The following is a 115,343-nucleotide window of genomic DNA, read 5'->3' as shown; positions in this document are numbered from 1 at the left end:
GACAACCCGGCTGCTGGCCAAGGACAGCCCCTCTATGAATGAAGTGATTTTCACCATTAACGAACTCATCCATGAGCTGGAACAAGTACAAATCGAGGCCGTACAATCCCAAGCTTCCCGGAAAAGCCTCCTATCGAGTATTTCTCACGACATCCGTACTCCGCTGACCTCGATTATCGGTTATGTGGATGCTCTTAAAGACGATGCCGCAGTAACGCAGCAAGAGCAGCGTGATTATCTGGATATCCTGTCCCGCAAAGCCGGCGCTTTGAAGCACCTGACCGATGAAATGTTTAACATGGCCAAGCTGGATGCCGACGAGTTCCCAATCTCAGCGGAGCCTCTGGATTTTGCCGAGGCAGCGAGGGAATCACTGATCGAGTTCCTGCCGGAGCTCAAACAAGCGGGAATGGAACTGGTCATTCGAATCCCGGAAGAGAAGCGGTTCATGATTGCCGCCGACCGTTTAAGTCTGAACCGGATTCTGGGCAACCTCATCAAGAATGCCATTCATTACGGGAAAGAAGGCGGCGTTCTCGGGATCGAACTTACCGAAATCAAGAGCGGCGATTATCAATTGTCCTTGTGGGATCAGGGGCCGGGTATTGCTTCAGCGGACATCGGTCATGTGTTCCAGAGAATGTACCGGGGCGATGCTGCGCGCAGCCCTTCTTCCGGCGGGAGCGGGCTCGGACTGTCCATTGCCCGGGCATTGACGGAGAAGAACGGGGGCCGGATCGGGGTTAGCAGCGTGCCATGGAGCCGGACGACGTTCACGCTCACTTTTCCGCAGCTGGCCCGTCCAGCTCTTTTAAGAAACAATTAAGAAATAGATAAGCAGCAGTTAAGCCCGGCTCCTTATCCTTAAGCCATGAGCCTATGAACTTATGGAAAGAGGTGCACCCGACATGAGTGTGGTAATCAAGACCACCAATCTGACGAAGCTCTACGGGACACAGAAGTCCGTAGACCGTCTCCATATGACCGTGAAGCAGGGTCAGATCTATGGCTTCCTCGGCCGCAACGGTGCCGGCAAAACGACCACAATCCGTATGCTGCTCGGCCTCATCAAGCCGACGGAGGGCGATATCGAAATTTTCGGTGAGAGTCTGCTCTCCCGACACAAGGAAATTCTGAGACGAATCGGTTCGATTGTCGAAGTCCCCGGATTCTACGAGAATCTGACCGCCCGGGAAAATCTGCAGATCAATGCCCGGATCATGGGCATCCACAAGAAAACCGCGCTGGAAGAAGCGCTGGAAACCGTCGGTCTTCAGCATGAAACGAAGAAACTCGTCGGGAAATATTCCCTCGGGATGAAGCAGCGGCTTGGAATCGCCCGCGCTCTCCTGCACTACCCCGAGCTGCTCATCCTCGATGAGCCTACCAACGGGCTCGATCCGATCGGCATCAAGGAAATGCGCAAGCTGATCAAAGCCCTGGCCGAGGAAAGAAAGATCACGATCCTCGTGTCCAGCCATATTCTCTCCGAGGTGGAGCAGCTAGTGGATCAGCTCGGAATTATCCATGAGGGCAGGCTGCTGGAAGAAATGTCCTTCGAACAGCTCCGGGCAAGAAACCGCAAGTACTTGGAGTTCCAGGTATCCAACGACAATAAAGCCGTCCTCCTGCTGGAAAAACATTTCGATATTCATGATTACGAGGTTCATGATGACGGGCGCATACGTGTCTACTCTCACCTCGGACAGCAGGGAAAGATTAACCGGATGTTCGTCCAGCACGATATCGAAGTGTCCCGAATCTCAATGAGTGAGGACAAGCTTGAAGAATACTTTACGAAGCTGGTTGGAGGTGGGACGATTGGCTAGTCTGCTTTTCACCGAGTTTCTCAAGCTCAAACGCTCTAAGATGTTCCTGATTAGCATCCTCGGAGCGGCTGTAGCTCCTTTTATGGTCGTCGTCGCCACCTGGGTGCAGCTCCAGACGAAAGCGAATCCGCCTGTAGTGCTGTTCGAGCAGCTTTTCTACGAGACGAATCTGTATGTGGTCCTGGTCATAGGCGTTCCGCTCTACGGCGTCGTTACCGCGTATTTATTCAGCCGGGAGTACCAGGAGGATACCCTCAAGAATCTGCTGACCATCCCAGTATCCCGGATGAGCTATCTTCTCAGCAAGCTGCTTATGCTGCTGATGTGGATCATCGCGCTGACGCTCGTCGCCTGGTCCCTCACACTGGGACTTGGCCTCCTTACGCGATTCGGCGGCTTTAGCGGAGCGCTGGTCCTGCAATCCCTGCAGCGTTTTGTGACGGGCGGGCTGCTGCTGTTCATCTTGTCCATGCCTGCGGTTCTGATTACGCTCGTACTCAAAAATTACGTACCGACCATTATTTTCACGATCGTCATAACAATGATCAATGTGATGGGAGCCAATTCGGAACACCGGGACTTGTTCCCCTGGGCGGCGGTTCAAGATATTACGAATCAGAGCCTGCTCCCTACTTATCCGGCGTTCTACACCTATGCCCTGATCGCCGCTGCATCATTAGGCGGACTGGCCGCCATTCTCATTTATTTCAGCCGGACGGATATTGACTGAGAATATATGAAAGAAGCACGGCAGACCGCATGTGCTATCGGATACGGGAGGGTTAAGATGAGTGAGTTGCTAATTGCTTTTATAATGGGGATTGTGGAAGGTTTGGCGGAATTTCTTCCAATCTCTTCTACAGGGCATCTGATCCTGGTCGGACATTTGCTGGGCTTTGAAGGCGAGCGGGCCAAAACACTCGAGATCGTAATCCAGCTGGGCGCTATTCTGGCCATTACCGTCTTATACCGGGAGCGTCTGGTGTCCCTATTCAACATCAAGCCCCTGCTTAATAAAGAGAAAAAATTCAATGCCCTTCATGTCATACTCGGTGTGTTTCCAGCGGGAATCGTCGGCGTCTTAACGCTTGATCTTGTGAAAATGTATCTTTTCCAGCCCTACACCGTCGTCATCGGGCTCGTTGCCGGTGCGATTCTTATCCTGTTCGCCGAGAAGAAAAAACCGGAGCCCGTTTCTTTTTGCCTGGATGAATTGACGTATAAGCAGGCCCTGACGATCGGCCTGTTCCAATGTCTGGCTGCTTTCCCCGGCTTCTCCAGAGCCGGTTCCACCATATCCGGCGGTTTGCTCGCCAAAGCAAGCTATAAGACCGCCTCTGAATTCTCCTTTCTCATCGCAATTCCGATTATGGTCGGGGTCACAGGTCTGGATTTGTATAAAAGCCGGGATCTGCTGACCGCAAGTGATATTCCCATGTTTGCTGTCGGATTTATCACCTCTTTTGCCGTTGCCATGCTGGCCGTTGTCACATTCCTGAAGCTGCTGGAGAAATGGGGCCTCACACCATTCGCTTATTACCGCATCGTGCTTGCCATTCTCTTTACGTTGTTTGTCCTTCTCTGACGGATTTGTAAATAAAAATAATAATTTACTATACAATCTAAAATTAAAAGGAAAATTTTTCACGAGAACGAATATATGGGGGGAATAGATTAAGCTACGTTAAAGGAGTCCAATTTACGGTATGCAAAAAGTTCTAAAGCTCGCCCCTTTTTTTCTCCTGCCTTTGCTCATCATCGCAGGTACGCTTTACATGGTTCGCACGTATACCCCGAATGTGTCCTACAAAGATCAGGTTGCGGTTCTTCTGTACCATCACATCAGCGATACGGATACCAGTAGTGTGACCATTACTCCCGCTCTGTTCCGGGAACAGCTGACTTATTTACGGGAGCGCAATTACCAGTTTATTACCATGAAGCAGTTCAAAGAGTTCATGGCAGGCGGTGAGGTGCCGGACAAGGCGGTGCTGGTCACCTTCGATGACGGCTACGAAAGCCTTTATGAGAATGCCTATCCGATTCTCAAGGAACTGCAGATTCCAGCCGTGAATTTCGTTATTACCGAGACACTCGACAATCCGCCTGCAGGAAGCCTCAAGTTTATGAACAAGAGGGAACTGCAAGCCCTGGCTTCAAGCAAAGAAGTTAACATTGACTGCCAATGTCATTCCGATGGCATGCACAATAAACAGAACGGCAATCCGCTGCTGATCACCAATATGATTGTTGACGGTCAGCCCGAGACGGACGCCCAGTACGATGAACGCGTTCTCCGCGATGCGCAGCTTTGCTCCGACAAGCTCAGAAGCAACGGTTCAAGCGAGCCGGATGCGTACGCTTACCCGTACGGGTTCTACAACAAGCACGCTTCCTCCCTTCTTCAGAAAGCCGGGTTCCGGTATGCCTTTACCGTCGTAAGCGAAATCACGACCAAAGAGGACGATCCGATGCAGATTGCGCGAATTACGGGAGGCAGCCCCTGGGTCAAGCCCAAAAGTCTGGACCGGGCCATCCAGCGCAATGTCATAGACGGCAAGAAACCTTCCGATTACGTGTCTTTCCGCAAGGTCATCGAAGATCTGGGTGGCACTGTGGACGTGTCGAAGGACCGGACAGTCTCCTTCCACGTACGGGGAAAACACGGCAAAATCAAACCGGACAGCTCCACGATCGAGCTGAATGGAGACGAGATGCCGCTCAAGCATCCGGCACGGATCAAGTCCCGCAAAGTGCAGATTCATTACGAGGATTTACAGCAGATCTTCGGCATTGATGTCGTTCATATTCCATTCGGAGATGAATTCAAAGCCCGAGTGACCCCTAAGCGCAGCCAGACCGATAGTTAATTCTTCTGCAAAAGCGTCCGGATAGACGGGAACCTTTCTCCCTCTATCCGGGCGCTTTTTTCTTCCGGCACCCGGTTGCCCTCACATATCCGAGCTCTCCTTGAATATATTTAGTAACAAGCGTTTTTTATGCTCGTCCAACGAACGCAAACAGGAGGTGCCCCTCATGACAGACCCTTCGTTTATCGTCTCCAGAGAGGACTGGTCCCTGCACCGCAAAGGCTACCAGGACCAGACGAGACACCAGGAAAAAGTCCGCGATGCCATCAAACAGAATCTTCCCGATATCGTGTCCGATGAGAGCATCATTCTGTCGAATGGCAAACAAGTCGTGAAAGTACCCATTCGCTCACTCGATGAATACAGGTTCCGATATAACTACCAGAAAAGCAAGCATGTCGGTCAGGGAGACGGCGACAGCGAAGTCGGCGATGTGCTCGGCGTAGATCCCCAGCCCGCCAAAGGCGGCAAGGGCGAAGGAGCCGGAGATAAGCCCGGCGAGGACTACTACGAAGCCGAAGTATCGTTCGAGGAGCTGCAGGCCATGCTCTTCGAAGAGCTGGAGCTTCCTTTCCTGCAGCGCAAGGACAAACGGAACTTCAGCGCCAAGGAGGTCCTTTTTAACGATATCCGCAAAAAAGGAATCATGTCCAACATCGATAAGAAGCGTACCATTCTCGAGAATCTGAGACGTAATGCTTCGCAGGGAGACCCTGGAATCCACGGCATCTCCCCCGACGACCTGCGTTTCAAAACGTGGAACGAAGTTGAGAAGCCCCATTCCAATGCGCTGATTATCGCGATGATGGATACGTCGGGCTCCATGGGATCGTTCGAGAAGTTCATTGCCCGCAGCTTCTTCTTCTGGATGACCCGCTTCCTGCGGACGAAATACGAGCATGTCGAAATCGTCTTTATTGCGCACCACACCGAAGCCAGAGAGGTCACGGAAGAGGAATTTTTCACGAAGGGCGAAAGCGGCGGGACAATTTGTTCCTCGGCCTACCAGACCGCCCTTGATATTATCGACAGCCGGTATCCGCCCGAGCAGTACAATATTTATCCGTTCCACTTCTCGGACGGAGATAATTTGACCTCGGATAATGAGCGCTGTGTGAAGCTGATTGCCCAGCTTATGGAGCGCAGCAACATGTTCGGATACGGCGAGGTCAACCAATACAACCGGAGCAGCACGCTGATGTCCGCGTACCGGAATATTCATCATCCCAAATTCATGCACTACATTATCCGTGAAAAAACAGAAGTGTATAAAGCACTCCGGTCGTTCTTCTCACCCCGGACCGAGGGAGGCGAATTGGCATGACCCCCGATGAGATCCGCCAGCTCGAATATGCGATTGCGGAGATTACTGAAGTCGCCGAAGGCTTCGGACTCGACTTCTATCCGATGCGGTACGAAATATGCCCCGCCGACATTATTTATACTTTCGGCGCTTACGGCATGCCGACCCGATTCTCACACTGGAGTTTTGGAAAAACTTTCCATAAAATGAAGACCCAGTATGATTTTGGCCTCAGCAAAATTTATGAATTGGTAATCAACTCCGATCCGTGCTATGCCTTCCTGCTGGACGGCAATTCGCTTATTCAGAATAAGCTGATCGTCGCGCACGTTCTGGCACACTGCGATTTTTTCAAGAATAATGCACGCTTCTCCCGGACGAACCGCAACATGGTCGAAAGCATGTCCGCTACCGCCGAGCGTGTGCGGCAGTATGAAATCGAATACGGGGCTCACCGTGTCGAGGAATTCCTTGACTGCGTCCTGGCTGTGCAGGAGCATGTCGATCCGAGTCTGACGAAGCCTTATCGTGTCCGCAAAGACAGTAACGCCGACAAGGACCGGCGGCATCTGGGCCGAGACGGGAAGCCCCGGACGGGCTACGAGGACTTGTGGGACCTGGAGCGTTCCAGTCAGCCGCAGGACAACCAAGAGAGCCGGGAGAACAGCCGGTTTCCGGCCCGGCCGGAAAAAGACATTCTCCATTTTATCCAGGAACATGCCCCCCATCTGGAAGAGTGGCAGCGCGATATTCTGACGATGCTGCGGGATGAAATGCTCTACTTCTGGCCGCAGATGGAGACGAAGATCATGAACGAAGGCTGGGCTTCTTATTGGCATCAGCGCATCCTGCGGGAACTGGATATGACGGAAGAGGAAACGATCGAATACTCGAAGCTGAATTCGGGGGTTGTACAGCCCTCCACCCATACGCTCAACCCTTATTATCTCGGCCTCAAAATCTTCGAGGATATTGAAAAACGCTGGGATAAACCTTCGCAGGAAGACAGGGAAAAATACGGCCGGCCGGGCGGCGAAGGCCGCAGTAAAATGTTCGAGGTGCGCGAATTCGACTCGGATACTTCTTTTATCCGCAACTACATGACCAAGGAACTGGTCGAGGACCTGGATCTCTATGTGTTCGAGAAAAAAGGGCCGGAATGGAAAATTACCGACAAGGCCTGGAAAAACATACGGGACCAGCTGGTCTATTCCCGGGTGAACGGAGGGTTCCCTTATCTGGAAATATTCGATGGCGATTACCAGCGCAACGGCGAGCTGTATCTTCGTCACTCCTACGAGGGCGTGGAGCTGGATCTGAAGTATGTGGAGAGAACACTGCCTTACTTATACCGCTTATGGAACAAACCGGTGTATTTACAGAGCGTCGTGGAGGAAAAACCTGTGCTGTTCTCTTATGACGGGAAGAAGAATCAACGGAAGTTTTTGTAAAGACGCCTACTTGGATGCGGATGCACAAGCCGCAGCCCGCACACAGGCGGACAATGAAATAAGGCCTCCTGTCCACCGCTCACGCGGGATCAGGAGGCCTTTCATTTGGAGGTGTTACCGGGAATGCAAGTTGAGATTTAGTTCATGAATTGGATCGACTTCAGCAAACGGGTGATCATTGCCGCGGTTTCTGCACGAGTCACGTCATCTTTGGGCGCGAATTCATTGCCGTTCTTGCCGTTCAGAATACCGATCTGCTGAAGTTCGGCTACAGCATCCCGTGCCCATCCCGATACGATTTGCACATCTTCAAAAGCAGCCGGTCCCCCCGCATTGCGGCTTGCGGACTGCTCGGTGAATGCAATGGCACGCTGGATAATAACAGCGGCTTCTTCCCGGTTGATTTCTTGCTCCGGCCGGAACGTACCGTCCTCATAGCCTTGGATGAGGCCAGCCTGAGCGGCGGCTTTGACATCGCTGCTGTACCAGGCGGATGCACCGATATCGCTGTAGCCCGATGAGCTTCCTGCAAGATCGGCGATACCCAGCGCACGGACCAGTATTGCGGTCAGCTGCGCGCGCGTCAGCTTAGCATCCAGACCGAACACATTGTCGCTCATACCATTGACAATAAACTTCGAAGCCAGCTTCTCGATGTCGGCTCCGGCCCAGTGGCCGGCAGCGTCAGTGAAGCTCTGCTTGTTCTCAAGGACGGTGAATACGCCGCTGCCGCTCATAGACCAGAGCTTCGCCCCCGAGGAAGTGAAGACAGCGGGCACCGGCCGTATACTGCCGGTTACAGGGTCAATGATGACCGCAACGAGATGATCCGGATTGATGCCTTCCTTGACTGTAAGTGATCTGGCCGCAAATCCGTCCAGTGAACCGATCACCGAAGTCCGCCCGTTGACGGTCGTCTCGATTTTATATTCAACCAGATCAGCTGCCTGATTGTAGTTATGGATAGCCTGAACATAAGGTGCTGCTTGACCCGAAGTCAGCTTGTTCACGTGAACGGCAGCAGAATTCGAAGCGCTGCCTGCCAATTGAGATGCCAAATCTTTCACCGGCAGAGTGAAGGTTCCGTTCGGTGTCTGAACACGCACGGCCATAGCCGGGTTGTGCTTCGAGAGAAGTTCCGCTGCTGCTGCTGTCAGTTTGACCTGTACCTGATCGGATTTGGAATCAGTCGCCAGCACCAGGGTGTTGGGGTTCCCCTGCTGAGCAAGCCACTTCTCAAGCGTTTCTGTGTTCACGCTGATTGTGGTCTGGTTTCCGGCCGTCTGCTCGGTTTTCCAGTCTTCCGGCTTAGGATCGACCGGGTTAGGTGTGACTGGCGGCGGAGTTGATGGAGAATTAGAGCCTCCTCCATGTATATAGAGAGACAAAGCCGCTGTTTTCCCTTGAAATTTAGTCGAAATCGTTACATAACCGGAATCGACTGTCTTGATGCTTGTGCCTGATATTCTTACCTTGTGGGCAGGATCGGCCATCAGCTGAATCTGATCGGAAACATCCATACGTACGGGGCCATAGACTGCGTAAGTAACCGCAGTTACCGTATCAAAGAGAGAAATTTCTTTATGGGTCGAGTCAATTTCCAGCCCCGTGTACGGATAAGCCCTCACCGTTACGTTCCGGGAAACACTTTTCTCCCCCGTTCCCGGCAATTGTACCGTTACTGTGTACTCATGACTGCCCTCGCTTACTGCTGGGAGGGTAAGGAGCGTAGGCTCCGTACCTTTGCCTCCTGCGCGGCTGATTACATTAGAACCTTGCGTCAGTACGATTTCAGTGTTAACAGGGGCAGTCGCTTTCATAACGGCTTCCGTTTCTGCCGCTATATGTAATTGATCGGATTCCAATGTTAGAGTCGGAATCTCATTGTCGTAAATTTTCGTATAGACCGTTACATCGTCATAATACGCTGTCGTTACCCATAGAGGCGAAGCATAGAGAACAACACGCATGGATACGGCATTCGCCGGAGCCTTGCTGGCCAATTCTACCTGCGTCCATTTCTTGGGAGAGGAGTCTACATGCTTGGTCACACCAGCTCCTGCAATTTCTTTGCCGGCCTCATCATAATAGCGGACTGCTGCGGAGGAGCGGCTGCTGCCGTAGTATCCCCCTGTCGGTCTCGCTGGGGCATCTCCGTGGAACAACTGAGTCGTAGCTACATAGTCTCTGCCGGCAGCTACGGGAATAAGATCCGAGTAGACCGAACTTGAGACAGTTATGCTGTTATCAATCAGCTTCAGACTGCTGCTTCCGCTCTTCTTCTGTTCGGTGGATACAGAGAACAAAGAAGGGTTATCCAGCGGAGTTTCAATCGTCCAGCCCGGAATGGAGCCATCCGGGTTCTTTTGCTCGAATCCGCTGTTTGGTACATTCAAGTAAGAGACGATCAATTCCGGCGCTTTTACCGGTTTTTCCGGTTTCGGGTAGCGCATGAGCTTGGTCGCACTTGCTACATACAATCTGTCCTGCGAATCCAGTGTAAAAAGAGTCGCTTTATCAAGCAGTGTCTTATAAGCCATAGTCACCGGATCGATGACAGCCAGTCTGCCTGCCGTATCCGTCAGCAGCAGTCCGTCCTGTGTCCAGCGCTGGTGAATGGGACGCCACTGGCCGTATTCGTTCACTTCCGGATAGAGGTTCAACGATTTGACGACTTTGTGCGTAAGGGGATCAAACGAGAACACGATCCCGTTCACAGATGCCCAGATCATTCCGTCTTTACCTAATGTCAGACCGCTGATCATGGTGGATGTACCGATATTCGGAACTTCCGGTTCCCACGTTTTGATTACTTTCTTGCTTTTCGTATCCCATATGAAAAGCTTAGCGGTGGCTCCCGGAGCAGGCTTTCCGCCCAGTCCGCCTATGATGCTTGTAGAGCCATATACAAGCCCATCCTTGTACAAGAGGCCTGTTATGCTCTGCTCAGGCACGATGTCGGTAAATACTTCGAATTGTGACTGACCGCTTGCCTTGGATGCTGCCGGATCGTACACCGTAATCGCCCCGGTGTTGGAGCCGTAGCCCGAAATCGTACCGATGTACAGCTTACCAGCGCCTTCGCTCAGAATAAAAGGTCTGTCCTGACGATTGCCGATATCGAAAATACGCTTAGCACCTGTCTGCATTGGTAGCGGTGTCTTGGTATCGTACGCTTCAATCTCCGCTTTCGGGTACATGCCGAAGTAGATCGTATCGCCTACAAATCCAATACCTTCCGCCTGCCCGAGCGGAAAGTTCGTAAACTTATCCGTAGCCGGATCGAATTGGGATCCATCGGAGCCCATATACGTGCTCAAATAAATTTTGCCGTCCGGGCCGGTTTCAAGAGCCTGGATATTGATTCCTTGGCCTCTGATAACTTGGGGAAGTGATTTGCTCTTCTTCCGTGTCGGATCATACAGAACGATTTTTCCATCAAATGAGACCGTTACCATTGCACCGTTAGGGAATTCAGACTGATTCGTCAAATTCACCCATTTACTTGTACGCATATTCCCGTCAAACGGCATTGCCGCTTTCTCCGTCATGGTATCAATAGCAATTTCCCACATTTGGCCGTCTTTTTTACTCGTGTAGACTTTACCGTCCTTATACCCGCTTACGGCTTGAACCCCGCGGATATTATCAAAAGAGGCGCTCATCCACTGCTCTGCATCCAGATCGTATACCTGCATCATCAGCGGGCCGTTATAGAATACAAACAGATAGTGATCCACAATGTTCATTCCGTACACGAAGCCCATCTCGTTATATTTGCCTTTATAAATAGCATCGGATGGTGCTCCTGGAAGCTCAAGCGAGATTGACGTCTTCGTCACCGGATCAATCTTCCAGACGCGGCCGTTGATAGAGCCCGTTCCCGCATACAAATATCCTTTATAGAAAGCCATCGAGCGGATATACTGCTCCGTCTTGCCGTCATCTCCCGGCGCCGTGCCGTCATCCACCGGCTTGCCGAGCAGATCCGTCACCTTCAGAGTCTTACCGTCAATTTTGAAAACGCGGCCGCCTACGGTGCTGGAATATATGCCGCCATAGACATTGCCGTCGTCCCCTGCCGTGAGTGACCAGATTGAGGAAGTACCGGGTATGGGAACACCCAGATCGGCAACCTTCTTAGTTGCAGGATCATACATAAACATCTTGGAGCTTGCTCCGATGAATACACGTCCCTGCGCGTCGATGGCATGGGACCATGCGTTAGCTGCATCCGGCAGAGGAAGCTCGCGCACTAATTTATTCTGGTCCAAATCAATGACGTTAAAAACGGCGGATTCGCCTGCGGACGGGCTGCCCGTTACTGTCGTATAGGCGACATTCGCTCCGTCCTCCCGGCCGAATACAATATCAAGCGTCTGTGCAGGCTGAACCGGAGCTCCCAGATCCTCAGGCGTAAAGGCCGCAGCCCCTGATCCTGCCGGAACATTGGCAGAAGCGGCCGTCCCGAATCCGAACAGACTGCCGATCATCGTTAGAATAAGCAAACAGGATAGCAGTGATTGTCTACGCAAAATTGCATTTCTCCCTTCACTTGGACAGTTATTATGCAGCACCCACAGATGTGTAAACGCATACATTTTACTGAATTTTACCATATTTGAATTCAATCGTATTTGTCCGTACTTGCTTTCTTAGTTGTCCTAACGAGCTGCCGAAAGGAAGTTTTTGGTGCGGATTTTATAAAAAAGGAATTCGAATCCTCCCTCTCGAATTAACGGATGACAAAATATTCCTCAAGGAGTGAGTACCGCTTTGTATCTAAATAAGTATTCATCTGAACTACCGCTGGGATTTGTATTTCTTCTAATTTTTCTCCTGATCCAGCCGGCTGCAGCGTTTGCCCAGACTATTACAATCAAGGACACCGTTCTTGAAGAGAGCATTCGATCTGAGATCAACCAATTTGCCGATCCTTTAACGAAAGCCGACTTCGATAAGTTAACCTCCCTGTACGTGCAGTCTCCGCTTTATGGGATCAGCAGCCTGGAGGGTCTGGAGCATGCCGGCATGCTGAGAAGTTTAATGCTGCCTGGTCAGGTTATCACGGATCTGGAGCCCCTTAAGACTTTAACGAACCTTAATTTTCTAGCTATAAGCGGTAATCAGATTGAGAATCTGACTCCTTTGAGCAGCCTTACTCGTCTGGAGAAACTTATAGTCAGCAACAATCAGATCCGGGATCTGAAACCTCTGGCTGAGCTGGATTCTTTGACTGATTTGCTGGCCAGCCATAACCGGATTGATGACTTGACTCCTCTGGCTGATTTGAAGCTCGAATGGCTCAATGCGGGCCATAATCAAATTATCAGTCTCGAGCCTTTACGGGCTCATCCGACCCTTACCCATCTCTATCTCGACAACAATCAGATTAAAGATATCCGTGTCTTGACTAGTTTGCCTAAACTGAAACAAGTGTCCGTTCATGACAATCCTTTGGATGACACGGCACAATCTACTCTGGAGGCACTTAAACTTAAAGGTGTGGAAATCGTTGAAGAAACGACAGGTAAACCAACCGAGCCGTCTTCAGTAAGTGTGCTTTTGGACGCCGAGATACTGAATTTTGATGCCGCACCTGTTCTTACTAACGGCTCCACGCTTGTCCAAGCCAGACCTTTCTATGAGGAGCTTGGCCTTACCGTCACCTGGGAAGAAGAGACACAGACCATCTTTGCCGTTAAAGACGACATCCAAATCCAAATGCGGGTTGGTAGTGCCCAGGCATATCTAAACGGCACGGAAGTCACGCTTCCGGCTGCGCCCGCATTAATATCGGACTATACGTTTGTGCCCCTCCGTTTCCTTGCGGAATCTACCGGGTGCCGGGTCGAGTGGGATGCGGACTATAATCAGGCGATAGTCAAGAGCAAACAGGTCTTTACGACAGCGGATAACAAGGCCCAGCTTACGACATATGGGAAGTGGACGCAGTTGGAAACCGATGAAGGTTTTATCCAGCTAGCCTTGAAATCCTTTAACCTTAATGAATTAGCTGTGATAACCGAAGATAAAAAAGAGTATCCGGAGATCACTTCATTAGATGAGTATGTGAATCTGGTCAAGGATAATCTCTCCACAGACGAGGCCATCACGATTATAAAACAAGTCGATATGGATTTCCAAGGTCGTAAAGCCAAGCAAATTACTTCACTCTTTGACGATGGATTTGATACTCATTTGGTCAATTCGATTGTATTCGAAACCGAAGAGGAGTGGTACGAAGTCTCGTACTCCGTACTGAAAGACTACAAAGACGCCCATACCCCAGAGGTGCTGGAGATTCTGGACAGCTTCACCTTTCTTCCCAACTAACAATAAAAGAGCGCAGAACGATTTCAAATCGTTTGCGCTCTTTTGTTATCCAATCGCCGGACATTCTCAGCCGTACATGCCCACCCACTGGTGAAGCTGCTGCTTCAACTTTTCCCTCACAGCCTTAGGTTCCAGGATTTCTGCCGCGGGACCATACTGCATAACCCAATTCAGGAATTCCCTCTCGTTGTTTACCGTAACTTCAAAAATCAGGCTGCCATCCTTCTGGTCCCTCATTCTCGGGTGCACAAACAGCTCTTCCTCCCGGATATAGCGGGCAACTTCTGCGTTAAATTTTACCTTGAACGTAATATTTCGGTCCCCGCGTTCAATGGACCATGTATTTTTGAGATAGTGCTTAATGTTGAAGTCCCCTTTATCAAAGCTCAGTTCCGTCTGCTCAACCGCTTGAAATCGGCTCATACGGAAGGTACGGATTTCTTGTTTCAAATGACAGAAACCGATCATATAAAACCGCTGCTCTCGCGGCACGAGATAGTAGGGATTGATCTGCCGCTCCGTTGTCTCATTGCGGGACTGCGTATGATACACGGTCCGTATGGTCTTATGCTCCAAGATAGCCTGGATAATCGGCTGAAGAAAATTCGGATGCTTTTGCCGGTAGGCCGGTGTCCCCATCTGAATAATTTCGGCGATATTCTGAATGATATCTTTATGATGCGCTTTTTCTTTAAAATGAGTGGCCATCACTTTGTGGTAGGCCTGATCAAAGCCCGGAGGCAGCTTACTCGTATCCACTACGGAAGGGAGAAGGGAAAACACCAGCGCCTCCTGCTCTGTAAAATTGAGTGGATACAGAAAAAATTTTCCCATAAAACGATAGCCGGTACCGCGCCCGTCGTTCGTTACCGGAGCGATCAGACTGAGCGTATCGAGGTCACGGTACACGGTTCGCAGATGAATGTCACATTTGAACGCTATATCAGAGGCGGATATTCCCGGATTAGCCTGAATGGCCTGAATAATATTCAGCAAGCGGATCACTTTTTCGATCATAAACTTGTCCTCCTCTTTTTTAGGTCTTATTTCCTATTTTAGTACATTTACCCATTGTAACGCTCTAAATTTTTCATAAATTATCAATCTAGCTACAAAAAATAGGAACTAAGCACCAAGTGCCTAATTCCTACTTCTTTTGCCCGATAAAAAGATCTTTTTCGTTCTTTCTCTGCTCCGCAACATTCGTTCACCGGACTCTGGTTCAATTCTCTCTGCTGACGCTGTATGATGTCGTTCTTTGAGATCCTCCATGATGTTCGAACCCAGTCCCAGCTGTGCGCAGATTTTCCCGATGTCCACCTGCAGTGCTTTCCCGGATTGTACACGATTCATTCCCTCACTCCTAATTGTAAATGGAATATAGTCACTTACATTATTTAGAATATCACTCCTTATTGACAGTAAGTTGTCTCGAATATATGTTTGCTTTTATTTACTTTTTTACAAATTTATTTATCTCTTTCCTATTATTTCGTTCAAAAAATGGATATTCTTTCATCTGTTTGGTAATCTGGTTTAACGCAATCCATCGCTTGTCCGGTAATCAAAAAAAATCGCCTACCGGCTGAAAATAAGCCGATTAAGCGATTTTTGGGTGCATTTCGGTAAGGTTAAACATACCAACAACTTAACCTGTTACATCATAGCCCTGTTCTTCAATAGCTTCTTTAATTTGCTCCGGTTTTACGGTGGCAGGATCGTATTCCACTTCTACCCGGCCTTCATTGAGATGAACCCGGGCCTTGGCTCCCAGTTCGCTGGCGGCCTTTTCTATGGAATTGACACAATGCTGGCAGGACATTCCTTCTACTTTCAGTTCAATTCGTTCCACTATAATCTCTCCTTTGTTTGCTTTATTTCATTAATTTATTGACAGTAATAAGCAGTTCATCAATGACATCCGTGTCACCTTCCTGAATACGTTCCATAACACAGCTCTTGAGATGACCTTCCAGTAATAATTTACCGACACTATTCAGGGCGGATTGAGCGGCTGCAATCTGATTCAATACATCATCACAATAAGTGTCTTTCTCTATCATTCCCTTTACTCCCCGAATCTGACCCTCAATGCGATTCAGACGAGAAATCAAATTGTTTTTCACCTTGTCACTGTGATGACTATGTCTGTCAGAATTGCCGCTAGACGTATGACAATCTGCTCCACAAGCGGCCCCTTCCGCTGTAATAGCGGGTATTGCTGCATCATCCTGATATTCTTTGGAGCTGATTGGTTCCATCTGAATCGCCTCCATACATATATAATAACATACCCCCGTAGGGTACTTCAAGTGTGTGCGAAAAAGTTTAATATCCCTGGTCCACTCCGAATGCCCAAGGAAAAAATAACTTTCATCTCTTGAAATGTGATTCAGTCTGGGTTAATATCAAATTAACATATGAACAGTTGTTCAGATGATTGGAGATGACAAATAGCATGGAATCTTGCAACCATACTTTTCTTTCCCCCCAGACAGTCGATTCTGTCTCCCAAATTTTCAAAGCTCTATCCGATCCTTCACGTATCAAAATTCTTTACTTGCTCTCCCAAGAGGAGTGCTCCGTTAATCACATCGCAGAGCTGCTGAATATGACCCCCTCTGCCGTCTCACACCAGCTTAGCCTGCTTAAAGTACTGCGGCTGGTCAAATTCCGCCGTGATGGCAAGACGTTATATTATTCTTGCGACGATGAGCACGTCATTTCTCTTCTTAAACAAACGATTCAGCATATTGAACATGAATAGCAAAGGAGATGGGTTCCATGAGTTCCCCTAAATCTACGCAGAGAACCGATGATTCACACGGACCATCCGGAGCCTCCCAAGCCTCCCAGACCCAGGTTCCTCATAGCGACAGTCATAACGGGCACAGCCACGATGGAGGTCATGACCACCAGGGGCATGATCATCATGGGCACGACCATGGGCACGATCATGCTTTAGGGCACCATCACGGTCCGAACAACAAGAAAGGGCTTCTCATCGCCTTCATCATTACTGCCGGTATTATGCTGCTAGAGTTTGCCGGGGGAATCGTCACCAATTCTCTGGCCCTTCTTTCGGATGCCGGTCATATGTTCAGCGATGCAGCTTCTTTACTGCTCAGCCTGATTGCAATGTGGTTTGCAGCCAGACCCGCTTCGCCCAAGCGGACCTATGGTTTCCACCGCGTTGAAATTTTAACCGCGCTTTTTAATGCCGTTACCTTATTTGTTATCGCCGGTTTCATTATCCGGGAAGCGATTGAACGGTTCGCTAATCCACCGGTGGTTGCCAGCGGCTCGATGATGATTATCGCAGCCATCGGTCTTCTTGCCAATCTGGCAAGTGCCTGGTTTCTTACCCGAATGGGAGACGCCAAGGACAATTTGAATGTAAGAAGCGCTTACTTACACGTACTCGGAGATGCCTTAGGCTCCGTAGGTGCCATCATTGCCGGACTGCTTATGCTGATCTTCCAGTGGTACCAGGCCGATCCGATTATCAGCGTCCTTGTCGCTCTTCTAATCCTCCGCAGCGCCTGGGGAGTGCTTAAAGCAACTACGCATATCCTGCTTGAAGGCGCGCCCAGCCGAATAAACTGCGAAGAAATCAAACAGTCGCTGCTCAGCATATCCGGCGTCCGTGATGTTCACGATCTGCATGCGTGGACCATCACATCCGGTCTTGACTCCTTCAGCTGCCACCTTCTAATCGAAGACCCGGCTGACAGCCAGCATATTCTCCAGCAGGCTATCCGCCTGATGGAAGAACGTTTCAACATCCAGCATACAACTATTCAAGTGGAAACCGAGCATCTGCAGCATGCGGAGCTGAAAGTGTAGGTTCACGGTATGCAGGACTCTCTTAGAAAACGGAAACAGGAGCCCGCGTATATGCGGGCTCCTGTTTGTCTGCCGTGGCTTTACATCGAAGCCGAAGCGTGCTACTCGATCCCCTGCCTCGTTTCAGCGGCGATTTCTTTGAGCGAAGGGACCTTACCGTGCGGATTTTGCCTTTGTTTACGGCTTTTGACCATACTTTCTCTGCGGCTTTTCGAGTGTGTCACGAAACGTCAGCTCCTTTAAAGTTAGAGGTAAACGGTTCGATCGACTTGGCCGATCATCCGCTCCGCTTCTCTAGCATTCGACAACACCGGTTCCCCTATGCGCCTTGATTTCCAGACGTCTGAGAAGCACCCGCACTGTTCATGAAGAAAAAATTACTTGAAGCCAAACCGGGTTAGTTTTAGGATAAAGAAAAGTTTAATGAAGGGAACTACTATGTATACCATTGGTGAATTGGCCCGCAGAGCGGGCATAACCGTACGCACACTCCATCACTATGACGGAATCGGTCTCCTGAAGCCTTCAAGCGCGACAGAAGGCGGACATCGGCTCTATTCCGATGAAGACATCATCAAACTTGAGCAAATCTCCATTCTTAAAAGAATGGGACTCAGCCTGAAGGCTATCCGGGAAATGCTCACCCATTACGGGCCCGACTGGCAGACATGCCTGAAAGATCAGCTCGAGATGGTCAAACAGGAGAAAGAGAAACTTCATGAGTTGGAGAGTATGCTCCATGCAACGCTCCACTCTGTGCAGATCGAAGGCACCTTAAACTGGAGCACGATGTTTGAAATGATCCGCTTATCGCAGCGGGACCCCGCTGAGAAAATACGTTATATGCAAGCACATTTCAGCACGGAGGAAAGGGAAAGTCTGAAGAATCTCCCTAATCTCAACAAGGAAGAGACAGGAATGCAGCCGTGGCTGGATATAATCGCTGAGGCCAAAACACTCATGCATGAAGATCCTGCCTCCGATGCTGCCCAGCATCTTGCTGGGCGTATTACGGAAATGGCCGTACAGGCTATGGACGGTAACATGCAGTTAGTGAATAAAGTATGGGATCAGCACGGGAAGTCAGAGAATCCGATGCGCCTTTATCCACTCGACCCTGAACTGCTTGCTTTTTTGGATGCGGCTTTCCTTCATTACGATCAGACTAACGGTGAAAAAGTGAACGTGACTATCGAATAATGATAGCCTAAGCCTCATTCCTGCCCTTACAGCATTTGACATTGCCCGGGAAATGTTCTGTCAACATCAGCCTGCTTTTGACACCGTTTACTCTCACAAGCGTTCTTCAGAGGGCAAGAACAGATGCGTACACGATACACATCTGTGCACCTACATACGTTAACCAGACCCAATAAGCGTTATGGCGAAACGGTTTAGCTCCGATTGTAACAACTGCAATAATAAAATCCGAAATCACAAAGAGCAGGCCGCCAAGCGCGGTAACCCAGTGTGCTGCGCCCAGGCCCCAGGCAAGTGCGACCGCCACGGAAGCCATGATGCTAATCCATAGACCATACACAAATGCTCCGGCATTGTAGCCGTATGGAGCCTGCAGATTCCGGATATACCGCAGCCACCCGGCTATGAGCAGCACCAGATAAATTACCCCCGCAAGGATTAGACCTGTGTTAAGAACAGAGACACCCTCGTTATTCAGAGCTGCTGTAAAAGCTGCAATGTAAAAGCCGTGAGCCACTGCGAACGTAGCCATTCCTCCTATGAGTCTATGGCGCATAGGAATCAGTCCCGCCATCGTTAAATCACCGATGAAGGACCAGGCCATTCCCCAGAATACCCATTCGGCATAGGGTGAGTCCTGATTCCCTCTCCAGAGTGCAAAGGCTGCCGCAGTCAATGTCAGGCTTATGCACATTCTGGCCCACAGCGGAAGGCTCAGCCCCGAGCCTTCCTTATTATTTCGGCGAATGCCGGAAGCGGTGCCTGCTATGAACAAAACAACCTGTACGGCCCACAACCACCCCATTACCATCTGAATCCCCCCATGGTGAAGCAAAGTATACGTTCCTTTACCCCTTCTGCAGGCATGGAAATCGTTGCCGCCTCTCCCCGCACTAGTCCGATACCGAAACTGGCGGCTCCTGCCCGCGGCTTTCACTGGATTTCACATGCTTAAGCTGAGAAACGATCAGGAAACTCACAATAACGAGTAGAAACCAGGAGCTCATTTTACCCAAAGATACCATGCTCCACGCTTCCCTCTGATTGGGATACTGCCAAGCGCCCAAATAAGTCGCTATGTTCTCAGCCAGCCACACAAAGAATCCGATCAGGAAAAAAGAAAGGATAACCGGCATACGGTAACTGATTGTTCTTACCCGGAACGTAACTGCCGAGCGGAAGAAGATTACAAATAAGAGCGCAGTCAGCACCCAGCGCAAATCCGTTATGTAATGATGCGTCATAAAATTCAAATAAATGGCTGCTCCGATCGGTACAGTCAGCCAGGAAGAAGGCCAACGATGTATCTGAACATGAAGTCTGCGCCAGGCCTGGCATAAATAACTCGCTACACTGGCATACATAAATCCGCTGTAGAGCGGGACGCCCCATACTTTCGTCCAGGCTTCCTGAGGATAAGACCACGAGCCCATGTTTACTTTAAAGATCTCCAGGGCAAGCCCGATCAAATGAAACAGGCAGATAACTTTCAACTCATCCCTCGTTTCAAGACCGGTTTTAACCATGATCCATTGGATCAGAAGACAGACCACGAGCATGACATCATACATATAAGGGACATCAAATACTTTTAAAATCGCCAGACTCGCAAAGATCAGAGCCGGAAACAAACAAGACAATGCCTGTTGATAGCCGAACATAAGAAGCTGTCTGGCTTGCAGCTGTAAGGTTTTGACCAACAACCTGCCCCTCCATTCATTTGCAGTTCACACTGCCTCTTTTCCTGATCCCAATTAATCAAGATAATGTACATCTTTGTTAGTTTAGCATAAATCCCGCGAAGCAAAAGGTCTATATTAGAAGAAAGGAAATGTCAGGAAGGGATGCAAAAAGAAAGTATTGACAGAATGGCTTAATGAGGGAAAAATGATAAAAAGTCCTGTGGATATGAACCGAAAAGGCGGTGCACGATGAGTAAACATGTCTCCATGCAAAATATTGCCGATCGGCTTGGCATTTCTAAATACACAGTTTCGCAAGCGCTTTCCGGCAAATACGGGGTCAGCGAAGAAACAAGGCTTAAAATCATTGAAACGGCCAAATCCATGGGGTACCGTAAAAAAATCATAAAAAGCTCAGCTTCAGCTGAGCTTAGGACACGTATCCATTCTTTCGCTAATCACGGGTTACCGGGCGAAACCTACATTCTGGTCTGGATCCACACCGTCAAACAACTGGATCCTTTTTTCTGGTCTAAGGTACTGGGGGGGCTTACTCAAGAATGCCGGGAGAAGAAAATCTCTTATTGGATCGTTCCGGTTCCTCCCCATCAGGAAAATGAGCTAAATATACCCGATTACCTGGATCCTGCTCTATGCACAGGACATATTCTGCTCGGCACCTTCTCGACTCGTGCGGTTATTTCATTGCAGCAGACCAATCTTCCCCTCGTACTAGTCGACCATGATGAACCGCTTGTTAATGTAGACTGCGTCGTTAACAGCAACATGGACGGAGCTATTGCAGCCTGCAAGCAGCTCCTGCGAGAAGGCTGCGACTCTCTGGTTTTTATCGGCAGCGATTCCTATTCCATGAGCTTCCGGGAACGTGCACTGGGCTGCCGTCTGGCTGCGGAAGCCGCTGCGGAACAAGGACAGCCGGTCGCGCTGTCCAGATGGACAGTTCCCTATATGACCAGTCCCACTTGGGCGCAGGATTTAGCGGTCCGGGTCAACCAGCTCAAGAACGGCGAACTGCCCGATGGTTTTATCTGCGCGGACGATTACATAGCGCTTGAGCTTCTCACACTGCTCAAGCGGCGCGGATGCAGCATTCCGGAGCAGTGTCGGGTAATCGGCTTCGATAACATTGAAGCCGCTGCCGCCGCATCCCCTCCGCTCAGCACCGTTGAGCTGAGCAAGGAGCTGCTGGGTATCCGCGCGGTAGAGACACTCCTCTACCGGAAGCAGCACCCCGGACGGGCGAATGAGAAAGTGGTGCTCGCGCCTGAGTTCATCGCCCGTGCGTCGGGGTAATATAAGGATTTGAAGGAAAAATTCGAACTGTTTGCAAGTAATTTTTTTCCGGTGTGGATGTAGCCCGCAGGCGTTGTACATAAGAATGGCACCTGTTGGCCGTGATGCCGGGACTGGAGCTCATGCGGATCGCTTTGGGTTGTCATTAGCATCTGCATGCTGCAGTTTACATCTTGCCGGACAAGGCGCTGCCAATCATGCATTTTGTCCGACCGGGCGCACCTTAACACACCAGGCCTGTGGTTAGCATCCACGCGCCGTATGGCTGCAACCCGCGCAGTCCCCGGCCAGCCGCTGAGCGGCAACAACTGCCGGAACTGCTGGAGCCACCTTTGCCGCCCGTGGCGCAGCCCCGTACAACAAGGACGCCGCAGCAGCCGGCGCCCTTATTCCTCCAGCAGGAGAGTCACACCCACACCCTCCTGCTTACCGCAGCTTCACCGCCAGAACGCGGATGCGGCTGTAGTCTGCGCTCCATGTGCCGTCCGCGTACAGCTCCGGCCGCAGACGCTCCTCCACGGCAGCCGTCACGCGCTCCTGCACCTCGCTGCCGAGGCCAGCGTAGTAGCTTCCGGCGAACGCATGAAGCCAGTGGCGCAGCCCAAGCTCCCCTTCCGGAAGCGGCGTCGGGCGGTCGAACCGTTCCGCGTAGCGGACATCCAGCCCCGCGCGCTCCAGAAGCGCCGAGTATTCCCCGATCGTCGGGAAATACCAGGGGTTGCGCCCTGCCGGATCAATCCCCGCTCCGGCAAGCGCTTCGGCCAGTGCCCGCTCAATGCGGGCCACATTGCCGAAGCCGCCGAACTCGGCGGCCAAACGGCCGCCGGGCTTCAGTGCTGCCGCTATCGTGCGGGCAGCCTCGTCCGCCTGCGGAACCCAGTGCAGCGCCGCGTTCGAGAATACGGCATCGAATGGACGGGGGGAGCGGTAACTGCGCATATCCCCCACCTCAAACCGGAGCCCGGGATACTTCAGCCGTGCCTGTTCGATCATCGACTCCGACAGATCAACTCCGGTCACATCCGCTCCCCGCTCCGCTAACTCCACACTCAAGCTGCCTGTCCCGCAGCCCAGATCCAGTACTGACTCCCCTTGAACCGGACCCAACAGCTCCAGCACGGATCTTCCGTGTTTGGCCACAAAATCCATCTGACTGTCATAGTGCCCCGCATCCCAGCTTACATCTTCCGTACGGTTCAACATCTATATCGCCCCCGACTTAACAAAATATGGATATAGATCTAGTATGCGCGTACATCTTTATAAATTCCAATACTTAATATCAACACACTTAATAGGTTTTAACTATAAACGAACGACAAGAAGCGGCCTGTCTTCCAAGACTGCGGCCGTCTTTCAATTTCTATACGTAACGTTCGATATACGAGAGTGCGACCGAGATAAACACACACGCCAGACCGATCCATGTCAGCTTGGAACGGAAAAAAGTCGTCAAGCCCTTGTTCTGCTTCTCCAGCTGAGTGCTTTTGACAGGAACCTCAAGTTTGCGCGGGTCATCATCTTTTCTTTTGAGCAGGAAAGATTGAAAATTAATTCCGTTCATAATGGCGGAGACCATAAGAACAGCCAAAGAAATCAAAAAAAGCGTATCCGAAATATTTCTAAGCACCGGAACCATCCTTGTCTTATCGTCTATTTGTTTACCCGGACATTTCCGATCCCGGGTTGTCCATCGGGGCTTTTCTATTATAGCTTATTTTCCCGCCGAACAAAATCATCCGGCATTGAAACCCACTGCATCTGCCTCCCCTTCCTTCCGCACGAATGTAAAGGAAAAGTCCGGCCAAAGGCCGGACCTGCTCAATATGGAGCCGTTATCTTTTGTACGGATAGTACGGGTATGGGTACGGGTATGGATACGGATAATTGTAATAAGGAGGATAATAAGGATAAAACGGCTGCTGCGGATAGTAAGGGTAGAAAGGATAATTCGGATAGCCTCCGTGGTGGTAGCCTCCGCCATGATGATAGCCGCCGCCTCCCGGATAACCTCCATGGAAACCGCCGTGATAACCACCCGGATTGCCGCCGGGTCCGCCAAACTGATTTTTCCTTGCTTCTTCTTCCTCACTGTTGATCAAGGCAGTCCCTTGATTCCAATCTTGCTGCTGCTCAAAAAAGTTACCCTGGTTCAAAAAAGCTTCCTGATTCTGTCCCTCGAAAGTCATGGCTCATTCCCTCGCATTCGGTAGATTGTGATGTAGCTTCTTGCATCTACCACATCGTATGTACGAATGCCCAGAAGGTGCACAAAGACGCCCATGATTGGGCGCCTTTTAAGATCAGCATGCAGGATTAAGCCACTTAAGACTTCGAAGCACCGTACGTAAGCATATTCGCCTTCTTCCAATTTCCCCAGAAATAATAAGCAACGGAGAGGACCGAACCCACCGTAAAACCGATCGGGAAGCTCCACCAGACGGCATCTAACCCATAGGAATCAGCCAGATAATAGGATAGCGGAATACGCATGCACCACAGGGCGAGGAACGTAATCAGCAGCGGCACCATGACAGCCCCGGTCGAGCGGACCACACCCGACACAACGAAAGTGATGCCGAAAATAACGAAACTCCACAACGTGATCGTGTTGATCGTCATGCCGATTTCAATGGCCCGGCCTTCCGGAAGAAACAGGCCCAGCGCCTGGCGGTTAAACAGATAAATGAGAACGACAAGCACGCCCGTCATTAAAAAGTTAAAGACAACCCCAAGCCACGTAACCCGGTGAACCCGGTCCCATTTGCCTGCGCCGACATTCTGAGCCGCAAAGGAAGATACGGCACCCCCGATTGCCATCGCCGGCATCTGAATATAAGAGGACAGCTGCATAGCCGCGCCGAAAGCAGCCGTAGCCTCCGAACCGAAACGATTGACGAGATTAATCATCGCAAGCGCACTCGTCGATACGACGATCATCTGCAAACCCATGGGAACCCCTTTCTTAACCAGGGAACCTATAATTTCCCGATCGTAGCGAAGAAGCTGGCGGTCGGCACGCGTAATCCGCAGAAAATGCTTTTTGCGGTACAGCGAGAGGAGAATGGCGGCAAGCGCGACAAATTGAGAGATCGCTGTCGCAAGTGCCGAACCCGAAATATTAAATGCCGGGACCGGCCCCCAGCCGAAGATCAGCAGCGGGTTCAGCACGATATCGAGGATAATTGCCATGACCAGGAATTTAAAAGGCGTCTTGGAATCTCCCGCACCGCGGAGAATTGTCATAATCAGGCTGAAGCAGAACATGAACGGCATACTCATAAAAATAATACGGAGATACGCATTAGCCATCTCTATCGCATCCGGGGGCGTATTCATCCAGCCCAAGATTTGAGGAGACAAGAAAAAACCGGCCGCAGCAACGAACATGGACAACGTAAAAAAGAACAAGGCGCTTGTCCCGACTACTCTCTTGGCTTGTCCTATATCGCCCGAGCCAATGCTCTGTCCGATCATAATCGTGGACGCCATCCCGATTCCGAAGATCGAGCTTAACATCAGAAACATCACATTATTTGCATTAGAGGTAGCGGCGAAAGCGCTCTCACCTAGAAATTTACCTACCCAGATACTATTTACCGTTCCATTGAGGGATTGAAGGACATTCCCGTACAGAACCGGAAGGGAGAAGAGAAGCAGTTTGCGCGCTATCGGTCCTTCTGTCAAATTCATCTTCGGATCTTGTTTGGACATGATGGTGTAAATCCTCCTGGACCAATCGGGAATGAATGACCGGAACTTTTTATTCAACTTCACCTAGTAATATTAAAAAAAACTTCCATATCGCCCTATCTTATCACACCCCCTCTATAAGATGCGATCCCTTGTCAGGTGAATGGAAAAAAAGCCCTGTCCGTCTAGACTAACAGACGGAAGGGCAGTTGAAGATAGTGATGGTCCTAACGGTTTAAGAGGCTGCCGACATAGCGCAGCAATTCATTCGCACAGACCGGGCAGTATCCGTGGGCGTCAATGAGTTGTCTCGTCACCTCATTGATCTTCTTAAGCTGCCGCTCATCCGGTGTCTTCGTTGAGGTCGTGATTTTGACGATATCCTTCAAGTCCGTGAACAGCTTTTTCTCAATCGCTTCGCGCAGCCGTTCATGCGTGCTGTAATCGAACCGGCGCCCTTTGCGGGAATAAGACGAAATTCGGATCAGAATTTCTTCACGAAACGCTTTTTTCGCATTCTCCGAAATCCCGATCTGTTCCTCAATGGAGCGCATAAGCCGCTCATCGGGGTCCATCTCTTCCCCGGTCAACGGATCCTTGATTTTACCCCAATTCGAATAAGCTTCTATATTGTCCAGGTAGTTATCAAACAAAGTTTTGGCCGATTCCTCGAACGAGTACACGAACGCCTTCTGCACTTCTTTCTTGGCAAGATCATCGTATTCCTTACGAGCCACCGAAATGAAATTGAGGTAGCGTTCCCGCTCGTCTTTGGTAATGGACGGATGCTGATCCAGCCCGTCTTTAAGGGCGCGCAGTACATCCAGCGCATTAATGCACTGAAGATCATGGCGGATCAGAGCACTCGAAATACGGTTGATGATATACCGCGGATCGATCCCGCTCATCCCCTCTTCGAGATACTCGTTCTGCATTTCCTTCAGATCGGCTTCCTTATAGCCTTCTATCGCTTCCCCGTCGTACATGCGCATTTTCTTCACCAGATCCATGCCCTGCTTCTTCGTTTCCTTCAGGCGGGTCAGAATGGAGAAAATCGCGGCTGCTTTTAAGGAATGCGGGGAAATATGCACATGCGACATGTCGCTCTGCTTGATCAATTTCTTGTAGATCTTCTCTTCATCCGATACTTTCAGGTTATAAGGAATCGGCATTACAATCATACGCGATTGAAGAGCTTCGTTCTTCTTGTTCGCAATAAAAGATTTATACTCCGATTCGTTCGTATGGGCGACGATCAGCTCATCCGCCGATATAAGAGCAAACCGTCCGGCCTTGAAATTGCCTTCCTGCGTCAGGGACAGCAAATTCCACAGAAATTTCTCGTCACACTTCAGCATCTCCTGGAATTCCATCAGTCCGCGGTTGGCTTTATTCAATTCGCCGTCGAAACGGTAGGCGCGCGGGTCAGACTCGGAGCCATATTCCGTAATCGTGGAAAAATCAATACTGCCTGTCAAATCCGCAATATCCTGCGATTTGGGATCGGATGGGCTGAACGTACCAATTCCGATGCGGTCATCCTCCGAAATCAGGACGCGTTCGACTTCGACCTCTTCAATGCGTCCTTCGTACTGGGTCCTGAGCCTGAGCTGACAGGAAGGACACAAATTCCCCTCGATGCGGATGCCCAGTTCCCCTTCAATTTCCGGCCTCAGCTCAGAGGGAATGAGATGGAACGGATCTTCATGCATCGGGCACCCTTTAATCGCATAGACGGCCCCTGCATCCGTCCGCGAAAACTGCTCCAGCCCTTTTTTGAGCAGGGTTACAATGGTTGACTTACCTCCGCTTACCGGCCCCATCAGCAGCAAAATACGTTTTCGGACGTCAAGTCTTCTGGCAGCCGAATGGAAATATTCTTCCACCAGCTTTTCTACCGCACGGTCGAGCCCAAAAATTTCCTGATCAAAGAAGTTGTAGCGGGTAGGCCCATCATTCTTTTCGATGCCGTGAGAAGCAATCATCTCATATACACGTGCGTGGGCTGTCATCGCCAGGCTCGGATTTTGACGGACCAGCTCCAGATACTCCCGGAACGAACCCGTCCATGCCAGTTGTTCCTTCTCAGTCCGATGCTCCGTGATGCGTTTGAAAATATCCATGGGTACCTCCTCTCACTGCCATTGCCTCGAAAGAGCGGATAGCTCGTGATGGTGATTTAGGGTACTACAATCCTATGCGGCCTCAGCGCAATACTTGCCTGTAAATTTGTACAGGAACAAAGGAAAAACAAGCCTTACATGAGATGGCAGCAAAGGAGCACTTCCATGGCAGGGACCAGCCTTCTATTAGGGATGCATTTAGTCTGCGGCGGGCATTCTTCTCGTAGAAATCACAAGACGATTCCAAGCGTTGATGACCACGATTGACATAAGGATTTCAAAAGTCTGGACTTCATCGTAATAAACGCACACCTGCTGATAAACATCATCCGGCACGTGTCCTTCCGTTACCAGCGTAACGGCTTCCGTGAAGGCGAGAGCCGCACGTTCCTCCGGCGTAAAGAAGGGCGTCTCGCGCCATGCGCTCAGCGTATACAATCTTTGCTCCGTCTCTCCCAGCTTGCGGGCAGCCTTGGTGTGCATATCCAGGCAGAAGGCGCAGCCGTTTATTTGGGAAGCGCGAATTTTGATTAATTCTTTTAATTCGGGATTCAGACTGGTCGATTTCACATACTTCTCCAGTTCGGCCATTGCCGCATATCCGGCTGGCACCGCCGTTACCATATTCATTCTCTCTTCCATCGTTCTTCCTCCTCCAAATAAATGATCTCAAGGATAGAACAAGACAGCGATGGGATTTGTGACACCGGGTAACGGGCGAACAAAAGCACAATGAAGCATGGCACCGGTGCAGCAAAGAGCTTATGACAGCCGAATACGGTGAAGTTTATCCGGATTGGACACGATAAAAAGCTTGCTGATGCGATCCTGCTCCGGGGTCCACTGCATGCTGACAGCCATGACCGGCCTGCCTGCTCTCACCAGTACGAATCCTCTCCGGCCATTCACATACACAGGAAGCATATGCCCTTCAAAATAACCTCTTGGAGCAATCCCCGACCACAGAGCTTGAATCCGCTGCGTTCCGAGTATGGGACGCAGGGCGCAGCGCACCTTGCCCCCGCCATCCGTATACAGGATAGCTTCCCTGGTCAGCATGGACAGGCATTCGTCGAAACGCCCCGATGACACCGCATGCAGAAACAGCTCCACGAACTTCTCCTCCTGCTCCGTTCTTGGCGAAAGAGCTGATGAGGGCTGTTCCCACGGCACGGCAAGCTTGGCTTTGGCACGGCTGCAGAGCTTGCGGCAGCCGCCTTCTGTCCGGTCCAGCACTTCTGCGATCTCTTTGTAGGTATAATGAAGAGTTTCCCTCAGAATAAACACGGCCCGCTCTGCCGGATTCAGCTGTTCGAGCGTAACGAGCAGAGCGTAAGTGATGCTTTCCTGCTTCACTACGGTGTCCATAGGATCCCCCTCCGAAGTCGTCACAAGGGGTTCCGGCAGCCAGGTGCCGACGTAGACTTCCCTTCTTTTTCGCGCAGATTTAAGATAATTGATGCATCGGTTCGTCACCGACCTGCACAAGTAGGCTTTCCTGTTCTCTATATGCGCCAGCCCGTGCGGTTCCGCATCTACAAATACATCCTGCACGATATCTTCGGCATCCGCGAGTGAACCGAGCATCCGGTAAGCAATAGAAATGAGCAGATGCTGGTAGTCATTGTACAAGTCCTCCACTATTCCGAACTCCTCCTTATAAAAGGTTCCTCCCATGCAAAAAATGGATCAACTTGTCGCTTATCTTAGCATGTCTCCGTTAAAAATTTCCATAATTCCTCCGGAAAATGCCCCCTTTATACGAAGTTTCCTTATGTTATACTTGAAAGAATGTACCATAAGAACCGGTCATCGTAAGTCTGAAAGGAGCCACGGACATGCCTATCCAAAGCGAAACCGAGCTGTACGCGCCCGTCAAAGCATACTGGGAGCAGCTCGGCTATGAAGTCCGCGGCGAGGTCCGCCACTGCGATCTTGTCGCTGTGCGGGAAGGCGAAGCTCCGGTCATCGTAGAGCTGAAGCGCAGCCTCACCGTGCCGCTGCTCATCCAGGGCTTGCGCAGGCAGGACGTGACGGAGCAGGTCTACATCGCCATCGAGCTTCCGGCCAAAGGAAGGGTTCCCCACCGCATGACATGGGGCGACATCCGCAAGCTGTGCGGGCGTCTGGGACTTGGCCTCATAACGGTGCAATTCTACAAGACGAAGAAGCCGGCCGTGGATATCGTCTGCGATCCTCCCGGGCTTCAGTCGCCTGTCCGGGTCACTCCCGCGCGCAAGCGCAAGGCCGACCGCCTGCTCGGTGAATTCCGCGAACGCAGCGCAGACTACAACGTAGGCGGCAGCACGCGCCGCAAATTGGTGACCGCCTACCGCGAGAAGGCGCTCCACTGCGCCCTGCTCCTCCGGCAGCAGGGACCGCTCAGCCCGCGCAAGCTGCGGGAGCTCACCGGCAACGCGAAGACGGCGGCGCTCCTGCAGCGCAACGTCTACGGCTGGTTCGCCCGCGTGAACCGCGGGGTCTACAGCTTGACGCCGCAAGGTGCGGAAGCGCTCGCTGCCTTCGCGCACGTGGTCGCCCCTCTGGAGAGCGCAAGCGTTGACGAAGCGAAACCTGCAGGCACAAGGGCTGCTGCCGCTCGGCCTCTTGCGATAAACCCGCTTCCACCGGGACTTGAGCCGGAGCCTGACCCAAAGCGCAGAACGCGCGGGCGCCATGCCTCTGCACTTCTTGCAGCAGATGGTGCCCCGGCTGCTTCAACCCAAGCGGAACAGCGGGCAGAGGGGAGTCCGGAGGCGTCACCGCCGCAGTCTCCTGATTTGCAGGAACCAGCGGTTTCGCAGCCGGGGAAGGCAGCCCGTACACGGCGGTCTGCACACTCCAGATGAAACCGGAAGAGTTCCGTTGATTTTTCCTGTAAACATCCGCAAATTTTGACGGAAGGCCTGGGATGACTCTATCTCCCGAATTCAGCCGCGCAGGCTTGAAGCAAGTCTACCTCCCAATTTCAGCCGCGCAGACATAAGTCCCTCACTCGATAAGCCCGGATTCCTTCTTGATGCCGAAGGAAATCCGGGCTTTATTTGTACTCACCCCCACTTTCAATTGTGCGGCTTCTCTTTTCATAAACAGGCAAACAACTGGCGTTCACAGAATGGACAAACCACGTTCACCAAAATTTCACTTTAGTAAAAATTTTTGCATATAGACAAAACTTTTCTCACTCCTTATAATCTAAAGGTATAAATGGTATATATTGTAAACTTATACTCATATAGAGTCTGGCTATTAAGGGAAAGGTGGGCACACATGTGAAAACAGCGCATTTCCATCCTCTGGACCAACCTACGCGTAAAGAAATTATGTTCTGCCTCGAGAGGCTGGGAACCTCTGACATTAAGCACATCGCCCATGAAATTAAGATGACGCCTGCGGGCATTAGACGTCATTTGAACGCCCTCCTGCAGAACCATTATGTGCAGCAGACCATACGGCGGCAGTCACCGGGCAGACCTGCTTATTTGTACAGGCTGACGGATAAGGCCCTGGAACTGCTGGAGGACTCTGCTCCACATCCCTCGGCCAGTCTTTTCCGTGAAAATGCGGAGTGGTGCGGAACTTCCATTGTGGCCAGGCTTTTCGAGCAGAGGAAGGTCAGGCTGCTGCGACAATATAAAAGAATTCTGGAGGAGAAAAAAGCAGCAGACAAGGATACTTGGACTGGGCACGAGGAACGGCAAGAGTAGGAATAGAGACAGCCCCGCCTCCATCCTGCCACGTTGTACCAAAAAAGAGCCAGCGGGGCTTACCCCTGCTGACTCTTCCGTTTCTTCGCTTCAATGGCCTTATTCATCCAGATGGCGGCCATTGCTCCCTCACCCATGGCAACGGTAAGCTGCTCTGCATGCACACCGATATCTCCGGCTGCATAGACGCCGGGGATGTTCGTTTCCTTGCTGCGCGGGTCCGCCATTACATGGCGGTTCTCCATCCGCTCGGCGCCGAGCTGTACCGCCAGGTCCGAGTGCACCGCATTGCCGCCGAAAGCGAGGAAGCCCCGCTCGGCTTCAACCGTGCCGCCGTCCTCCAGCTGCACGCGGACGAGCCTTCCGCCTTCCTCTGCGTGGATGGCGGCAATCGGTCCCGGGATTGTCTGGATCCCGGCACGATCCAATTCCTCCTGCACCGCAGGACTGACCGGCTTACGTTCATGGTTCAGCAGCGTAAGCTTGTCGGTACGCGGACGCAGCGTCAAAGCCATGCGGGCTCCGGGATCGCCCGCACCCAGCACTACCGTCCGGCGGCCCGCCACCTCGTGGCTGTCACAGTCCGGACATACGTAGATCGTATGTCCCAGGCACTCGCGCAGCCCAGGCACCTCCGGGAACCGGTCCATTACGCCGGTGGCAAGCAGCAGGGTTGAGCCGGTATACTCCGTATCCGGCTCCGCTTCCGCTTCCGTGGACAATCCCCGCCCGCCGGGTTCATGCGCCGCGAGCGGGTGATTGCCGCCGCTCTCCTGCTTCGCAAGCCTGCGGACACCGACACGGAAGCCGGTGCCCAGAGTCCCGGCTGCGCGGATCGCCAGGCCGTCCGCAAATTCCACGCCGAGCGCCTGCGCCTGCTTGCGCCCCGTCTTCCTGAGCTCCTCACCGGATACGCCTTCCGGGAAACCGAGCACGTTATGATAACGCGCGCATAGGGTCGAGCGCCCGTAGCCCGCATCAATTACCAGCACCTTATGACCATAGCGGCCAAGCTGAACGGCTGCCTGCAGTCCGGCAATGCCGCCCCCGATAATAATTCCGTCATAGTTCATTGACTTAAGCTCACCTTCTTGTAGTAAATAATAGGTAGAATGTCTTTCGTTTAACTTACCCGAAGTGAGCCCCTTGTAATCTTAGACCTTAGCTGGTTTAACTCCTTCAGATCATCCTGGAATATACTCTGAACGTCTGCAAAGCACAGTGTTAAGGCGCTGTTAAAAAGCAGCATAATATGAACCAGCTTATTGATGAAGCGAAACAGCTCGCGGCATCAGCAAGATAACCCGTCCCAAAAAAGCAAAAAGCCACCGCCTAAGCAGCGATAGCTCCAAAATAAATTTATGCTTTTATTGCTTTTTCTCATTTATAAACAAATACATTAGGAATGCTAATAATAGGACAGTTCCGCCAATAAATAATGTTACATTAGACAAGCTCCAAATGTACCTGAAAGTGATACCGTCAATGCCACTGAAATTGCTGTTTCCAGCGGGGGTTATATACATTAGGATTTTTTCAAATAATCCCAATCCGATTAACATTAGTCCTGAGAAAACTAATACAGGTCTGATATCTTTCAACTTAAGAATCCCTCTTTTCTATATGTTCACAAGTGCAAAAGCCTCTATTCCATCAACGAATTCCCCGTGCACGTTTACTCTATTGAGCATCGCCTCCTGTGATTTTATTTTCAACAATACTTGTAACATACCAACATTTACATTATGTGTAAATTATATTTTTCTGCATGTATACAAACAGACAATCGTGTTCCTTTAGGTTTTATCCTGGATCCATCTCGTTCAAAAAACTTTATATATCCTTTTCTTTTGCCCGGCAGTTGGGTATAATAAGCATAATGTATGCTTTCTGGAGGTGTGTCAGATGTCAGCTGCTTTCTGGATTATTAACACGGTCCTGCTCATGTTTATTGTGGCCATCTTCACATCCTCGTACAACGAGGACAAGACGAAAGGCCTGTAAGCCGGGTACCGTACTGTCAATGTTTAAAAGCCCTGATGACTCAGGGCTTTTTTTCATGGAGTTTGTATGCTGTTTACGCTGTATTAGAATATCATTCCGGATAATCCGAAGAGGATATTCATAAGGAAATGAAGCAGGAATACTGGCAGCAGCCCCTGCGCGCGAATCGTTAAACCGCTCAGCCAGATGCCCAGCACTCCGAAGAGGATGCAGATTTCCAAGGGAAATCCGATGGAATAATGGTAGAAGCCGAAAGCCGCCGAGCAAATAAGAACTCCTTTGAGTTCGCCCATGTGATCAACCAGCCTGCTCAGCAGATACCCCCGCCAGATCACTTCTTCCAAAGCCGCATTTATACCTGCAAATAAAACCGAGTATCCGAGAATTTGCAGCAACCGATCCTGTCCGAAATCAATCACGAAGAGGAAAGAAAACGTCACAACAGCCGAGGAAATAAGAAGAGAGCGCCAAATGGGATCTTTTAATCCCCGCCAGACCAACGGGAAATAAATGATGTTCCCGAACCGGCCTGCAGCCAGATAAGAATTCTTAGGCTTGACGCAGAAGTAAAGAAGAGACAGCGGAATGACATAACCGATCAAACCGAGTCTGGACAGAGCAATCCGAACCGGTTCGGCGAATCCCGTTAAGGATTCCGCCCTTAGCCAAGCTCCCAGCCACGCGGACAACCAGTAGCCCGCCAACACGGATGCGATCGTCAGCAGCAGGACGCGGCAGGCAGGCTTGATGAACAGGGCCGCCCCAGTGAGGAGGGCCGCGGCCGTAAGCCCGGCCCAGACGGGCGTCAGCTGAACCAGCAGCATGGCTCCGACAACTCCCGCCGCCGCGCCCGCTTGCCCGCCCGCTGAAGGCCCCAGACGGGAAGGGCCCGCGGCCATTCCGGCTTTACTCAACGGCTCTGCTTCTTTCGTAGCCCAGATAGCGCGTTCCTTGGAATGTCAGCTTGCCGGCATCGCCTTCCATAAGCTGACCGTACTCCTGGCCGCTGATGGCGAACTCCAGGCGGTCTCCACTCTCCACCTCGAATGTCGGTTAATAAGACGTACTTGTCGAACTGGAATCGGAGAAAGAATCGTTCATATTGGAATTGCTGCTGCGGGATACATGAGTCCGCTTCGCCGTTATTACGGCGTAGACGGACAATACAGGCTGCTTGTTATTATGACTCCACTGGCCGATTGCTTTTATAATCGAAAAAATAATAAGTCCGGCGATCAGCAGGAACACAATCATAAAAACAACTCCGAACCAGCCGAATGCTCCCATCGAAGATCCGAATCCACCGACTCTATCAAAATCTCCAAACCCTGGCGGTTCAAAGTCCATGCCAGCTCCTCCATTTCTTTGCGGAAAATTCTTATGGATCGCAATGCCATTTACGATCTTCACCGCATTTACAATTTCCTCCCTTATATTACCACAAGCATTCTGCCTTGGGAGGTGAATATTTCCCTATATAACGTCAAAAAGCACCGCTCCGATGGAAGCGATGCCTCTGTTTGCTGTTGTCCTGATTTCCAGTCCGAATGGATAGGAAAGAAGACCTACGATCTTGGTTGTTTCATCGCGTTCATTTCCGACAGACAACTGGCACAGATGTGACGTTCTTTGAATTCGTTCACATGGTCCATTTCTCCACAAAATACGCATTTTGGGCGGTATCTCTCTAAGATGATATGGTCCCCTTGAACTAGTATTTCGACTGGATCGCCTTCGTTCATTTGGTATCTTTTGCGCAGCGATTTGGGTAAAACAATACGACCTAATTGGTCAACTTTACGTACAACTCCAGCAGGTTTCATCATTTCCACTCACCTCTTTCATCCGAAATTCAAATCGGCATAAGTAACATTACCCATTTTTATTCGCCAAGTTTCGTACGATTCCTTCTTATTTCGGTAAAATCTTTTATTTTCAGCTGTTTAATTTTGAAAGTTTAGAGATATTTGAACATTCCACAACTTTGTCAATACTGGAACCCATTGGTTTACTGATAACTGGGCGTGCCTGTAAAATCTGATAACAAAATTTCCAGTTTTCTAATTAACCATTGGTAAGTCCTTTGTTTAACCTGATTCTCAGGTCATAACCCGGCTTCGCAAATATCCCAGGCATGCTCTCATTTCGAGCCCTTTATATATAGAACTTCAGACCTGCCTCAGACTAGACGAATTTCCCATGCCGGGAATGGCACATTTCAAAGGATCTAGGTCCTTTCCGGGACAAAGAGACATTCCCCTATCTGAATATATAGGTACCTTACCTGGGATGCTTCCTATCATTCGTGGCTATATATCAATCCTAGCAACCCGTTGAATCTCACAGAAATTAGGAGTTCGCTCAGTTCAATGCCAAGCAAAATCACATACCATACATTACAACTAAATCTAGCAGACAAATATAAAGGAGGTGATAGAATCCACCCGGTTTCTTCGTTTGAATTCTGTAACGGATAGGAAAATTCATTTAGTTCTTCCGGAAGGAGGTGAGATTATGAACGAGTACTTGATGCCGGTCACGATTCTAATATTTCTCGGTACGCTATCCTTCATCTTCTGGCGCCCGCAAGTAAATGAAGCCATACCCGCGTCGATAGGGGCAGTGCTTGTCCTCCTAAGCGGCAGTGTATCTTTATCTGACCTGATCATCATTACAGAAACAATAGGGGGCGCGGCCGTTACCATTATTGCTACGATTGTTATGGCTATCGTCCTCGAAAGCTTCGGTTTCTTCCACTGGGCGGCCGAGAAGCTGTCAGAAAAAGCGGGAGGTTCGGGAATCCGGTTATTCTGGTATACGAACCTGTTTTGTTTTCTTATGACCCTATTCGTCAACAACGACGGCAGTATCCTTATTACGACCCCGATCCTTCTCATGCTTCTTCACCATATGAAACTTAAAAATCACCAAAAAATCCCCTACCTGCTGTCGGGAGCCTTAATCGCAACGGCTTCCAGCGCCCCGATCGGAGTCAGCAATATTGTGAATCTCATTGCATTAAAAATGGTTGATATGGATCTCTACATGCATACGGCAATGATGTTCATTCCTGCTTCAGCAGGGCTGCTCCTCCTGGCTCTGCTCCTGTTTGCCTACTTCTTCAATCAGATTCCGCGTACAATTTCTAAGCTTAACCCAGGACACTGGAGCTATCCCCCTGCACCCGGCAATCATCCGCTCAAAACCGTGCCGGTGCCGATCATTCCTGAGAATCGCCCGAAATTTATGCGCAATATTCTCCTCTTTGTACTCGCTGTCCGGATTTCCCTCTTTGCCGCTTCCTACGTACACTTCCCTGTTCCGCTCATGGCCGTCATCGGTTCTGTGGCTCTGCTGGGCTGGCGCTGGATTTATCTCAGGATTCCTCCCACAGACATGATTAAGAAAACACCTTGGTATATTCTCTTGTTTGCTTTCAGTATGTACGTAATTATATACGGACTGCACAACATCGGATTAACCCAGTGGCTGATGAAATTCATGGAACCTCTCCTTACACAAGGCTACCTGCTTGCAAGTATCGCTATGGGGACTTTGCTCACCGTTCTCTCCAATCTGTTCAACAACCACCCTGCTTTAATGATTGGAACCTTAACTCTAACCAACATGAACCTTGATCCGATGACACTGAAAATCTCCTATTTGTCCAGTGTAATCGGCAGTGACTTAGGCTCCTTGCTTCTGCCTATAGGCACTCTCGCAACTTTAATCTGGCTTCATATGATCAAACAAGGCAATGTCCGGATTACCTGGGGCCAATATATGAAAGTAACGTTTACCGTTATCCCGGTCACTCTATTCTTTACGCTGATTGTGCTCGGTTACTGGGTATCCTGGCTCTATTAAAAAAACGACCTTCCTAAGAAGGCCGTTTTCACAGTGATAAGATGATTCGCACAGCACAATTTATGTGAAGGCACGTCAAAAAGTTTGGGTATTTTTTAGCTGCACCGCAAAAGAGGCTCAGGCCTCTTTTTCTTGTGTATCCGGGTTATTAAGATAACCCGGGGAAGCCGTTCTGCCGGAGCGCTTCGAACAACACGATAGCTGCCGAGTTCGATAAATTCAGCGAGCGTACCACATCCGTCATCGGCATACGCATAGTCTGCCCGGGATTAGCCTCAAGCAGCTCAGCCGGGAGTCCCTTGGTTTCTTTCCCGAACACGAGAAAATCCCCGTCCCGGAATTCAATGTCTGAATAACGTCTGTCCGTCTTGGTTGTGGAATAAAAAAACCGGTGCCCCGCATACTTCTCCTGGACCTCAGCAAAAGAATCGTGGTATTCAAGTTTGACGGAATGCCAATAATCCAGCCCGGCCCGTTTCAGTGTTCTGTCATCGGTAGAGAAGCCCAGCGGGCGAACCAGATGCAGATACGTTCCTGTCGCCGCACAGGTGCGGGAAATATTGCCGGTATTGGCCGGTATTTCGGGTTCAACTAACACAATATGAAAAGCCATCCTTGCACGTTCACCTCTTTCTTTAAAGTATTATACCACTTTGGATGCGGGCCGCAATTTTTACATACGTTTTACTTCATCTTAATATGTCCGTGATACTCCCCGGCGATAATGAGGATAATAAACGAAACCAAAGGAGACCGATTCATGAAGAAAAAAGTGCTGATCGTCGATGACGAACCTTCGATCTCCATGCTGATCGAGTTCAATCTGAAGCTCGTTGGCTTCGAAGTTCATTGTGTCTATGATGGCGAGGCGGTGTTCGAAGCAATCGGACAATTCCGTCCGGACATTATTGTCCTGGACCTGATGCTCCCTAAGATGGACGGGCTCCAGGTATGCCGCAAGCTGCGGGAGCAGAATAACCTCGTCCCGATCATTATGCTAACCGCTATGCAGGATTTATCGGACAAAATCGCCGGACTCGATAACGGGGCTGACGACTATATGACGAAGCCATTCTCGCCGCAGGAGCTGGTTTCACGCATTCAGGCCATCATCCGGCGCATTCAGACACTCCCCTCTACCGGGGATGAAGCGGTCATTACCATCGGACAGCTCAGTATCAGGCCCGAGCAGCGTGAAGTCACGCTGGCGGGAGAACAGGTTGAGCTGACCCCCAAAGAATTCGAGCTGCTTGTGTTCCTGGTCAAGCACCGGGGCAAAGTTCTCAGCCGCCAGCAGCTGCTGCACGGCGTCTGGGATTATCACTTCCTCGGCGACACACGAATCGTCGATGTCCACATCTCGCACCTGCGGGATAAAATCGAAAACAACGCCCGGACCCCCGCTTACATCCTCACCATACGCAATGTCGGTTACAAATTAACGGAGCCGGTTGTAAAGGAAATCCTCGCCTGAATACAGACAAACTCCCCTATTTCGAAGAGAGATAGGGGAGTTTGCTTCGTCGGCCCTTCACTTAATAACTTTTACAATCAATAGGTTGAAAACCATTACAAATAAATTTACAATTATATGATAAATATGTAAATTATATTACAACATTTACGTGGGTAGTCATGTTTCACAAGTCCCTGCTTGGACAGCCGGAAATGTAGAACTCCAATCAGATTATAACTGGGATTGGAAAGCATAGCCCGTTTGGGACTATGGAGAATCAAGATTACTGGAGGTATTCGTTTTGTTTACCATATTACTTGCAATTATTGGAGCTGTATTATCATATGTTGAATCAATTTATTCTGGAGATCTTAGATTCACGAATATATTCCTAGGTATAATCGGTGGTTCTCTTCTGGATTTGCTAAAATATTTAAAATATAAAAAGTAAGTGTGTGTTCATACCTTACCTTAAATTTCGTTCCTTATCATTTAAAAAATGCAGCAAACCTGGTTAAGGTTTGCTGCATTTTTTCATTTAAGTAAAATATTCTAGAATGTCGCATGTTTCATTAAAGCCATTACCCGTTGCGCTTACTGAAATCCTTCATGAAATCAGCCAATGCTTTGCACGATTCGTAAGGCACAGCATTATAAGTGGAAGCTCTCAATCCGCCAACGCTGCGGTGGCCTTTGAGTCCGACAAAGCCCTGCTGCTCGGATTCTTTGGCGAACTGCTTCTCCAGCTCTTCTGTCTGCAGACGGAACGTAATGTTCATAATCGAACGGCTGTCCACATCTACACAGCCTCTGTAGAATCCGGCACTGTTATCAATTGTCTCGTAAATAAGTGAAGTCTTGTCCCGGTTGATCTTCGACAAGACATCCAGCCCGCCTTGACGTTTGATCCATTGGAGAACGAGATTAATCATGTAGATCGAATAGGAAGGAGGCGTGTTGTACAGCGAATCGTTCTTCACGTGCGTATCGTAGCGAAGCATCGTCGGCACGCTCTGATTCGCTTTCTCCAGCATGTCCTCACGGACGATCGCAACCGTCACGCCTGAAGGTCCCAGGTTCTTCTGAGCGCCTGCATAAATCATTCCGAACTTGGACACATCGACTTGACGGCTCAGGATGTCACTGGACATATCCGCGATCAGCGGAATGTTTCCTGTGTCCGGGTAGCTCTGAAGCTGCGAGCCTTCAATCGTTTCATTCGAAGTGACATGGAGATACGCTGTATTTTCCGGAAGAGATAAATTGCTAAGATCCGGCATCCGCATGTATTTCTGTTCTTTGGAGCTGGCGGCAATAGCCGTTTCTCCGAATAGCTTGGCTTCTTTGATCGCTTTATCCGCCCAAGCGCCACTGAGAGAGTAGGCGCCTACACTGCCGGGCTGTAGAAAATTCATGGGAATCATAGCGAACTGCGTGCTGGCTCCGCCTGTAAGAAACAGTACTTTGTAGCCTTCCGGAATGTTGAACAATTCCTTGAGCAGATTCTGCGTCTCTTGGTGAACTTGCTCATACTGTGCGCTTCGGTGCGAAATTTCCATAATCGACATCCCGATACCGCGGAAATCGACAAATTCCTGCTGAGCTTGCTCCAATACCTCCAGCGGCAATGCCGCAGGGCCGGCATTAAAATTGTAAGCACGGTTTCCCATTGTCTCCCACACCCTCTTGCTTCATTTGTTTTATCGCTATGATAGCAGTATTCTCCATAGCCATCAAGTGAAACTTCCATGAATACGGCCGCTTTGCACCTGCTTGCCCCCCATTTATGGACTCTTTAAAGAACGGACCGGCAGGTTTGTTTTCTATTTTTCATCGACCAAAAAACTCCGAGATCAAATCAAATGAAAGTTTCAAGTCTTGAACCTTTTCCCCGGCATGGTTTAATGAAGAGACAGACTAGATTGACTGTAAGGAGAGTAAACCCGTTATGATAACCGTCTTAGATGTACAACAAGAAGAAACGGCCCGCACAATGCTGAGCGTTCAGATCCCCTCGTATCAGGTAGAGGCAGACCTGATCGGATTCCAAGGAATCCCGCAGCTGAGAGATACCGTGGAGAAATTACAAGAATCCGGTGAAAATTTTGTCGGCTTCCTGGAGGCGGGCGAGCTCGCGGCATTTATTTCATATACGGAAGACAGCGGGGAAGTCGATATTTGCAGGCTTGTTGTTCATCCCCGTCATTTTCGTAAAGGGATTGCCCGCAAGCTAGTCCGGCATGTTCTGCTGAACATTGTACAAGGGCGCAAAGCCGTTGTAAGTACCGGCACTCTTAATAAGCCCGCCTTAAGCTTGTATAAGTCACTCGGATTTGTGGAGGTTAGGGAAATCGGGTTCGCTCCGGGTGTATCGATTACGATGCTGGAAATCCCGGCCTCATAGGCGCCTGCCGCCTGTTATGGACCTATAAACCTGTGAAGCAGCTTGTTGATCCTTCCTATTATTCACGGAACGTGCTGCACTTCTGTATGCTTCTTCTATAACATGTCTACATTAACGATAATCTCTTCCAACAAGGAGAACACGATACATGACCAGCCCTACCGAAGACCGTCTATTCGTCGCAGTCCCGCTTGCCGAGTCAGCCAAGCTGCTTGTGGGCGGCTGGCGCCAGGAGCTGGAATCGTCCGGCTTAAGATTTCAGAAGTGGCTTCATTCCGCCGATTACCATATTACCCTCAAGTTCATCGGCAACACTCCGGCGTCCACGCTGCCGGAGCTGGCGCCTCTGCTCGCCGGGGCCGCGAGCAGCCATCCCCCGCTGCGCCTGAGCGCAGCGGGTACAGGGACCTTCGGCCCAAAGGATGCCCCCAGCATCCTCTGGGCCGGTGTGCAGGGCGACCTGGATGCCCTGCAAGCCCTGCAGCGTGATGTGGAGGCGGCCTGCGCGTCCCTCGGCTTCGAGCCGGAGGACCGGCCGTACCGCCCGCACATCACGCTGGCCCGCCGATATAGCGGCGGGCTGCCTTGGACGCGGGAGCTGCTTCCCGCGCCAGGGGATTTGCCGTCCGTCACATGGGAGACGGACAAGATCGCGGTGTACCGCACCCATATGGGCCGGTCACCGATGTATGAGCGCGCAGCGGATTTTGCGCTGCGCGGGTAGACGCGTTGGACCCGCCTCGGGAAACTGAGGCGGGTCCTTGTTTTTTTATGCGCATCAGGGTACAAGACATTAATTAACGGTTTACCGAAATCCCTGCCCGCGATCCGCCAGCCGCATTCCTTGCTTTTATGATAATTGAATAGTCCTCAGCTCCTGAATAAACATCTCCTCATGCCCGCTATTATCATTTTTTTACATCTAACCCAATTTAGCATACTTCTTTTCATCCTCCTGCCAAGCTTGTCCCTCCTAAATTTCTTTCAATTTCCTAGCTTATCCATTGGAATGTTCGCTCTGCATTCACATACACTTAGAAAAATTCCAGCCGTATTTGTTTTCCATTTTTCATCAAACGGAGGAACCTAGTAAATGGCTTTTCTTCAGCGTTATGCCACCAATCGGACGGGTGCGATTACCTTCACCGGCAATACACTCGGACTTAGCCGCTCCGATACAGTAGGCGTGCCGGGGACGATCGACAGCATCGGAGCGTACATCACAACGAATACAGCGGCTCAATTCGGCTCTTATCCTGCCGGCACGACCAACCTGTTCACATCAAACAGTTCTTCAGCCGTGCTCAATCTCCCGGCCGGAAGCACTGTTCTTTATGCAGAACTGATATGGGGCGGAACCTACGTCGATTTAACCGTCGATAACTCAGCCTTTATCAACAATCCGATTACGTTGACAACCCCTGCAGGCACCTCCAGTGTTACGCAGGACCCCTTGACCGTCTACAATGTCGTACTCACTGCGAATACCGTGCTGGCCTATGTCCGTACCGCTAATGTGACCTCACTCGTCGCTGCCGGAGGAGCGGGCACCTACACGGCCCGGGGAATTGTAGGAACCTTGACCGTCCCTGACCCCACCTCCAATCATGCCGGATGGACGCTGGCTGTGGTGTACGATAATCCCGCTCTGCCCTTCCGTAATTTGTCGTTTAATGTGGGCGCCGAGCTTGTCCAGTCGACTTCCGGTCCGGTTAACGTCGTAATTTCCGGGTTTGCCACCCCCGCCCAAGGTACGCTTAGAGGGCGTGCACTGATTAGCGCTCAGGAAGGAGACGCGAACCGGACCGGCGACCAGGCTCTGTTCGGACCTTCCAACTCTACCTTGCAGGCGCTGTCGGGACCCAATAATTTTGCGGCCAACTTTTTCGCGTCTCAAATTAATAAAGACGACGGAACGCTCGATACAAGCGGAACTTTCGGGACGCGCAATGCCATCAACGGCGCCCCCGGGACGCTAATTAATGCGGGCAGGCAGGGCTGGGATATTACGAACGTTGACATTTCCGCCACCCTGCGCAACTCCCAGACGACGGGAATACTGCGCCTGACGACTTCCGGGGATGCTTACCTCGTCAATGCGACCGCTATCCAGATCGATATTAATGCCCCGCTTGTGACCGTGACCAAAACAGCCAATGTGACAGGGGCCATCGTGGGAGATCCGATTACATTCACGGTCGCCGTTCAGAATACCGGGCTGGTGGATGCGGGAAGCACTGTCTTCACGGATGCCATCCCGGCAGGAACGACACTGGTTGCAAACAGTGTGACCGTGAACGGCACCGTCCGTACAGGAGCCGATCCGTCTACCGGCATCCTGCTGGGGACAGTCGGCGCCGGGAGCACGACAACCGTCGTCTTCCGGGTGACGGTTACATCGCTTCCGTCACCCGCTCAGATTTCGAACTTGGCAACGGCAAGCTTCTCCTTCCAGAGTGTTCCCGGCGGTCCTGTCATCTCCGGAAGTGTGCCGTCCAACACCGTCACGATCCCGGTGTACCAGCCTGTGATCAGTCTTGCGAAATCCGCAAGCACAAGCTCTGCAACCATCGGGGACACCGTCACATATACCGTCACCCTGACGAATTCCGGCAGCATCCGCGCAGCCGCCACTTTTACCGATGCGATTCCGGCTGGTTCTTCTTTCGTAGCCGGAAGCGTAACGGTCAGGGGGGTGTCGCAGCCTGCCGCCAATCCTGCCGCCGGATTCTCTATCGGCAATCTCGATGCCGGCGGCGGTTCGGCCATCGTGACGTTCCAGACGGTGGTAAGCGCCATTCCCTCAGGCGGAAGACTCCTTAATCAGGCGGCGGCGAGCTATACGTATACGCCGCCTGACGGGCGTACGCTGTCCGGTTCTGCTGCTTCGAATACGACTTCGATTCCGGTATCCGCTCCCAATGTGACGGTAACCAAGACTGCCAGCTCCACAGTCGCTGTCGTCGGGGATACGGTCATCTACAGGATAACAGCCGTGAATAACGGTATAGCAGCCGTTACCAATGTTGTCGTAACGGACCCGATTCCAGCGGGTTCGGTACTGGCAGCGGGGAGCGTAACCGTCAACGGTACCGCCGTGCCTGCCGCGAACCCCGCCGCAGGGGTTCCTGTCGGCACGATTGCAGCCGGAGCTTCCGCCGTCGTCACGTTCAGCGTTAACGTCACAAGTCTGCCGTCGCCGGCACAGCTCACGGATCAAGCGACCGTAAGCTTTACTTCCGGCGCATTCACTGGCTCCAGTCTCTCGGGTACGATTACTCTGCCGGTCTTTCAGCCCATTATCTCAGCCGCCAAAAGCGTCAATACGCCCAGCGCAACGGTCGGTGCCACATTAACTTATACCGTTACAGTCCGCAACACGGGCAATATTGCCGTGAATGCAACCGTCTCTGAGAAAATCCCCGCCGGCTCCGCTTTCCTGCCCGGCAGTGTTACCGTGAACGGAGTGAACCAGCCGGCAGCAAACCCTTCAACCGGTATACCTATAGGGGTAATTGCCGCAAGCGGAACTTCCGTCCTTACTTTCCAGACGGTCGTGAACACGGTACCCGCCTCCGGCAGACTAACCGATCAAGCTGCGGTCTCCTATACGTACCAGCCTCCCGACGGACGGACTTTATCCGGAAGCGCCCAGTCCAACGAAATTGTTGTAACAGTATCCGCTCCTAACGTCACTGTGGCCAAAAGCGCATCGGCCACCGCAGCCGCTGTCGGCGATACCGTTGTTTATACCCTTACGGCAACAAACAACGGCGGAGCCCCTGTAACGGGTGTCGTTATCTCAGATCCCATTCCGGCAGGAACCTCTTTAATTGCCGGGAGTGTCACCCTGAACGGTTCTGTCATAGCGAATGCCAACCCCGCAGCAGGTGTGCCGGCTGGCCCTATAGCTGCCGGCGCTTCTGCTGTACTCCTCTTCTCCGTCCGTGTCAATGAGCTGCCCGCCGCCCCTTCCACTTTAGTCAATCAAGCTGCGGTGAGTTTTACGGCAGGCACTTTTACAGGCTCATCCAGTTCCAACACAGTCACGATTCCAGTCTACCAGCCCATTCTTCAGGCCGTTAAAAGCGCCGACACTACAGCCGCCACGGTAGGTGACAGCATCACCTATACCATCCGGATTACCAACAGCGGGAACTATAACGGCTCGGCTACCTTAACCGAAGCGATCCCTGCAGGTTCGGAATTCGCCGGGAACAGTGTGACGGTTAACGGCCTTCCTCTGGCAGGAGCCGATCCCAGGACGGGAATCACGGTAGGCACAGTCTCTCCTGGAGGGACTTCCACAGTTACGTTTGTTACGGTCGTAAGCTCGGTTCCTAACCCGGCCCAGTTAATCGATCAGGCCGCTATTGCTTTCACCTATACACTTCCGGACGGACGCACGCTGGCAGGATCTGCCCTATCTAACGCACTATCTGTGCCTGTATCCGCACCTAATGTGGCCGTGGTCAAATCTACTCCGCTTGCGGATGCCGTGGTCGGAGACACGGTTACCTATACGATTGTCGTGACGAATAACGGGATCAGCCCCATTAACAATATCCTTGTGAACGATCCGATTCCGGCAGGCTCTGTTTTTAACCCCGGCAGCGTAACGGTCCGGGGTGCGCCCGTCCCCGGTGCCAATCCGGCTGCCGGCATCACTGTCGGCAGTCTAGGTCCGGGTGCTGCAGCCGCCGTCACCTTCTCCGTCAACGTAATCGGCCTGCCATCGCCTCCGCAGCTGAGTAACCAGGCAACCGCCAGCTATTCGAGCGGAGCTTTCTCGGGCACGACGCACTCCGATACGCTGACGCTGCCTGTGTATCAGCCCATCGTTACCGCCGTCAAGACAGCCAATACCACCCGGGTCACGGTCGGAGATACCGTCACCTACACCATCCTTGCCACGAACACGGGAAATCTGGCTGCGGCTCTGACCATCACGGACGCAATTCCGGCCGGTTCATCTTTTCTGAGCAATAGTGTGACGGTAGGCGGTTCACCTGTTCCGGGAGCAGATCCGGCCGCCGGGATTGCAGCCGGAACACTGGCAGCGGGCGCCTCGGTGGAAGTCACGTTTCAAACCGCTGCCGCTACCCTGCCTGCTCCTGCCTTCCTGACCAACCGGGCTCAAGCATCCTACAGCTACCAGCCGCCGGACGGACGTTTACTGAACGGCTCAGTTTTGTCCAATACAGTTACGCTTCCCGTCTCATTACCCAGCGTTACTCTCCTTAAAAGCTCGCTTGCAGCGGATGCCGTTCCCGGCGATACGGTTTCGTACAGTGTCACGATCTCAAACAGCGGTTCCTCGCCAATCACAAATGTCGTTCTTACCGATCCGATTCCGGACGGTTCCTTATTCATACCCGGATCAGTAACCGCAGGCGGCATTACGGTTCCCGCCGCGAATCCGGTCCTCGGGATCACGCTTGGAACAGTGGCGGCCGGAGGGTCCGCGACGGTTACTTTTTCGGTACGAGTGACGTCACTGCCCTCGCCTCCGCAGCTCGCTAATCAAGCTTCCCTTTCTTTTACCAGCGGCTCTTTCTCGGGATCTGCGGCTTCGAATACCCTGGTCATTCCGGTCTATCAACCGGTTATTACAGCCAGCAAAAGCACCAGTGATCCTATCGGAACCGTTGGCGATCTCGTAACCTATACGATTGTCTTGCAGAACAGCGGCAATATCGGGGCGACAACAACCCTGACAGATCCGATTGCCGGCGGGTCCGCCTTTGTGCCCAACAGTGTAATTGTTAATCAAGTCCCGATGCCCGGAGCAAGCCCTGCAGAAGGTGTTGCGGGAGGCTTCCTTGCACCCGGCGCATCAACAACCATGACATTCCAGGTGGTGATTACTTCCGTGCCAACCCCTCCTCAATTGGTCGACCAGGCAGCTGTTTCGTATACATTCCAGCCTCCCGACGGACGTACCATTAACGGCTCGGCTTCATCGAACACGGTCGTCATTCCGGTATCGTCCCCGAATGTAACGGCCAGCAAAAGCGCAAGCCGGACAGATGCCGTAGTCGGCGACACGATTACTTACTCCATCGTAGCTTCCAACAACGGCATCGAGAATGTGACCAATGTCATCGTAACCGATGCCATTCCTGATGGCACCACCCTTGTCCCGGGTAGTGTTACCGTAAACAGCATCCCGGTAAATTCTTCTCCGGCTGCCGGCATACCTGCGGGACTTATCGTTCCGGGCGGTGCCGCCGCCGTTACGTTCAGCGTAATCGTCCAGTCACTGCCGGCCGGGCAGAATCTGGTCAACCGTGCTTCCGTCGGCTTCACGAGCGGAGCGCTGTCCTTCTCTTCCCTGTCCAATACGGTCACAATTCCGGTTTACCAGTCTATTCTGGGCATTGCCAAAAGTGCCAGCACTTCCAATGCCACACTCGGCGATACCGTAACGTATACTCTCCAGCTCGTTAACAGCGGGAACATACCAGCCTCAGCGACCGTGACAGACCTGGTGCCGGCCGGCTCTGTTTTCACACCCAACAGTGTGACGATTAACGGCGCACCTCTTGCCGGGGCCGATCCGGCGGCAGGCATACCTGTCGGTGCCGTAACCCCAGGCTCCCCGGTTACGGTCACTTTTCAGACGGTGATTACGTCGATTCCGCCCTCATCGCTCCTCTTGGATCAGGCAACGGCTGATTTCGAATTTACTCCGCCTGATGGACGAACGATCACGGGCACGGCTGCATCGAATCCCTTGGCCATCCCAGTCTCGGCTCCTAACGTTACGGTAACTCTCGCCACTGCTTCAACGGATGCCGTTCTGGGAGATATTGTTTCGTACACCATTACAGCCACCAACAACGGAATTGAAAATGTGACAGGAGTCCTTGCCACCGACTCCATCCCTGCGGGATCTGTATTTATTCCGGGCACTGTTATCTTAAACGGAGCTCCGCTGCCGAGCGCGGACCCGGCAATCGGAGTCCCCGTAGGCATTATTGCGCCAGGAGCCTCTGCCGTTCTTACGTTCCAGACGCGGGTTACTACCCTGCCCTCTCCTCCGGTACTGGACAGCCGGGCTATCGTCAGCTTTACTTCCGGCGCCTTTACCGGATCGAGCCTGTCGAATACTGTGCTTGTACCGGTCTATCAGCCGTTACTGTCCGCTCTCAAAACCGCCGACTATTCCAACGCCACGGTCGGGGATACGGTTTCTTACTCGATCTCCATTACGAACAATGGCAATATTAACGCCAACCTGACGATCACCGATCCGGTACCGGACGGGTCCGTATTTGTTCCCAATAGTGTGCTCCTGAATGCTGTGCCGCTGCCGGGGGCAGATCCGGCAGCCGGATTCTCAGGAGGAATTCTTGCTCCAGGGGGAACCGCAACGGTTTCTTTCCAGACGGTTGTGACCACCGTGCCGCCATCTTCCCGCCTGACCGACCAAGCTTCAGTCGCATTCAGTTTCCAGCCGCCGGACGGGCGGATTATCCAGGAATCCGTTCTATCGAACACTCTCTCCATCCCCGTCTCGGCTCCGAACGTGAATGTGACCAAGACCGCCAGTGCCGCAAATGCGGTTGTAGGCGATACGATTACGTACACCATAACCGCAACGAACAGCGGCATTGAGAATGTAACCAACGTCGTCATTTCCGATCCTATTCCGGCCGGTTCTGCTCTCGTACCGGGAAGCCCGACCCTTAACGGGACTGTTATTCCACTCGGAAATCCGGCTGCCGGAATACCTGCGGGCACTATAGCTCCGGGAACTTCGGCCGTATTGAGCTTTCAAGTAACGGTCACCGCCCTGCCCTCGCCTCCACAATTACTGGATCAGGCAACCGTCAGCTTTACTTCCGGCGCCTTTACAGGATCGTCCGTTTCACCACCGCTTCTCATCCGGGTCTACCAGCCTATTCTCTCTCTCGTCAAAAGCGGCAATTCAACCCATGCAAGTGTAGGCGATACGATCACGTATTCGATTGAAGCGGTGAACTCAGGAAATATTGCCGCCTTAACGGTGATATCGGACCCTATCCCTTCCGGGACTGCTTTCTTTGAAAATAGCGTTGTGGTAAACGGAACGGCCTTTCCCGGCTCAAATCCCGCTGCGGGCATTGCAGTCGGCACCCTCTTACCGGGAGCGTCCGCACTCGTAACTTTCCAGGTTATTGTAACTTCAGTACCTGTCCCTGCATCCCTTACGAATCAGGCTGCGGCTAACTTCTCATTCATTCCTCCCGACGGCCGCACTGTTACCGGCTCCGCTGTTTCCAACACGGTTACAATCCCCGTCTCGGCTCCAAACGTAACGGTGGTTAAAACAGCCAATGCGCCGGATGCCTCTGTAGGCGACGTCATCACGTATACGATCACTGCCTTGAATAACGGGATCACGAACGTCACCGGCGTCATCGTAACCGATCCCATACCTGCCGGTTCCACGTTCGTTCCGGGGAGTGTTCTTCTCAATGGATCACCGCTGCCCGCTGCCAATCCGGTCAATGGAGTACCTGCCGGTACGATAGCTCCGGGAGCCGTAGCTACAGTCTCTTTCCGGATAACCGTTACTTCGCTGCCGGCACCGCCCCAATTATCGAATCAGGCCAGAGTAAGTTTTACTTCAGGAGCTTTCTCCGGAAGCTCATTCTCGGACACTCTTGTCCTCCCTCTCTACCAGGCGATTCTTAACCTGACCAAAAGCGCCAATTCAAAGAATGCTACGATCGGGGATACGATTGTCTATACGGTCCTGGTGGAGAATACAGGAAATATTGCCGCCACTACCTCTCTCTCCGATCCCATTCCGGCAGGCTCGGACTTCGTTCCTAACAGCGTCAATATTAACGGAATCCCCGTTCCCGGCGCTTCTCCTGCAGCGGGCATTGCACTTGGACCCATTGCACCGGGAGCTGTTTCCGCCGTGACTTTCCAGGTCATGGCAACCTCTCTGCCCTCACCCGCCGTACTCAGCAATCAAGCAGCAGCAGCCTTTACCTTCCAGCATCCTGACGGAAGAATACTTAGCGGTTCCGCGGTTTCTAATGTGGTCACGATCCCGGTCTCCGCCCCTAATGTGTCCGCATCCAAAAGCGTAAGTGCAGCGGACGCCGTCTTCGGCGATGTCCTGACTTACACCATCGTCGCAGCGAACAACGGCATTGAACCCGTCGCCAATGTGATCGTGACCGATCCGATCCCGGCGGGAACCGCATTCGTACCGGGGAGTGTGACCATCAACGGGGCTCCGTCACCGATATCTAATCCGGCATCCGGAGTTAGTGTGGGCGTGATCGCACCAGGCTCTTCAACTGCGGTTACTTTTCAAGTCAGTGTCACCTCGCTGCCTGTCCCGCCGCTCCTTGTGAATCAGGCCGCAGTCAGCTTTACTTCCGGTGTTTTCTCGGGAACCTCTTACTCCGAGCAAATCAGCATTCCCGTGTATCAGCCTTTACTGCAGCTGGCTAAAAGCGCCAACACTGCCAGTGCTACAGTCGGGGATACGCTGACCTATACCATTCAGGCCGCCAATACGGGGAATATTGCCGCCCAAGTCATACTAACCGATCCGATCCCGGCCGGTTCCGAGTTTATCGCCAACAGTGTCATCGTTAGCGGCGCTCCCCTGCCGGGAGCTAATCCCGCTGCAGGCATAAATGCCGGAACGATTCAACCTGGCAGCACCGCTACCTTGGTTTTCCAGGCACTCGTCACGTCCGTGCCGATCCCGCAGCAGCTAACGGACCAGGCTTCCGCCGTTTTCACCTTCCAGCCTCCGGATGGAAGGACAGTGAGCGGATCGGCCGTCTCCAATACGGTTACGATTCCTGTATCTTCACCCAACGTTACATTAATAAAAGGGACTACAGCTGCGGATGCCATCATCGGAGATATCCTTACTTATTCAGTTGCGGTCACTAACAGCGGCATAGCTGCCGTGACGAATGTTGTAGTGTCCGATCCGATCCCGGCCGGAAGCTCATTCGTACCCGGCAGTGTCACCACTTCGGGAACAAGCGTTCCAGGTGCGAATCCCGCTTCAGGGATCGCCATCGGAACCCTCGCTCCCGGAGCAACAACCGTAGTGACTTTCCAGGTAACGGTGCAATCCCTGCCCGTGCCTGCCCAGCTTCTCAATCAGGCAAGCGCCGCATTTACAAGCGGACCTTTTACTTTCACTTCCGCTTCGAATACGGTCGCGGTTCCCGTCTATCAGCCCCTCTTGGTTCTGACCAAAACAGGCAGTTCCGACAACGCGACAGTCGGAGATATCATCACGTATACGATCACAGTGAACAACTCGGGCAATCTGTCAGCAAGCACCATCGTGACGGATCCGATTCCGCCGGGTTCCGCTTTCCTTGCGAACAGTGTAGCGCTTGGCGGCGTTCCCGTTCCAGGAGCGGATCCCGTGACAGGCGTCTCGACAGGCCCTATTGCACCCGGTACTTCGGCGGTCGTTACCTTCCAGGTGCTCGTCACTTCCGTTCCGGCTCCACCGCTGCTGCTCGATACGGCAGATGCCGCATACACCTTTGTGACTCCCGGCGGCCGAACGGGATCAGGAGCGGGCTTCTCCAATACGGTTGCTGTGGCCGTGTCGGATGTTCCTGTAACGGCTGTCAAACAGGCTAGCTTAACGAGTGCCGTTATGAATGACATCATCGTGTATACCGTAGAGATTACCAATAACGATTCGGAAGCCATTCAGGATGTTGTTCTGACAGATGAGCTTCAACCGGAAGCCGTCTTTACACCAGGAAGTGTGCTCATTAACGGTGCCGATGTTCCGGAAGCCAACCCCGCCTCAGGTATCCCGGTAGGAACGCTGGAACCCGGTGAATCTGTGCTAATCTCATTTAGCGCTGCAGTAGCGGCGCTGCCCGCTCCCCCTGTTCTGACGAACAGCGCTGCCGTCTCCTTTGTCAGTGGAACGGTCCCGGGCACGATTTTCTCGAATACGGTCGGAATTCCGGTTCTCCAGCCAATCATCACGCTTGATAAACAAGGAGACACCTCTAATATTTCGCTTGGCGAGCAGGTAACCTATACCTTAACCGCAAGCAACAGCGGCTCAACCGGCGCTTTTGTCACAGTAACCGACCAGCTGCCTGAAGGCTCTACATTCGTTGCGGACAGCGTAACGGTCAACGGGACCACTATACCCGGCTTAAATCCGGCTGCGGGAATAACAGTGGGCACCCTGACACCTGGATCTTCCACTATTATCTCTTTCCGGACGATCGTTTCCAGCGAGCCTGCTGACGGAAATATCGCCAATCAGGCTTCGGCGGCCTATGCCTTCCAGACGCCGGACGGGCGGACGCATGGAGGCGCGGCCGTCTCGAATCCCGTGATCATTCCGGTTACCGATCACTCTGTATCCGCCGTGAAAGTCAGCACCGCTTCGGCAGCTGCCCTTGGCGATAGCGTGCCTTACGGTATCACGCTGACCAATTCCGGTCAGTCTGCGGCAACTTCCGTTACGATCCGCGATCTGCTGCCGGACGGCACAGGCTTCGTGGCAGGAAGTGTGACAATTAACGGGTTGCCTGCGCCTGATCTTCATCCGCAAAGCGGGATTACACTCGGCGAGGTTCCGCCTCAAAGTTCCGTTCAAGTGGGCTACACTCTCACTGTCACCGCTATTCCTGCGTCCGGATCTGTCGTAAATACGGCGGAAGTCAGCTTCGTATACGGAGGGAATCCGTACACAATTGCATCCAATACGGTTACGGTTCCCGTATACGCGTATGGAGTCGAAGTATCCAAACGAACCGATACATCACTGGCAACAGTCGGCAGCATCGTCGCGTATACCGTTTCAATCATCAACAGGGGCACCGTTATTGCTGAATCTCTTCTTCTCCGGGATGCCCTTCCTGCCGGAACTGAACTGCAGCCAGGCAGCCTGCGGGTGAACGGCAACCTGAATCCGGCGGCAGATTTGGCGCAAGGCGTACTCCTGCCGCCGCTGAATCCGGAAGCATCGGCCAGCGTCACCTATTCCCTGGCAGTGGTGTCGCTGCCGCCATCCGGGGAAATTGAGAACCAGGCCGAAGTCTCCGGAAGCTACCGGACTCCCAACGGCGAAATCGAAACCGAGTGGTCTCGAAGCAACGTGTCCCTGCTGCAAACATTGGCACCTGTACTTAGCGTGGGCAAATCAGCCTCCGCAGGTTCGTATACGGTTGGAGATGCAGTGGAATATACGCTGGTTATCCGTAACACCGGCACACTGCCAGCCGATCTTGCGATCCAGGACCCGCTTCCGCCCGGAACCGCCTGGGTTCTTGGCTCCTTGAGAGTAAACGGGGAATCGCGGGCCGATGCCAATCCGTCTTCACTCGCACTCGGCTCTCTGGAGCCTGGCCAATCCATCACAGCCGCATTCCGTCTGAAAATTACAGCTCTGCCTCCTGGCGGTATCCTGTATAATCGTGCCGTGGTCCGCTATACGTACCAGCTTCCGAATCAGGAAACCATTTATCCGGCAGCCATCGCTTCCAATGAAGTATCCCTGCGGGTCTACTCTTCCACCGTGCAAATTGATTTACAGGTCGACAGCAGTGAAGCGGCGAGAGGAGATCAGCTCACCTTTACCGTCACGATTGTTAATACGAGCGGACTGCCCATTACCCGGGCTTTCCTGAAAGATATCCTGCCGGAGGGCTTTACATTCTTGCCTGGCAGCATCCGGATCAACGGACTTCCTGTGCCGGGAGCCGATTTAATTGAAGGTTTCCTGCTTGGGGAAATTGCCGCCGGCGCTTCCATTACGATCACCTTTATCGTACTGGTTATCGGTTCGCCCGGCTCCCTCGAGAGTAATCGCGTTCTGCTCCTATTCGATGTGCTCTTACCGGACGGGAGAACGGTATCCGCTGAACAGTTGTCCAATCCGGTTAACGTCAGAATCGTATCGCACGAAGAATAACTTACTCGTTCCAGGGTCCGAAGAGATATTCTTCGGATCTTTTTTTATGGGTTTAACCGGCCCGAATCAAGACATACTGAATGCCATACCTGCCTGGCATATTCCGTTCTCAAAACTTTCGGATTTGTCCCGGCCATTTTGTGATACGCTCATATATAGCAAGGAGTAAGGGATTTCCGCTGCCGTCCCGATCCTTGACAGAGGAGGCGTCCCAGCCAAATGAATTCCAAATTACTTGAAGAAGCGCGGGCTTTCATTTATACATGTTACAGCGAATGGGGCAGGAGCGAGGAAGAAGCAGCCTCCCGATTCGAAGAAATCAGCACAGAAATATCGCAGACCGGAACTTATACCCATCGCTATGAGGAACTCCAGCACGGGGCCAAAATGGCCTGGCGCAATAGCAACCGCTGCATCGGCCGGTTCTTCTGGAATACGCTGCAGGTATTTGATGAGCGGGATACCCATGCGACCGAAGGGATACGCGACGCACTGCTTCGTCATATCCGTTACGGTACCAATGAAGGCAAAATCCGGCCGGCTATTACGGTATTCGCCCCAGACTCCTCAGCGGAAGTTACGAACAACCGCCGCATCCACATCTGGAATCATCAGTTAATCCGGTATGCCGGCTATGAGACCCATGCCGGAGTCCTTGGTGATCCGCATTCCATAGCTTTCACCCGTAAATGTATGGAGCTTGGCTGGCGGGGGCAAGGCACCGCATTTGACGTGCTTCCGCTCGTCATACAAGCAGGAGATGCTGAGCCTGTCTGGTTTGAAATACCTCAAGAAGATGTTCTGCAAGTTCCGCTGAAGCACCCGGATTTGTCGTGGTTTGAAGATTTGAAGCTTCAGTGGTACGCCGTCCCAATTATCTCGGACATGCGCCTGGAGATCGGCGGCATCACGTATGGAGCTGCCCCATTCAACGGCTGGTACATGGCAACGGAAATCGGCGCCCGTAACTTGGCGGATGAACAGCGTTACCACATGCTCCCCAAAGTTGCCTCCTGCATGGGACTCGATACCGGAACGAATGCGTCGTTCTGGAAAGACCGTGCCCTGCTGGAGCTGAATCACGCGGTGCATCACTCCTTCCGCGAGGCAGGCGTCAGCATCGTCGATCATCACACCGCGGCGCAGCAGTTTCAGCTTTTCGAGCAGCAGGAGAAGCAGTGCGGGCGCCCTGTCACCGGAGACTGGACGTGGCTCATTCCTCCGGTGTCTCCCGCCGCCACCCCTATTTTCCATAACCAGTACGAGAATACCTGGAAGACTCCGAATTTTTTCTACCAGGACAAGCCTTACAAGTAAGCCGATCTTTGCAGGCTTAATAGGCTGTTTATGCAGCTTTGGTGCTTTCGTGGCGCTTTGATGTTGCTTTCGTGGTGCCTTTGTTGGCTGCGATTTCGCTTTGTCCCCCTTTATAAGCTAAAGGACTATACCGGCTCAGACGCCGAGATAGTCCTTCTTTTTATTCTCCATAATATGGATTTAATTCCCCCAAGAACGGCTTTGTGCGGAGTACATAAACCGCATATCTCCGCCGGGTTACCTAACCTTGCAAAATCAACCCCCGTAATAGGTGCAAGTACTCGGCTATTCAGCCAGAACGGAAGCCCAGCGTGCGTCCCAAGCAGGACCGAATGAACGAACCACTAGTCCCTTCACATCCGCTTTAACGATATAATGGGTCGTTCTGAAATAGAGAGGGAGTACGGCCGCATCCCGAATAAGAGTTTGTTCCTCTTCCGCCAGCAGTTTCGTCCTTCTCTCAGCATCTTGCTCCCAACTAGCCGCTTATGCTAGTAAAAAGGAGCCTACCTTTCTGACAGTTTTCTGACAGGCGTTTCCTTTTTCACGAATGATTCAGATCTATTTGACCCATATTAAGCAGAGTATATTGAAATGATCGGACCCTGAGGGAGAGGAGGCGAAATCCATGTGGAAATGGATGAAGAAAACAGGGGCGGGTGCCAGCAGCCAGACAAGTACAAGCGGTAGAGGGATCATCCCCAGTGAATATTTGCAAGAGTCCGGACATCCCCGGGAAGTAAGCGGCATTCTGGACGATGATATCTGGCTCATTCAGGAATTAATGAAGAATAATGAGGACCTTGTCGTCCGTAATTTCCAGTTATTTGACAGCACACCTGCCTCTCTGGTGTTCTTGACTTCTTTATCTGATCAGGAAGTGATCCGTTCCTACCTCCTTAAACCTTTGATGACCCATTCCAAGGATGGCGGGCCTGCACCCGATATCGAGACCGGAGAGCAGTTATCCGACTATATTGTTAATCAGGTGATTCAAGTCAGTCACATCAAGACCTCTACTGAAATTAAGCAGCTGGTTGATAACCTTACGAGAGGTCAGACTATTCTGCTCGTTGAAGGAATCTCCCATTATTTCCTGACCGATACCCGCCATATCCAGAAACGCGCGATCGAGCAGCCGCAAACCGAGCAGGTCATCCGCGGCCCCCGTGAAGGATTTATCGAACAGTTGGAGACGAATTTGTCCCTTCTCCGCTACCGGCTGCAAACCCCTGATTTCCGTGTAGAGGCGATGCAAATCGGGCGGTTAACGAAGTCGGAGGTGGCCTTCTGCTACATACAGGGCATTACAAATCCTGTCTTAATTCACGAAACCAAAAAACGTCTTTCTTCTATAGATACGGATGCTATTTTGGATGCAGGATTTCTGGAGCAGTTTATTGAGGATCATCCGCTCTCTCCTTTTCCGCAGATACAGAATACCGAACGTCCGGACAAGACCGTCGCCGCCCTGCTTGAAGGAAGAGTCGTTATCATGGTAGACGGCTCTCCTTTCGCCTTGATCGCGCCCACCGTATTCACCCAATTCTATCAGACGGTAGACGATTATACGGAGCGCTTCCTCATCGCCAGCATGATTCGCATTATCCGGCTTATCGCCTTAGTCTTCTCCCTGCTGTTTCCGGCTCTCTATGTCTCAGTCATCTCTTTCAACCCGGAGCTGATTCCGACCGACTTCGCGGTAGCTGTAGCAGGTGCAAGAGCGGGCGTGCCTTTCCCGGCCATGCTTGAAGTGCTGATCATGGAAGTATCCATGGAAATCCTCCGCGAAGCAACAATTCGTCTGCCGCAGCTCATTGGCGGAGCCTTATCTATCGTCGGGGTCCTGGTGATCGGGCAAGCTGCCGTATCCGCGGGCTTCTCAAGCCCCATTACCGTTGTGATCATCGCTTTAACCACAGTAGGTTCGTTCGCCACTCCTGCATACAATGCCGCTATCGCCCTGCGCATGCTCCGGTTTCCGCTGATCATTCTGGCAGGCAGCTTCGGGCTTTATGGTGTGATGCTGGGGGTTATCCTGATTGTTAATCATATGCTGAGTATCCGTTCGTTCGGAATTCCTTATCTGGCTCCACTGGTGCCCTTTAACGCTCAGGGATGGAAGGATACTTTTTTAAGAGGACCCCTATGGGGAATGAAGAAACGTCCCGATCATCTGCAGACAATGAACCGGAACCGCCGGAACCAGACGGACAAATATTTCCGTTCTCACTCATCTGTCTGGGACTCTATACCGGAGGCGACGGAAGAACAAGAGGGGGCTAAGCCATGAACAACCATCCGCAAATCTCAAATCTGCAGGCAGGCTCCATCCTCGTCACGACTTTGATCGGGATTGGCGTTCTTCCGCTTCCGCGGGTTGCCGTACTAGCCGGAGAAAACTCCGCTCCTTTGGTCACCCTGGTTGCAATCGTTGTGGCTGCACTCATTGTAACGGCCTGGAGCTTGCTCGGGATAAGATTCCCCCGACAATCTCCCGTGGTCTACGGCAAAACCATTATAGGCAAATGGCTGTCGGGCCTGTTCATTGTCGTGATTACGGCTTATTTCATCGTAACGACGGCTATCACATTCCGCGAATTTGGGGAAGTTATGAATACCTTCGTGCTCCGCCAGACTCCCCTTGAGATCATTATTATGATGATGCTGCTCCTGGTTGCCGTTACCGCACGCAAAGATATCTATTCTTTCTCGCTCATCCACTCCTTCTATATGCCGTTTGTTATCTTCCCTGCTCTATTCATCGTTATACTCTCGCTGGGCAATGTAGATTGGCTTAATCTCCAGCCCGTTCTGAGAACGCCGGATATGAAATTCTGGATGGGTTCACTTGGCATAGCAGCTTTGTTCCGCAACGTTCTTATTTATACCTATATCATCCCCCGGATGGAGAATCCCCGTACCGCAATGCGGATCGGGATAATCAGTACAAGTATATCCGGAGGGCTGTATCTTCTGCTGGTCATTGCATCAGTCGGTGTATTCGGACCGCAGGAAATCAAACTGCTGCTGTGGCCGACACTTGAGTTAGGTCGGGCAACCATTATTCCGGGAGAATTCCTGGAGAGGCTGGACGCTACGTTTCTCATCGTGTGGGTTATCTCCGTATTTAATTCCCTTCTCAGCGGTTATTACTTTATCGTTCTGACACTGAAAGAACAGCTTGGACTGAAAGACCACAGAATGATCGCGACTCTGCTGCTGCCTTTCTTTTTTCTGTTCAGCATGCTGCCGCAAAACTTGCTTCAGTTGTATACAATCTCCTCCATTATGGTTCCCGGAGGACTGCTTCTCTTAGTGGGCTACCCTTGCATCCTGCTCGTGGTCGCTTACATCCGCAAGAAAGGAGGAGGCCGGGTTGAAACCGAATCTGTGTAAGCTCCCTCTGTTTCTAGCCGTTTGCCTCTCTTTTCCCTTCGTGTTGGCTGGATGCTGGGACCGCCTGGAGATTGAAGACCGGTCGCTTATTCTCGGAATGGCGATTGACCTGACCGATCAGTCCCTGGTGGAGAGCAAGCTCGACCGCGTCAATCATTCCAGCCCCAATCCGATACCGGGCAGCAAATTGATCCGCGTTACCACGTCCATAGCGGTTCCCGGACGGATTCCCTTAGGGCCCAGCGAAGGCGGTAGCGGCGGGCAAGGAAAAGACAAGCCGGTATGGGTCGTCCGTGTATACGGGCACACCGTCGACGACGCCCTGAACAATCTGCAGCAGCAGATTGCGGATCCTACTTATCTCATTCATCTCCGCGTGATCGTTATTAGTGAAGAGGTGGCCCGCGATCATATGGAACATCTTAATGACTACTTCCGCCGCAATTCGGAGGTCCGCAGAAGAACGTGGCTGCTCGTCTCCAATGGAGAAGCTGCCCGGTTCCTGAATGTAGCACCTCCACTCGAAAGAGTGCCGACGCTCTACGTCTTGTCTATGCTGGAGAAATCGGTAAAGCTCGGCAAATTCCCTCCCGATTACATCGGTGAATTCTGGAGCAAATTGTCCAAGCATGGACAGGATGCCTATCTTCCTTTTGTCGACATCCGGCAGAAAGAAAACATCCTGATCGGAGGTATGGCTCTTTTCAGGAACAATAAAATGGTAGGAACTACGGAACCTCTGGAAATCGGCGCGTACATGGCGGTCAAGCAGATTAATCCGGGCGGCTATACGCCTCTGGTCAATGTGCCGGGTATAGGACCTATCATGATGAACACGACGGAGAGGAAATCCAGAATTCAGGTGAACATGAAGGACGGGCAGCCGCATTTTCTCATCACGGTGCATCTGGAGCAGGATCTTGGCGAAAAATATAACGAAGATATTGAGATCACGGAGCGGACAATCGGCCAAATTGAATCAAGCGTTGCCAAAGAAACCAAACGTATTATTGAAAACCTGATCCGTAGAACCCAGGCCAAGGAGTCCGATATTTTCGGATTAGGGGAATATGTCAGAGCGAAGGAACCGGGTTACTGGAACACTCACATCAAAACGAAAGAGAAATGGCATCAGGCGTACCGCACCTTGCCGATAGAAGTCAGCACCAAAGTTCACCTGAACCGTACCGGAATGGAATACAAATAGGAGGAGAAGCTATGTATTTAGGCTATTTGCATTATCTGGCTTCCTTCTTCCTGCTTGCCGGTCTCGGGCTGCTCTTGGTAGAGAAGCGTATTTACGAAATAAGCGGCTGGGACAAAGAAAAAAACTGGGCGGGGCGGCTTGGCTGGTTCGAGATCTTCGCGGGGCTGCTTATCTTCCTGATGTACTTCCTGTTCCGCCATTACTTCTGGTAATTCCCTCACAGGTACAGGCACAACAAGCGTCCCCTTCTAATAAAATGCTTGCAGGAGATTCGTTTGGAGAAGGGGTTTGTTTATGGCCAGACTTGTTCCGTCCCGCCAAGCGCGGCAAGCATCTGCACACCCGGCAGGACTGGTCCGGGGAACTGAGCGTCCGTCACGCAGTAAAAATCCCTCGGACCGCGTCTGTCCGGGATCACAAAAGGATCTCCCTCTAGAGGTAAACGGGCCCTCTATAGCGGACTCCGCTAGTCAGCCGGCATTGTCCGGACCTGAAGATGACACCGCCACAATCCGTGGCGCCAAAGTTCCGAAGACGAATCCCTTGATCGGCGTGCTGATCAAAAACGTATACCCGGATTCGTCCAAGGGACTGTTCGGCGCGATCACGGCCTTCTGCCAGGAACTTGATGAAGCAAGCAGGCAGCAGAACGCGCGTGTTTTCATCTTCACGGTAGAAGGCATTACGCCTGGCAGCTCCCAGGTAAGCGGGTGGCAATACTCGGATGGCTCTTGGAAGCGGGGGACGTTTCCGGTCCCTTCGGTCATTTACAACCGGCTGACTTCCCGGGTACTGGAAGCGCGCCCGAAGGTCCAGCAATTTTTTCGCGAAGCAAAGTCCGCACACGGGTCCAAAGTCTTTAACGAGAAATATTTGAACAAAACCGAAGTATTTCAAGCCCTCAAAAATGACGAGGCCTGCAAAAGCTTCCTGCCGGAATCTCATCCTTTCAAAAACTATGCCATGCTTCAGAATATGTGCAATAAATACCCGGTTGTGTTCCTTAAACCCGTTCTAGGCAGCCTCGGCAAAGGTATTCTCCGCATCACAGAGCTTGGAGATAAAACGTACAGCTGTGAGATTCCTACGGTCAACGGTACGAACCGGAAAGTGTACCGGAGCTTATCCAAGCTGTTCAGCGCCCAACTGGGCAAACTCAAAACAAGCCGCTACCAGATTCAGCAGGGGCTTGCGCTCATTCATGTGGGCGGACGTCCCGTTGATTTCCGGGCCCTCGTGCAAAAGGATCAAAAAGGAGAATGGGCCGTAACCTCCGTGGTCGCCCGTATTGCCGGGGCCAATCACTTCGTGTCCAATCTCGCCCGCGGAGGATCACTGGGTACGGTCAAGGAAACACTCGCCCGCACCTCGCTTCCGGCGGCGGACCTCAAGAAAATCTCCGATCAAATCCGCAAGGCTGCCGTAGCTGTCGCTGCCGGCATCCAGACGAATATCCCTTCTTTGTTCGGCGAACTGGGTGTCGATCTCGCCGTGGATACGAGCGGAAGAGTGTGGCTGCTGGAGGTCAACTCCAAGCCCTCCAAGAACGACAATACCCCGCTGGACAGCAGTGGAGGCAAAATCCGCCCGTCTGTCCGCAGGGTAATCCGGTATTCCAAGTATTTGGCCGCCCAAACTTAACTTCAGTCGAAAATTAAAGATAAGAAGAGATAATCGAAGAAAATCGCCTATGGAAGCCTATTCATCGGCTGCACATCACGCTTTCCGCCAATTCTAATTGTTTTCTAATTAAAGCGCGCAAACCCAGTACTCGCCTGGGTTTGCGTTTTTTTATCCAAAAAACTCCATCCTCGCCTATGCTATACTGGGAAACATCAACGAGATGGAGGTACAAGACATGAAACTACAACTAGGAAAGAAACTCATCATCGCAAGTCTGAGCGCCACAATAGCCCTCTCGGGTGGATTAACTGCTCTACCTACACAAACAGAGGCCGCGATCTCCAATGCTGCTTTTGCAAACAAAGCCAACAAGATTATTGATCTGGCCGATAATTATATGGGCAGACCTTACAAATTGGGAGCGAAAACAGGAAACACCAGCTCATTCGACTGCTCCTCACTGGTACAGTTCGTATACCAAAAGAACGGAATCAAACTGGCACGCGGAGCACGCGGTCAATATGAGAACGGCAAGCCGATTAAACGCAGCCAGCTTAAAAGAGGCGATCTGGTCTTCTTCTCTACGACAGCTACGCTAAAATATTCGAAGAACTCAATTAAACGTATTGGTCACGTCGGTATTTATGCCGGTAATAATAAAGTCCTGCACACTTTCGGTGAGGGAGGCGTGAAATACAGCAACATGGGTTCCGGCTGGTGGGACAAGCACTACGTGACAGCGGTAAGAGTCATCAAGTAATTTACACCAGGAGATGATAATCGAATGAAGCGTCTATCTAAACTAGTACTAAGTCTTGCCGTACTAGGCAGCAGTTATTCTGTAGCAGGAGCCGCCTTTGCAGAGACGGCTCCCGCAGTTAAATCAAGTACTACATCCACTATTATTACCACCGGGACCCCTTACTTAAAACAGGAACCTGTTTCCGGAAAAGGTAAAATTTACGGCACCGTTCCAAAAGGTACGGAGCTGAAACTTCTGGAAGAAACAAACAGATACTACGTCAAAGTCAATTACAAGGGACAGACCGGTTACATCTCTACCCTTTACATGAAAAAGGTTAGCGGCGGTACCGCCACGAAACCGGAATCCGGCGGTTCGTCATCCTCTAATATTACGTTAGCCAAAAAAGCCGATAACATTATTGCTTTTGCCAAGAGTCTGGAAGGCAAAGTACAGTATCAGTACGGTAAGAACGATACGAACAAACTGTTGTTTGACTGCTCTTCCTTCACCAAATATGTGTTTGCCAAGGAAGGCATCAACCTCAAATGGGGAGCAAGGTCCCAATACAAGGCCGCGACTCCAATTAGTAAAAGCGAACTCCGCAAAGGAGATCTCGTGTTCTTCTCCACCAATGCTACATACAAATACACCGATAAGGTTCAAAAAATCGGACATGTAGGCCTCTATATGGGCAATGGCAAGTTTATTCACAATGTTAACCCTAAGGATGATGTTGTCATTGGTGATATGAATGCAAGCTGGCAGCAGAAGCATTTTGTCGCTGCGGCGCGTGTTCTTAAATAAAGCGCATAATTGTCTTAAATCCGGGAGATAAGCTCCCGGATTTTTTTTGATGCAAGCGAGGAAGCAAGAATTAGAAGAGCTGCGTACAGTCACCCTATAGGGCAAGTACACCGCTTTTGGGTGCGGGATAGCCACACCATCTTCCCCAAGGGACCATATGATATTACAGTCTAAGGGAAGGGAATGGTAGTTGTTATGGCAAAGCCCGTAATCGGCATCCTCACTTGGAGGGAGGGGCATTCCTTCAAAGAACCGGGGTACTTCCGCTCACTAGTAAAGGAAGGCCAGAAATTAGGTGCCACTGTGTTTATCTTCTCGCATAAAGATGCGTTCCCGGATAAAAAGCAGGTGCGGGGCTACGTACCATCTGAGAAAGGCGGCTGGACTCACCGGACATTTCCTTGGCCCGATGTGGTGATTGACCGCTGCAGAACGGCTCAAGACGGATATCGCGAGTTCCGCAAACAAAAGCATTTTATATATGCCAACAACACGTTTACGAATAAAATGAGCGCAACCCGGCTTTTTACCAATAACGAGAGTCTTATAAAATGGATTCCTGCTACCGTGGATTACAGCCTAGACAACCTGACACGAATGTTCAAAAAACATACGATCCTTTATATTAAGCCGGGTAACGGGACCGGAGGCAAAAGTATCGTAAAAGTTTCCAAAACAAAAGACGGGTACCGGCTGCTTGGGCGTACGAGAGGATACGGCAGGCGGAATCTGCTTTTCAAGGATATCTCATCGCTTGGCAGCTGGCTCAACCGGTGGGTACAGCAGGAAAGAATCCGTAAGGGCAGCTTCATGATCCAACAGGGATTGGACCTAGAACTGATTCCGGGTCACGTATCTGACATGAGGCTCCTGATCCAGAAGAATGATAGCGGAAACTGGGAAGTGACCGGTGAAGGCATGAGGATCGGAGGCGTGAACAATCCGACTTCCAACCTTCACGGCGGCGGCAGAGCGGCCAGTGTGGCGGATGTTCTGCACAAACGGTTCGGCGTCAAAAAAACGGAAGAAATCGTAGCCGAGTGCCGCGAGCTTGCTCACGGGATCGTATCGGCCATTGAGAAGCAGTATGGCAGCATGCTCGAATTCGGCCTCGATATCGGAATCGATACACGCGGCCGCGTCTGGCTCATTGAAGTGAACCCTAAGCCGGGCCGGGAACTGTTCAAGAAAATGGGGCGCAGCGATCTGTATGCCAAAGCGATCCGCCGCCCTATTCAATACGCGATGCACTTGAAGGAAGAGAGCGAGAAAGAATAGTCTGGTGATCTTCATACGCCTTTAATGCCGCGGCATTAAAGGTTTTTTTATATGTATACAGCATCTACTTCTTGATCCGGTAACCGCTGAACCGCTGCAAGGCGGCTTATGACAGGCCTAACCAGAGATGACGAAAAGACACAGGAAGTTGCCTTCTTGTGCCTTACTAGAACCATTCTTTCTGTTGTATTTACTCGGAGAAGCCCACCCGCCCCCTATGCCTTGCCGTAAGAAAGTTTACGGAGCTTCTTTTTACCTTTATATACGGGGAGCGGTGAGTGATTGGCCCGGATGTAGCGCCATATTTTGCGGAAAACCGTTTTATCTTCGAGTTTCTTGAAAATAAAGGGATCAGGCCTTGTATTCACTTCCAGAATCCATGGCTTTAGATCCTTATCGATCGCGATATCCACACCGAATGCAGTTACCTTCGGATAGCCCGTATGCATGTATTCCGCGATCTCTAATCCAAGTTTGTTCAATTTTTTCACGTATTCCTCCACCTGATCCGGGTCCAAATAATCGTTAAGAAGACGCGGGACAGGAGTAGGTGTTCCCCCGCTGTGATAATTCGTTACGATTTTGTCCGGATGAGCGACTCTCCCGATGATTCCGGTGTTTTCCCAATCCCCGTCAAAGTTCTTCTGAACCATAATCCGAATGTCGAACGGGCGTCCTTTGCTGGTTAGAAGCCGGATTCCGCGCTGAACGAGATGCTTCCGTTCTTTTAAATACGGGAACATGGAACGATACATATCCTCGTAGCTGTCAAACACCTTCTTGCGCTTGCCGATCTGATAGCGGTATTTGCCTTTGGACAGAATATCTACGCGCAGAATCCCCCGGCCCCCGGTCCCGTTATTCGGTTTGACATACACCACATTGTATCTCTTCAGCCAATCCCGGATGTGCTCTTTGGATTCCGAAGCGGAATCGGGAAGAAACTTCTTTAGCTCCGGATGCCGGTTAAGATATTGGGTTTTACCCAGCTTGTTGTTAGGCAGAACATTCTGTGAATCCATGGTCATCCTCCCATGTTCTCCAGGCGCAGCAGCTGCCGTGGAAGCCGGCGCAGCCGAAGCTTCATCTCTTGTATAGTGTACGGCAGCATCGGGCAAAACGTGCATCCCTTCCTCAGCAGATTAGGCGCGCCCACCCAGACCAACCCGTAACTCTGCGCATAGGATATCGTGTACTCCATTACGAAGGAGGTCATGCGAAATGTCAGGAGTTGGATACGGCGGTTTCACAAGCACTGGTGCCATTCTGGTTCTCTTCATCCTTCTGGTAATCATCAGCCGCGCTTTCTTGTACTAATCCGGCGCGCATGAAGCTTTAAACAAAAAGAAGGCCATCCCTTCGGGGATTGGCCTTTTTTTGTTGGTGGCAGCAGCCTTACTGGCTCAGCAAGAAAACGTTGAGCATAGTGGATAAAAATCCACTTCATTCATTCCAAATTCCCGGTGGAGGCGGAAGCTTCAATTTTTGCGCCCAGCTTATCCGTTTTCATTGTTTTTACAAACTCTTTTTGAAAGGTGTTAACCCCATCGTATTTTTCTGCATCATACATGAGTTGATGATTGTCGGCTACTTTAAACTTGCCTTGGTATACGCCGGCGATCGTGTAAGCATCTTGAGCGACCGGCCCTTCATAAGGCCGCAAAAAAAGCACATAGTTCCCTTTGTGAGTGTCTTTGGTAATATTCAGTGCCGCAAGCTCTGACAGACTAAGGCGGGTGCGCTCCAGTTGCTGTTTCCCCTTAAAGACTGTAACGATTTCTATCTGTGTTTTGGCAAAATCCGCATTGAGGTGATGAATGGTTTCTTGATTATCCGTTATCTTTACTTCGGCGATGATTGGAGAAGCTTGGGCGATCTCTTCAAACGATGTATAGACTTTCGAAACATCAAGCGCCGCATAAGAGTACGGAGGAGAAGGCTGGGAACAGCCTGCCGCAGTGATTAAGAATAAGCATAACAGAATATACTTTTTCAACTTTATCTCCCCCTTTTAATAGCGAATATTAGACAATTTAGTCTAATGCAAGGCTGTCACTTCAAATAAATTGCTGACAACAAAGTCTTCTCATCTCCATTATAAGACCGTACATTGAACGCAGGGTAGAACAAAAAAAGGCCATTCCGTCATGGACTGGCCTTCTTGGTCACTAAATAAACGACAGCTTCTCGTATGCCCGGCCCAACGTGCTCCTGGCATCGCCTTGAAGCCAATCCTCCACAATCGTGTAATAGATCGAACGAAAATCCACCTGAGATTCAAGGTCGCCCTTAATCAGCTTCGTAAGACTCGGATAAGCCCCGTACAGCCCCCCGCTGACACTCCCTCCCAACAGGAAGACAGGCCCGGCCGTTCCATGATCCGTACCTCCACTGCCATTCTCCTTGACCCTGCGGCCAAACTCCGAGAATGCCATCATCATAACATTATCCTGAAGCCCGTGAGCCTCCAGGTCACGGTAGAAGGCTCCCAGAGCCGCGTCTACGGTCCGCAGCATTTTGCCGTGATTCGCTTTCTCATGGGCATGGTCGTCGAAAGGCCCGACCTGCGTATAGAACACGCGCGTATCCGAACCCGACGCCAGCAATCTCACAGCCAATTGCAGTTCCCTGGCAAAAGCCGTATCCGGATAAATCACCCCTTCCTGATAACGGGGAGCCAGTGCCTGCACGGCCTCCACACTGCGGTAGGCTTCCATCCCGCTGCTGCAAATAACGCGCAGCGGCGTAATCTGCTTGCCCGGATCGTACATATCCAGGAAAGCCTTATTCAGACGGTTCCGGTCGGGATCGGATGTTTTGTTCGTAAAAATTTTGTAAGAATCAATTGTCGATACCAATGGAAGCGACAAAGAGTCATGCATCAGCGCCCTGCACTGTGTTTTACCGAGCTGTACCGCCCGAAGCGGATTGCCGGCGTCCAGCGAAGCGGCGGCATACCGGGCTACCCAGCCATTGGTTATCCGCTTCTCCGGCTCCGCCGTATGCCAGATCTCCATGGATCTGAAATGCGAATAATCCTGCTTCGGATATCCCACGCCTTGAACAATCGCCAGCTTGCCCCGTTTGTACAGCTCATTCAGCTCGCTAAGGCTCGGGTGCAGCCCCAGCTGTCCATTGATCTCAAACACTTCATGCTGCTTGAGCTTAAGAGTCGGCCTTGCGTCATGATAAGCACCGATGCCATAGGGAATCAGCGTATTAAGCCCGTCGCTGCCGCCTGACAGCTGCACGACGACCAGTGCCTTTCCCGTATCGCGGGACGGCCCCGGCGTAAGCAGCTTCCTGCTGTCCGCATAGAGCAGCGGTCCGCCAAGCCCGAGCGCCGCGACCAACGCCGTCCCTTTAATCAGAAACTCTCTTCGTGTCAGATTCATTTTCTCACCCTCCGGTTACTTCATCTGTGCTTCCGGACTAATGAGCAGAAGCTGAAGCAGACTTCTTTTGCCCCCTGCCGGTTTCTTGGAGGCTACGATGGTTTCGGACGCATACCGCGACAATACAGCCGCCGTGTTGCGGCCAAGACTTGGAATGCCGACGCTGCGGCTCCAGCGCTCGACATAAGTCTCACCGCCCGCTCCTGATTCTGCGGGCGACATCGCCTGGATTTGGCTGTCCGTAACCCGCTTGGACACTTTGTCCGCGAATTGATAGCGGGCAAGCAGGCGGTTGGTGGACAGCCAGGATGCTCCGCCCTTCCAGCCGGATATATCCGGCGGGGCGTACAGATCCATGCCCATCAGGCCCATGGAGGCCCGCATGGCTGCCGTCAGCGGAATATCCAGCGAGCGCATAGCGCCAGCCACGTATTCCGCGGGAGTTTTGACCAGCGTCATCCGGTACGCCGGGTCATAGAACTCATCGGAGATCAGCAGTTCGTAGAGAACATCCCCGATCGTATTTAATTTCTTGATGTTCCGCGCCACCTTATCGATCCATGCTTCCGGAGGATTCTCCGTACCGAAGTATGTCAGAAGCTTCGAGGCGATGAACTTCGGCAGAGCCGTCTGCCTCATCAGAATAATCACAGTATCTTCGGCATTGAATTTGCCGCTCTCTCCCAGCAGCACTTTGCCGCCTTCGTCATGCTGCTTGTCGACAAACTGTACTTTATCCGTTTTGCGGTCGTAGCTCCAGCCAGTGAGGGCCCGCGCCGCTTCCTTCACATCTTCCTCTTTGTAATTGCCGATTCCGAGTGTAAAAAGCTCCATCATCTCACGGGCATAATTCTCATTCGGAGACCCTTTGCGGTTCGTGGAGACGTCCAGATACAGCATCATAGCCGGGTCCTGCCGGATCGCATCGAGCAGCGAGCGGAAGCTGCCCAGCGCATGCTTGCGCAGAAGCTCATTTTGCCGCACCATCAGCATCATGTCGCTTACTTTGTAATAAGACGTGGCAAAATGACTATGCCAGAACAAGGTCATTTTCTCGACCAATGGAGTCGGAGACGCGATCATCCGGTAAAGCCAGTAGGTTTGCTGATCCCCAAGCCCCTTCTCGATAAGCGGTTTGTCGTCCGCTTTTACCTGTCCGAATGGCAGTACATCCTGTGAACCATCTATTAAAGGAATTCCGGAAGTCAGCCTTCGGACCGATTCTTCCTTTCCCAGTTTCAAACATTCTTGAACTTCTGACGGGACAGCAGAAAAGGACGTTCTCCCCAATAGGTGAAGCACTTCCTTCTCGGTCCAATCTTTCATGTGTGGCACCACCTTACTCCTTCATTCCTTCTATCATACAACCAAAATATGACATAGACTTCAGGAACATGCTAAGCCTGTGTTAAGAAAACAAAAACTCCCGAAACATTTGGAAACTGTTTCGGGAGACTCTAGGGCATTATTTAAGCTTGCAAGAAAGGCTATTAGCAGCCGAAGTACAAGGAGTACTCGTGCGGGTGGATGCGGATCGCAACAGCTTTCGCTTCGCCGCGTTTGATATCGACATAGTTCGCAATGAAGTCTTTCGTGAACACTTCACCTTGGAGCAAGAAGTCGTGATCCGCTTCCAGAGCGTCAAGAGCTTCTTCCAATGTGCCCGGAACGCTGCGGATTTCGGATTTGTCTGCATCGGACAGTTCATAAATGTTTTTGTCCAGCGGGCCGTAGCCAAGCTCGCGAGGATCGATTTTCTTCTTGATACCGTCCAGACCCGCCATCAGCATAGCTGCAAAAGCAAGGTATGGGTTAGCCGTGGAGTCCGGCGTACGGAACTCGATACGACAGCCCTTCGGAGTCACAGCAGCAACCGGAATACGGACAGCCGCGGAACGGTTTCCTTTGGAGAACACCAGGTTAACCGGTGCTTCGTATCCAGGAACCAGACGTTTGAACGAGTTGGTGGACGGGTTAGTCAGCGCGATCAGTGCCGGAGCATGATACAGAATACCGCCGATGTAGTGCATAGCCATTTCACTCAGGTTCGCGTAGCCGTTCTTGTCGAAGAACAGAGGCGTGTCGCCATCGAAGATACTTTGGTGAACGTGCATACCGGAACCATTGTCTCCAAAGAGAGGCTTAGGCATGAAAGTCGCTACTTTTCCATACTGTCTGGCTGTGTTGTGTACAATATATTTGTATTTCATCAAATTGTCTGCAGTTTTAGTAAGGGTGTCAAAGCGGAAGTTGATTTCGGCTTGACCTGCTGTTGCTACTTCGTGATGATGACGCTCGATGCGAAGACCTGCTTCTTGGAGAAGTTTACACATTTCACTGCGGATATCCTGTTGGCTGTCCACGGGTTGTACAGGCACGTAGCCGCCTTTGACTCCGATTTTGAAGCCCAGGTTGCCGCCTTCTTCCTTGCGGGATGTGTTCCATGCCCCTTCTTCGGAATCGACCGAATAGAAAGAAGTATTCATGCTGCTTTCATAACGAACGTCGTCGAAAATGAAAAACTCGGATTCAGGAGCAAAGAATGCCGTTGTACCTACGCCGGCTGTTTGCAGGAATTCTTCTGCTTTGTGTGCGATGCTGCGCGGATCGCGCTCATAACGCTCGCCATCAGGAGTGTGAATGTTGCACATAACGATCAGTGTCGGATGAGCGGTAAAAGGATCCACATAGACGGATTCCGTATCCGGCATCATAACCATGTCCGACTCCTCGATACCGCGGAAACCTTGAATGGAGGAACCGTCAAAAGCGACTCCGTTCTCGAATGTTTCTTCCTCAACTTCGCAAGCCGGCAAAGAAATGTGGTGCGCTTTACCCAGTAGATCTACGAAACGAAAATCAACCCATTCAATGCCTTTTTCCTTGATAAGGTCTAATACGTTCTTAACTGACATGTGTAAACCCTCCTAATTCCGTACATTCACATTAGATTCTCTGTGTAATGTTCAAGTTTTCAACTCATCTTTTTACATATTATATAGTGCTCCCGGAAATATCGTCAATAGTCATGTCAGGTATTTTTTTAAATTATGTAAGGTTTCATCACATGAAACAAAAAAAACCGGATTTCTCCGGTTTTCAAGCGATTTAATAATGAAATTATTAATGGAATTAAACCAGTACAGCTTCCTTGGATGTGTCGAAGCGTTTGCCGCAAAGCGGGGCAAGCTGCTCCAGATCACGAAGCAATTTGGCGAATTGATCCGGGAAAAGCGATTGAACTCCGTCTCCGGTCATGGAATTGTCCGGATCTGTATGCATTTCGATAATCAGGCCGTCAGCTCCCGCAGCTACGGATGCTTTGGTCATCGGCTCGACGAGTTCACGGCGTCCCGTTCCGTGACTCGGGTCCGAGATGACCGGCAGATGGCTCAAGCTTTGGAGCACCGGAATCGCGGTAAGATCCAGCGTGTTGCGCGTGTACGTCTCGAATGTTCGGATTCCGCGCTCGCACAGCATAACGTTCGGATTCCCGCCCGCCAGAATGTACTCGGCCGCATTGAGGAACTCATCGTAAGTGGAGCTGAATCCGCGCTTAAGCAGCACTGGCGTTTGAATCGTGCCGAGCTTGCGGAGCAGATCAAAGTTCTGCATGTTGCGAGTACCGACCTGCAAAATGTCCGTGTATTCGGCGCATACATCCACGTACTCCGGTGTCATGACTTCTGTGATCGTGAGAAGCCCGTGTTTGCGTCCCGCTTCAGCCATCATGACCAGACCTTCCACTCCGACGCCCTGGAAGCTGTATGGCCCCGTACGAGGTTTAAATGCTCCGCCGCGGAGCACTTGGCCTCCGGCCGCTTTGACCAGACGTGCGATTTCATCCATCTGCTCAGGGGTTTCTACCGCGCAGGGGCCGCCCATAACAACCAGTTGATCGCCGCCGATTTCGACATCCTTGATTCGAATTACCGTATCCGCCGGGTGAAAGTCACGGCTTGCCAGTTTGTAGGATTTCGAAATCTTCACCACTTGCTCGACGCCTTTCTGCTGACGCAGCTGTTCTGCAAGTACAGGATCGGCTTGACCGATAATTCCGATGACTGTCCGGTCATCTCCGCGGGATACATGAGCCTGCACACCATGGCTTTGGATAATCTGGACGATATCATCAATTCGGCCTTGCTCCACCTTATTAGAAAGAATTGCGATCATTTCATTCACACTCCTGTGGGTTTGTATGGTTATTTTCCGGTTATACTTCATCGCTTGTTCGCTTTTAAGCTTCTATGCTTTTTAGCTTCTATGCTTTTTAGCTTCTATGCTTTTTAGCTTTTATGCTTTTATGCTTTCATGCTTTTATTCAATAAAGTAAATATACAACTCTATTTCAGTTTCGTCAAGCCCGGATAGCTAAACAATGGTGAAGCTTCTTACCTGCATCGATCCAGAAAAGAAACATCTTTACCGGATAATATCCAAAAATGGAAAATAGTTTTTCAATATGCCCTTTCTCAAATTAAAATGAAATCATTCACCCGGCTATAACACGGACTGAAAATAAAGAACCGAACCTTTTTTTGATACAGCGACAATATAGTGTGTAAGCTGCTTACTCAGGAGGGCCCTCTGAATGCAAAGTGAATATATGTACCAATTGCTCACAAAAATGAAAGATGGCAATCAACAGGCGTTCCATGCGATCTATGAGGCCACCTATCAGGACGTCTACCGGACCGTCTCCTTTCTGGTGGATCATCAACAGGATCGGGAAGATGTGATGAATGAGATCTATATGCAAATGTGGACCTCACTTGCTAACTACGATACGAACCGGCCTTTCCATTTTTGGCTGCACGGCTTAGTAATCCGTCAAGTGCAGAGATTCCGGGTCAAGAGCTGGCGGAGATTCCGAATCTTTGAACGCATCCGTGCCTTTTCTCGGGAAGAGCCCTACTGGGATCAACCCCATGTGTTGATGGATGGGACGAACCCAATCATATCGCAGGCCATTCAAAAACTGACCGACAAACAGCGAATAGTGATTATCCTCCGCTTTTTTCACGACTATAGACTGGAGGAAATCGCGGCACTGCTCGATATTCCACTGGGTACAGTCAAGTCCAGGTATCATGCCGGCCTTCAGGTGCTCCGCAAACACGTATGGAATCTCCCCCGGGAAAGGATGGAAAAGCTCAATGACTATTGAACGTGAAATCCGTGAACATCTGCACAAAGAAGCGGAAACTATGGAGTGTCCTCCGTCCGTTTCCAGACGAGTCGAACAATCTTATTCTCACTATTTGCAGCGAAAAAGGAGCGAAAAAACCATGAAAAAACGATTAATAGGCGGAATAGTTGCTGCTGCAATTCTTATTCCCACCGCAGCATTTGCGGCCCCTGCCCTGATTGATCTGCTTGCCAGAACACCAATGACGGCTGAACAAGTCAAGGTGGATGAAGCTGGCAAGGCTGCACTGGAGAAGCTGTATAGCGCATTTCCCGAAACAAAATCATTCGAGATTATCGATGCAAGCAAAGTTCAAGGTGTCCAAACCAGCATCATCCTTCAGGAAAAAGGAGGAACCGGCAAAAAGATTACCCTTCATTCGAACGCTGCCACAGGAACGATCGAGCACGTGATACAAGAAAATTGGGAGCCTGAAGAGAAGCCGCTCACTGCTTTAACCGATCAGCAAATCAAGTCGAAGACAGACAATCTGATTGATAAACTGTATGGCAACATCGGAGAGTACGAATTTGCTATCGAGCAAATGGAGAACCCCGATCACAAAACGTTGGTGTTGAATTACAGTAAAAAAGGTTCAAAAACACCGTTCTATCAGGTATTTATTCAGGGCAATACGAGCAGTGTTTCTCTAATCGGAGGCGACACTACACCTTCAACCCATAAAATCGAAGGATATTTTTCGAGAAACGGTAAACCTGATTATTTCGCCGATGACTTTTTAAATGATGCAGATCTGTTTACTTTACTGGAAATTAGCCCGGCAGAATTAAAAGAAGAATTAGCAAAAGGTACCTCTGTTGCGGAGATAGCGGCATCTAAAAATATCTCTAAACAACAAGTGATTGAGGTCATTTCAAAAACCCAGGTTGATGCACAAATTCAAGGTGAAAATAATGGCGATGTTCCAACAAGCACGGATTCATATGAACAACAGCTAAGAGCCATTGAACCTAAAGTATTGCAAGTTATTGAACACAAAAATGAACTCTCCCCGAAGAAATAACAGTCAAGACGCCTGATGCAGCACCTAAACAGCAGCTCCGCTCATTTAACAAACAAAAGCCGGATTCCTTCAAACAGGAATCCGGCTTTTTAACTATCGAGCAGTCTTTAACGTATCTATTTCTTTAATTACTGGCGGCAATCTAAATACGGCTAGTAACGGCTTGCCGAATTAAGCGAACCCGATCGGCTAGGATTTAATGCCGGCTCTTGCTTTGGGCATTGGGATAAGCTTCTTCATGTTGATGGTCCGTGTAATTTCCCACGTCGACTCATCCGCAGGATCGAACTGCTCCAAATAAGCGATCGCTTCCTTCGTAATAGGAGTCGGCGTCGATGCGCCGGATGTCACTCCTACGTTACGAACCGTCATGAGCCAGTCCCGGCTGATTTCGGATACATCGGATATGCGGTATGCCTTTACCCCCGCAATATCCTCGGAAACCTGCGCCAGGCGGTTGGAGTTGTTGCTCTTCGGATCGCCGACGACGATAACCAGATCAACCTCTTTGGCCTGCTCAGCCACAGCTTCTTGACGAACCTGGGTCGCCAGACAAATTTCATTATGAATCTCCGCCTTCGGAAACCGCTCCAGCAGCTTCTTCATAATGTGTTTAATGTCCCATTGGCTCATCGTTGTCTGATTCGTGATCAGCACGCGGGAGTTCTGCAGCGCAAGCTCCAGTACATCCGCGTCTTCAAGCGTCTCGATCAGATGGACACGGTCAGGTGCGATGCCGATGGCGCCTTCCGGCTCCGGATGGTGTTTTTTGCCGATATAAATAATCTCATAGCCCTCGGCCGTCTTCTCACGGATCAGGTCATGCGTCTTGGTCACATCCGGACAAGTCGCATCTACAACCGTCAAGCCCTTCTCGCGCGCAATGCGGCGGACCTCAGGCGACACGCCGTGGGCCGTGAAGATCACCGTCCCGGTCGTCACCTGATCCAGAATTTCAAGACGGTTGGGACCGTCCAGCGTAATTACGCCTTCTTCCTCGAAGAAAGAAGTCACATGAGCGTTGTGCACAATCATACCGAGTATATAAATCGGCCGGGGCAGATCGAGGTTCTTAGCCGTTTGCATGGCCAGTGCCATCGCATCTACTACGCCGTAACAATAGCCCCTGGGGGAAATCTTAACGACTTTCATAACAAGCACCTACTTTTCGTCGTGTTGATTCTATTATAGCCCATCACGCGCTGGGAAGAAAGACAACGGGCAGCCAGATGACGAAGGTAGTGCCCTCACCCTCCCGGGTAATGACTTCGATGGACCCGCCGTGCTCGTCAATAATCCATTTGGCGATCGACAGCCCAAGGCCGGTTCCCGCCGTTTTGCCTCTGGAAACATCCGCCCTGTAGAAACGGTCGAAGATGTGCGGCACTTCCTCCTTGTCCATTCCCATACCCGTGTCGGCAATCCGCAGACCGATCTGTTCCCTGGATCGGAGCGCATCCAGACGGACACTTCCTTCGGACGTAAACTTGAACGCATTCTCGATGAAAATAAACAGCAGCTGCTGCATATAATCCTTGTTGCCGCGCACCGTCAAACCGTCCAGAACATCCAGATCGCCGACGATCCATTCCGCCTGGCGGGGCAGAAACAGAGCCCTGCGGGCGACTTCTTCGACAAGCGGCTTCAGCTCGATAGGCCGCAGTTCCATCTCGAAGCCCGCGTCTGCCCGGGCGAGCGACAGCATATCGTTGACGAGCCGGCTCATACGGTGAGCCTCACCGGCGATATCCTGCATAGCCTCGATCGACATCTCGACATGCTCCGGATTGGCTGGAGTACCCTGTCCGGATGTGAGCGACTTGCTCCACATCTTCTCCAGCAGCTCCACGTTGCCGCGGATCGTCGTAAGCGGTGTCCGGAGCTCGTGGGAAGCGTCGGAGACGAATCGCCGCTGCGCGCGGTAGGCCTCCTCAAGCTCACTGTAGACGAGCTGCAGGCGGCCGAGCATATTGTTGATCGTCACCGTCAGACGGCCGATTTCATCCTCCGGCCCGTCATAGATAATCCGCTTATCAAGATCCGCTCCCTTCTCGATCTTCTGCGTGGCGACGATCACCTGCTCAATCGGCCGGAGCGCTTTGCGTGCCAGGAACCAGCCCAGCGTTGCCGCGATGAGAACGGTAACAAGAGCAAGGATGGCAAGTGAATACTGGAGAAGGTTAAAGAAATTCTGATAATAATAGATAGGAGCCCCTACTTGAAGCACGCCCCGCGATATCAATTGGCCGTTCTCCGAAATATTGAACCCTTTGCTGACCAGGATGATCGGCACTGACCGGTTGCTTACTGTTAAATTCAAGCGTTCGACAATAAACTGATCCGTCTGTACGATCTTCTGCCTGGCGGATTCCGAGATCGGCAGCGACAGCCCGTAGCCCTTCAGTAGAGAAGAACGGTCATGGATGAGCGGTGCCTCTTCCTCATTCAGACTGGATAATTGGAAGAAATAATTTTCCGAGAACGTATCCAGATTATCCAGTTCCAGTTTGAGCTGATACCCCCCGCGAAACGTCGGAATACCTACCGTCTTTTTACGTTCATACGTCTGCTTCCATGTATCATTAAGCTGTTTCTCCAAATCGCTGTAAATATAGAACGAGAGAAAAAGATAAAGGCCAAAGCCGAACAACAGCAGGGTAACCGCCAAAATACCGGAATACCACAGTGTCAACCGGAGGCGGATAGACATTTAACTCTCTCCTCTCAGGACATACCCCGCTCCACGCACCGTCTGTATGATACGCTTGTGTCCGTACTCTTCTGTCTTTTGCCGCAGCAGGGCTATATAGACCTCTAGCACGTTGGATTCCCCGCTGTAATCGTAGCCCCAGATTTTTTCCATAATAATGTCGCGCGAAAGCACTCTCTTCGGATTCTGCATAAACAAATGAAGCAAATCAAATTCCTTGGTCGTCAATTCAATGAGCTGTTCTTCCCGGAAAACTTCACGGGTGTCGAGATCCAGCGTCACGTTATCGTAATGAAGACGGTTCGTCGGCTGCTCGGCCCGCTCTACACGACGCCTTAGGAGCACGCGTACACGGGCTAACAGTTCTTCGAGCGCAAAAGGCTTGATGAGGTAATCATCCGCTCCCAAATCCAGCCCTTTTACACGGTCCGTCACTTCATCTTTGGCTGTCAGCATCAAGATCGGCACGAGGCTTCCGCTTTCGCGGATCCGCCGGCACACTTCCCATCCATCCATCACCGGCATCATAATGTCCAGCACCACGAGCCCAGGCTCCTGCTCAAGCATTTTTTTAAGCCCTTCATTGCCGTTATTCGCCGTCACGATGGTATAGCCTTCAAAAGCAAGGCTGCGCCGAAGCATGGATGTAATTTTCTCATCATCATCAATCACCAGGATCGTTTCTCTCATTCCTCTTCATCTGCACCCTTCTCCATTAACTTTCCAGCGCCTGCAACCCGAGGCTTCTATCCCTCTATTGTACCAAATCCCTCTTGCGGATAAAATTATTCTGTGTATTCCCAGCCGCCACTTATTTTTTACCAGAAAAAGAAGCAGAGAATCAGCATGAATTCTGCCTTTTCTCTGCTCCTTCACGGATCGGCATATAAGGTTACTTCTTCTGCTGCTCGGTTTCCAGTTCATTACGGTCCCCGATAGTCAGATCCAGCTCAACGCGCTTTCCGTCTCTCATGACCCCGATTTTGGCTTTATCGCCTACTTTGAGTGTCTTGATTCTCTCGGTGACGGCCGCGGCATTCTGGACCTTCTGGTCATTAATATCCACGATGACGTCATAAGGGCGCATACCGGCTTGGAAAGCAGGGCTTTTACGCGTAACTTCGGCAATCATAGCCCCTTCGGTGTTCCCAAGCTTGAGTTCGGCGGCTAACTCTTTATCGACATCCTGTAGACTGACACCGATAAATGGTGCCGGCTCTTTGGGAATCTTCACGTTGTTCTTCAGATTGTCCAGCACTTGGGAGAAGGTGCTCTCCGGAATCGCAAAACCGATACCTTGAGCCTGCGAACTTACGGCTGTGTTGATACCGATCACTTCACCGTTCATGTTCAGCAGAGGACCGCCGGAGTTCCCCGGGTTAATCGAAGCATCTGTCTGCAGCAAGTGCTTGTAGTTGCGTGTTCCCTGCTCATCCTGGATGGAGATCGGACGCTCCTTGGCGCTGAGCACCCCGACTGTTACGGTGTGATCAAATCCATACGGGTTCCCGATCGCGACAACCCAGTCACCGACATTCAAGCTATCCGCGCTTCCGATCGGCAGGGTCGGGAAGTCTTTTTCCCCTTCGATTTTCAGTGCAGCCAGATCAAGATCGTAGCTGTTGCCCAGCAGTTTGGCCGTAAACGGCTTCTCGTATCCTTGGACAGTTACCTGAATTTCATCGGCGCCTTCCACTACGTGCTCATTCGTCAGAATGTAGCCGTCTTTCTCGAAGATAAAGCCCGTTCCGCTTCCGGTCTTCTGCATGGTTCCGGAACCCGTACCCGATTCAGGAGTAGCGGAATCCTGGTCACCGAAGAAGAAACGATAGAACGGATCATTTTGTCTGGAATTCCCCTGACTTGTTTTCTTCTTCACGAACGATTCGATTTTAACGGTAGCCGGACTCGCCTGCTGGAAAATCTGTGCGATATTAGCCGGGCGAGCCGTGTCCAAAGCAGCTTTGTTCGCGGTTCCCGCTGCTGCGGTATTCGAGCTGTTCGGCTGGGCACCCGGTAAGGACAGCGCTTGATTGTTCGTGAACAGGTTTGTTTTATCGGCCGCAAACATCAGTGATGCAACGACTACAGCACCGGCGAGGAATGCAACGAACCCGCTGCGTATGGAAGAACCGCGTTTCTTGCCCGAGCCGTCCCATCCTCCGCCGGATGATGATTTGTTCTCGCTGCGGTTGTTAAAGGAGAAGGAACGGACCGGTCTGGGCGGTGTAACCTCTACCGGAGCAGCTGATTCATCCGCATGTGAATACGTGGTCGCCACTTCGGATTCGGCCGCCTGTTCTTCGCCCTTCATCCCTGTTTTATACGGCCCATAAGAGTAGTAATAAGAAGGCTTTTCATGGTTCTCCGCATGCTCCTGATTATCTTGTGCAGCCGCTTCCTCGCGCTTTAGTTCCGAATCATAGTTGTCTTCACGGTAACCGGACTGCGGGTCAAACTCTTTTTTCTTATCATCCATGGCTCATTCCTCCATTAATTAATAGTCGTATAAAGTCTGGTAAAGGATAAATGAAGGACGGTTGCGATGATGTAATTTGTAGGGAATGTTTAACCGTCTCTGTATGTATATAATGGACTTCCATCCTTAAACAAACCTTAAAATTCTATAAAAGGAAGCTAAAAAAGCCGGTTTTAGCACCGGCTTTTTGATGAAATACCTCAAGTTGCTTGAATCACAGGCGGGCTTCTTCACTTAATTTAACCATTTCTGCTCCACTTCACGCAGGAGCCTCTCGGCTTTGCCTATCCATTCGCTCTCGATCTCGGCATCTTCGTCCAGCGGAGCCTGGAACTGATTGATCAGTGCGGATGCGGTCATCAAGTGAGCGGAATGATCCACGCCTTCATTATAGACATGCTTCAGAACATAGGGGGTCCCGATCCTCACCATCGCATCTGTTTCGTCTGTATCTCCGCCAAGCTGGCCCAGCGTTACTTCAAATGGAATCCGCAGCCATACCTTATGCGCTTCATCCAGATACCGGTCAAATGAACCATGGTCATAATCCCAGTTGCCTCCGAGTGTAAATTCGAACTGGTGTAAATAATCCCGCACATTGTCAAATGCCTCTTCGGTCTGATCGAGCGAAGAATGTAATGCTTTCATCCGAGGCAGCCTCCCAGTCTTCTAGTAAGTGTCGATCCGTTGTGTCTAGGTTGCCTCCATTTTCCTGTTTTTATAAGCACCCGCTCTTATAAACGTTACAGCCCGTCAATCCAGAAAAAAAACGGCCCCTGCGGCCGCTCTCTTCCTGATGGAATCTATTATGCATTTGTACTCGCCCACCCCTTGCGGTGCGCATAGATAGCGAGCTGAGTCCTGTCTTCCAGCTCACATTTCATCAAGAGATTGCTGACATGCGTTTTGACTGTCTTGATACTGATGTGAAGCTCCTCGGAGATGTCTTTGTTGGACTTCCCGTCCGAAATCAGAGCAAGAACCTCCCGCTCGCGGGAAGTCAGATGCTCATCGTCCGGCTGTACCGACCGCTGCCTGAGTCCCCTGGTCAAGGCTAGCGATACTTCCGGATTCATGACCGGCATTCCATCTGCCGCTCCTTTGATCGCCAGGGCAAGCTGGTCGGAAGAAATCGTCTTAAGCACGTACGAGACGGCGCCGGCCTCTATCGCCTGAACGACTTTATCTTCCTCCAGGAAGCTGGTGAGCATGATAATTTTAATAGAAGAGGAATACTGCTGCGTAATTTGACGGGTCGCCTCGATTCCGTCCATAACGGGCATTGTCAGGTCCATCAGGATAACATCCGGCAGCTTCTCTCCGTCCAGTCCCTCCAGCGTCTGCAAAGCTTCCTGGCCGTTTGCCGCCTCGGCCACAACGGTCAGCTCTTCCTCCAGCATAATATAGGTGCGCAATCCGACCCGGACCATATCGTGATCGTCCACGAGCATTACTTTTACCTGTTGTTTCACTCAGCTGCGTCCCCTTTCGCCACTTTGGTAAATTTGGGTATTCTCACCCGCACGGTCGTCCCTGTACCCGCTCCGCTGATAACTTCCGCTTCGCCACCCAGCTTCTGCGCCCTCTCCCTCATCGTAGACAGACCGTGTGACGCTGAGGAAATCGCGCTCCGTTCGAAGCCTTTGCCGTCATCAAGCAGCTGAAGTACGTACTGGCGGCCGGAGTCATGCAGCTTCAGCTCAATCCGCCTGGCGGAAGCATGCTTGACGATGTTCGCCATCCCCTCCTGGATGATCAGGAACAGCTGATGCTCAATCGTCTCCGAGATCGGCTCCTGCGTCTCCACATCCAAACTGCCCTGCAGCTCGTGGGCCCTGCAGTACTCGGGGAACCATTTCTCCAGCGCTTCCTCAAGTGTGCTGCCGTCGAGCTCGATCGGCCGCAGCTGGGAGATCAGACCGCGCATCTGCTTCTGGGCATGATGCGACATCTGGATCAGCTGCTCCATCAACTGTCCCGCTGCATCCGGGTTGTGTCCGATGACCTTCGGCAGGGAAGAAGCGGACATATGGATAGCGAAGAGCTCCTGGCTGACCGTGTCATGCAAGTCCCTCGCCAGACGTCTGCGCTCTTCCACAACCGCCGTCTCCACAGAGCTGCGCTCCATATAAGCCCGCTCCTCTCCCATTTCCTGCAGAAGATGAGTCCGTTCTTCCAGGGAACCTGCCATCTTATTGAAAGCCTCGTAGACAGGGCGGAAAGAATCCATGGGATCGACAGGAAGCCGGTCCTTCAAATTCCCCTGAGCCAGCTGGAGCATCGCCATATGCAGCACATCCACTTTGCGCTGAAAAGAGCGGGCGGCTATAAAGCCGACCGCCTGTCCGATCAGAACTGTAAGAAGTCCGAACATCAGCTTCCAGGTATCATTCACCGTTTCCCATGGAATGTACAGCTGGGCGAATCCCAGAACCCCCAGGGTAAGCAGGCTCGAGGCGAGAAAATACAGCAACAGCTGCCACTTCATGCTCCATAATTTTCTCATCAACACCGTCTCCCCTTACCCGATCTTCTTCACCACAACGTCTCCGATGAACATGGATACATTTAGTTTAATTTTCTTGATGCCTTCCTGATAATACGGAGTCTGCATGGACATCGAACGCATCATTCCGTCCTCATGGCGATCCAGCACTTTCATGTCGCCGATAAAGGAAGATGCCGTCACTTTAATTTCAATGTCCAGATCAGCCGGAACAATAATTTTAACATCTCCGATAAAAGCTGACACGGTAATTTTAGTTTCACCCGCCGGAATACTGGCCTTCGTCAAATCTATGAAGGTATCGCCGATAAAAGAGGAGATATTCATCGGAGTCAGCTCCCAGTAATCTTTACCGATGTAGAAATCCCCGATAAAGCCTGATTTGTTCTGCGTTTTCTTGTAATTGTTCACATAGTGATATTCCATGCCTCCCGGTCCTCCGGCAGGTTGATGATAAGGATCGTGAGCACTGGAGTCGGAGTGCAGCGATCCGGAAGAATGCTGCTCCCACTCTTTCATCTTGCGTTCGAAAGCTCTTTTCTTCTCGTTCCAACCCTTGCCTTCCTCTTGCCAATTATCGTCAGAGTTTGGATGACTGTAATCAGACCCGTATTTGGAACCGTAGCCTGAATCATAATCAGATCCATACCCGGAACCGTAATGGGAGCCAAAGTCCGATCCGGCATCTTTTCTTTTGCGGCTAAAAATCATTTGGATACCGGCATACACCAGCACAACAGGGATCATAAATTGAAACATCTGACCGATAGAGAACGGAGTCAAATCTAAGTTGCGCAGCAGGAAGATCGTGCCCACGCACAGCAGAATAATTCCTCCGAATTCTTCCCCCCGCTGCTTCGAATGTCTGAAGATCAGAGTCATAAGACCTGAGAAGATAAGCAGAACCGGCCAAAAAGTTGCAAATAACTGGCGAATGCTGATTGTGATCCACCCCATCATGTTCAGAAAAAACAGTATACCGACTGCAATAAGCACCAGACCACCCGTCAGCCGTCCTACCCTAGAACTATTCATCGTTTCATTCCCCGCCTTCATGTCCTTTCATTCTATCTTTAGTTTACTTCGTACCGTCATGACTGAGAAGAGACGAAGGATTGATTGTTTCCTCGGTCGCAAGACTGAGAAAAGCAGATAAACCTCCACCAAAAGAAAAGAGCCCCCGGTTTGGGAGCTCCCTTGTTTGTCATGCGGGACCATTTAATTGTCCTGAGCTTATTGATTGTTATTCAGGTTTTGCGCATCTTTTGCCTGCTGGCTGCTCGGCACTGCTACTTCAGTTGAGAATTCGGTTTGCTGTGCCGCTTTCTTATTCGGCTTGTTCTGCTTGTTTTTGCCCATGTCATTCACCTCCCGCATTTCATTAATAGGGTTTGCCGGAACGGACCAGGATATGAAGGAAATAGCTTCCTGTTGTCAGGACTTAAGCTCATTCTGATTTTTTTCTTCTATATAATAGGAACTGGATGTGGAACAGATAAAGATACAGATTAAGGATCATTATCCTAAAAAAGGTTTTAACCTAGAGAGGCGTATACTTCATTTCGCAAAAAACAAGCGCCTGCAAATTTGCAGGCGCTTGTTGTCTATATACGATTAAGCCTCAGGTGTATCGACGGGATTCTGACGGAAAATTTCTTGGACAAGCTGATTCCAGATAACTTGGGTCACTTTGCCGCTCCCTTGTTTGACCACAAAGACATTCACTTTCTTTTTGCCCCATTCTTTGTATATCTGGTCTTTTGTTTCGTAGTAGAGGTCAATTTTCTTCCCCTTAATAGCACTTCCCGTATCTGCTACAATCCCATATCCGTAACCCGGAATATAGAGAACCGTGCCAATCGGAAACACTTTGGGATCGGCGGCGATTGTGGACAAGGAATGCTCATCGCGCTTGACCTTCATACCCGACTTCGTAATGCCGTATCCGGGATGGCCCGGGTTCTTACCCGTGGACTCGATTCCGGAGTAGTAACCGGTCGCGACAACTTCAACGGCCTTGTACTGCGCTAAATCCTGGCTGCCGTCAGGCGACAGCTTGTAGCTTACTTTTTTTGCTTCACTGGAAGCAGCACGAACCTCTTTGGTCTCAGGTTCTGGTTTATCAGGCTCTGTTTTATCAGGTTCAGCCTTAGCTTCTTCAAGCGGGCGTTGTGTTAATTCCGTTACTACGGGAGCGAGTGTTTCCTGGATGGCCGCAACATCTTTTATTCCCGTCAGACTTGTTTGATCTTGGCCGCTTAAAACGATAGCGATGTTCAACATCATAACCATACTGAACCATTTGGATTGATTGCTTGAATCAGGCAACATAGATTTGATACCTCCCCCTAATATATGAGTTTGTCCAATTTCGCGAAAGTCTAAACATTGGAAAAACTTGTCAAGGTCAGGTTATCCGTCTTCTTATGAATTTATTCGGTTGATCAAATGACAAAATAAGGATGAGAGATCAGAATGTTTAATTTGCAAGTAGCGGGGTAAGTACTGGGAGAGCAAAATCATCATTATAGAACTCAATATTGAAAGGCGGATGGTCGAATGAACGTTAGAAATTGGGACGATTGGAACTTATTTATGCTTAATGGAGACTCCATTTGGCGGCTTATTGGAGCCATCCTTGTTCTGATCATTGGTCTCTGGATAGCGAATGCTGTCTCTAAAGCTGTATATAAAGGACTTCTTAAGTCAAATGTCGATGCGAAAGGAAGAAAGTTCTTCCCTCCGGACAGTTCAATCAGCCGAATTATTTCACAGGTATTAAAATATTTCCTCATACTTATTACGCTGCTGATTGTTCTTGAAATGCTGAATTTCAGCAATGTCTTGAATCCGTTCGTCGGCTTTATTGGAAGTATTACGTCTTACATACCGCATTTACTGGCTGCGGCCCTGCTGGCAGCAGTCGCGCACATTCTCGGAACTATGCTCAAAAGTATCGTATCCGGCTTCTTCGGTTCTCATACGATTAAGAGCAAGATGCCTGCACTTGTCCATTACCGTGAAGTAGCCGGCACGATCGCTTACGCCATCGTTATTCTGCTCTTCGCGCCGACGATTCTGAAGACGCTGCAGATTCCGGCTATTTCGGAACCGATCTCTTCCGTCATTAATTTGATCATCAGCTATCTGCCTCTGCTTGCAGGCGCTACGATTCTGATTATTATCGGACATCTTATCGCCAAATTCGTCGCTCGTCTGGCTTCCACGCTGACTGCTTCGGCTAACCTTCAGCGCTGGATCGGAGACAGCTTGAATGCATCGCAGTTTGTATACAGCGTTGTATACTTCCTGATCTTGTTCCCAATCGCGGTGCAAGCGCTGAACTTGCTGCAGATCGAATCGATCCGCATGCCGGCTCAGAATATCTTGAACCTGGTGATGGCTTGGATCCCGAAAATTCTTGTTGCAGCCTTCCTGCTGTACTTGGGCTACATTCTCGCGAAAATCGTCCGCAACCTGATCATTACGGTTCTGTCTCCTATGGGCCTCGACCGCAAAGTAAATGATCTTATGCCGGCTTTCCGCCGGAAAGCCGGGCCAACTAGTTCGGAGATGGGGATGCAGGGCGCAGTTTCTGCCAATGCTTCCATGCCGGCCTTCCCGCTTACCAAATGGATCGGGACCCTGATTGCCGTATTCGTCTTCGGTTTCTTCCTGGTAGAAGCCACCAATGTACTTGATCTTGGCTTTATTTCCACAACCTTTGCCGCTCTGATGGTTATGCTTCCCAAAGTGATCCTGGTTGTGATCATTGTGTGCATCGGCATTATACTTGCCGGCATCGCAGAGCGTATGATTTCTCCGAGTAATCCGCTGAAAGGCTTCGTTCAACCGGTCATTATCGTTCTGGCCGTTGTAATCGGACTAACCGAAATCGGACTGGGCTCCATCATTATTACATCCGGTTACCTGGTTGTTATGATTGCCCTTGCCGCAGCCTTCATTATCTCTGTAGGTATCGGCAGCATCCCGGCCGTCAAACGCTACTGGGATAAGAAGCAGGATAAATCGAACGACATCTCCATGTAAAAAAATTAAAAATCGGCTGGCGAATGCCCGGCCGATTTTTTTTGTGTGTGGTCGCATATTCTAAAGCCATTTAACGGGATTGCCGCCAGAGAAAGCTCTCTCACTCTTGAACCCCGTCTCAGCTTTTCTTAAGATCCTAAACCGTTAATACAATACCGATCTGCCAAGGGTCCTGCACGAAGAAACCGTCTGGCCGCTCTTCTACAACAATCCCATTTTGTTGCAGAAGGCCAATCACCCGCTTCAGTTCGCCTTCGTCAGGCAGTACCAGGGTGAACCAGCGCAGGCCGGTCCCGTTGGCAGGGGCAGGCTGGACACCGGAACCCGCCCATGTATTCAGGCCGATATGGTGATGATACCCGCCAGCCGCTATGAACAAAGCCGATGGCCCGAAGCGCAGTGTAATTTCGAAGCCGAGCAACTCACAGTAGAAACGCTCCGCTTCTTTCAAATCCCCCACATGAAAATGCACATGGCCGATTACGGTACCAGCCGGCATTCCACTCCATGCTTCATCTCCTGCCAGTGCCAGGAGACTCTCCCAGTCTACAGGATCTGTCGCCATAATGTAATGACCACTTTTATCCTTCCGCCACGTATCGCGCGGCCGGTCGGCGTAAATTTCAATTCCGTTCCCGTCCGGATCGTTCAAGTAGAGCGCTTCACTGACAAGATGATCCCCCTGTCCGACAGGGACACGGTGCTCCGCCAGATGACGGAGTGCATAACCCAATTCTTTGCGGCTGGGCAGGAGAATAGCAAAATGATACAGGCCTGCCGCGCTTCTTTCCGGTATCCGGATGGCACCGGGCACTTCCTCCAGAATAACGAGAGGACGCTTTCCGTCCGCGCTCATTTCAGCTGTGGAAGCATGCTGTCCGAGTACCTTCAGTCCGATTACATCCCGGTAAAAAGCAACCGATTCAGCTAAATCGCTGACTTTAATCTGTACGTACCCGATATGAGTTTCAGGGTGTATAACAGGCATCTTAGTTTACCGCCCTTCCTTATGGATATATTGTTATATAAAATTTATTTAGTTACTTTTAGTAAGTTAATTATAACCTCTGTATATGATCTTGTCTAGAACCGTCTATTTCCTCTCATTCCATACAAAAAAGGAGAACCCTCAGGTTCTCCTTTTTGACGATCTTTTATACGATCTTTTATACAAAAGCCTTACTCTTCCGCAGATGCCACTTTGGATTTATTGGCAATATCCTGCTGAATGAGCCCGACTACATGAGCCAGACTGTGCACACCCAGATCGCCTTCACCGCGTTTGCGGACAGACAGGGAGCCGGAGTTCATTTCATTCTCGCCCACAACGAGCATGTAAGGCATTTTCTCCAGCTGGGCTTCACGGATCTTGTAGCCAAGCTTCTCATTGCGGTTATCGGCTTCAGCCCGTATTCCGGCAAGCAGGAGCTTCTCCGTTACATCATTCGCATAAGCCTCATAAGAAGGCGATACCGGAATTACTTTCGCCTGAACCGGCATCAGCCAAGTCGGCAGAGCGCCCGCATAATTCTCAAGCAGGAAAGCCGTCATCCGCTCCATCGTCGAGATGATACCGCGGTGAATAACGACCGGACGGTGCTTCTGTCCGTCTTCGCCGATATACTCAAGCTCGAAGCGCTCCGGCAGCAGGAAGTCCAGCTGTACGGTGGACAGCGTCTCTTCCTTCTTGAGTGCGGTACGGATCTGGACATCGAGCTTCGGTCCGTAGAAGGCGGCTTCCCCTTCCGCTTCGTAGAACGGAAGATTCATCTCTTCCACAACCTCACGCAGCATACGCTGCGACATTTCCCACATCTCATCGTTCTGGAAATACTTCTCGGTATCCTTCGGATCGCGATAGGACAGACGGAACCGGTAATCGTTGATTCCGAAATCTTCATACACATGACGAATCAAGTTAATGACGCGTGCGAACTCTTCCTTGATCTGATCCGGACGGCAGAAGATATGCGCATCGTTCAGCGTCATCGCACGTACGCGGTGAAGACCTGTCAAGGCGCCGGACATTTCGTAGCGGTGCATCGTGCCCAGCTCCGCGATACGTACAGGCAGCTCGCGATAGCTGCGCATGTCGCTCTTATACACCATCATATGGTGCGGACAGTTCATCGGGCGAAGTACGAGCTCTTCGTTATCCAGCACCATTTTGGGGAACATGTCCTCCTGGTAGTGCTCCCAGTGTCCGCTTGTTTTGTAGAGCTCTACGTTAGCGAGCACCGGGGTATACACATGCTGGTAGCCCAGACGCTCTTCCAGATCGACGATATAGCGCTCCATAATGCGGCGAACTTTAGCACCGGCAGGCAGCCAGATCGGCAGACCTTGTCCAACTTCTTTGGAGAAGGTGAACATTTTGAGCTCCTTGCCCAGCTTACGATGGTCGCGCTTCTTCGCTTCTTCCAGCAGATGCAGATGCTCATCCAGCTCCGCTTTCTTAGGGAAAGCCGTGCCATAGATGCGCTGCAGCATTTTATTCTTGGAATCCCCGCGCCAGTATGCCCCCGCTACGCTGAGCAGCTTAAATGCCTTGATCTTGCCGGTAGACGGCAGGTGAGGGCCGCGGCACAGGTCAAAAAATTCGCCCTGGTCGTAGATCGTCAGAACGGAATCCTCCGGCAGGTCCCGGATCAGCTCCAGCTTCAGCGGATCTTCCATTTTCTCGAAAATGGAAAGGGCCTCCTCCCGGCTGACCACTCTGCGTGTAATAGGCAGATTCTCGGACACGATGCGGGACATTTCCTTCTCGATCTTGCCCAGATCCTCTGGAGTGAGCGGATTCTCAATGTCAATATCGTAGTAGAAACCGTCCTCAATAACAGGTCCGATTCCCAGTTTAACGGCTTTCTCTCCATAGAGGCGTTTGATCGCTTGTGCCATCAAGTGGGCGGTACTATGGCGCAGCACTTCTACGCCTTCTTCCGAATCAAGCGTAACGATCTTAAGTTCGGCATCCCCTTCGATCGGACGGTTAAGGTCAACCTGCTGGCCGTTCACAACGCCGATGACGGCATTTTTTCTTAGACCGGAGGAAATGGATTCCGCTACCTGCTCCACTGTAGTACCCGGCGCGTATTCTTTGACGGCACCGTCTGGAAAAGTCAATTTCATCATGTGTAGTCAGCCTCCTTGGGCGATAAGATTTCGAATAAATAAGTCTGCAGCTATTAGAAAAGAGCGCAAAAAAGCACACACATCCCGAAGGGACGAGTGTGCTTGGCTCGTGGTTCCACCCTAATTCGATTCGTCGCCGCTGCTTCATGGAAGCGGGACTGAATCCTCATTCAGCATCCGGTAACGGGAATGAATCGGCATGAACATACTTCCGTACAGCAGATCATGAGCGTTCGCTCAGGACTCTCAACCGTACAGGTTCCGCTCCGCGGCTCTCGAAGGGGTAAACATGCCGTAAATCTGCAGGGGCTTGCAGCCGGGTCCCCATTCTCTAGAGCAGCTTTACTGGCGGTTCGTATCTTCGGTCAGTGCCTTTGAATAACAATTATAAGACGATTAACAGCTCAGGTCAAGGGAATCACCGGGCCGGAATGGGAATTGCCGGCAAGCAGGGCGCGGCATACGCTGCAATACGAACAGATGGAAGTCCGGGACTCGAAAATTTGCTTAATCGTACGAATGACAGGCAAATCCGGCTCCGAGGTATGGATATAAATATTTGCGGGAGAAACCGAAATCAAAGTGCTCACGATCATATCTTCAAAGCTGATATCCTTCTCAAGCATTTCCAGCGTGAACGAAGATTCCAGCTTATCCGTATCAATCGGCTTCATATGTTCGTCCAGAATGATAAACTCCGCCCCACCCTTATGTATCAAATGCGCCGCTTCGGTTTTCGTTTCCTGAATATAGACGAAATATTGAAGCAGCGATATGAATTCCTGATACTGCCGGTCCATGACGTATTCATCAATCGCGTATTCAATCACTTCTCTAATCTCCTCGGTATATGCCTGGAGACGAAATGCAATAAATCCCGGTAAATTGATCAAGGGAGTTTCTTTCAGATAGGCGGCCAGCGGCTCGCTTATTTTGCTTCTCCGCAGCTGCACCCCGTCCCCCTGCTCCCACGTAAGCATATCTGCGTATGTCTCCAGATCACCTTCACTGTCAGTGGGCGCTTCCCCGTTCAAAAACTGGCTGCAATAACGTGCGATTTGCTTAATTTCAGCCTCATCTTCATAGTTAAAGCTATGTACAAGAAGCCTGCGGATCAGTTTCTCTTCTTCAACTTCCACAATTTGCTCCGCGCAGGCTTCAGCTGCAGCTTCCAGAAGGACATCCTTCTTAACATGCTGTTTGCCTGTCTGCTCGACATGTATGTGAAGCTCCGTGCTGTCCTTCAAGTGATCCAGGGCCGTGCTTATATGCAGATGCTTGCTTTGAAAAGGCGTCAGCCTGCCGTCCAGCCTATGCTGAAGCGCCGTAATATCAAAAGCAGCGGAATTGCTGAAAACAAAAGTAACGAATGACATGGGCTCACTCCTTCCTGACGATGGATTCCTTCTAAAAGTATATGGCCCGCTGATGGCGGATATACAACCAACTCTTGGACAGGTATCCGGGCCAGGCATCTTCCGCTGCGGGCAGCGGATTCTTAAGCATTCCTTAAGAAATTGTGCATGCTAGTATTAAGATTCTTTTCCTATACTGCTGTAGGCGGCACGAATATTGCTTGAATGCCTTTCTTACCCCGGACGATTGATTGAATGCCCAGGTAAAGCCGTTGCCTGGCTCTTAAGACCGTGTTACTGTCCTAATTAACGGATTACATAGACGTATGCCTGCTTAAAGGAGAACCTGGAATGAGAAATGAAACGATACTTATTGTAGATAATGAGAAAGAAATTGTAGAGCTCATCGGAATTTATTTGACGAACGAGGGCTATTTGACGGTTTCGGCCGGCGATGGACTGGAAGCTCTTGAAGTGCTGAAAACCACGGAAATTGATCTGATCCTGCTGGATATTATGATGCCGAATATGAACGGCCTGGAGGCCTGCCTGGAAATCCGCAAAGCAAAGAACATGCCCATCATTATGTTATCCGCCAAAAGCGAGGATATGGATAAAATTCTCGGATTAACCACAGGTGCGGACGATTATTTGACGAAGCCGTTCAATCCTCTTGAACTGCTGGCAAGAGTCAAATCTCAACTTCGCCGCTATAAAAGATTAAACGCTCCCATACCCGGCGAAACGCCCCCGAGCCGAATTGAGCTGGATGACCTGATCATCGACACCGCTACTCATGAGGTTTATGCGGAAGGACGGGAGGTAAAATTAACGCCGCGCGAGTTCTCCATTCTGGAAATGCTGGCCCGTAACCGCGGCATCGTCTTTAGTACCGAGCGCATCTACGAATCGGTCTGGAACAATCCTTATTTTGAATCGGACAATACCGTTATGGTTCATATCCGTAAGATCCGTGAAAAAATCGAGAGCAATCCGCGTCAGCCGAAATTTATCAAGACGGTCTGGGGAGTAGGATACAAAATTGAATCGTAATGTTCTGAACCGTATAGGGAGTCTGCTTCTCAAAGGATCGCTCCAAGCCGCTGTTCTGTTCAGGAACAGCCTGACCCGGAGCCTGCAGCTCCAGCTAATCCTGGCTTTTATCTTGTGCATGACAGCCTCTATCTTTGCCGGCCGGTACATTCACGATCTGACCAAGCCGCTGCGTGACGCAGAAACCAACTACTCGATGGATGTAAAGGATGCCAAGTACGAGGTCTACAACATCGCGTATGTCCTTGAGCTGCTGCAGAACAACCCTGCTGCACGCCCGGAGAGCGGAGCGGGGCAGGGCAAGCCGGGGACCGGGGCTAAACCTCCCGGAGATTTAATCCATCCGCTGAAGAGCGAAGAAATTGAACAGATTCTGAACGATCACGCGCTAAGGATGAAAAGTGATTTCTATATTATCGATCACGACGGAGAAGTTCTGCACCGGTCTTTGTCCAGCCCCGAGACCCGGTTTAATTTGGCTCAGCTGATTGCAGGCTCTGTAGAATCCCAGTCCCGTAATGTCAACCTGACCTTGCAGGGCCTGACGGCCATGTATCCGTTTGAACTTAACGGTACAGAAGCTTTTGTGGTTATGAAAACTCATACCGTCTATCCGGCTGGTCCCTCTGTCCCGCTTGCCAAAAAATCGGGAACCGTCTCTATTTTTGCCGCCGTCATTATATTCATTCTGCTGTTCTATTGGGTTACCCGGCGTAAAATACGCTATCTGGAAGAATTGGCGCACGGACTGGTTCAGATGTCGCGGGGCAACCTCGATTACCGGGTTAAGGAGCGGAGCCAGGATGAGCTTGGAGCGCTTGCAGGCCATATGAACACAATGGCGAACGAGCTGCAGCTATCAATCGAGGAAGAGCGCAAAGCACAGCGGCTGAAGACGGAACTCATCACCAACGTATCCCATGACCTGCGGACTCCGCTGACTATCATCATCGGCTATCTCAGGCTGCTGAAAGACCGCGAGTATCAGAATCCCCAGCAGGCCGACCACTATACCCAGCTTGCCTACGGGCGGGCGGAGAAGTTAAAGCTGCTCATTGAAGAGCTGTTTGAATTTACGCGGATGTCCAGCGAGGGAGTGCCCCTAGTCAAAACGACCGTCTGTCTGAACGATCTTCTCCATCAACTAACCGAGGAGTATGTCGGCCTGGCCGAGCAGAACAATTTAACGATCAGACTGTCCATCCCTGCGGAGAAATATTTTGTCTCCATTGATGCGGACCAGATGATCCGGGTATTCGAGAATCTGCTGACCAATGCCGTCAAATACAGCCGGAGTCCAAGCCCTATTGAAATCAGCTTCCGGGAGGAACAAACGGAAGGCCGTCCCATCCGGGTTACATTCACCAACCTCACAGATCTGCCGGATTCATCCCGGCTTGACCAGATGTTCGAGCGCTTCTACCGGATGGATACGGCGCGCTCCTCCGAGACCGGAGGGTCTGGCCTGGGCCTGTCTATCGCCCGCAGCATTGCGGAGGCTCACGGTGGCCGGATATGGGCGGAGAGCAGCGGCAGCAAGCTGTCCTTCCATGTGCGGCTGCTCCGTCCCTGAGATGATCGGGTGACGGTGCTTGTCGGCTTAGCCCCGGATACAGCAAAAAACCGGAATCGCCTGAGGCGGATTCCGGTTTTTTGGTTGTTGCTATAAGAGTCGCTGAAAGAATCTGTTAGATTGGTTAATTCTGCATAACGAAGTCTTTCTCGACCTTCTCGTTCTCATTATCGAACACGCGCAGAATATCATAACGTGTATTACGCTGCGCCGGGATTTTACCGGCTTGGCGGATCATCTCGAGGGTGGAGCCGATGTTAACTTTATGCGTCGTACCCGCTGCCGATACTACGTTCTCCTCGATCATCGTGCTGCCGAAGTCATTGCAGCCATAATGCAGCGACTGGCGGCCGATTTCAGGTCCCATGGTTACCCATGAAGACTGGAAGTTCGGAATATTGTCCAGCATAATGCGGCTGATGGCGAGCATTTTCAAATATTCTTCCGGCTTGCTCTTCTCGACGTTCAGATTCGTGTTATCCGGCTGTACCGGCCACAGAATCATCGCCAGGAAGCCTTTGGAATCATATCCGTTCTGAATGCATTTGTCCTGGGCATCCCGGATACGCTGTAAGTGAAGGGCGCGCTCTTCCATCGTTTCACCAAAGCCGTACACCATGGTAGCGGACGTGCTCATGCCGAGACGATGAGCGGTTTCCATAGCGTCCATCCAATCACGCCAGGAGCCTTTCTTCTTACTGATTTTCATACGGATGCGGTCATCCAGAATTTCAGCTCCTCCTCCCGGAAGAGAATCCAGCCCTGCATCCCGCAGATCGCGGATTACCTCTTCAAGAGAGAGGCCTTCCGATACATCTTTCATTTTCCAAATCTCGGCAGGAGAAAAAGAATGCATGGTAATATCAAAACGCTGCTTGATTTCACGCAGCAAATTCGTGTAATAGCTGAATGGCAGATCAGGGTTCGTCCCGCCCTGCATCAGAATTTCCGTACCGCCTACGTCCAGTGTCTCTTGAATTTTGCGAAAGATATCCTCATTAGTAAGCACATATCCTTCCGTGGAGCCGGGTCTTCTATAGAAAGCACAGAATCTGCAATACACGTCGCAGACGTTCGTATAGTTAATGTTTCTACCGATTACAAAGGTCGTAATAGGTTCAGGATGGTGCTTCAGCATAATTTTATTAGCGGTATGCCCCATCTTTTCAATTTCATCTGATTCAAGCAGCGTCACACATTCCTCTAGATCTATGCGTTCACCGGCTAGCGATTTGTCCAGAATGCGGTCAATCGGGTTCATCGCATTCACTCCTCTCTGTCTTTCCGTGTGCGAAAACTAGCCTGTCAGCGTATATCCGCCCGCGGCATTCATTTACTATGTGAAAAAAATTACATATAAAAACAAACTTTATCCCATTGTAACATACGCCAGATGATCCTGCTACGGAAATTGCATGTACGGGCTATGCTGCAACTGCATCCGGCAACCTGGCACTCCGCCTTCGTTATACCTTGATGAATAAAAGTATTAAAGTTCTTGCGCATTACCTTATTATTCAAATATAGTGTAAATTAAGAACTATTTTGAAGTTAATTTTTTTATAGGGTGGTCAGAAAATGAATAAAATGGGTTATGATTGCGTTTGTCAGGCATGGGATGTTTTTACATCTGTGAGGTCCGGATTGTATGTCTAAATATGCAAAAAGTTCTATAGCAACTTTAGTCACTCTTGGTCTTCTAGTGTGGATTCTTTACGGCATTATGTCTATTCTTCCTGATCCAGCAAAGTATGTACAAAATCAGTATGATCTGGTAAAAACGGAAGGCGCGGACAATAGTCTTTCCACCACCTACCACGCTCCACAATTAAAAGTATCCGAAGTTGCCGGTGCACTACAGTCAGAAAAAGCCCCTAAAGAAATCAGCCCTGTATCCGAAGATAAAATGGTGCTGGTGTATGACGATGAGATCATTACGATCACACAAGGGGAAGACGGATCGGATGTCGAGGTAGATACCTACGAGTATGTTCATGATAACTTCGATGAAGCGGGTGCCTTGCTCGCAGGCTTTATTGCCGCCGATCTTCTGGATGATATCATGGAGGACACAGCCAAGAAGAAACAATATAACTCCTACAAAAATAATAAAAACAATACGTCTGCCGCCAAGACGGCAACTAAGCCGGCTGCTTCACCTTCACCGGCACCGGCTGCAAAAGCGCCCACGACTTCATCAAGCGGCACCGGCTCATTTACGACCAAGAAGGATTCAGCTGCCAGCAGCTCCCCAAGCTCAAAGCCTGCTTCCAGCCCTTCCGGCTCGGCCAAAGAAAAGAGCCCGGCGACCGGAGCAACCGCCAAACCGCCGACTACTTCTGGCGGCTCGGGTTCATTCACAACCAAGTCGAGCCCTTCGACAGCTCCGTCCAAAAGCAGTTCCGGCAGCAGTTCCGCTTCTTCAGGAAGCGGCTCCTCGAAGAGCAGCGGTTCCAGCTCTTCGGGCAGTTCAAGCTCAAGTAAGAGCAGTGGTTCCAGTTCTTCAGGCAGTTCAAGCTCAAGCAGCGGTTCCGGCTCCTCCGGAAGCTTCAGTTCCTCCGGAAGTTCAAGCAAGAGCAGCTCATCCAGCAGCTCTTCAAGTTCATCAAGCAGCGGGTCCTCTTCATCTTCCAAATCCAGCTCTTCTAAGAAATAAGATATACAGCACAAAAAGTCTCCGGCAATGAAGTGCACCTCCAATTGTTAGACATATTCTAACGATTGGGGTGCACTTCACAATCAGCCCGGAGACTTTTTCCTTTACTTTATAAAGCAGCCCTGATAACGAACCCCTGTGAAAGAATGCTACAACTGCCGCAAAGCTGCGTCCAGATCTGCCAGAATGTCGTCGATATCTTCCAGGCCGACCGAGTATCTGACCAGTCCATCAGTGATGCCGCGTTCCAGCCGGACCTCCGGAGGCATGGCCGCATGGGACATCATCGCTGGATAGGACAGAATGCTCTCCACCGCGCCGAGGCTAACCGCTACCAGCGGAATGCTCACGGCACCTAACAGCTTCTTCGCACGCTGACCTCCGCCTACGTCGAACGATACGACCGCTCCGTAGCCGAGCGACTGCTTCTCGTGAATCTCACGGCCCGGATGATCCGGCAGCCCCGGGTAATAGACCCGCTCGACCGCCGGATGGCTGCTCAGCCACTCCGCCAGGCGCCGGGCATTCTGCTCGTGCGCTTCCATCCGCGTCTTCAGCGTCTTCATGCCGCGCATGAGCAGCCAGCTGTCCTGCGGCCCGAGTACATTGCCGAGACCGTTCTGGATCTGCTTCATCCGGTCTCCGAGGCTGTCGCTCGCGACAACGGCGAGCCCTGCGAGCACATCGCTATGCCCGCCGAGGAACTTGGTCGCGCTGTGCAGCACGATATCGACACCAAGTTCAATCGGACGCTGATAATACGGCGTCATGAACGTGTTGTCGAGCATCGTGAGCAGCCCGTTCTCCTTCGCCCAGCTGCAAATAACCGCGATGTCGGTAATTTTGAGCGTAGGGTTCGAAGGCGTCTCCAGGAAGACCGCTGCCGTATTCGGCTTCAGCGCCGCTTTCACTTTCTCCGGATCAGTCATATCGACGAATGTCGTCTCGATATTCATCCTTGTGAGAATAGCCGTCAGCAGGCGGTATGTCCCTCCATATACGTCTTCCGTGCAGATGACATGATCTCCGCTCGACAAAAGGAAGAACGCGGACGAAATCGCCGCCATGCCTGATGCAAAAGCAAATCCGCGCGCGCCGCCTTCCAGCACGTTTATGTAATCTTCCAGCGCTTGACGCGTCGGATTGCCGGAGCGGGAATAGTCATACTGCGGCGGGTTATCCAGCGAGAAGTGATGGAACGTGGAAGCCTGGTAGACCGGTGTGCTGGAAGCACCTGTAGTCTTATCGATTTCTCCGCCGAAGTGAAGAAGCTTGGTGCCGAATCCGCGATCGTCCGTCATTCCTGGGCACCTCCGTCCAGCTCCGCCTGCGCTTTCTCTATCGCTTGAGCCAGATCGGTAATCAGATCATCCACATGCTCGATGCCTACAGAGAAGCGGAGCAGCCGGTCATCCACGCCGACCTTCTCCCTGATTTCGAGCGGAATGTCCGCATGCGTCTGAACGGCAGGATACGTCATGAGAGACTCGACACCGCCGAGGCTTTCCGCGAAAGCAATCAGCTTGACATGACGCAGAATGGGCTCGATCAGGCGGGCATCCTTCATTTTAAAGGAGAAAATCCCCGTATTGCCGGATGATTGCTTCTTCTGTACGGCATGACCCGGATGGGATTCCAATCCGGGATAGAAGACCTCCGCTACCAGCGGATGCTCATCCAGGTAAAGGGCAATCGCCGTAGCATTCTGTTCATGGCGCTCCATGCGCAGCGCCAGCGTCTTCATGCCGCGCATAAGCAGCCAGCTGTCCTGCGGACCGAGCACCGCTCCGATGGAATTATGCAGGAAGGCCATTTGTTCGGACAACTCCTGTCCTTTGGTTACGATCAGCCCTGCGAGAACATCGTTATGGCCGCCCAGGTATTTGCTCGCACTGTGGATAACGATGTCGGCTCCCAATTCGATAGGGCGCTGCAGATAAGGTGTGAGCAGCGTGTTGTCCACAATAGTCAGCACATTCTTGCTCTTCGCCCAGCTGCAAACCAGCTCCAGGTCAGTCACCATCATGAGGGGATTCGTAGGAGTTTCGATCAGCACAGCCTTCGTATTCGGAAGATAGGCTTCTTCCAACGCTTCCACATCATTGGTATCCACGTAAGAAGCGCTTACGCCAAAACGGGACATAATTTGCTCAAGCAGCCGGTAAGTGCCTCCGTATAGATCAAGAGAAACGATCAGGTGATCTCCTTGGCTAAACAGGGTGAAAATAGTCTGCAGCGCAGCCATTCCGGAAGAACAGGCAAATCCTGCATCGCCCGACTCCAGATCCGCTATTGCGTCCTCCAGCACTTTACGCGTTGGACTCTTGGTACGCGCATAATCGAATCCTGTACTTTCTCCCAGCTTAGGATGACGGAATGCAGTTGCTTGATACACCGGGAAACTTACTGCCCCTGTAACGGGTTCGGATACTGAACCGATTTGCGCCAAACGACTCTCGATATTCACAGGCTTCTCTCCTCCAATATATAAGGTATCTATAGACAGGCACTAAGTGCGCTGAGCTCTCTTCCCGCATTCAGATCATATGGCGTTTCTTGGTAGACATAATAGTTCAGCCAGTTGGAAAATAACAGGTTGGCATGGGCCCGCCAAGTGATAAGCGGCTTTTTGCCGGGATCGTTGCCCGGGTAATAATTTTTAGGAATTTCAACGTCCAGCCCTTTGTTTACATCCCGCTCATATTCCCATTTCAAAGTCAGCGGATCATATTCGGAGTGCCCCGTCACGAAAATCTGCTTGCCGTCTTTCGTAGATACAATGTAAATTCCCGCCTCATCCGACTCGGACAAAATAACCAGCCGGTCGTCTTTTTCAATATCCTCGCGGCGTACTTCGGTATGCCGGGACTGCGGGACGAAGAAGACTTCGTCGAACCCTCTGAGCAGCTCCACGTTCTCCTCGCTGATCGTATGAGGGAAGACGCCGAACAGCTTTTTGTCCACCGAATATTTAGGAATATCGAAATGGTGGTAAAGACCGGCCTGGGAAGCCCAGCAGATATGAAGCGTCGAAGTCACATTATCGGAGGACCAATCCATAATTTCCTGGAGTTCCTCCCAATAGTGGACATCTTCGAATTCCATCTGTTCAACGGGTGCCCCCGTAATGATCATCCCGTCGAATTTCTCGTCTCGAATATCTTCGAACGTTTTATAGAACATCTCCAGATGTTCCGGAGAAGTGTTTTTGGAAGTGTGGGTCTTGGGATGGAGCAGAACGAATTCGACTTGCAGTGCCGTATTGGAGAGCAGACGAAGCAGCTGCGTCTCCGTAGTTTCCTTAGTCGGCATGAGATTGAGAATGACAATCCGCAGCGGGCGGATGTCCTGGTGGTAAGCGACGGTCTCATCCATGGCAAAAATATTCTCATAGGTCAACACTTCTTTTGCTGGAAGATTATCGGGAATTTTAATAGGCATCTGTCGTTCCTCCTTGGAAAAGAAAATAAAAAGGCCTTCTCAAAAAAGTTGAGAAAGGCCTGTTCATCCTTATGCAAACATGCTCTCTCTCATCTCCCAGAAGCTGCACAAGCAGCTCCCGCAAGAATTAGCACCGTGCATTGCTCCTCGGGGATACAATGTCGGTTGCCGGGTATCATCGGGCCAGTCCCTCCACCTACTCTTGATAAGAAAGTTTATTCGGTTATCTTCTATCTTAAAGGCTGCCCGGTAAAAGTCAAGACTTTTACGAATAAATTTTCTCCATAATCTAACAAGCCCTGTAAAAATAAAGGGGAATACAGCTTTGCGCCTTTCACCATAAAAGGCATGGGGCATACGATAAAATGAACACTTTTAAAGCGATAAATTCCCGGGGCTTCCTGCTTGAATCGCGGAAATTGTAGGTATATACTAGACAAGTGTTCGACACGGAATAATAAAGGGGGGAAACATACGGATGGACGGGGACCGACCGAGAAGGTGCAGCTTCGGAAGTGGCAACGGAATGAGTCAAAGCCTTACAAAATCAAATACAGCGAAGCGCAGCCGGCACTCCAGCATCCGTAGGTTTCCCTAGGACTCCTGTGGATAGGTGTGCTCTGAGCTGTTTCGCTCCAAGAGGTGAAACGGATGAAAACACGCCTGGTACAGAAAGGCGATTTTACAATGGTGGAAGATATTCATGACACGCTGACACCACCCGAGTCCGGCTTTTATTGGATCGATGCGGACGTGGATGACCTGGTGCTGCTCCAGCCCCTTTTCCACCTGCATGATCTGGCTGTCGAAGATTGTTTAAGTGAAGAAGAACAGCGGCCTACGCTTGAAATTTACGATACGCACTATTTTATCGTTTTGAACAGTATCCGGTTCGATGACGAAGAAATTTTCTTGCGCGCCCTCAATATATTTTTAGGCAAACATTACATTATTACCGTAACCAGACAGAAAATTCAGGAGCTTCGCGCTATCAAACCTCAGCTGTGGAATGAAGAAGTGAACAGTCCGGACCGTTTTCTATACCATCTGGTCGACCTGGTGATTGATAATTATGTCAGCGTAGGCGACCGGATCGAAGATAAAATCGAGAAGCTCGAAGAAGATATTCTGATGAATACGAAGAAATCTCATCTGAATGAGATTATCGGACTCCGCGGGGAAATTCTGTGGCTCAAGAAAATGCTGGTCCCCCAGCGTGATGTCGTCGCCACCTTGAACCGCAAGGAGCTTCGGCTGATCGATAACCAGCTGCAGAAGTATTTTGATGATATTCATGATAATGCGGTTAAAATCGTCGATACCTTCGATACCCTGCGCGATCTGATGGGCAACTTACGTGAAGCCTATCAAGCGAGTGTGGCCAACCGGGCCAACGAAATTATGAGAATCTTTACCGCATTGACCACCATCTTTATGCCGCTCACCTTCGTTACCGGCCTGTTCGGGATGAATTTTACGAATGTTCTCGGCATCCTGGAGATTCCGCACGCAGACATTTATATTTTTGGCTTAATGGGCATTCTCGGCTTATGTATGTTTATTCTATTCCGTAAAAAAGGCTGGATCTGAACATGGACCAGATACCGATATACACCTAAACAGCCGCGCTGTTAATGTTCCCGACGGGAGCACTAACAGCGCGGCTGTTTGGATTTATGCAGGGCGTACCCCAACTCTTAAGCAGCAGAAGGTACCGGTTCGACTAAGCCAGCGAGTGAGCAGCATAAGAACTCTCACTGCGCAATTTTGCCGGGGTCACGGCCTAGTTTAATGCCAGCCATCTTCTGCAGCCGGTACGAATTCATCCATGAAGGGGCCTATTTCCTAGGTCCGCTGAGACCGCCGATATGCTGGTCGTAGGATTCGAAGATTTTGGCTGCGATCGGAGCAGCCCCATACTTACCGAATCCTCCCTCCGGAACAATGACTGCGACAGCAAGCTTGGGATCTTTCTCCGGGGCAAAAGCAATAAAGACGGCGTTGTCGATATGACCGCCCGAAACTTGCTGCGTGGATGTCCCTGTCTTGCGTGCGACGGCATAAGGCAGCTTGTCAATGCCCTCCGCCCCGCTCTTCATTCCGTTAATGACCGTGCTCCAATACGAATCCGGCAGATCTACCTCATTAAGAACTTCAGGCTTGTAATCTTGAACCACTTCGCCCTTATCATTCAGCATCTGCTCGATGAACTGCGGCTTCATGCGTTTGCCGCGGCTTGCCAGAGTAGCTACGTACTGCGTAAGCTGGAGGGTGGTGTATTTACCGTTCTGCCCCCAGGAGGCATAGACCATGGCAGACTGATAACTGCTTGTTTTGGCAGCCGCATCAATTTCGGACATTCCATCGTATTCCCACGGCAAACCGCTTCCCGTAACCACGCCAAGCCCGAATTCTGCCAGATGTTTCTCCCAGGCTTCTCCGGATTTCTTCTGGTATTTGTTATAGAAAGGAATGCCGATCTTGGCTGACATAAACGTATTCGAAGATACTTGAATCGCTCTTGTCGGCGATAGGGAGCCGTAACTTGCCCCATCTGAATTGCTGATCGTGCTGTTATCCTTACCGAATGAGAAGGAACCGCCATCGTAATAAGTGCTGCCCGTCGACAATAATTTTTCCTTCAAACCGACCAAGACGGTCAGCGGTTTAATAGTGGAGCCGAGATAAACCAGTGAGGACGGATGCTTCTTCTGCTGTTCTTTCGGAAAATTGGCCGGAGCATTGCGAATGGCCCCATTATTGACGAAGTTCTCCGTTGTTGCCTGCTCCTCTGGCGAATATACTCCATCGGACCAGATATTCGTGTCGTAATCCGGCATCGAAGCCATCGCTACCACCTTGCCCGTATCGACTTCCATCGCTACCGCATAGCCGGAACGGGCATATGGAGCGGCAAATTTACCATAGCCGGACGGAGGATTGTGAAGCCATTTGAGCTGATCCACAATAGCTTGCTCCGCATCCAGCTGGATCTTGGAATCGATCGTCAGACGCAGGTTTTTGCCCTTCTCCGGTTTCTCGATCGTAGGGTTACCTACGATTTTGCCCTGAGCGTTAACCGGATACACTTTGCGCCCGGGCAGACCTCTCAGCTCATCCTGATACATCATTTCAAGACCGTCATAACCGACCATTTCGCGAAGCAGATACTTCTGATCCTCCCGTTTTTTATAGAAATTCAAGCTGTGGGCCGTATCATATTTCCTCATATATCCGACAAGCTGAGCGGCAATGGTGCGGGGATCATATTGCCGGATACTTTCCTCCACAACTTCAAGTCCCGGAAATTCATCCCGGTTGGAGAGCAGAAAGGCTATCTCTTCTTTGCTGAGATTTGCTTTAATCCGCCTGGGCTCTGAATACGGCAGCTTGGGATTGAGCTCCTTGGACATGGTGATGTCATACTCCAGATCCATTGCCTTCACAATTGCCTCAGCCGTCATCTTGGGCAGGTCAGGATTACCGTACTCAGCAAAGACACTTTCAAGCCTGCGGGCCTTCTCGATGCTTTGTTTAATCAGAATATCCTTCTTAACTCCGCCTTCCACGCGAAAATAGAGCGACTGGATCGACTGGGAATTCGCAAGCACAACGCCGTCCCGGCTGAGAATATTCCCCCGGATGGGCGGAAGCACGGTTGAATCATGCATAACATCCATTTTATCTTTCTGATAAGCAGCGCTTTCAACAAATTGAAGATACGATAAACGGGCAATCAGGACACAAAACAAAAGAAAGGTGGCAAAGAAAAAAAAGTTAATACGAAGGGTAAAATGCAGTCTTCTGTCGGTCTCCTTCTTCTGCGGGTCGTCCCCTGAAAATGTCTGTCTCATAAACAGCCCTCTCTTAGAAAATCTATAGCTTCAGTTTAGCAAACGGTCTCCTTATTTACAATTCATACCAATCGTTTCTTTGCTCTTTCTTACTCCCGGGCAGAGAGAGTATCCGGAAACAAAATATGCAGAATGACGGCAGTGACCTAGATAACATAGACCGCGCAGGCAGAGATTATCGTTGTGAGAGAACTAGCGAATGATAACATTCAGATTAAGGGAGTTCTTAGAGCGAGATGGGAATAAGGCAGATGATTGCGAGGAGTGGTAAACCCTATGAGGTAAGTACGCATTGCATCAGGCGTTAATCGTCACCCGGCTTCACCCGGCTTGTTCCTGCCGAACGTTAGCCTGCTCCTTCCGGACTTTAAAACGCAGCAGACGCAGCCATTCATAAACCTGATCCGCAGTCGGTGCATCCGGCAGGTTCTCACCATAGAGTCCTTGCAGGACCGGTTTCAAATATCGGTCTCCCAGCTCGGCAAACAATTTCTCCGCTTCAGCCAGCTGATCAGCAGGAATATTCATGAGCTCTTTCTCTACAGAAGCGAGCACATCGTAGCCCTCTTTTTCGAGTTCTTCCAGCAAGTCCACCAGCTCACGGGAAGTGAATGCAAGCTCTGCACGAAGCTTCCCCAGCCCGCTGCCCTCCGCCATCGCTTCAAGCAGCTTGCGCTTGCCGCTCTGACGAGCCGCTTCCTTCTGGACACGGCGTTCTTTCTGACGGTTCAGCCAGACATCAAATGCCAGCCGGTCTGTCCGCTCCGCTACCCAATCGAGAGGAAAATCGGTGCTGCGCTGCATATCTTTGGTGATACGAAGAACATCACCGCCGTATTTGGTGGCGCGGTTCTGACCGAAACCGGGAATATGAAGAAGCTCCTCGATAGATTTCGGGCAAAAAGCGGCAATCATCTGCAGCATACGGTTGGAAGCGAGAATAAACGGGGAACGGCCTTCTTTGAACGACTGTTCCCGCCTCCAGCTCCGCAGCTCCTCATAAATCCCTTCATCCGCATTACATTCTCCGTAAAAATGCAGCAGTTGGGTCGATTCCGCCTTAGCCGATAATACGGCTGCCTCTTCTCCAATCCCTTTCAAGAGGGGCTTGTAGCCTTCCGCCAGCTTGTTCTGGAGTCCCAGCCTGATGGCTTCAAGCAGTTCGCTCCATACTTCTCCCTCATACCAGATATCTTGTACCTGATTCCCATCCGCCTGGGTCTCATTCCACAAGGCCTGCCAAATGCCGACCTTCTCTCCTGCAAAAAACTGGGCCTGCCTCATACGACCTTCTCCAAGGGGCTTCTCTAACGTCGTTAAATAAATCACATTCATACACTCGACCTCCTGTACATAATAAGCCCGGATACGCAAAAAGCACCTCTCCTCCATGCTGAACTAGCATGCGGAGAGGTGCTTCCTCTGTACTGAGCTTAACCAAATTATACCATTATTCATATATAGTTACAAGTAGCTAGGCAGGTTATTTGTTACGCGAGCTTTGGAGCTTTGGAACTTTGGAACTTTGGAATATGAAGCTTTCTCCCACTAAACACAGCAGCATACATAAATTACAAACCTGAGGGCTTCGCACAAGTGTTATTCTAGCGTAAGGTTAACAAAACTCCTGCTTTATCGTCCGACTGCTTGAACCTTGCAACTTGGCGGCAGGCCGCATCCTGCCGCTCGAATGCCTCCAGCTCCTCTACGGCGGAGGCGAGTCCCGCGGCGGCAATCCCCCGGACCCACTCAGCCGGGTCCGCTCTATGTTCCTCCCGCCACGGATAAATACCGTCGGTAACGAGCAGCAAGTGCGCGAGGCCGGAGCGGGCAACCGTCCCGCTCTCCAGGTGCCGCACCAGCCCGGCGTCTCCGTTAACGACGCTGTAGCCGCCGGAGCGGTTGGCGCGCCTGCGGTTAGCCCGCAGCGCGTCGTTCACCTCCGGCGGCCGGTGTCCGCGCTCCCAGTCGCCGGGGTAATCCCGGCGCCAGAGCGCGAGCGCACGCTCATCATGGGACTCTACAGAGTCCCGTGTCAGCGTGCGGACTCCGCCGTCCGTGTAGACGGCGTAGAGCATGCAGTCGCCTGTCTGTACCCAGGCGACGCGGTCCTCGTCCACGCGCACTACGGCGTGGACGGCGCCCCACAGGCTGCCGGTATCTCCAGAGCCCACTCCGTGGCGCTCCATTACCCCGCGCAGCCGCATATTCGCCTCGAGCGTGATGCGCTCGAGGTCATCCACGTCGGCATCGGCGAAGCATGCCGCCACGAGCCCTGACGCGATGCAGCCGGCTGTACGGCCGCTCGCGTCCCGGTACGGCGTCAAGCCGGAGACGCCGTCCGCGACGCCGTACATGCTGCGCTCCGGCAGCGTGATAAGGGCGTCCTCGTTGCAGACGCCCTGGCCTTGACGCAGCAGCGTCTCGGCCGTAATTTCTCTCTGCATGAGCATCCCTCCCGTAAACATGTTCTATATTGCAGCCGGCAGGCACCTCTGTCCCAACCAGCCATCATGCAGGCCTTCCGTTTACGGAAACAGTATCTCTTCTTCCAGCCATTCGGCAGGCCCCATCCTTCTGACCTTACCCGTGGATCATCTCCCCTTCAATCATCGTCCAGACCACTTGAAACCGCTCATCAAGAAGCACTAAATCCGCTTCACAGCCGGCTTCGATCCTGCCCGCCTCAAGAAGCCCCAGAATTTCGGCGGGAGTTGTCGCTGCCATCCGGACCGCGTCCACCAGTGAAATTCCGAGCTCATTAGTCAGACGCAGCGCTTCGTTCATAGTCACCGTGCTTGAAGCAAGCGTCCCATCCTTCAGCCGGGCCACGCCATCTTTGACCGCAACCTGATGCCCGCCGAATTCATACGTTCCGTCCCCAAGCCCCATCGCCTGGAGAGCATCCGTAATGAGTACCATACCTTCCGGTCCTTTGATCTTGTGCATAAGCCGGACGATCGCAGGATGAAGATGGACGCCATCCACAATCGCCTGGAGACTCACCTGCTCTTCTTCAAAAGCTGCGGCTACCAGCCCGGGATCTCGATGATGAATCGGCCGCATGCCGTTAAAACAGTGAGTGACATGACTCGCCCCGGCTGCAAAAGCGAGTTTGGCCTCCTCATAAGTCGCATCCGAGTGCGCGAGCGCGATCACGATATTCCGTTCTTTGAGCAGGGCGATAAGCTCCATTCCCCCTGGCAGCTCAGGAGCTATCGTGACCATTTTGACAAGGGATCCGGCTTCGTTAAGAATCAGGGTCATTTCCTCAAGGTCGGGATGACGTAAATGCTTTTCATTCTGCATGCCTTTGCGTTTCGGGTTCAAATAAGGCCCTTCCAGATGGATGCCGGCAATTCTGGCCCCTCTCTCCTGTCCGGCAGCCCCTTTCACACTGCGGATCATGCGCAGAAGATCGTCCATATCGGAGGTTACAGAAGTCGCCAGAAATCGGGTACAGCCAGTAGCCGCACAGGCAAGCGATACGGCTTGGATGCTCTCCAGAGTTCCATCCATCATATCAAAGCCGCTCGCACCATGAATATGTACGTCGATCATTCCGGGAATTAGCAGCCGGCCCCCGCCATCGATCAGCTCGTAACCTTCATTCTGAATTTGAACCGGAGCAGAGGAATTCCCCCCCTCAATTCTTTCGATTTTACCATTTTTTATCCAAACATCGGCTGAAGCGAGTATTCCGGTCGGCAGGGCAACTTGTACATCCCGCACCACTCTATTAGTCATCACGGCTTCTCCCCCAAATCATTTTCTTCACTTAAAATCCAGTCTCCGGCAAGCAATTCTTCGCAGCTATAGGGCTTTCAAGGTACAAACCTAGGGAAACGATTCATTCTCCCATTGCTCCTGGCTTCATCTTAACGCGTATTCCGATACATTGGCAAAACTTTCATGGATATTTTGTTTAATAGGAACAGCCTCAGAGAACTTACTTGAATCTGCACGGCTCCTCTCTTGGACGGCAGCCCTTCCTTCGGCTATAATCGGGAGTATCAACTGGAAAATGGAGTGACGGCCATGTCTGATTTCGATTTTTTATATGATCATACCGAGGACACCTCGACCCGCTTTGTCTGCTTTATCAGCCCGTCCATGTGCCGTTTTGACCTGGCCATCCTGAATACGAACCGTTTTTATGGCAAAAAGCTTATTATCAATCTGCAATCCGGCAAATCGGCCGTTATCGGCCCCGATGATCTCGATGAGGAAGGCTATCTGGAGCATGTGTTTAAGCTGGGGGAAGAAGAAGCCGAGGAACTCCGTTCATTCTTGTACCAAATCGTCGGCACCGTAAATTTCACGGATATTTGAACCAGCCTGCGGGAAAACTGGGAAAAGAACAATTACCGCGGCACTGCGCCGCTTTTCCCAGGAGGGACTCTCATGACTGAAGGGTTTACCGAAGAAGAGCGCCGGGGCACCGATCTGCCCACGGTCGAATCCCAGCGAAACGATACCATACCGGAGGAATTTCCCGAAGGACCTTACGGATCGCCGATGGCATCTCCAACATTGGGCAAAAGCACTCCTTGGCGTGAAGACCAGCGTCCCACAAACCGCTTCCGCTATGAAAACCGAGATCTGCACGAAGGGATCGAACGTGACTATCCCGGTGATGATCAGACCGAGGAGCTGTAGGAACTTCCCACTTGGTTTCTAGCGGCTCCACCCGCTTTCCTGAGCATTTCCAACAGAAAGAACCCCCTGGAATACATCCCTATTCGGGTCGTCTTCCAGGGGGTTCTTTCTGTAAAGATCGTCGCTGCAAATGCAGCCGTCTTTTTTTAAATAATCAGACTGCTCATCGCAAAAGCAACGCCGACATAAACCGTAAGCAGTAGAATACCTACGGCTGTGTTACCGTTCTTAAGTTGCTCGGACAGCTTGACGCCCGGCGTCAGCCAGTCGAAGATGACATAGGTGAACAGCAGGCAGAGATAGCCGATTCCAAACCAGAGCGCCATGTGCAGGATAGAGGAATTGGTATAAGCCGCAACTCCCAGAATAATGGCCGTCCCCATAAATTTACCGCCAAATGCCAGGCCCACCGCGTTATTTCCTTTGCTGAGCTCTTCCAGATCGTTGAACGGCGTTATGAAGCTGAATATCACCATACCGGCAAACTGCAGAACTAGAATTACGATAAAACTGATTAATAAATCAAAACCGATCAATTCGCCCACCCCCTGAACTTCGACATCGCTAAATCATAATCGGAAAAATCATGTACTTCTTCGAGCACCACTTTAACCCGCTTTTTATCTTTTAATTCCGCATACCGTTCTTTGGAAATCGGCTGCTTGATGTTATGTCCTGAAGGGAGCTTCACGACTGCGAAGTCGCGCTCTTTGCTTTCATACTGGGTCTTGTAGACACCGATGAGATCAACCTCTGTCTCGATTTGAAGCTTTAACTGATCCATATCGGTCTTTGCTTCTTTTTCCGTTTTAAAAGTCTTGAGGGGAGTCCAGGCGGAAAGCGTTACATCGTTCTTCCCGTCTGAAGCGGTCTTCATCTCGGCGGTCATAAAGCTGAGCACCCAGACATTATCACCTGTCGCATAGTTATTATCGTTAGGCAGCATCTGATTGTTAGGCTGCAGGGTCATATCTCCCCCGATCAGATCTCCAACCTTGGACTGCTCGATTTTGTAGTCCCATGGAACTACAGAAGATTCCGCTGAACTAGAAGAGTTCGCGGACGGATCTAACACATTCGTTTTATCTCCGGCGCATGAAGCAATTAAACCAAGCAGCACAAAGGCTACAATGATGCCGATGATGATCCGGTTGCGCATTTTACGCTGCTGGGACCTGCCGGTCATAGATTTCTTATTCAATTTGGTCAACTCCAATCGCCACAAAATGACTCGCATTGCCCGTAATCAAGCCGCCCGCGCGGCCCAGAAGCCCGCAAGGCTCGCCGTTAATCACGAACATGCCGGTGAGCAGCCGGTATTCGCCTTGGGCAAGCTGAACCCTCGGCAAATCGGCCCGCTCCTGGTACACATTCTCGAATAACGTGCTTGTATCGAAGCCTTCTTCGTCCTGGATATCCATATCCCCGGAAGAGGCGTACATGCGCACGGAACCGCCTTCACGACCAAACATCGATTTGGACACGTAACTGCCCTCAAAAACCGGCTGGTTATAAGTCGGAAGCATATAGCGTTCTATCGCTTCATGTTCTTGACGGGTGAACAGCTGCACACCCATTTCATGCAGCCCCCAGATCACAGCCTGCAGCCCTTTGGACTGCAAAATAATGGCATGAATAGGATTGAACAAATTCAGGCGGCCAGTTTCAATCGCATACGCGAGAGCTTCCCCGCCGTCATCCACGCCCATCCATTCTTTGGGGTAAAGAGCAAACATGCCCGAGATCGCCCGGTTATCCGAATCTTTGAGAATCCCTTCGTCTACCCACAAATCGAGACAGTCCACACAGCGCATCTGTCGCCCGCTATGCTTCACCAGAGCATCGATGGTTCCGGAATCCTCCAGATGCTTGCCGTAGTCGATACAAGCGGCCGCTTCCGGCTGCTCTTCCGACCAAGCCTGGCGCACCTGTTCCGCCATGACTGCGTTCGGACTGCAGACACCGTATTGACGGGACATCCATGGCGTCACGATGGAAGATTCCACGTACCCGGTCGGTGTATCCGCATTCAATTCAAGCAGCTTCACCCTGCCGTCCTCCGACACACTGAAATCAAAACGGGCGTACCGGCTGATGAGGCCGGGCGGCCCCGGTTCGAGCTGATCAAGCCCATCCCAGAGTACCTCGGGAATGCTCAGCATCTCATACAGATCACGCCTGCCGAGTACAAAACGCGCTCCTTTATCGAATACGGACCAAAGCATCCTGGAAGCCTGCTTTACGTCTTCGTAGACTTCTCCATTCATAACGACGAGCTGATCGATCCAGTACTCTTCGGCCCCGATATCGGCCCATGTAAATCCCATCCTGCCCAGTTCAGCCACACGGGCTTTGCGGTCTTCAAGCGGCTGTCCGACCACACGAAACGCTCTATTATCCATTAGCTGCCGCTGGAAGAACTGCCGGATGAGCTGAAGCCGCTCGATTTACCGCCGATGCTCCCGGACGATGATGAACTGGATTTGCTCGATGAGCTGGAACCGGAGGAAACAGAGCCGGAAGTACTCCCGGACTTGGTGCTCGTTGACCCCGATTTGGTACTGCCCGAAGAATTCGATGAGCTATTATTACGGGAGTTAATCGTTGACTTACTGTTAAACGCGCCAGTTGTATTCGAAGTCTTTGGTTTGACCGTCGAATTCGAAGTTTGTTTATTCTGGAATTTGGTCGAATCATATGTCGGTACGGAATATGGTTTCTTAGTCTTGTAATCATAAGCCGGTCGCGAACTGCTCCATCCTCGAGATGAATAAGATCCGCCGCTGTTGAAAATAAGATGGTACAGCATCAAATCTGTCCAGTCCAGTCCGTTGTTATATACAATCGGTGCACTGGAGCCCGTTCCTGCAGCAGATCCTCCATTGGTTGGGGTTGGAGTCGGGCTCGCTTGGCCAGCCTGATCCGGGAGCGGAATATTCCAGTCCATATTCGGATCATAATAGGTCTTCACATCTTCGTTCGACCATTCAATCAGCTTCGGTTCCGGCTTACTCTCCGAGAATGCGGCCGGTACGAGCAGCAGGTTAGCCGCAAGCACCATACCCAGCGAGGTGCTCAGTACGCGGAGCGGTTTAGCTGTCCGGGAAGAACGGGCCGGGCCCGCAGGTGTCCTGCGTCTGGAGTTATCCACTGCCGCTTCGGCAGGCACCGATCCGGCTTCATCTGCTTGGCTGCGTTCTGCTTGATCGGCAGCAGGGTGGACTTCATGCGCCGCCTGAGCTGCCTCCGCTTCTATAGCAGCCGAAATAACTTCCGTCACAGCAGGCAGCCGGACTTGTTGCAGCGCGTCTGCCTGAAATTCAGCGGTGTTCCATTCGATGGCCTGAAGTTCCGGTGGCTTCTGTCCGCTATGTTTACTCCTCACCTTCATTACGAATCCCTCCATGGTCTGACTTTCTGGCTTGAACTTATTCACTATCTTTCTTCACAGGGATAACCAGTACTTCCAGCTTCTCGTTCTCTACATCGAGTCTGCCTTCGATCATCTCGTATTCTTTCCCGCCGATCAGCAGGAAGTTAGCTTGCTCCATCATCGTGAACATAGCCTGGCTCCAGGCTCTCTCGTCGATTGTTTTCAAATCACCATTCTCTAATTTTTCAATAATGCGCACACTTGCTTCCATGGGGTATCATCCTTTCAAACTTCGTATTGGTTAATATTCATGCTCTTTCTAACGTTTGAGCAGGGATTTTGTTTCATTTTTTTATGAATACCCGGGAATGATTCACCCCCTACCATACCAAATTCAAGAAATAGAGGAAACCCTTTTTATGACTTTTGCCCTAAAAAGACAAAATGCGGACCCGCAGCTTAAGCTGACGATCCGCTGTATTTCAGTCGTATCTTTACCGTAACCCAGGGAAGATTCCTCTGCATAGAAATTTGCAAATCCGCATACGGCGCACGTTAGTACCCGCTCCAATTATGGACGATACGGATCTAACACGTTTAATTAGGCATCTACTGTTAGAAACCGGATCATTTCACGGTTAATATGATCCGCTTGTTCATGATTAATGCCATGTCCTGCATCTGGAATAATTTTATAAGGAACCTGGTTCATCTCTAAATCCTTAATCGCAGCAGGATAATTGGATAGCCGATCGTATTGCCCGATTAGGAACAGCGCTTTCTCTTTCAAAACTGAAATGTCTTCGTTCGTAAATTTCTTATATTTGTGGTACATCATCGACTTGTTATTAAAGTATTTCCGCAGATACGTCCAGTGGTTCATAAGCTCTTGGTTACTCTCAAAAACGGTAGAGGTTGGAGCACATAGCTTTCTCAGCAGCTTTTTGGTGTTCTTCTCAGAGGCAGGCAGCAAGGCTTCCGGCATGAACAGCATGACCATTCGGAGCATATTGACTTTGACACCGCCCGCTAATGCGATCACCTTGTTCACCCTGTCAGGATTCGTAATCGTATAGTAGCTGGCTATATAAGAACCGTTGGAGACTCCTGCAAGACTAACCTTTTCCAGGCCGAGCCACAGCAGGATCTCGTTAATCCACAGCGACTGTTCGAAGGTTTTCATATAATTAGCATTGGGTTCGCTTTTCCCGGGTCCCCCTAATGTATCTACAGCGATTACAAAAAAGTGCCGGCTCAGCTCGGATATATTAAATAGCCACATCAGAGCGGAATTGTCACCCACCCCATGAAATAACATCAACGGAGGATTGTTCCGGCTACCCGCAGTAAGGATATGTGTATGACCATAGGTGGTAGGAATATCGCTTTCTTCCACTTCGACTCCCCACTGGCCCACAAGTCTCTCGTAGGAGTCATAGATAAGTTGTTTGCCCTCTGGTTTTTTGAATCTATTTATGACCATATGCATCATCCTCAATTTAGTTTTTACACCTATATTTACCACGAATTTTAATCTAGCCTCTTTTATTTGTAAAGTATATCGGGTTATTTTGAAAAAAATCCGCTATTTTTGAAATATTAATGATTTATAAAAATACAAAGAAGCGACCGTCCCGGTGAAATAAACCCCGAGTCGGCCGCCGTGTGAAGATATTCACATTTCATGTCTATTTTATAAAGCTATACAATAGGCACTCTCCAGCACTTTAACAAGACCGCCAAATTCTAATTCCTCGAACTTTCGGATGGCTGCCTCTTTGCGTAAGCTCCAAGTGCATTCATTCAAATCACATTTAATCGGTACGTCCACTTTAATCGTTGCTAAATTTCTGGATAAGTGCAGCATTTCCAAATTCTCTTCAATTTTTGTCCGGACACCCTTCGGCAGCTTATCCAGGTTTTCAAGAACACCCTCAACGGATTGATATTCGAGAAGTAATTTCAGTGCAATCTTCTCGCCAATCCCCCTTACTCCCGGATAATTGTCACTGGTATCCCCCATGAATCCTTTCAAGTCAATCACTTGCAGAGGCTTAAGCTGCTTCTCCGCCATTAATAAATCCGAGTCGTAGACTGCATAATTTAATTTCCCTTTTTTCATGATGACAACTTTTACACGCTCACTTACCAATTGGAGCATATCATGATCCCCGGTCAAAATATAAACTTCGGAGTCGATGCTCAGTTGATTGGCCAACGTCCCCATGCAATCATCCGCTTCATAACCTACCAGTCCAATATTAGGAATTCCCATTTCCGCTACGACTTCCTTAATCAGATCGAATTGCGGAATTAGCTCAATAGGGGGTTTAGGACGATTTCCCTTATAATCGCTGTACTGTTCGGTCCGGAATGTTGTGCTCCCCATATCCCAGCAGCAAATGACATGGGAAGGTTTAAACGTATTTATGGCATCGAAAAAATATTGAATAAAGCCATATACTGCATTTGTAGGCAAACCCGAGCTGGTTTTTCTTATATATCCGCTATAGGAAGTTGCATAGAAAGCTCTAAAAAGAATGGCCATCCCGTCTACAATCATAACTTTGTTTTGATTTAACACTACACTTCTCCCCAATCCAAACATGATCTGTTTATTTTAACACTTTTACGAATAGGACTCCATGGCAGACAAAGGATTCCAGTCTTCATAGATCGCATAGAAGCGGACTGATTTATTGAAATACGGAGATAAAAAAGACTGTCCCCTGTTATGATATGCTCCCCTTTAAGTAGACAGGTTTAATAAATAAACCGACTACTTGGAGGGGGGCATTTCTTTTTGGCACACATACATGAATATAATGGGACCGAGAAAATGGCGATCATAGAGGAGCTTCAAACAGGTGATGCCACTCGGAAGGAGATCGCCGACAAATACAACATCAGTGTAGGTACACTGGTGAAATGGCGGCATCGGTATGAGTTATACGGGATTGAAGGATTGGAANGCCACTCGGAAGGAGATCGCCGACAAATACAACATCAGTGTAGGTACACTGGTGAAATGGCGGCATCGGTATGAGTTATACGGGATTGAAGGATTGGAAATACGGGTTCGCAATCGCAAGTATTCGCCAGAACTAAAGCTTCAAGCGGTACAGGACTATCTTTCAGGCAAGTATTCACAATATGAACTCATCGATATCTATAAAATTGCAAGCCGAACCCAACTCCAAAGGTGGATTAACAAGTATAATAGTCCTAACAGCTTCAAATCCGTTAACGAAGGAGCAAGGGTTATGACACAGGGTCGGTCTACCACTTGGCAGGAACGAATCGATATCGCGCTCTACTGCATGGCACAAGAGCGCGACTACGCAAAGACAGCCGCACAGTTTAAGGTTTCCTACAATCAGGTGTATCAATGGGTCAAGAAGTACGAGAATGGCGGAGAAGATGCGCTTCAGGACGGTCGTGGACGGAACAAGGCGCCTGAAGAGTTAACCGAGGCCGAGCGTCACAAGTTGGAACTTAAGAAGCTGGCGTATGAAAATGAACGGCTCAGAGCGGAGATCGCGTTTCTAAAAAAGTTGAAGGAACTGAAAAGGAGGCGAAATTAAGCCGGCATCAGAAAATCCATGTGTATCGGGCCATACAAGCGGTACATGACGAACAAGGGTTTAGCGTGAAACTGCTGTGTATGGTTGCCGGGATTGAGCGCTCCAGTTACTACAAGTGGGTAAACCACAAACCCGGCCCGCAGGAGCGCGAAAACGAGCAGCTAACGCAAAATATGCTGGCCCTTCATGCACAAGTGCGAGGGATTTACGGCTACCGAAGGCACACCGTGAAGCTTAGCCGAGACACGGACAAGCCCATTAACCACAAACGGATCCGGCGGCTCATGAAGATCGCAGGGATCCAGTCGGTCATCCGCAGGAAGAAAAAACGATACCCGCGTTCCACACCACAGCACATTGCCGAGAACGTGCTGAATCGCAAGTTCCAGACGGATGTGCCAAATGAGAAGTGGCTGACGGACGTAACGGAATTGAAGTACGGACACGGGCAGAAGGCTTATCTCAGCGCCATCCTGGACCTCCATGGCAACACCATTGTTTCCAGCGTGCTGGGGCATTCGAATAACAACAAGCTCGTATTTGAAACGCTAGACCAGGCGCTTGAGGTTGCGCCGGGCGCCACCCCCATGCTTCACAGCGATCGGGGGTTCCAATACACCTCAAAGAAGTTTAAGCAAAAACTGGATAAAGCAGAAATGATCCAAAGCATGTCACGTGTCGGTCGGTGTATTGACAATGGACCCATGGAAGCCTTCTGGGGAACCTTGAAATGCGAGATGTATTACTTGAATACATACAGCACGTTTGAAAAACTCAAGAAGGACATTGAAGGCTATATCCACTTTTACAACAACGAACGTTTACAGGCAAAATTAAACGGCCTCAGTCCCGTGGAGTTCAGGACTAAGGCCGCCTAGTGTCTTTACTTATTTATAGTGTCTACTTGACGGGGTGCAGTTCA

At 50.9% G+C, this 115,343-nt stretch carries 93 protein-coding genes, 2 pseudogenes and 1 riboswitch (1 of these 96 running past the window's edge); of the genes and pseudogenes, 40 read left to right on the top strand and 55 right to left on the bottom strand.

All coding sequences use genetic code 11. From position 1 onward, the window contains the following. From AR333_RS00470 to AR333_RS00440, 7 genes are all read left to right on the top strand, one after another. Positions 1-826, top strand: partial view of a sensor histidine kinase KdpD gene (locus AR333_RS00470; RefSeq protein WP_068773398.1) — the 3' portion only. 221 nt of this gene lie to the left of the window's left edge; the window shows 826 of its 1,047 coding nt (coding positions 222-1,047); its start codon lies off the left edge, out of view; the stop codon is at positions 824-826. Positions 827-908: 82 nt separating this feature from the next. Then, the gene (locus tag AR333_RS00465) at positions 909-1,829 is read left to right on the top strand and encodes an ABC transporter ATP-binding protein (protein WP_068773397.1); all 921 of its coding nucleotides are present in this window, start codon (positions 909-911) and stop codon (positions 1,827-1,829) included. After that, a complete protein-coding gene (locus tag AR333_RS00460; RefSeq protein WP_068773396.1) occupies positions 1,822-2,559 on the top strand; it encodes an ABC transporter permease in 738 nt (245 codons plus the stop codon). Before AR333_RS00465 ends, AR333_RS00460 begins: the two co-directional genes overlap by 8 nt. Positions 2,560-2,616: 57 nt before the next feature. Continuing rightward, positions 2,617-3,414, top strand: coding sequence for an undecaprenyl-diphosphate phosphatase (gene bacA, locus AR333_RS00455; protein ID WP_068773395.1), 798 nt, complete (start codon positions 2,617-2,619; stop codon positions 3,412-3,414). A 121-nt stretch (positions 3,415-3,535) separates the two neighbouring features. Beyond that, positions 3,536-4,699 (top strand): polysaccharide deacetylase family protein, encoded by a 1,164-nt coding sequence (locus AR333_RS00450; RefSeq protein WP_068773394.1) that lies wholly within the window; start codon positions 3,536-3,538, stop codon positions 4,697-4,699. A 166-nt stretch (positions 4,700-4,865) separates the two neighbouring features. After that, positions 4,866-6,023, top strand: a complete 1,158-nt coding sequence (gene yhbH, locus AR333_RS00445) for a sporulation protein YhbH (protein WP_068773393.1) — start codon at positions 4,866-4,868, stop codon at positions 6,021-6,023. Further along, on the top strand, positions 6,020-7,453 hold the full coding sequence (locus AR333_RS00440) for a SpoVR family protein (protein ID WP_068773392.1): 1,434 nt from the start codon (positions 6,020-6,022) through the stop codon (positions 7,451-7,453). The genes yhbH and AR333_RS00440 overlap by 4 nt, the downstream gene beginning before the upstream one ends. 137 nt (positions 7,454-7,590) lie before the next feature. On the opposite strand, the gene AR333_RS00435 is transcribed toward AR333_RS00440, so the two are convergent. Next, entirely contained in the window at positions 7,591-11,988 is a 4,398-nt protein-coding gene (locus AR333_RS00435) for an S-layer homology domain-containing protein (RefSeq protein WP_068773391.1), read from the bottom strand. 241 nt (positions 11,989-12,229) lie between these two features. Here AR333_RS00435 and AR333_RS00430 point away from each other — a divergent pair, with 241 nt between their 5' ends. After that, the gene (locus tag AR333_RS00430) at positions 12,230-13,789 is read left to right on the top strand and encodes a stalk domain-containing protein (RefSeq protein ID WP_068773390.1); all 1,560 of its coding nucleotides are present in this window, start codon (positions 12,230-12,232) and stop codon (positions 13,787-13,789) included. A gap of 66 nt (positions 13,790-13,855) precedes the next feature. Here AR333_RS00430 and AR333_RS00425 read toward each other — a convergent pair whose 3' ends face one another. From AR333_RS00425 to AR333_RS00410, 3 genes are all read right to left on the bottom strand, one after another. Beyond that, positions 13,856-14,806 carry a YafY family protein gene (locus AR333_RS00425; protein ID WP_068773389.1) on the bottom strand — a complete coding sequence of 317 codons (951 nt, stop codon included), beginning with the start codon at positions 14,804-14,806 and terminating at the stop codon, positions 13,856-13,858. Between the two features lie 631 nt (positions 14,807-15,437). Further along, positions 15,438-15,641, bottom strand: a complete 204-nt coding sequence (locus tag AR333_RS00415) for a copper ion binding protein (protein ID WP_068773387.1) — start codon at positions 15,639-15,641, stop codon at positions 15,438-15,440. 22 nt (positions 15,642-15,663) lie between these two features. Next, a complete protein-coding gene (locus AR333_RS00410) occupies positions 15,664-16,041 on the bottom strand; it encodes a metal-sensitive transcriptional regulator (RefSeq protein ID WP_253735774.1) in 378 nt (125 codons plus the stop codon). Positions 16,042-16,247: 206 nt separating this feature from the next. On the opposite strand from AR333_RS00410, the gene AR333_RS00405 reads away from it, so the two are divergent. Further along, positions 16,248-16,556 (top strand): metalloregulator ArsR/SmtB family transcription factor, encoded by a 309-nt coding sequence (locus AR333_RS00405; protein ID WP_068773386.1) that lies wholly within the window; start codon positions 16,248-16,250, stop codon positions 16,554-16,556. A 17-nt stretch (positions 16,557-16,573) separates the two neighbouring features. Next, positions 16,574-17,635, top strand: a complete 1,062-nt coding sequence (locus AR333_RS00400) for a cation diffusion facilitator family transporter (protein ID WP_084783411.1) — start codon at positions 16,574-16,576, stop codon at positions 17,633-17,635. 101 nt (positions 17,636-17,736) lie between these two features. Here the strand turns inward: AR333_RS00400 and AR333_RS25220 are convergent, their stop codons facing one another. Then, on the bottom strand, positions 17,737-17,859 hold the full coding sequence (locus AR333_RS25220) for a DUF6254 family protein (protein WP_253735685.1): 123 nt from the start codon (positions 17,857-17,859) through the stop codon (positions 17,737-17,739). A gap of 214 nt (positions 17,860-18,073) precedes the next feature. Between AR333_RS25220 and AR333_RS00395 the strand changes: the two genes are divergently transcribed. Next, the gene (locus AR333_RS00395; protein ID WP_068773385.1) at positions 18,074-18,835 is read left to right on the top strand and encodes a MerR family transcriptional regulator; all 762 of its coding nucleotides are present in this window, start codon (positions 18,074-18,076) and stop codon (positions 18,833-18,835) included. Between the two features lie 106 nt (positions 18,836-18,941). Here AR333_RS00395 and AR333_RS00390 read toward each other — a convergent pair whose 3' ends face one another. Beyond that, positions 18,942-19,646 carry a lysoplasmalogenase gene (locus tag AR333_RS00390; RefSeq protein WP_068773384.1) on the bottom strand — a complete coding sequence of 235 codons (705 nt, stop codon included), beginning with the start codon at positions 19,644-19,646 and terminating at the stop codon, positions 18,942-18,944. Between the two features lie 82 nt (positions 19,647-19,728). Next, positions 19,729-20,496, bottom strand: coding sequence for a DUF817 domain-containing protein (locus tag AR333_RS00385; RefSeq protein ID WP_172798813.1), 768 nt, complete (start codon positions 20,494-20,496; stop codon positions 19,729-19,731). A gap of 270 nt (positions 20,497-20,766) precedes the next feature. Here AR333_RS00385 and AR333_RS00380 point away from each other — a divergent pair, with 270 nt between their 5' ends. Further along, entirely contained in the window at positions 20,767-21,831 is a 1,065-nt protein-coding gene (locus AR333_RS00380) for a LacI family DNA-binding transcriptional regulator (protein ID WP_068773382.1), read from the top strand. Positions 21,832-22,257: 426 nt separating this feature from the next. On the opposite strand, the gene AR333_RS00375 is transcribed toward AR333_RS00380, so the two are convergent. The 7 genes from AR333_RS00375 to sigJ all read right to left on the bottom strand — a co-directional run bounded on the left by AR333_RS00375 (position 22,258) and on the right by sigJ (position 29,288). Further along, on the bottom strand, positions 22,258-23,034 hold the full coding sequence (locus AR333_RS00375; RefSeq protein WP_068773381.1) for a trans-aconitate 2-methyltransferase: 777 nt from the start codon (positions 23,032-23,034) through the stop codon (positions 22,258-22,260). A 160-nt stretch (positions 23,035-23,194) separates the two neighbouring features. Beyond that, a complete protein-coding gene (locus AR333_RS00370; protein WP_253735684.1) occupies positions 23,195-23,470 on the bottom strand; it encodes a hypothetical protein in 276 nt (91 codons plus the stop codon). Between the two features lie 196 nt (positions 23,471-23,666). Next, positions 23,667-24,020, bottom strand: coding sequence for a hypothetical protein (locus AR333_RS25215; protein ID WP_068773380.1), 354 nt, complete (start codon positions 24,018-24,020; stop codon positions 23,667-23,669). A gap of 136 nt (positions 24,021-24,156) precedes the next feature. Continuing rightward, positions 24,157-25,545: an MATE family efflux transporter gene (locus AR333_RS00360; RefSeq protein ID WP_068773379.1), complete on the bottom strand. Its 1,389-nt coding sequence runs from the start codon at positions 25,543-25,545 to the stop codon at positions 24,157-24,159. 206 nt (positions 25,546-25,751) lie between these two features. After that, complete coding sequence (locus AR333_RS00355; RefSeq protein ID WP_068773378.1) at positions 25,752-27,647, bottom strand: PrkA family serine protein kinase; 1,896 nt, start codon at positions 27,645-27,647, stop codon at positions 25,752-25,754. A gap of 198 nt (positions 27,648-27,845) precedes the next feature. Beyond that, positions 27,846-28,289, bottom strand: a complete 444-nt coding sequence (locus AR333_RS00350) for a carboxymuconolactone decarboxylase family protein (protein WP_068773377.1) — start codon at positions 28,287-28,289, stop codon at positions 27,846-27,848. Positions 28,290-28,409: 120 nt separating this feature from the next. Continuing rightward, complete coding sequence (gene sigJ / locus AR333_RS00345) at positions 28,410-29,288, bottom strand: RNA polymerase sigma factor SigJ (protein ID WP_253735683.1); 879 nt, start codon at positions 29,286-29,288, stop codon at positions 28,410-28,412. A gap of 197 nt (positions 29,289-29,485) precedes the next feature. Between sigJ and AR333_RS00340 the strand changes: the two genes are divergently transcribed. Continuing rightward, entirely contained in the window at positions 29,486-30,496 is a 1,011-nt protein-coding gene (locus AR333_RS00340) for a DUF2161 domain-containing phosphodiesterase (RefSeq protein WP_367583649.1), read from the top strand. Positions 30,497-30,919: 423 nt separating this feature from the next. Next, positions 30,920-31,354, top strand: a complete 435-nt coding sequence (locus AR333_RS00335; RefSeq protein ID WP_068773376.1) for an ArsR family transcriptional regulator — start codon at positions 30,920-30,922, stop codon at positions 31,352-31,354. 59 nt (positions 31,355-31,413) lie between these two features. Here AR333_RS00335 and AR333_RS00330 read toward each other — a convergent pair whose 3' ends face one another. From AR333_RS00330 to AR333_RS00310, 4 genes and pseudogenes are all read right to left on the bottom strand, one after another. Beyond that, positions 31,414-32,427 (bottom strand): NAD(P)/FAD-dependent oxidoreductase, encoded by a 1,014-nt coding sequence (locus AR333_RS00330; RefSeq protein ID WP_068773375.1) that lies wholly within the window; start codon positions 32,425-32,427, stop codon positions 31,414-31,416. A gap of 1,014 nt (positions 32,428-33,441) precedes the next feature. Beyond that, positions 33,442-34,272: a CPBP family intramembrane glutamic endopeptidase gene (locus tag AR333_RS00320; protein ID WP_068773373.1), complete on the bottom strand. Its 831-nt coding sequence runs from the start codon at positions 34,270-34,272 to the stop codon at positions 33,442-33,444. Beyond that, a pseudogene (locus tag AR333_RS00315) lies at positions 34,265-34,612 on the bottom strand (DUF2500 domain-containing protein). Before AR333_RS00315 ends, AR333_RS00320 begins: the two are co-directional and overlap by 8 nt. A gap of 311 nt (positions 34,613-34,923) precedes the next feature. Further along, positions 34,924-35,181: an AbrB/MazE/SpoVT family DNA-binding domain-containing protein gene (locus tag AR333_RS00310; protein WP_172798812.1), complete on the bottom strand. Its 258-nt coding sequence runs from the start codon at positions 35,179-35,181 to the stop codon at positions 34,924-34,926. Positions 35,182-35,872: 691 nt separating this feature from the next. Between AR333_RS00310 and AR333_RS00305 the strand changes: the two genes are divergently transcribed. After that, positions 35,873-37,225: an arsenic transporter gene (locus AR333_RS00305; RefSeq protein ID WP_068773371.1), complete on the top strand. Its 1,353-nt coding sequence runs from the start codon at positions 35,873-35,875 to the stop codon at positions 37,223-37,225. Positions 37,226-37,373: 148 nt separating this feature from the next. On the opposite strand, the gene trmL is transcribed toward AR333_RS00305, so the two are convergent. Beyond that, on the bottom strand, positions 37,374-37,838 hold the full coding sequence (trmL, locus tag AR333_RS00300; protein WP_068773370.1) for a tRNA (uridine(34)/cytosine(34)/5-carboxymethylaminomethyluridine(34)-2'-O)-methyltransferase TrmL: 465 nt from the start codon (positions 37,836-37,838) through the stop codon (positions 37,374-37,376). A gap of 147 nt (positions 37,839-37,985) precedes the next feature. Between trmL and AR333_RS00295 the strand changes: the two genes are divergently transcribed. Next, on the top strand, positions 37,986-38,699 hold the full coding sequence (locus AR333_RS00295; protein WP_068773369.1) for a response regulator transcription factor: 714 nt from the start codon (positions 37,986-37,988) through the stop codon (positions 38,697-38,699). Positions 38,700-39,262: 563 nt separating this feature from the next. On the opposite strand, the gene serC is transcribed toward AR333_RS00295, so the two are convergent. Next, positions 39,263-40,351, bottom strand: coding sequence for a 3-phosphoserine/phosphohydroxythreonine transaminase (gene serC, locus AR333_RS00290; RefSeq protein ID WP_068773368.1), 1,089 nt, complete (start codon positions 40,349-40,351; stop codon positions 39,263-39,265). Between the two features lie 278 nt (positions 40,352-40,629). Between serC and AR333_RS00285 the strand changes: the two genes are divergently transcribed. From AR333_RS00285 to AR333_RS00230, 12 genes are all read left to right on the top strand, one after another. Further along, positions 40,630-41,085: an N-acetyltransferase gene (locus AR333_RS00285; RefSeq protein WP_068773367.1), complete on the top strand. Its 456-nt coding sequence runs from the start codon at positions 40,630-40,632 to the stop codon at positions 41,083-41,085. 148 nt (positions 41,086-41,233) lie between these two features. Continuing rightward, positions 41,234-41,809 (top strand): RNA 2',3'-cyclic phosphodiesterase, encoded by a 576-nt coding sequence (thpR, locus tag AR333_RS00280; RefSeq protein WP_068773366.1) that lies wholly within the window; start codon positions 41,234-41,236, stop codon positions 41,807-41,809. Between the two features lie 369 nt (positions 41,810-42,178). Then, positions 42,179-54,013, top strand: a complete 11,835-nt coding sequence (locus tag AR333_RS00275) for a DUF11 domain-containing protein (RefSeq protein WP_068773365.1) — start codon at positions 42,179-42,181, stop codon at positions 54,011-54,013. A gap of 219 nt (positions 54,014-54,232) precedes the next feature. After that, positions 54,233-55,330, top strand: a complete 1,098-nt coding sequence (locus AR333_RS00270) for a nitric oxide synthase oxygenase (RefSeq protein WP_068773364.1) — start codon at positions 54,233-54,235, stop codon at positions 55,328-55,330. 628 nt (positions 55,331-55,958) lie between these two features. Then, entirely contained in the window at positions 55,959-57,623 is a 1,665-nt protein-coding gene (locus tag AR333_RS00265) for a spore germination protein (RefSeq protein WP_068773363.1), read from the top strand. Then, a complete protein-coding gene (locus AR333_RS00260; RefSeq protein ID WP_068773362.1) occupies positions 57,620-58,729 on the top strand; it encodes an endospore germination permease in 1,110 nt (369 codons plus the stop codon). The genes AR333_RS00265 and AR333_RS00260 overlap by 4 nt, the downstream gene beginning before the upstream one ends. Beyond that, on the top strand, positions 58,710-59,936 hold the full coding sequence (locus AR333_RS00255; protein WP_068773361.1) for a Ger(x)C family spore germination protein: 1,227 nt from the start codon (positions 58,710-58,712) through the stop codon (positions 59,934-59,936). The genes AR333_RS00260 and AR333_RS00255 overlap by 20 nt, the downstream gene beginning before the upstream one ends. 11 nt (positions 59,937-59,947) lie before the next feature. Further along, entirely contained in the window at positions 59,948-60,148 is a 201-nt protein-coding gene (locus tag AR333_RS00250; RefSeq protein WP_068773360.1) for a CLC_0170 family protein, read from the top strand. 82 nt (positions 60,149-60,230) lie between these two features. Beyond that, positions 60,231-61,577: a YheC/YheD family protein gene (locus tag AR333_RS00245; protein ID WP_068773359.1), complete on the top strand. Its 1,347-nt coding sequence runs from the start codon at positions 60,231-60,233 to the stop codon at positions 61,575-61,577. A 217-nt stretch (positions 61,578-61,794) separates the two neighbouring features. After that, positions 61,795-62,319 (top strand): C40 family peptidase, encoded by a 525-nt coding sequence (locus tag AR333_RS00240; protein ID WP_068773358.1) that lies wholly within the window; start codon positions 61,795-61,797, stop codon positions 62,317-62,319. A gap of 24 nt (positions 62,320-62,343) precedes the next feature. Then, the gene (locus AR333_RS00235; protein WP_068773357.1) at positions 62,344-63,108 is read left to right on the top strand and encodes an SH3 domain-containing C40 family peptidase; all 765 of its coding nucleotides are present in this window, start codon (positions 62,344-62,346) and stop codon (positions 63,106-63,108) included. Between the two features lie 195 nt (positions 63,109-63,303). Beyond that, positions 63,304-64,386, top strand: a complete 1,083-nt coding sequence (locus tag AR333_RS00230; protein ID WP_068773356.1) for a YheC/YheD family protein — start codon at positions 63,304-63,306, stop codon at positions 64,384-64,386. A 215-nt stretch (positions 64,387-64,601) separates the two neighbouring features. Here AR333_RS00230 and AR333_RS00225 read toward each other — a convergent pair whose 3' ends face one another. Then, on the bottom strand, positions 64,602-65,408 hold the full coding sequence (locus AR333_RS00225; RefSeq protein ID WP_084783554.1) for a YheC/YheD family protein: 807 nt from the start codon (positions 65,406-65,408) through the stop codon (positions 64,602-64,604). A gap of 199 nt (positions 65,409-65,607) precedes the next feature. Here AR333_RS00225 and AR333_RS24080 point away from each other — a divergent pair, with 199 nt between their 5' ends. Further along, on the top strand, positions 65,608-65,703 hold the full coding sequence (locus AR333_RS24080; RefSeq protein WP_084783409.1) for a sporulation protein YjcZ: 96 nt from the start codon (positions 65,608-65,610) through the stop codon (positions 65,701-65,703). 130 nt (positions 65,704-65,833) lie between these two features. On the opposite strand, the gene AR333_RS00220 is transcribed toward AR333_RS24080, so the two are convergent. The 5 genes from AR333_RS00220 to aroF form a co-directional block, all read right to left on the bottom strand. After that, a complete protein-coding gene (locus tag AR333_RS00220) occupies positions 65,834-66,382 on the bottom strand; it encodes a hypothetical protein (protein ID WP_068773355.1) in 549 nt (182 codons plus the stop codon). 172 nt (positions 66,383-66,554) lie between these two features. Beyond that, positions 66,555-67,781, bottom strand: coding sequence for a DUF1501 domain-containing protein (locus tag AR333_RS00215; protein WP_068773354.1), 1,227 nt, complete (start codon positions 67,779-67,781; stop codon positions 66,555-66,557). A 15-nt stretch (positions 67,782-67,796) separates the two neighbouring features. After that, on the bottom strand, positions 67,797-69,107 hold the full coding sequence (locus AR333_RS00210) for a DUF1800 family protein (RefSeq protein WP_068773353.1): 1,311 nt from the start codon (positions 69,105-69,107) through the stop codon (positions 67,797-67,799). Positions 69,108-69,271: 164 nt separating this feature from the next. Further along, positions 69,272-70,696 carry a type I glutamate--ammonia ligase gene (gene glnA / locus AR333_RS00205; protein ID WP_068773352.1) on the bottom strand — a complete coding sequence of 475 codons (1,425 nt, stop codon included), beginning with the start codon at positions 70,694-70,696 and terminating at the stop codon, positions 69,272-69,274. 217 nt (positions 70,697-70,913) lie between these two features. Next, a complete protein-coding gene (gene aroF, locus AR333_RS00200) occupies positions 70,914-71,957 on the bottom strand; it encodes a 3-deoxy-7-phosphoheptulonate synthase (RefSeq protein WP_068773351.1) in 1,044 nt (347 codons plus the stop codon). A 418-nt stretch (positions 71,958-72,375) separates the two neighbouring features. Between aroF and AR333_RS00195 the strand changes: the two genes are divergently transcribed. Next, positions 72,376-72,951: a sigma-70 family RNA polymerase sigma factor gene (locus tag AR333_RS00195; protein ID WP_068773350.1), complete on the top strand. Its 576-nt coding sequence runs from the start codon at positions 72,376-72,378 to the stop codon at positions 72,949-72,951. Further along, on the top strand, positions 72,941-73,996 hold the full coding sequence (locus AR333_RS00190) for a hypothetical protein (RefSeq protein WP_172798775.1): 1,056 nt from the start codon (positions 72,941-72,943) through the stop codon (positions 73,994-73,996). Before AR333_RS00195 ends, AR333_RS00190 begins: the two co-directional genes overlap by 11 nt. 189 nt (positions 73,997-74,185) lie before the next feature. Here AR333_RS00190 and AR333_RS00185 read toward each other — a convergent pair whose 3' ends face one another. From AR333_RS00185 to AR333_RS00145, 10 genes are all read right to left on the bottom strand, one after another. Then, complete coding sequence (locus AR333_RS00185; RefSeq protein WP_068773349.1) at positions 74,186-75,148, bottom strand: 4-hydroxy-3-methylbut-2-enyl diphosphate reductase; 963 nt, start codon at positions 75,146-75,148, stop codon at positions 74,186-74,188. A 43-nt stretch (positions 75,149-75,191) separates the two neighbouring features. Continuing rightward, positions 75,192-76,706 (bottom strand): cell wall metabolism sensor histidine kinase WalK, encoded by a 1,515-nt coding sequence (locus tag AR333_RS00180; protein WP_068773348.1) that lies wholly within the window; start codon positions 76,704-76,706, stop codon positions 75,192-75,194. Continuing rightward, complete coding sequence (locus tag AR333_RS00175) at positions 76,707-77,396, bottom strand: response regulator transcription factor (protein ID WP_068773347.1); 690 nt, start codon at positions 77,394-77,396, stop codon at positions 76,707-76,709. Between the two features lie 202 nt (positions 77,397-77,598). Next, on the bottom strand, positions 77,599-79,185 hold the full coding sequence (locus AR333_RS00170; protein ID WP_068773346.1) for a S1C family serine protease: 1,587 nt from the start codon (positions 79,183-79,185) through the stop codon (positions 77,599-77,601). A 234-nt stretch (positions 79,186-79,419) separates the two neighbouring features. Further along, on the bottom strand, positions 79,420-79,833 hold the full coding sequence (locus AR333_RS00165; protein ID WP_068773345.1) for a YugN family protein: 414 nt from the start codon (positions 79,831-79,833) through the stop codon (positions 79,420-79,422). Between the two features lie 158 nt (positions 79,834-79,991). Continuing rightward, positions 79,992-80,657 carry a response regulator transcription factor gene (locus AR333_RS00160; RefSeq protein ID WP_068773344.1) on the bottom strand — a complete coding sequence of 222 codons (666 nt, stop codon included), beginning with the start codon at positions 80,655-80,657 and terminating at the stop codon, positions 79,992-79,994. Beyond that, positions 80,654-81,691 carry a sensor histidine kinase gene (locus tag AR333_RS00155; RefSeq protein ID WP_068773343.1) on the bottom strand — a complete coding sequence of 346 codons (1,038 nt, stop codon included), beginning with the start codon at positions 81,689-81,691 and terminating at the stop codon, positions 80,654-80,656. The genes AR333_RS00160 and AR333_RS00155 overlap by 4 nt, the downstream gene beginning before the upstream one ends. Before the next feature lie 15 nt (positions 81,692-81,706). Next, the gene (liaF, locus tag AR333_RS00150) at positions 81,707-82,726 is read right to left on the bottom strand and encodes a cell wall-active antibiotics response protein LiaF (RefSeq protein WP_068775066.1); all 1,020 of its coding nucleotides are present in this window, start codon (positions 82,724-82,726) and stop codon (positions 81,707-81,709) included. A 198-nt stretch (positions 82,727-82,924) separates the two neighbouring features. Beyond that, entirely contained in the window at positions 82,925-83,050 is a 126-nt protein-coding gene (locus AR333_RS25585; RefSeq protein WP_301336108.1) for a hypothetical protein, read from the bottom strand. 255 nt (positions 83,051-83,305) lie between these two features. Beyond that, on the bottom strand, positions 83,306-84,022 hold the full coding sequence (locus AR333_RS00145; RefSeq protein WP_068773342.1) for a 3D domain-containing protein: 717 nt from the start codon (positions 84,020-84,022) through the stop codon (positions 83,306-83,308). A gap of 228 nt (positions 84,023-84,250) precedes the next feature. On the opposite strand from AR333_RS00145, the gene AR333_RS00140 reads away from it, so the two are divergent. Continuing rightward, complete coding sequence (locus AR333_RS00140; protein WP_068773341.1) at positions 84,251-85,741, top strand: mechanosensitive ion channel; 1,491 nt, start codon at positions 84,251-84,253, stop codon at positions 85,739-85,741. Positions 85,742-85,877: 136 nt separating this feature from the next. Here the strand turns inward: AR333_RS00140 and AR333_RS00135 are convergent, their stop codons facing one another. From AR333_RS00135 to ytxC, 3 genes are all read right to left on the bottom strand, one after another. Next, positions 85,878-86,729, bottom strand: coding sequence for a VOC family protein (locus AR333_RS00135; RefSeq protein WP_068773340.1), 852 nt, complete (start codon positions 86,727-86,729; stop codon positions 85,878-85,880). A 191-nt stretch (positions 86,730-86,920) separates the two neighbouring features. Further along, complete coding sequence (thrS, locus tag AR333_RS00130; RefSeq protein ID WP_068773339.1) at positions 86,921-88,873, bottom strand: threonine--tRNA ligase; 1,953 nt, start codon at positions 88,871-88,873, stop codon at positions 86,921-86,923. Positions 88,874-89,277: 404 nt separating this feature from the next. After that, complete coding sequence (gene ytxC / locus AR333_RS00125) at positions 89,278-90,249, bottom strand: putative sporulation protein YtxC (protein WP_068773338.1); 972 nt, start codon at positions 90,247-90,249, stop codon at positions 89,278-89,280. Positions 90,250-90,579: 330 nt separating this feature from the next. Here ytxC and AR333_RS00120 point away from each other — a divergent pair, with 330 nt between their 5' ends. Beyond that, the gene (locus tag AR333_RS00120) at positions 90,580-91,281 is read left to right on the top strand and encodes a response regulator transcription factor (protein WP_068773337.1); all 702 of its coding nucleotides are present in this window, start codon (positions 90,580-90,582) and stop codon (positions 91,279-91,281) included. Beyond that, a complete protein-coding gene (locus AR333_RS00115; protein ID WP_068773336.1) occupies positions 91,271-92,854 on the top strand; it encodes a cell wall metabolism sensor histidine kinase WalK in 1,584 nt (527 codons plus the stop codon). Before AR333_RS00120 ends, AR333_RS00115 begins: the two co-directional genes overlap by 11 nt. A 124-nt stretch (positions 92,855-92,978) precedes the next feature. Here AR333_RS00115 and mqnC read toward each other — a convergent pair whose 3' ends face one another. From mqnC to metA, 5 genes are all read right to left on the bottom strand, one after another. Then, positions 92,979-94,115, bottom strand: a complete 1,137-nt coding sequence (gene mqnC, locus AR333_RS00110; protein ID WP_068773335.1) for a cyclic dehypoxanthinyl futalosine synthase — start codon at positions 94,113-94,115, stop codon at positions 92,979-92,981. A gap of 836 nt (positions 94,116-94,951) precedes the next feature. After that, the gene (locus AR333_RS24460) at positions 94,952-95,488 is read right to left on the bottom strand and encodes a hypothetical protein (RefSeq protein ID WP_156430788.1); all 537 of its coding nucleotides are present in this window, start codon (positions 95,486-95,488) and stop codon (positions 94,952-94,954) included. A 171-nt stretch (positions 95,489-95,659) separates the two neighbouring features. Continuing rightward, complete coding sequence (locus AR333_RS00095) at positions 95,660-96,811, bottom strand: PLP-dependent aspartate aminotransferase family protein (RefSeq protein ID WP_068773332.1); 1,152 nt, start codon at positions 96,809-96,811, stop codon at positions 95,660-95,662. Then, positions 96,808-97,977 (bottom strand): aminotransferase class I/II-fold pyridoxal phosphate-dependent enzyme, encoded by a 1,170-nt coding sequence (locus AR333_RS00090; RefSeq protein ID WP_068773331.1) that lies wholly within the window; start codon positions 97,975-97,977, stop codon positions 96,808-96,810. The genes AR333_RS00095 and AR333_RS00090 overlap by 4 nt, the downstream gene beginning before the upstream one ends. Before the next feature lie 29 nt (positions 97,978-98,006). After that, on the bottom strand, positions 98,007-98,951 hold the full coding sequence (gene metA / locus AR333_RS00085) for a homoserine O-succinyltransferase (protein ID WP_068773330.1): 945 nt from the start codon (positions 98,949-98,951) through the stop codon (positions 98,007-98,009). Positions 98,952-99,037: 86 nt separating this feature from the next. Next, positions 99,038-99,163, bottom strand: a riboswitch (SAM riboswitch). A gap of 439 nt (positions 99,164-99,602) precedes the next feature. On the opposite strand from metA, the gene corA reads away from it, so the two are divergent. Next, complete coding sequence (gene corA / locus AR333_RS00080) at positions 99,603-100,541, top strand: magnesium/cobalt transporter CorA (RefSeq protein ID WP_068773329.1); 939 nt, start codon at positions 99,603-99,605, stop codon at positions 100,539-100,541. Between the two features lie 248 nt (positions 100,542-100,789). On the opposite strand, the gene AR333_RS00075 is transcribed toward corA, so the two are convergent. The 4 genes from AR333_RS00075 to nagA all read right to left on the bottom strand — a co-directional run bounded on the left by AR333_RS00075 (position 100,790) and on the right by nagA (position 106,552). Beyond that, on the bottom strand, positions 100,790-102,805 hold the full coding sequence (locus tag AR333_RS00075; protein ID WP_068773328.1) for a penicillin-binding protein 2: 2,016 nt from the start codon (positions 102,803-102,805) through the stop codon (positions 100,790-100,792). A 321-nt stretch (positions 102,806-103,126) separates the two neighbouring features. Beyond that, a complete protein-coding gene (locus AR333_RS00070; RefSeq protein WP_068773327.1) occupies positions 103,127-104,140 on the bottom strand; it encodes an HRDC domain-containing protein in 1,014 nt (337 codons plus the stop codon). 269 nt (positions 104,141-104,409) lie between these two features. Then, a complete protein-coding gene (locus tag AR333_RS00065; RefSeq protein ID WP_068773326.1) occupies positions 104,410-105,252 on the bottom strand; it encodes a protein phosphatase 2C domain-containing protein in 843 nt (280 codons plus the stop codon). Positions 105,253-105,388: 136 nt separating this feature from the next. Then, the gene (gene nagA, locus AR333_RS00060) at positions 105,389-106,552 is read right to left on the bottom strand and encodes an N-acetylglucosamine-6-phosphate deacetylase (RefSeq protein WP_068773325.1); all 1,164 of its coding nucleotides are present in this window, start codon (positions 106,550-106,552) and stop codon (positions 105,389-105,391) included. Positions 106,553-106,843: 291 nt separating this feature from the next. Here nagA and AR333_RS00055 point away from each other — a divergent pair, with 291 nt between their 5' ends. Both AR333_RS00055 and AR333_RS00050 read left to right on the top strand, forming a co-directional pair. Next, positions 106,844-107,137, top strand: coding sequence for a DUF3055 domain-containing protein (locus tag AR333_RS00055; RefSeq protein ID WP_068773324.1), 294 nt, complete (start codon positions 106,844-106,846; stop codon positions 107,135-107,137). Between the two features lie 72 nt (positions 107,138-107,209). Further along, a complete protein-coding gene (locus tag AR333_RS00050) occupies positions 107,210-107,464 on the top strand; it encodes a hypothetical protein (RefSeq protein WP_068773323.1) in 255 nt (84 codons plus the stop codon). Between the two features lie 146 nt (positions 107,465-107,610). Here AR333_RS00050 and AR333_RS00045 read toward each other — a convergent pair whose 3' ends face one another. The 7 genes from AR333_RS00045 to AR333_RS00015 all read right to left on the bottom strand — a co-directional run bounded on the left by AR333_RS00045 (position 107,611) and on the right by AR333_RS00015 (position 113,445). Then, positions 107,611-108,000 (bottom strand): DUF350 domain-containing protein, encoded by a 390-nt coding sequence (locus AR333_RS00045; protein ID WP_068773322.1) that lies wholly within the window; start codon positions 107,998-108,000, stop codon positions 107,611-107,613. Next, positions 107,997-108,665, bottom strand: a complete 669-nt coding sequence (locus AR333_RS00040; protein ID WP_068773321.1) for a hypothetical protein — start codon at positions 108,663-108,665, stop codon at positions 107,997-107,999. Before AR333_RS00040 ends, AR333_RS00045 begins: the two co-directional genes overlap by 4 nt. Beyond that, complete coding sequence (locus AR333_RS00035; RefSeq protein ID WP_068773320.1) at positions 108,658-109,866, bottom strand: glutathionylspermidine synthase family protein; 1,209 nt, start codon at positions 109,864-109,866, stop codon at positions 108,658-108,660. The genes AR333_RS00040 and AR333_RS00035 overlap by 8 nt, the downstream gene beginning before the upstream one ends. Then, positions 109,866-110,855, bottom strand: coding sequence for a hypothetical protein (locus AR333_RS00030; RefSeq protein ID WP_253735682.1), 990 nt, complete (start codon positions 110,853-110,855; stop codon positions 109,866-109,868). Before AR333_RS00030 ends, AR333_RS00035 begins: the two co-directional genes overlap by 1 nt. A 37-nt stretch (positions 110,856-110,892) precedes the next feature. Continuing rightward, positions 110,893-111,108, bottom strand: coding sequence for a hypothetical protein (locus AR333_RS00025; RefSeq protein ID WP_068773319.1), 216 nt, complete (start codon positions 111,106-111,108; stop codon positions 110,893-110,895). Between the two features lie 330 nt (positions 111,109-111,438). Continuing rightward, complete coding sequence (locus AR333_RS00020; RefSeq protein ID WP_068773318.1) at positions 111,439-112,320, bottom strand: alpha/beta fold hydrolase; 882 nt, start codon at positions 112,318-112,320, stop codon at positions 111,439-111,441. A 210-nt stretch (positions 112,321-112,530) separates the two neighbouring features. Continuing rightward, positions 112,531-113,445: a 5'-3' exonuclease H3TH domain-containing protein gene (locus AR333_RS00015; RefSeq protein WP_068773317.1), complete on the bottom strand. Its 915-nt coding sequence runs from the start codon at positions 113,443-113,445 to the stop codon at positions 112,531-112,533. A gap of 231 nt (positions 113,446-113,676) precedes the next feature. Between AR333_RS00015 and AR333_RS25680 the strand changes: the two are divergent. The 3 genes and pseudogenes from AR333_RS25680 to AR333_RS00005 form a co-directional block, all read left to right on the top strand. Beyond that, positions 113,677-113,808 (top strand): annotated as a pseudogene (locus AR333_RS25680) (helix-turn-helix domain-containing protein); the annotation flags it as partial. A gap of 1 nt (position 113,809) precedes the next feature. Continuing rightward, the coding region (locus tag AR333_RS00010; RefSeq protein ID WP_216638954.1) for a helix-turn-helix domain-containing protein at positions 113,810-114,421 on the top strand (612 nt) is incomplete at its 5' end. A 20-nt stretch (positions 114,422-114,441) separates the two neighbouring features. Beyond that, positions 114,442-115,299, top strand: a complete 858-nt coding sequence (locus tag AR333_RS00005) for an IS3 family transposase (protein WP_084783406.1) — start codon at positions 114,442-114,444, stop codon at positions 115,297-115,299. The last annotated feature ends 44 nt before the right edge of the window (positions 115,300-115,343 follow it).

Source organism: Paenibacillus sp. FJAT-26967 (assembly GCF_001541095.1).
Taxonomy (GTDB): Bacteria; Bacillota; Bacilli; order Paenibacillales; family NBRC-103111; genus Paenibacillus_F.
This window is presented reverse-complemented; position numbering and strand designations above follow the sequence as displayed.

Coding starts and splice junctions, on each gene's coding strand:
- corA (WP_068773329.1), top strand. CDS start 99,603: ATGAAAACACGCCTGGTACAGAAAGGCGATTTTACAATGGTGGAAGAT.
- AR333_RS00390 (WP_068773384.1), bottom strand. CDS start 19,646: ATGGTAATGGGGTGGTTGTGGGCCGTACAGGTTGTTTTGTTCATAGCA.
- liaF (WP_068775066.1), bottom strand. CDS start 82,726: ATGAATAGTTCTAGGGTAGGACGGCTGACGGGTGGTCTGGTGCTTATT.
- AR333_RS00210 (WP_068773353.1), bottom strand. CDS start 69,107: ATGAAAGATTGGACCGAGAAGGAAGTGCTTCACCTATTGGGGAGAACG.
- AR333_RS00070 (WP_068773327.1), bottom strand. CDS start 104,140: ATGAATGTGATTTATTTAACGACGTTAGAGAAGCCCCTTGGAGAAGGT.
- AR333_RS00305 (WP_068773371.1), top strand. CDS start 35,873: ATGAACGAGTACTTGATGCCGGTCACGATTCTAATATTTCTCGGTACG.
- AR333_RS00120 (WP_068773337.1), top strand. CDS start 90,580: ATGAGAAATGAAACGATACTTATTGTAGATAATGAGAAAGAAATTGTA.
- AR333_RS00400 (WP_084783411.1), top strand. CDS start 16,574: ATGAGTTCCCCTAAATCTACGCAGAGAACCGATGATTCACACGGACCA.
- AR333_RS00065 (WP_068773326.1), bottom strand. CDS start 105,252: ATGCAGAGAGAAATTACGGCCGAGACGCTGCTGCGTCAAGGCCAGGGC.
- AR333_RS00260 (WP_068773362.1), top strand. CDS start 57,620: ATGAACAACCATCCGCAAATCTCAAATCTGCAGGCAGGCTCCATCCTC.
- AR333_RS00405 (WP_068773386.1), top strand. CDS start 16,248: ATGGAATCTTGCAACCATACTTTTCTTTCCCCCCAGACAGTCGATTCT.
- AR333_RS00245 (WP_068773359.1), top strand. CDS start 60,231: ATGGCCAGACTTGTTCCGTCCCGCCAAGCGCGGCAAGCATCTGCACAC.
- AR333_RS00230 (WP_068773356.1), top strand. CDS start 63,304: ATGGCAAAGCCCGTAATCGGCATCCTCACTTGGAGGGAGGGGCATTCC.
- AR333_RS00050 (WP_068773323.1), top strand. CDS start 107,210: ATGACTGAAGGGTTTACCGAAGAAGAGCGCCGGGGCACCGATCTGCCC.
- AR333_RS00030 (WP_253735682.1), bottom strand. CDS start 110,855: ATGAAGGTGAGGAGTAAACATAGCGGACAGAAGCCACCGGAACTTCAG.
- AR333_RS00055 (WP_068773324.1), top strand. CDS start 106,844: ATGTCTGATTTCGATTTTTTATATGATCATACCGAGGACACCTCGACC.
- metA (WP_068773330.1), bottom strand. CDS start 98,951: ATGCCTATTAAAATTCCCGATAATCTTCCAGCAAAAGAAGTGTTGACC.
- AR333_RS00285 (WP_068773367.1), top strand. CDS start 40,630: ATGATAACCGTCTTAGATGTACAACAAGAAGAAACGGCCCGCACAATG.
- AR333_RS00155 (WP_068773343.1), bottom strand. CDS start 81,691: ATGAGAAAATTATGGAGCATGAAGTGGCAGCTGTTGCTGTATTTTCTC.
- yhbH (WP_068773393.1), top strand. CDS start 4,866: ATGACAGACCCTTCGTTTATCGTCTCCAGAGAGGACTGGTCCCTGCAC.
- aroF (WP_068773351.1), bottom strand. CDS start 71,957: ATGATCGCAATTCTTTCTAATAAGGTGGAGCAAGGCCGAATTGATGAT.
- AR333_RS00015 (WP_068773317.1), bottom strand. CDS start 113,445: ATGTTTGGATTGGGGAGAAGTGTAGTGTTAAATCAAAACAAAGTTATG.
- AR333_RS00020 (WP_068773318.1), bottom strand. CDS start 112,320: ATGGTCATAAATAGATTCAAAAAACCAGAGGGCAAACAACTTATCTAT.
- AR333_RS25215 (WP_068773380.1), bottom strand. CDS start 24,020: ATGACTTTCGAGGGACAGAATCAGGAAGCTTTTTTGAACCAGGGTAAC.
- thrS (WP_068773339.1), bottom strand. CDS start 88,873: ATGATGAAATTGACTTTTCCAGACGGTGCCGTCAAAGAATACGCGCCG.
- AR333_RS00225 (WP_084783554.1), bottom strand. CDS start 65,408: ATGGATTCACAGAATGTTCTGCCTAACAACAAGCTGGGTAAAACCCAA.
- AR333_RS00425 (WP_068773389.1), bottom strand. CDS start 14,806: ATGATCGAAAAAGTGATCCGCTTGCTGAATATTATTCAGGCCATTCAG.
- AR333_RS00385 (WP_172798813.1), bottom strand. CDS start 20,496: ATGTTCGGCTATCAACAGGCATTGTCTTGTTTGTTTCCGGCTCTGATC.
- thpR (WP_068773366.1), top strand. CDS start 41,234: ATGACCAGCCCTACCGAAGACCGTCTATTCGTCGCAGTCCCGCTTGCC.
- AR333_RS00035 (WP_068773320.1), bottom strand. CDS start 109,866: ATGGATAATAGAGCGTTTCGTGTGGTCGGACAGCCGCTTGAAGACCGC.
- AR333_RS00175 (WP_068773347.1), bottom strand. CDS start 77,396: ATGAGAGAAACGATCCTGGTGATTGATGATGATGAGAAAATTACATCC.
- AR333_RS00190 (WP_172798775.1), top strand. CDS start 72,941: ATGACTATTGAACGTGAAATCCGTGAACATCTGCACAAAGAAGCGGAA.
- AR333_RS00250 (WP_068773360.1), top strand. CDS start 59,948: ATGTATTTAGGCTATTTGCATTATCTGGCTTCCTTCTTCCTGCTTGCC.
- serC (WP_068773368.1), bottom strand. CDS start 40,351: ATGGGAAACCGTGCTTACAATTTTAATGCCGGCCCTGCGGCATTGCCG.
- AR333_RS00185 (WP_068773349.1), bottom strand. CDS start 75,148: ATGAAAGTCGTTAAGATTTCCCCCAGGGGCTATTGTTACGGCGTAGTA.
- AR333_RS00355 (WP_068773378.1), bottom strand. CDS start 27,647: ATGGATATTTTCAAACGCATCACGGAGCATCGGACTGAGAAGGAACAA.
- trmL (WP_068773370.1), bottom strand. CDS start 37,838: ATGGCTTTTCATATTGTGTTAGTTGAACCCGAAATACCGGCCAATACC.
- AR333_RS00180 (WP_068773348.1), bottom strand. CDS start 76,706: ATGTCTATCCGCCTCCGGTTGACACTGTGGTATTCCGGTATTTTGGCG.
- AR333_RS00270 (WP_068773364.1), top strand. CDS start 54,233: ATGAATTCCAAATTACTTGAAGAAGCGCGGGCTTTCATTTATACATGT.
- AR333_RS00465 (WP_068773397.1), top strand. CDS start 909: ATGAGTGTGGTAATCAAGACCACCAATCTGACGAAGCTCTACGGGACA.
- AR333_RS25585 (WP_301336108.1), bottom strand. CDS start 83,050: ATGGGCAAAAACAAGCAGAACAAGCCGAATAAGAAAGCGGCACAGCAA.
- AR333_RS00440 (WP_068773392.1), top strand. CDS start 6,020: ATGACCCCCGATGAGATCCGCCAGCTCGAATATGCGATTGCGGAGATT.
- AR333_RS00350 (WP_068773377.1), bottom strand. CDS start 28,289: ATGGAAGAGAGAATGAATATGGTAACGGCGGTGCCAGCCGGATATGCG.
- AR333_RS00165 (WP_068773345.1), bottom strand. CDS start 79,833: ATGAAAGCATTACATTCTTCGCTCGATCAGACCGAAGAGGCATTTGAC.
- AR333_RS00135 (WP_068773340.1), bottom strand. CDS start 86,729: ATGCCTGTTATACACCCTGAAACTCATATCGGGTACGTACAGATTAAA.
- AR333_RS00330 (WP_068773375.1), bottom strand. CDS start 32,427: ATGAACTATGACGGAATTATTATCGGGGGCGGCATTGCCGGACTGCAG.
- AR333_RS00235 (WP_068773357.1), top strand. CDS start 62,344: ATGAAGCGTCTATCTAAACTAGTACTAAGTCTTGCCGTACTAGGCAGC.
- AR333_RS00265 (WP_068773363.1), top strand. CDS start 55,959: ATGTGGAAATGGATGAAGAAAACAGGGGCGGGTGCCAGCAGCCAGACA.
- AR333_RS00215 (WP_068773354.1), bottom strand. CDS start 67,781: ATGAATCTGACACGAAGAGAGTTTCTGATTAAAGGGACGGCGTTGGTC.
- AR333_RS00295 (WP_068773369.1), top strand. CDS start 37,986: ATGAAGAAAAAAGTGCTGATCGTCGATGACGAACCTTCGATCTCCATG.
- AR333_RS00450 (WP_068773394.1), top strand. CDS start 3,536: ATGCAAAAAGTTCTAAAGCTCGCCCCTTTTTTTCTCCTGCCTTTGCTC.
- AR333_RS00195 (WP_068773350.1), top strand. CDS start 72,376: ATGCAAAGTGAATATATGTACCAATTGCTCACAAAAATGAAAGATGGC.
- AR333_RS00140 (WP_068773341.1), top strand. CDS start 84,251: ATGAACGTTAGAAATTGGGACGATTGGAACTTATTTATGCTTAATGGA.
- AR333_RS00095 (WP_068773332.1), bottom strand. CDS start 96,811: ATGACGGACGATCGCGGATTCGGCACCAAGCTTCTTCACTTCGGCGGA.
- AR333_RS00395 (WP_068773385.1), top strand. CDS start 18,074: ATGTATACCATTGGTGAATTGGCCCGCAGAGCGGGCATAACCGTACGC.
- AR333_RS00310 (WP_172798812.1), bottom strand. CDS start 35,181: ATGAAACCTGCTGGAGTTGTACGTAAAGTTGACCAATTAGGTCGTATT.
- AR333_RS00075 (WP_068773328.1), bottom strand. CDS start 102,805: ATGAGACAGACATTTTCAGGGGACGACCCGCAGAAGAAGGAGACCGAC.
- glnA (WP_068773352.1), bottom strand. CDS start 70,696: ATGTCAGTTAAGAACGTATTAGACCTTATCAAGGAAAAAGGCATTGAA.
- AR333_RS00275 (WP_068773365.1), top strand. CDS start 42,179: ATGGCTTTTCTTCAGCGTTATGCCACCAATCGGACGGGTGCGATTACC.
- AR333_RS00370 (WP_253735684.1), bottom strand. CDS start 23,470: ATGGTTCCGGTGCTTAGAAATATTTCGGATACGCTTTTTTTGATTTCT.
- AR333_RS00170 (WP_068773346.1), bottom strand. CDS start 79,185: ATGGATGATAAGAAAAAAGAGTTTGACCCGCAGTCCGGTTACCGTGAA.
- AR333_RS00240 (WP_068773358.1), top strand. CDS start 61,795: ATGAAACTACAACTAGGAAAGAAACTCATCATCGCAAGTCTGAGCGCC.
- AR333_RS00340 (WP_367583649.1), top strand. CDS start 29,486: ATGCCTATCCAAAGCGAAACCGAGCTGTACGCGCCCGTCAAAGCATAC.
- AR333_RS00025 (WP_068773319.1), bottom strand. CDS start 111,108: ATGGAAGCAAGTGTGCGCATTATTGAAAAATTAGAGAATGGTGATTTG.
- AR333_RS00380 (WP_068773382.1), top strand. CDS start 20,767: ATGAGTAAACATGTCTCCATGCAAAATATTGCCGATCGGCTTGGCATT.
- nagA (WP_068773325.1), bottom strand. CDS start 106,552: ATGACTAATAGAGTGGTGCGGGATGTACAAGTTGCCCTGCCGACCGGA.
- bacA (WP_068773395.1), top strand. CDS start 2,617: ATGAGTGAGTTGCTAATTGCTTTTATAATGGGGATTGTGGAAGGTTTG.
- AR333_RS00145 (WP_068773342.1), bottom strand. CDS start 84,022: ATGTTGCCTGATTCAAGCAATCAATCCAAATGGTTCAGTATGGTTATG.
- AR333_RS00375 (WP_068773381.1), bottom strand. CDS start 23,034: ATGTTGAACCGTACGGAAGATGTAAGCTGGGATGCGGGGCACTATGAC.
- AR333_RS24080 (WP_084783409.1), top strand. CDS start 65,608: ATGTCAGGAGTTGGATACGGCGGTTTCACAAGCACTGGTGCCATTCTG.
- ytxC (WP_068773338.1), bottom strand. CDS start 90,249: ATGTCATTCGTTACTTTTGTTTTCAGCAATTCCGCTGCTTTTGATATT.
- mqnC (WP_068773335.1), bottom strand. CDS start 94,115: ATGAACCCGATTGACCGCATTCTGGACAAATCGCTAGCCGGTGAACGC.
- AR333_RS00360 (WP_068773379.1), bottom strand. CDS start 25,545: ATGTCCAAACAAGATCCGAAGATGAATTTGACAGAAGGACCGATAGCG.